The 115,343-nt window shown below is 40.9% G+C and carries 113 protein-coding genes, 1 tRNA gene, 1 other RNA gene, 2 pseudogenes and 2 riboswitches (1 of these 119 running past the window's edge); of the genes and pseudogenes, 33 read left to right on the top strand and 84 right to left on the bottom strand.

The features are described 5' to 3' along the window. The first annotated feature begins 215 nt into the window (after positions 1 to 215). Positions 216 to 866 carry a coiled-coil domain-containing protein gene (locus ABRT01_RS05640; RefSeq protein ID WP_367746516.1) on the top strand — a complete coding sequence of 217 codons (651 nt, stop codon included), beginning with the start codon at positions 216 to 218 and terminating at the stop codon, positions 864 to 866. Positions 867 to 935: 69 nt separating this feature from the next. On the opposite strand, the gene odhB is transcribed toward ABRT01_RS05640, so the two are convergent. The 6 genes from odhB to folE all read right to left on the bottom strand — a co-directional run bounded on the left by odhB (position 936) and on the right by folE (position 8,546). Further along, positions 936 to 2,216 (bottom strand): 2-oxoglutarate dehydrogenase complex dihydrolipoyllysine-residue succinyltransferase, encoded by a 1,281-nt coding sequence (gene odhB / locus ABRT01_RS05645; RefSeq protein ID WP_367746517.1) that lies wholly within the window; start codon positions 2,214 to 2,216, stop codon positions 936 to 938. Next, positions 2,203 to 5,067, bottom strand: coding sequence for a 2-oxoglutarate dehydrogenase E1 component (locus ABRT01_RS05650; protein ID WP_367746518.1), 2,865 nt, complete (start codon positions 5,065 to 5,067; stop codon positions 2,203 to 2,205). Before ABRT01_RS05650 ends, odhB begins: the two co-directional genes overlap by 14 nt. Before the next feature lie 544 nt (positions 5,068 to 5,611). Next, a complete protein-coding gene (gene trmL / locus ABRT01_RS05655; protein ID WP_367746519.1) occupies positions 5,612 to 6,091 on the bottom strand; it encodes a tRNA (uridine(34)/cytosine(34)/5-carboxymethylaminomethyluridine(34)-2'-O)-methyltransferase TrmL in 480 nt (159 codons plus the stop codon). 263 nt (positions 6,092 to 6,354) lie between these two features. Further along, positions 6,355 to 7,200: an amidase domain-containing protein gene (locus tag ABRT01_RS05660; RefSeq protein ID WP_367746520.1), complete on the bottom strand. Its 846-nt coding sequence runs from the start codon at positions 7,198 to 7,200 to the stop codon at positions 6,355 to 6,357. Between the two features lie 149 nt (positions 7,201 to 7,349). Next, complete coding sequence (locus tag ABRT01_RS05665; protein ID WP_367746521.1) at positions 7,350 to 7,898, bottom strand: methylated-DNA--[protein]-cysteine S-methyltransferase; 549 nt, start codon at positions 7,896 to 7,898, stop codon at positions 7,350 to 7,352. Between the two features lie 84 nt (positions 7,899 to 7,982). Beyond that, positions 7,983 to 8,546, bottom strand: a complete 564-nt coding sequence (gene folE / locus ABRT01_RS05670; RefSeq protein ID WP_439649403.1) for a GTP cyclohydrolase I FolE — start codon at positions 8,544 to 8,546, stop codon at positions 7,983 to 7,985. 251 nt (positions 8,547 to 8,797) lie between these two features. Here folE and ABRT01_RS05675 point away from each other — a divergent pair, with 251 nt between their 5' ends. Both ABRT01_RS05675 and ABRT01_RS05680 read left to right on the top strand, forming a co-directional pair. Further along, positions 8,798 to 9,559 (top strand): VTC domain-containing protein, encoded by a 762-nt coding sequence (locus ABRT01_RS05675; protein ID WP_367746523.1) that lies wholly within the window; start codon positions 8,798 to 8,800, stop codon positions 9,557 to 9,559. A gap of 2 nt (positions 9,560 to 9,561) precedes the next feature. After that, positions 9,562 to 10,245, top strand: a complete 684-nt coding sequence (locus tag ABRT01_RS05680) for a DUF4956 domain-containing protein (RefSeq protein WP_367746524.1) — start codon at positions 9,562 to 9,564, stop codon at positions 10,243 to 10,245. A gap of 112 nt (positions 10,246 to 10,357) precedes the next feature. On the opposite strand, the gene ABRT01_RS05685 is transcribed toward ABRT01_RS05680, so the two are convergent. From ABRT01_RS05685 to ABRT01_RS05715, 7 genes are all read right to left on the bottom strand, one after another. Beyond that, positions 10,358 to 11,131, bottom strand: a complete 774-nt coding sequence (locus tag ABRT01_RS05685) for a PepSY domain-containing protein (RefSeq protein WP_367746525.1) — start codon at positions 11,129 to 11,131, stop codon at positions 10,358 to 10,360. 1 nt (position 11,132) lies between these two features. Further along, a complete protein-coding gene (locus ABRT01_RS05690) occupies positions 11,133 to 12,509 on the bottom strand; it encodes a HAMP domain-containing sensor histidine kinase (RefSeq protein WP_367746526.1) in 1,377 nt (458 codons plus the stop codon). After that, positions 12,510 to 13,202, bottom strand: a complete 693-nt coding sequence (locus ABRT01_RS05695; protein WP_483308151.1) for a response regulator transcription factor — start codon at positions 13,200 to 13,202, stop codon at positions 12,510 to 12,512. A gap of 454 nt (positions 13,203 to 13,656) precedes the next feature. Next, entirely contained in the window at positions 13,657 to 14,793 is a 1,137-nt protein-coding gene (queG, locus tag ABRT01_RS05700; RefSeq protein ID WP_367746528.1) for a tRNA epoxyqueuosine(34) reductase QueG, read from the bottom strand. 198 nt (positions 14,794 to 14,991) lie between these two features. After that, positions 14,992 to 16,692: an ABC-ATPase domain-containing protein gene (locus tag ABRT01_RS05705; RefSeq protein ID WP_367746530.1), complete on the bottom strand. Its 1,701-nt coding sequence runs from the start codon at positions 16,690 to 16,692 to the stop codon at positions 14,992 to 14,994. A 252-nt stretch (positions 16,693 to 16,944) separates the two neighbouring features. Beyond that, a tRNA-Gly gene (locus tag ABRT01_RS05710) sits at positions 16,945 to 17,018 on the bottom strand. A gap of 301 nt (positions 17,019 to 17,319) precedes the next feature. After that, complete coding sequence (locus ABRT01_RS05715) at positions 17,320 to 18,009, bottom strand: Crp/Fnr family transcriptional regulator (protein ID WP_269409795.1); 690 nt, start codon at positions 18,007 to 18,009, stop codon at positions 17,320 to 17,322. Between the two features lie 268 nt (positions 18,010 to 18,277). Here ABRT01_RS05715 and dat point away from each other — a divergent pair, with 268 nt between their 5' ends. Further along, entirely contained in the window at positions 18,278 to 19,150 is an 873-nt protein-coding gene (dat, locus tag ABRT01_RS05720; protein ID WP_367746531.1) for a D-amino-acid transaminase, read from the top strand. A gap of 88 nt (positions 19,151 to 19,238) precedes the next feature. Continuing rightward, positions 19,239 to 19,379: a hypothetical protein gene (locus ABRT01_RS05725; RefSeq protein WP_269409797.1), complete on the top strand. Its 141-nt coding sequence runs from the start codon at positions 19,239 to 19,241 to the stop codon at positions 19,377 to 19,379. 33 nt (positions 19,380 to 19,412) lie between these two features. Here ABRT01_RS05725 and ABRT01_RS05730 read toward each other — a convergent pair whose 3' ends face one another. The 4 genes from ABRT01_RS05730 to ABRT01_RS05745 all read right to left on the bottom strand — a co-directional run bounded on the left by ABRT01_RS05730 (position 19,413) and on the right by ABRT01_RS05745 (position 24,661). Beyond that, on the bottom strand, positions 19,413 to 20,369 hold the full coding sequence (locus ABRT01_RS05730; RefSeq protein ID WP_269409798.1) for an alpha/beta hydrolase: 957 nt from the start codon (positions 20,367 to 20,369) through the stop codon (positions 19,413 to 19,415). A gap of 172 nt (positions 20,370 to 20,541) precedes the next feature. Then, positions 20,542 to 22,788 (bottom strand): YhgE/Pip domain-containing protein, encoded by a 2,247-nt coding sequence (locus ABRT01_RS05735; protein ID WP_269409799.1) that lies wholly within the window; start codon positions 22,786 to 22,788, stop codon positions 20,542 to 20,544. A gap of 875 nt (positions 22,789 to 23,663) precedes the next feature. After that, positions 23,664 to 24,164 (bottom strand): DNA-deoxyinosine glycosylase, encoded by a 501-nt coding sequence (locus tag ABRT01_RS05740; RefSeq protein ID WP_269409800.1) that lies wholly within the window; start codon positions 24,162 to 24,164, stop codon positions 23,664 to 23,666. A 131-nt stretch (positions 24,165 to 24,295) separates the two neighbouring features. After that, entirely contained in the window at positions 24,296 to 24,661 is a 366-nt protein-coding gene (locus ABRT01_RS05745; protein WP_269409801.1) for a cytochrome-c oxidase, read from the bottom strand. Between the two features lie 193 nt (positions 24,662 to 24,854). Between ABRT01_RS05745 and ABRT01_RS05750 the strand changes: the two genes are divergently transcribed. After that, a complete protein-coding gene (locus tag ABRT01_RS05750) occupies positions 24,855 to 25,748 on the top strand; it encodes a DMT family transporter (RefSeq protein ID WP_483308152.1) in 894 nt (297 codons plus the stop codon). A gap of 68 nt (positions 25,749 to 25,816) precedes the next feature. On the opposite strand, the gene ABRT01_RS05755 is transcribed toward ABRT01_RS05750, so the two are convergent. From ABRT01_RS05755 to ABRT01_RS05800, 10 genes are all read right to left on the bottom strand, one after another. Next, complete coding sequence (locus ABRT01_RS05755; RefSeq protein ID WP_269409802.1) at positions 25,817 to 26,191, bottom strand: VOC family protein; 375 nt, start codon at positions 26,189 to 26,191, stop codon at positions 25,817 to 25,819. Positions 26,192 to 26,469: 278 nt separating this feature from the next. Continuing rightward, positions 26,470 to 26,658: non-coding RNA, 6S RNA (gene ssrS, locus ABRT01_RS05760), on the bottom strand. Between the two features lie 179 nt (positions 26,659 to 26,837). Beyond that, entirely contained in the window at positions 26,838 to 27,095 is a 258-nt protein-coding gene (locus tag ABRT01_RS05765) for a sigma-G-dependent sporulation-specific acid-soluble spore protein CsgA (protein ID WP_439649406.1), read from the bottom strand. Between the two features lie 3 nt (positions 27,096 to 27,098). Further along, positions 27,099 to 27,239, bottom strand: a complete 141-nt coding sequence (gene sspL, locus ABRT01_RS05770) for a small, acid-soluble spore protein L (protein ID WP_269409803.1) — start codon at positions 27,237 to 27,239, stop codon at positions 27,099 to 27,101. Positions 27,240 to 27,330: 91 nt separating this feature from the next. After that, the gene (locus ABRT01_RS05775; RefSeq protein ID WP_367746532.1) at positions 27,331 to 28,929 is read right to left on the bottom strand and encodes an acyl-CoA synthetase; all 1,599 of its coding nucleotides are present in this window, start codon (positions 28,927 to 28,929) and stop codon (positions 27,331 to 27,333) included. Positions 28,930 to 29,221: 292 nt separating this feature from the next. Next, on the bottom strand, positions 29,222 to 29,752 hold the full coding sequence (locus ABRT01_RS05780) for a chromate transporter (RefSeq protein WP_269409805.1): 531 nt from the start codon (positions 29,750 to 29,752) through the stop codon (positions 29,222 to 29,224). Next, positions 29,749 to 30,306: a chromate transporter gene (locus ABRT01_RS05785; protein ID WP_269409806.1), complete on the bottom strand. Its 558-nt coding sequence runs from the start codon at positions 30,304 to 30,306 to the stop codon at positions 29,749 to 29,751. Before ABRT01_RS05785 ends, ABRT01_RS05780 begins: the two co-directional genes overlap by 4 nt. A gap of 120 nt (positions 30,307 to 30,426) precedes the next feature. Next, positions 30,427 to 32,187: a M3 family metallopeptidase gene (locus ABRT01_RS05790; RefSeq protein ID WP_367746533.1), complete on the bottom strand. Its 1,761-nt coding sequence runs from the start codon at positions 32,185 to 32,187 to the stop codon at positions 30,427 to 30,429. Between the two features lie 217 nt (positions 32,188 to 32,404). Next, positions 32,405 to 33,187, bottom strand: coding sequence for an MBL fold metallo-hydrolase (locus tag ABRT01_RS05795; protein ID WP_367746534.1), 783 nt, complete (start codon positions 33,185 to 33,187; stop codon positions 32,405 to 32,407). Between the two features lie 240 nt (positions 33,188 to 33,427). Further along, positions 33,428 to 34,786 (bottom strand): FAD-binding oxidoreductase, encoded by a 1,359-nt coding sequence (locus tag ABRT01_RS05800; protein ID WP_367746535.1) that lies wholly within the window; start codon positions 34,784 to 34,786, stop codon positions 33,428 to 33,430. Between the two features lie 481 nt (positions 34,787 to 35,267). Here ABRT01_RS05800 and ABRT01_RS05805 point away from each other — a divergent pair, with 481 nt between their 5' ends. Then, a complete protein-coding gene (locus ABRT01_RS05805) occupies positions 35,268 to 35,780 on the top strand; it encodes a spore coat protein (protein WP_367746536.1) in 513 nt (170 codons plus the stop codon). A 121-nt stretch (positions 35,781 to 35,901) separates the two neighbouring features. Here ABRT01_RS05805 and ABRT01_RS05810 read toward each other — a convergent pair whose 3' ends face one another. Further along, the gene (locus tag ABRT01_RS05810; protein ID WP_367746537.1) at positions 35,902 to 36,519 is read right to left on the bottom strand and encodes a 3'-5' exonuclease; all 618 of its coding nucleotides are present in this window, start codon (positions 36,517 to 36,519) and stop codon (positions 35,902 to 35,904) included. A 377-nt stretch (positions 36,520 to 36,896) separates the two neighbouring features. Continuing rightward, positions 36,897 to 37,010, top strand: a riboswitch (SAM riboswitch). A 78-nt stretch (positions 37,011 to 37,088) separates the two neighbouring features. Here ABRT01_RS05810 and ABRT01_RS05815 point away from each other — a divergent pair. Further along, positions 37,089 to 38,210, top strand: a complete 1,122-nt coding sequence (locus tag ABRT01_RS05815; protein ID WP_269409814.1) for a methionine biosynthesis PLP-dependent protein — start codon at positions 37,089 to 37,091, stop codon at positions 38,208 to 38,210. 185 nt (positions 38,211 to 38,395) lie between these two features. Here ABRT01_RS05815 and ABRT01_RS05820 read toward each other — a convergent pair whose 3' ends face one another. The 3 genes and pseudogenes from ABRT01_RS05820 to ABRT01_RS05830 all read right to left on the bottom strand — a co-directional run bounded on the left by ABRT01_RS05820 (position 38,396) and on the right by ABRT01_RS05830 (position 40,983). Continuing rightward, positions 38,396 to 39,397, bottom strand: a complete 1,002-nt coding sequence (locus ABRT01_RS05820) for an aliphatic sulfonate ABC transporter substrate-binding protein (protein WP_367746538.1) — start codon at positions 39,395 to 39,397, stop codon at positions 38,396 to 38,398. Positions 39,398 to 39,456: 59 nt separating this feature from the next. Next, positions 39,457 to 40,217: pseudogene (locus tag ABRT01_RS05825) on the bottom strand (ABC transporter permease). After that, positions 40,201 to 40,983, bottom strand: a complete 783-nt coding sequence (locus ABRT01_RS05830) for an ABC transporter ATP-binding protein (protein WP_367746539.1) — start codon at positions 40,981 to 40,983, stop codon at positions 40,201 to 40,203. Before ABRT01_RS05830 ends, ABRT01_RS05825 begins: the two are co-directional and overlap by 17 nt. A gap of 223 nt (positions 40,984 to 41,206) precedes the next feature. Between ABRT01_RS05830 and ABRT01_RS05835 the strand changes: the two genes are divergently transcribed. The 3 genes from ABRT01_RS05835 (at position 41,207) to ABRT01_RS05845 (ending at position 43,954) form a co-directional block, all read left to right on the top strand. Further along, positions 41,207 to 41,416, top strand: a complete 210-nt coding sequence (locus tag ABRT01_RS05835) for a hypothetical protein (protein ID WP_367746540.1) — start codon at positions 41,207 to 41,209, stop codon at positions 41,414 to 41,416. 129 nt (positions 41,417 to 41,545) lie between these two features. Further along, a complete protein-coding gene (gene cysK, locus ABRT01_RS05840) occupies positions 41,546 to 42,460 on the top strand; it encodes a cysteine synthase A (RefSeq protein WP_367746541.1) in 915 nt (304 codons plus the stop codon). A 242-nt stretch (positions 42,461 to 42,702) separates the two neighbouring features. Continuing rightward, positions 42,703 to 42,800: riboswitch (SAM riboswitch) on the top strand. A gap of 101 nt (positions 42,801 to 42,901) precedes the next feature. Continuing rightward, positions 42,902 to 43,954 (top strand): homocysteine S-methyltransferase family protein, encoded by a 1,053-nt coding sequence (locus tag ABRT01_RS05845; RefSeq protein WP_367746542.1) that lies wholly within the window; start codon positions 42,902 to 42,904, stop codon positions 43,952 to 43,954. 98 nt (positions 43,955 to 44,052) lie between these two features. On the opposite strand, the gene ABRT01_RS05850 is transcribed toward ABRT01_RS05845, so the two are convergent. From ABRT01_RS05850 to ABRT01_RS05860, 3 genes are all read right to left on the bottom strand, one after another. Further along, positions 44,053 to 45,300: a glutamate-5-semialdehyde dehydrogenase gene (locus tag ABRT01_RS05850; RefSeq protein WP_269409820.1), complete on the bottom strand. Its 1,248-nt coding sequence runs from the start codon at positions 45,298 to 45,300 to the stop codon at positions 44,053 to 44,055. Next, positions 45,297 to 46,403, bottom strand: a complete 1,107-nt coding sequence (gene proB, locus ABRT01_RS05855; RefSeq protein WP_269409821.1) for a glutamate 5-kinase — start codon at positions 46,401 to 46,403, stop codon at positions 45,297 to 45,299. The genes ABRT01_RS05850 and proB overlap by 4 nt, the downstream gene beginning before the upstream one ends. A gap of 350 nt (positions 46,404 to 46,753) precedes the next feature. Then, positions 46,754 to 47,689, bottom strand: a complete 936-nt coding sequence (locus tag ABRT01_RS05860) for a fumarylacetoacetate hydrolase family protein (RefSeq protein WP_367746543.1) — start codon at positions 47,687 to 47,689, stop codon at positions 46,754 to 46,756. A gap of 118 nt (positions 47,690 to 47,807) precedes the next feature. On the opposite strand from ABRT01_RS05860, the gene ABRT01_RS05865 reads away from it, so the two are divergent. Next, positions 47,808 to 48,194 (top strand): calcium-binding protein, encoded by a 387-nt coding sequence (locus ABRT01_RS05865; RefSeq protein WP_269409823.1) that lies wholly within the window; start codon positions 47,808 to 47,810, stop codon positions 48,192 to 48,194. Positions 48,195 to 48,198: 4 nt separating this feature from the next. Here ABRT01_RS05865 and ABRT01_RS05870 read toward each other — a convergent pair whose 3' ends face one another. The 3 genes from ABRT01_RS05870 to ABRT01_RS05880 form a co-directional block, all read right to left on the bottom strand. Further along, positions 48,199 to 49,158, bottom strand: a complete 960-nt coding sequence (locus ABRT01_RS05870) for an MBL fold metallo-hydrolase (RefSeq protein ID WP_367746545.1) — start codon at positions 49,156 to 49,158, stop codon at positions 48,199 to 48,201. Between the two features lie 268 nt (positions 49,159 to 49,426). Beyond that, a complete protein-coding gene (locus tag ABRT01_RS05875) occupies positions 49,427 to 49,972 on the bottom strand; it encodes a hypothetical protein (protein WP_367746546.1) in 546 nt (181 codons plus the stop codon). 26 nt (positions 49,973 to 49,998) lie between these two features. Beyond that, positions 49,999 to 50,217 (bottom strand): YdbC family protein, encoded by a 219-nt coding sequence (locus ABRT01_RS05880; RefSeq protein WP_367746547.1) that lies wholly within the window; start codon positions 50,215 to 50,217, stop codon positions 49,999 to 50,001. A 330-nt stretch (positions 50,218 to 50,547) separates the two neighbouring features. On the opposite strand from ABRT01_RS05880, the gene ABRT01_RS05885 reads away from it, so the two are divergent. After that, complete coding sequence (locus tag ABRT01_RS05885; protein ID WP_269409827.1) at positions 50,548 to 50,724, top strand: YjzC family protein; 177 nt, start codon at positions 50,548 to 50,550, stop codon at positions 50,722 to 50,724. A gap of 207 nt (positions 50,725 to 50,931) precedes the next feature. Here the strand turns inward: ABRT01_RS05885 and ABRT01_RS05890 are convergent, their stop codons facing one another. Both ABRT01_RS05890 and ABRT01_RS05895 read right to left on the bottom strand, forming a co-directional pair. Next, a complete protein-coding gene (locus ABRT01_RS05890; protein WP_367746548.1) occupies positions 50,932 to 52,098 on the bottom strand; it encodes a TraB/GumN family protein in 1,167 nt (388 codons plus the stop codon). 255 nt (positions 52,099 to 52,353) lie between these two features. After that, positions 52,354 to 52,506, bottom strand: a complete 153-nt coding sequence (locus tag ABRT01_RS05895) for a hypothetical protein (protein WP_367746549.1) — start codon at positions 52,504 to 52,506, stop codon at positions 52,354 to 52,356. Between the two features lie 776 nt (positions 52,507 to 53,282). Between ABRT01_RS05895 and ABRT01_RS05900 the strand changes: the two genes are divergently transcribed. Next, a complete protein-coding gene (locus tag ABRT01_RS05900) occupies positions 53,283 to 53,813 on the top strand; it encodes a shikimate kinase (RefSeq protein WP_367746550.1) in 531 nt (176 codons plus the stop codon). A 45-nt stretch (positions 53,814 to 53,858) separates the two neighbouring features. On the opposite strand, the gene aroD is transcribed toward ABRT01_RS05900, so the two are convergent. The 11 genes from aroD to ABRT01_RS05955 form a co-directional block, all read right to left on the bottom strand. Beyond that, positions 53,859 to 54,611 carry a type I 3-dehydroquinate dehydratase gene (gene aroD / locus ABRT01_RS05905; protein ID WP_269409840.1) on the bottom strand — a complete coding sequence of 251 codons (753 nt, stop codon included), beginning with the start codon at positions 54,609 to 54,611 and terminating at the stop codon, positions 53,859 to 53,861. 161 nt (positions 54,612 to 54,772) lie between these two features. Then, positions 54,773 to 54,970, bottom strand: coding sequence for a hypothetical protein (locus ABRT01_RS05910; RefSeq protein ID WP_269409841.1), 198 nt, complete (start codon positions 54,968 to 54,970; stop codon positions 54,773 to 54,775). Between the two features lie 35 nt (positions 54,971 to 55,005). Further along, positions 55,006 to 55,716, bottom strand: coding sequence for an ABC-2 transporter permease (locus tag ABRT01_RS05915; protein WP_367746551.1), 711 nt, complete (start codon positions 55,714 to 55,716; stop codon positions 55,006 to 55,008). Next, a complete protein-coding gene (locus ABRT01_RS05920; RefSeq protein WP_367746552.1) occupies positions 55,713 to 56,477 on the bottom strand; it encodes an ABC-2 transporter permease in 765 nt (254 codons plus the stop codon). Before ABRT01_RS05920 ends, ABRT01_RS05915 begins: the two co-directional genes overlap by 4 nt. A 71-nt stretch (positions 56,478 to 56,548) precedes the next feature. Beyond that, positions 56,549 to 57,286 carry an ABC-2 transporter permease gene (locus ABRT01_RS05925; RefSeq protein WP_367746553.1) on the bottom strand — a complete coding sequence of 246 codons (738 nt, stop codon included), beginning with the start codon at positions 57,284 to 57,286 and terminating at the stop codon, positions 56,549 to 56,551. Between the two features lie 556 nt (positions 57,287 to 57,842). Next, complete coding sequence (locus tag ABRT01_RS05930; protein WP_367746554.1) at positions 57,843 to 58,808, bottom strand: nuclease-related domain-containing protein; 966 nt, start codon at positions 58,806 to 58,808, stop codon at positions 57,843 to 57,845. A 256-nt stretch (positions 58,809 to 59,064) separates the two neighbouring features. Next, positions 59,065 to 59,217: a small acid-soluble spore protein P gene (locus ABRT01_RS05935; RefSeq protein ID WP_269409847.1), complete on the bottom strand. Its 153-nt coding sequence runs from the start codon at positions 59,215 to 59,217 to the stop codon at positions 59,065 to 59,067. Positions 59,218 to 59,543: 326 nt separating this feature from the next. Further along, positions 59,544 to 60,542, bottom strand: a complete 999-nt coding sequence (locus ABRT01_RS05940) for an inorganic phosphate transporter (protein WP_269409848.1) — start codon at positions 60,540 to 60,542, stop codon at positions 59,544 to 59,546. Between the two features lie 13 nt (positions 60,543 to 60,555). After that, positions 60,556 to 61,173 (bottom strand): DUF47 domain-containing protein, encoded by a 618-nt coding sequence (locus ABRT01_RS05945; protein ID WP_269409849.1) that lies wholly within the window; start codon positions 61,171 to 61,173, stop codon positions 60,556 to 60,558. A 1,140-nt stretch (positions 61,174 to 62,313) separates the two neighbouring features. Next, positions 62,314 to 62,865, bottom strand: coding sequence for an SLOG family protein (locus tag ABRT01_RS05950; RefSeq protein WP_269412588.1), 552 nt, complete (start codon positions 62,863 to 62,865; stop codon positions 62,314 to 62,316). Positions 62,866 to 63,089: 224 nt separating this feature from the next. Then, positions 63,090 to 63,449 (bottom strand): CotD family spore coat protein, encoded by a 360-nt coding sequence (locus tag ABRT01_RS05955; protein WP_269409851.1) that lies wholly within the window; start codon positions 63,447 to 63,449, stop codon positions 63,090 to 63,092. 128 nt (positions 63,450 to 63,577) lie between these two features. On the opposite strand from ABRT01_RS05955, the gene ABRT01_RS05960 reads away from it, so the two are divergent. Beyond that, complete coding sequence (locus ABRT01_RS05960; protein WP_269409852.1) at positions 63,578 to 64,057, top strand: PaaI family thioesterase; 480 nt, start codon at positions 63,578 to 63,580, stop codon at positions 64,055 to 64,057. Positions 64,058 to 64,259: 202 nt separating this feature from the next. On the opposite strand, the gene ABRT01_RS05965 is transcribed toward ABRT01_RS05960, so the two are convergent. From ABRT01_RS05965 to ABRT01_RS05975, 3 genes are all read right to left on the bottom strand, one after another. Further along, entirely contained in the window at positions 64,260 to 64,853 is a 594-nt protein-coding gene (locus tag ABRT01_RS05965) for a Dph6-related ATP pyrophosphatase (protein ID WP_367746555.1), read from the bottom strand. A gap of 137 nt (positions 64,854 to 64,990) precedes the next feature. Further along, positions 64,991 to 66,424, bottom strand: coding sequence for a sodium/proline symporter (locus ABRT01_RS05970; RefSeq protein WP_269409854.1), 1,434 nt, complete (start codon positions 66,422 to 66,424; stop codon positions 64,991 to 64,993). Between the two features lie 185 nt (positions 66,425 to 66,609). Next, positions 66,610 to 66,792: a hypothetical protein gene (locus tag ABRT01_RS05975; protein ID WP_269409855.1), complete on the bottom strand. Its 183-nt coding sequence runs from the start codon at positions 66,790 to 66,792 to the stop codon at positions 66,610 to 66,612. A 209-nt stretch (positions 66,793 to 67,001) separates the two neighbouring features. Here ABRT01_RS05975 and ABRT01_RS05980 point away from each other — a divergent pair, with 209 nt between their 5' ends. Together ABRT01_RS05980 and yidC are read left to right on the top strand one after the other, a co-directional pair. Then, positions 67,002 to 67,367, top strand: coding sequence for a hypothetical protein (locus ABRT01_RS05980; RefSeq protein WP_269409856.1), 366 nt, complete (start codon positions 67,002 to 67,004; stop codon positions 67,365 to 67,367). After that, a complete protein-coding gene (yidC, locus tag ABRT01_RS05985; protein ID WP_269409857.1) occupies positions 67,322 to 68,113 on the top strand; it encodes a membrane protein insertase YidC in 792 nt (263 codons plus the stop codon). The genes ABRT01_RS05980 and yidC overlap by 46 nt, the downstream gene beginning before the upstream one ends. 317 nt (positions 68,114 to 68,430) lie before the next feature. Here yidC and ABRT01_RS05990 read toward each other — a convergent pair whose 3' ends face one another. From ABRT01_RS05990 to mscL (ABRT01_RS06005), 4 genes are all read right to left on the bottom strand, one after another. Continuing rightward, entirely contained in the window at positions 68,431 to 69,090 is a 660-nt protein-coding gene (locus ABRT01_RS05990) for a YczE/YyaS/YitT family protein (protein WP_269409858.1), read from the bottom strand. A gap of 115 nt (positions 69,091 to 69,205) precedes the next feature. Further along, on the bottom strand, positions 69,206 to 69,862 hold the full coding sequence (locus tag ABRT01_RS05995; protein ID WP_269409859.1) for an SIMPL domain-containing protein: 657 nt from the start codon (positions 69,860 to 69,862) through the stop codon (positions 69,206 to 69,208). 80 nt (positions 69,863 to 69,942) lie between these two features. Then, the gene (gene mscL, locus ABRT01_RS06000) at positions 69,943 to 70,398 is read right to left on the bottom strand and encodes a large conductance mechanosensitive channel protein MscL (protein WP_269409860.1); all 456 of its coding nucleotides are present in this window, start codon (positions 70,396 to 70,398) and stop codon (positions 69,943 to 69,945) included. Positions 70,399 to 70,558: 160 nt separating this feature from the next. After that, on the bottom strand, positions 70,559 to 70,933 hold the full coding sequence (mscL, locus tag ABRT01_RS06005) for a large conductance mechanosensitive channel protein MscL (protein WP_269409861.1): 375 nt from the start codon (positions 70,931 to 70,933) through the stop codon (positions 70,559 to 70,561). A gap of 263 nt (positions 70,934 to 71,196) precedes the next feature. On the opposite strand from mscL (ABRT01_RS06005), the gene ABRT01_RS06010 reads away from it, so the two are divergent. Then, positions 71,197 to 71,397 (top strand): cold-shock protein, encoded by a 201-nt coding sequence (locus tag ABRT01_RS06010; protein ID WP_269409862.1) that lies wholly within the window; start codon positions 71,197 to 71,199, stop codon positions 71,395 to 71,397. 252 nt (positions 71,398 to 71,649) lie between these two features. Further along, on the top strand, positions 71,650 to 72,102 hold the full coding sequence (locus ABRT01_RS06015; protein ID WP_269409863.1) for a DinB family protein: 453 nt from the start codon (positions 71,650 to 71,652) through the stop codon (positions 72,100 to 72,102). 49 nt (positions 72,103 to 72,151) lie between these two features. Here the strand turns inward: ABRT01_RS06015 and ABRT01_RS06020 are convergent, their stop codons facing one another. Beyond that, on the bottom strand, positions 72,152 to 73,075 hold the full coding sequence (locus ABRT01_RS06020; protein WP_269409864.1) for a manganese-dependent inorganic pyrophosphatase: 924 nt from the start codon (positions 73,073 to 73,075) through the stop codon (positions 72,152 to 72,154). 310 nt (positions 73,076 to 73,385) lie between these two features. Further along, on the bottom strand, positions 73,386 to 74,018 hold the full coding sequence (locus ABRT01_RS06025) for an MATE family efflux transporter (protein WP_269409865.1): 633 nt from the start codon (positions 74,016 to 74,018) through the stop codon (positions 73,386 to 73,388). 370 nt (positions 74,019 to 74,388) lie between these two features. Here ABRT01_RS06025 and ABRT01_RS06030 point away from each other — a divergent pair, with 370 nt between their 5' ends. Next, positions 74,389 to 75,258, top strand: a complete 870-nt coding sequence (locus ABRT01_RS06030; RefSeq protein WP_269409866.1) for an SDR family oxidoreductase — start codon at positions 74,389 to 74,391, stop codon at positions 75,256 to 75,258. A gap of 179 nt (positions 75,259 to 75,437) precedes the next feature. Here the strand turns inward: ABRT01_RS06030 and ABRT01_RS06035 are convergent, their stop codons facing one another. From ABRT01_RS06035 to ABRT01_RS06060, 6 genes are all read right to left on the bottom strand, one after another. Then, positions 75,438 to 75,812, bottom strand: a complete 375-nt coding sequence (locus tag ABRT01_RS06035; protein ID WP_269409867.1) for a hypothetical protein — start codon at positions 75,810 to 75,812, stop codon at positions 75,438 to 75,440. Between the two features lie 12 nt (positions 75,813 to 75,824). After that, positions 75,825 to 76,355, bottom strand: coding sequence for an EndoU domain-containing protein (locus ABRT01_RS06040; RefSeq protein ID WP_269409868.1), 531 nt, complete (start codon positions 76,353 to 76,355; stop codon positions 75,825 to 75,827). Between the two features lie 122 nt (positions 76,356 to 76,477). Continuing rightward, entirely contained in the window at positions 76,478 to 76,990 is a 513-nt protein-coding gene (locus ABRT01_RS06045) for a hypothetical protein (RefSeq protein ID WP_367746556.1), read from the bottom strand. Positions 76,991 to 77,704: 714 nt separating this feature from the next. Next, complete coding sequence (locus tag ABRT01_RS06050; RefSeq protein WP_367746557.1) at positions 77,705 to 77,917, bottom strand: hypothetical protein; 213 nt, start codon at positions 77,915 to 77,917, stop codon at positions 77,705 to 77,707. Between the two features lie 19 nt (positions 77,918 to 77,936). After that, complete coding sequence (locus ABRT01_RS06055; RefSeq protein WP_367746558.1) at positions 77,937 to 79,157, bottom strand: MFS transporter; 1,221 nt, start codon at positions 79,155 to 79,157, stop codon at positions 77,937 to 77,939. A 364-nt stretch (positions 79,158 to 79,521) separates the two neighbouring features. Further along, complete coding sequence (locus ABRT01_RS06060) at positions 79,522 to 82,776, bottom strand: efflux RND transporter permease subunit (protein WP_367746559.1); 3,255 nt, start codon at positions 82,774 to 82,776, stop codon at positions 79,522 to 79,524. Positions 82,777 to 83,103: 327 nt separating this feature from the next. Here ABRT01_RS06060 and ABRT01_RS06065 point away from each other — a divergent pair, with 327 nt between their 5' ends. The 6 genes from ABRT01_RS06065 (at position 83,104) to qoxD (ending at position 89,582) form a co-directional block, all read left to right on the top strand. Beyond that, positions 83,104 to 83,991 carry a TetR/AcrR family transcriptional regulator gene (locus tag ABRT01_RS06065; protein WP_367746560.1) on the top strand — a complete coding sequence of 296 codons (888 nt, stop codon included), beginning with the start codon at positions 83,104 to 83,106 and terminating at the stop codon, positions 83,989 to 83,991. A gap of 190 nt (positions 83,992 to 84,181) precedes the next feature. Beyond that, complete coding sequence (locus tag ABRT01_RS06070; protein ID WP_367746561.1) at positions 84,182 to 85,423, top strand: aminopeptidase; 1,242 nt, start codon at positions 84,182 to 84,184, stop codon at positions 85,421 to 85,423. A 402-nt stretch (positions 85,424 to 85,825) separates the two neighbouring features. After that, on the top strand, positions 85,826 to 86,704 hold the full coding sequence (gene qoxA / locus ABRT01_RS06075) for a cytochrome aa3 quinol oxidase subunit II (RefSeq protein ID WP_269409874.1): 879 nt from the start codon (positions 85,826 to 85,828) through the stop codon (positions 86,702 to 86,704). A 48-nt stretch (positions 86,705 to 86,752) separates the two neighbouring features. Continuing rightward, positions 86,753 to 88,699: a cytochrome aa3 quinol oxidase subunit I gene (gene qoxB, locus ABRT01_RS06080; protein ID WP_269409875.1), complete on the top strand. Its 1,947-nt coding sequence runs from the start codon at positions 86,753 to 86,755 to the stop codon at positions 88,697 to 88,699. After that, positions 88,699 to 89,295 (top strand): cytochrome aa3 quinol oxidase subunit III, encoded by a 597-nt coding sequence (gene qoxC / locus ABRT01_RS06085; protein WP_269409876.1) that lies wholly within the window; start codon positions 88,699 to 88,701, stop codon positions 89,293 to 89,295. Before qoxB ends, qoxC begins: the two co-directional genes overlap by 1 nt. Positions 89,296 to 89,297: 2 nt before the next feature. Beyond that, entirely contained in the window at positions 89,298 to 89,582 is a 285-nt protein-coding gene (gene qoxD, locus ABRT01_RS06090; RefSeq protein WP_269409877.1) for a cytochrome aa3 quinol oxidase subunit IV, read from the top strand. Positions 89,583 to 89,677: 95 nt separating this feature from the next. Here qoxD and ABRT01_RS06095 read toward each other — a convergent pair whose 3' ends face one another. Both ABRT01_RS06095 and ABRT01_RS06100 read right to left on the bottom strand, forming a co-directional pair. Continuing rightward, positions 89,678 to 89,908, bottom strand: a complete 231-nt coding sequence (locus ABRT01_RS06095) for a hypothetical protein (RefSeq protein ID WP_269409878.1) — start codon at positions 89,906 to 89,908, stop codon at positions 89,678 to 89,680. A 330-nt stretch (positions 89,909 to 90,238) separates the two neighbouring features. Beyond that, the gene (locus tag ABRT01_RS06100; RefSeq protein ID WP_269409879.1) at positions 90,239 to 91,123 is read right to left on the bottom strand and encodes a fructose bisphosphate aldolase; all 885 of its coding nucleotides are present in this window, start codon (positions 91,121 to 91,123) and stop codon (positions 90,239 to 90,241) included. 380 nt (positions 91,124 to 91,503) lie between these two features. Here ABRT01_RS06100 and ABRT01_RS06105 point away from each other — a divergent pair, with 380 nt between their 5' ends. From ABRT01_RS06105 to ABRT01_RS06130, 6 genes are all read left to right on the top strand, one after another. Beyond that, positions 91,504 to 92,379 (top strand): AAA family ATPase, encoded by an 876-nt coding sequence (locus ABRT01_RS06105; protein ID WP_269409880.1) that lies wholly within the window; start codon positions 91,504 to 91,506, stop codon positions 92,377 to 92,379. Positions 92,380 to 92,394: 15 nt separating this feature from the next. Further along, the gene (locus ABRT01_RS06110; RefSeq protein ID WP_269409881.1) at positions 92,395 to 94,317 is read left to right on the top strand and encodes a vWA domain-containing protein; all 1,923 of its coding nucleotides are present in this window, start codon (positions 92,395 to 92,397) and stop codon (positions 94,315 to 94,317) included. A gap of 418 nt (positions 94,318 to 94,735) precedes the next feature. Continuing rightward, the gene (locus tag ABRT01_RS06115) at positions 94,736 to 95,674 is read left to right on the top strand and encodes a metal ABC transporter solute-binding protein, Zn/Mn family (protein WP_269409882.1); all 939 of its coding nucleotides are present in this window, start codon (positions 94,736 to 94,738) and stop codon (positions 95,672 to 95,674) included. A gap of 18 nt (positions 95,675 to 95,692) precedes the next feature. Then, complete coding sequence (locus ABRT01_RS06120) at positions 95,693 to 96,451, top strand: metal ABC transporter ATP-binding protein (protein ID WP_269409883.1); 759 nt, start codon at positions 95,693 to 95,695, stop codon at positions 96,449 to 96,451. Positions 96,452 to 96,464: 13 nt separating this feature from the next. Next, a complete protein-coding gene (locus tag ABRT01_RS06125) occupies positions 96,465 to 97,325 on the top strand; it encodes a metal ABC transporter permease (RefSeq protein WP_269409884.1) in 861 nt (286 codons plus the stop codon). Then, positions 97,315 to 97,728, top strand: a complete 414-nt coding sequence (locus tag ABRT01_RS06130; protein ID WP_269409885.1) for a Fur family transcriptional regulator — start codon at positions 97,315 to 97,317, stop codon at positions 97,726 to 97,728. The genes ABRT01_RS06125 and ABRT01_RS06130 overlap by 11 nt, the downstream gene beginning before the upstream one ends. A 281-nt stretch (positions 97,729 to 98,009) precedes the next feature. Here ABRT01_RS06130 and ABRT01_RS06135 read toward each other — a convergent pair whose 3' ends face one another. From ABRT01_RS06135 to ABRT01_RS06220, 17 genes and pseudogenes are all read right to left on the bottom strand, one after another. Next, positions 98,010 to 99,335: a GntP family permease gene (locus tag ABRT01_RS06135; protein WP_269409886.1), complete on the bottom strand. Its 1,326-nt coding sequence runs from the start codon at positions 99,333 to 99,335 to the stop codon at positions 98,010 to 98,012. A gap of 85 nt (positions 99,336 to 99,420) precedes the next feature. Further along, entirely contained in the window at positions 99,421 to 100,140 is a 720-nt protein-coding gene (locus ABRT01_RS06140) for a GntR family transcriptional regulator (RefSeq protein ID WP_367746563.1), read from the bottom strand. 4 nt (positions 100,141 to 100,144) lie between these two features. Then, positions 100,145 to 101,161: a sugar kinase gene (locus tag ABRT01_RS06145; protein WP_367746564.1), complete on the bottom strand. Its 1,017-nt coding sequence runs from the start codon at positions 101,159 to 101,161 to the stop codon at positions 100,145 to 100,147. Then, positions 101,154 to 101,906 carry a 2-dehydro-3-deoxy-phosphogluconate aldolase gene (dagF, locus tag ABRT01_RS06150; protein ID WP_367746566.1) on the bottom strand — a complete coding sequence of 251 codons (753 nt, stop codon included), beginning with the start codon at positions 101,904 to 101,906 and terminating at the stop codon, positions 101,154 to 101,156. The genes ABRT01_RS06145 and dagF overlap by 8 nt, the downstream gene beginning before the upstream one ends. A gap of 1 nt (position 101,907) precedes the next feature. Further along, complete coding sequence (locus ABRT01_RS06155) at positions 101,908 to 103,011, bottom strand: DgaE family pyridoxal phosphate-dependent ammonia lyase (RefSeq protein ID WP_269409890.1); 1,104 nt, start codon at positions 103,009 to 103,011, stop codon at positions 101,908 to 101,910. Beyond that, complete coding sequence (locus ABRT01_RS06160; protein WP_367746567.1) at positions 102,989 to 104,089, bottom strand: amidohydrolase/deacetylase family metallohydrolase; 1,101 nt, start codon at positions 104,087 to 104,089, stop codon at positions 102,989 to 102,991. Before ABRT01_RS06160 ends, ABRT01_RS06155 begins: the two co-directional genes overlap by 23 nt. 258 nt (positions 104,090 to 104,347) lie before the next feature. Continuing rightward, positions 104,348 to 104,902: a cupin domain-containing protein gene (locus ABRT01_RS06165; RefSeq protein WP_367746569.1), complete on the bottom strand. Its 555-nt coding sequence runs from the start codon at positions 104,900 to 104,902 to the stop codon at positions 104,348 to 104,350. 331 nt (positions 104,903 to 105,233) lie between these two features. Next, entirely contained in the window at positions 105,234 to 105,737 is a 504-nt protein-coding gene (locus tag ABRT01_RS06170) for a cytoplasmic protein (protein WP_269412590.1), read from the bottom strand. A 482-nt stretch (positions 105,738 to 106,219) separates the two neighbouring features. After that, complete coding sequence (locus ABRT01_RS06180; protein ID WP_269409893.1) at positions 106,220 to 107,797, bottom strand: MFS transporter; 1,578 nt, start codon at positions 107,795 to 107,797, stop codon at positions 106,220 to 106,222. 494 nt (positions 107,798 to 108,291) lie between these two features. Then, positions 108,292 to 108,459, bottom strand: coding sequence for a hypothetical protein (locus ABRT01_RS06185; RefSeq protein ID WP_367746570.1), 168 nt, complete (start codon positions 108,457 to 108,459; stop codon positions 108,292 to 108,294). Positions 108,460 to 108,685: 226 nt separating this feature from the next. Continuing rightward, a complete protein-coding gene (locus ABRT01_RS06190; RefSeq protein ID WP_367746571.1) occupies positions 108,686 to 109,063 on the bottom strand; it encodes an immunity 22 family protein in 378 nt (125 codons plus the stop codon). A 15-nt stretch (positions 109,064 to 109,078) separates the two neighbouring features. Further along, a pseudogene (locus tag ABRT01_RS06195) lies at positions 109,079 to 109,375 on the bottom strand (WXG100 family type VII secretion target); the annotation flags it as partial. 229 nt (positions 109,376 to 109,604) lie between these two features. Further along, entirely contained in the window at positions 109,605 to 110,747 is a 1,143-nt protein-coding gene (locus ABRT01_RS06200; protein ID WP_367746572.1) for an ABC transporter permease, read from the bottom strand. Beyond that, entirely contained in the window at positions 110,747 to 111,865 is a 1,119-nt protein-coding gene (locus tag ABRT01_RS06205; protein ID WP_367746573.1) for an ABC transporter permease, read from the bottom strand. The genes ABRT01_RS06200 and ABRT01_RS06205 overlap by 1 nt, the downstream gene beginning before the upstream one ends. A gap of 17 nt (positions 111,866 to 111,882) precedes the next feature. Further along, entirely contained in the window at positions 111,883 to 112,821 is a 939-nt protein-coding gene (locus tag ABRT01_RS06210) for an ABC transporter ATP-binding protein (RefSeq protein WP_367746574.1), read from the bottom strand. A gap of 205 nt (positions 112,822 to 113,026) precedes the next feature. Continuing rightward, positions 113,027 to 114,133 carry a sensor histidine kinase gene (locus tag ABRT01_RS06215; protein WP_367746575.1) on the bottom strand — a complete coding sequence of 369 codons (1,107 nt, stop codon included), beginning with the start codon at positions 114,131 to 114,133 and terminating at the stop codon, positions 113,027 to 113,029. 1 nt (position 114,134) lies between these two features. Next, complete coding sequence (locus ABRT01_RS06220; RefSeq protein WP_367746576.1) at positions 114,135 to 114,779, bottom strand: response regulator transcription factor; 645 nt, start codon at positions 114,777 to 114,779, stop codon at positions 114,135 to 114,137. Between the two features lie 260 nt (positions 114,780 to 115,039). Between ABRT01_RS06220 and ABRT01_RS06225 the strand changes: the two genes are divergently transcribed. Beyond that, on the top strand, positions 115,040 to 115,343 hold the 5' portion of the coding sequence (locus ABRT01_RS06225) for a class I SAM-dependent methyltransferase (RefSeq protein ID WP_367746577.1). 296 nt of this gene lie beyond the right edge of the window; the window shows 304 of its 600 coding nt (coding positions 1-304); the start codon lies at positions 115,040 to 115,042; its stop codon lies beyond the right edge, outside the window.

Here is a 115,343-nt window from a genome sequence, read left to right on the forward strand (position 1 = left end):
TACACTTTTTTTAGTGTAAGCTCCTACGCCTTAATTTTTATTTACTGGAGTTTTGTCCCAGCCTCATCTTTGACATCCGGAAACCATTATTTTCCTCTGTTGATTTTACAAATTTGAACTGGGTTAAACCTTTCAAAATAGCATTTCATCAAGATGACTAATTCCTTAAACATGCTATAATAGAGATAAATATTAGAAAAAAGGAGGCTCTAAAAATGCATGAAGATATTCAACTAGTTTTAACAGAAATAAATAAATTAAACAGTAAGTTCGATTCACAAGAAGGTAAGCTAGATTCCCTTGAAAAACGGTTTGACGTCCAAGAAAATAGGTTTGACTCGCTCGAGAAACGTTTCGATACCCAGGAGGATAAATTCGATTCACTCGAGAAACGTTTCGATACCCAAGAGGATAAATTCGATTCACTTGAAAAACGTTTTGATGCCCAGGAGGATAGATTTGACGCAATCGATAATCGTTTTGATGTCCAAGACGATAGGTTTGATGCAATTGACAATCGTCTTGATGCTCAGGATGGCAAGTTTGACAAAATTGATAGTCGTTTTAATGCCCAGGATAGCAAATTTGACGCAATTGAAACGAAAATGGATTCACTCGAGAAAACAATGAATAGCGGCTTTAAAAATCTTAAGGAAGAAATGGCAATGAATCATTCACTCCTCAAAACAAATCATAGTATGGAATATAACCTTCTTAGACAAGTCCATCACGATGTTAAATATACAAAAGATCAGGTTGGCAAAAATACAGAATTAAAGGCGGATGTGGATACACTAAAGGAGACGGTTTCTGACATGCAATCTGATATCAAATTACTTAAAAGAGTAACTACAACACAGCAATAATCCTCCATTCATTTGACATACAAAAGCCCCGTCATGATATTTAACCAAGATGGGGCTTTTATATTTACATTAGCCTTCTAACAATAAATCATATGGGTCTTCTAACATCTGTTTAATGCGTACCAGGAATTGTACGGCTTCCGCGCCATCCACAACACGGTGGTCATAGGATAGGGCAAGATACATCATTGGCCGCACTTCAATGGAACCATCCGGCATTGCCATTGGTCGTTTTATAATGTTATGCATTCCCAAGATACCTACCTGTGGTGCATTTAGAATCGGTGTTGACATCATCGATCCGAATGTACCGCCATTTGTGATTGTGAATGTACCACCTTGTAAGTCTTTTAATGACAGTTCTTTATTTTTGGCCTTCACACTGAGTTCACCAATCGCACGTTCAACACCAGCGAAATCAAGACGATCGGCATCACGAACAACTGGTACGACCAATCCCTCTTCTGTTGATACAGCAATTCCGATATCGTAAAACTTCTTCAATACCAGTTCATTGCCTTGAATTTCCGAGTTGATTTCCGGAAATTCTTTTAGTGCCCCAACAACTGCTTTGGTAAAGAATGACATAAAGCCAAGTTTAACATCATGTTTTTTGATGAAGTTCTCTTTCCGTTCACTACGCAATTTCATCACTGCGGTCATATCGACTTCATTAAAAGTTGTCAACATGGCAGTTTCATGCTGTACAGCAACAAGATTCTTGGCAATCGTTTGGCGACGTCTGGATAGCTTGATGCGCTCAACAGGCTTGTCAAATTCCGTCTTTTCGGATTGCTTTGTTGCTTCTTGTTTGGTCGGCTTTTGCTCTTGTTTTGGCTCATTTTCAGCCTTGGCTGCTGCTTCAACATCTTCCGGACGAACCCGGCCCAATGGATCGCGAGTACTAACCTGGCTCAAATCAATGTTTAATTCACGCGCGCGTTTTCTAGCTGCAGGTGAAGCAACCACATCTTGTTTGTTGTCATCTGCCTGTTGATCTTTTTGTGGTTCCGCTTGTTTTGGTGCCTCTTGTTTTGATTCTTCCTGTTTTGGCTGTTCATCTGCTTTCGCTTTGTCTTTTGTTTCGGATGAAGACGTATCTCCAGAAGCTTCCCCATTTTCGTCAACTTTGGCGATCACATCTCCAACTTCGACATCATCACCTTCATTGGCGACGATTTCGGTAAGTACCCCAGCGGAATCAGCATTAACCTCCACGTTTACTTTATCTGTCTCCAGTTCAACAACGGCGTCACCTTTTTCAATCTTGTCACCTTTTTTTACTAACCATTCGGCGATTGTTCCTTCTGTAATGGATTCTGCCAGCTCCGGTATTTTAATCTCTTTCACGGGTATCTCCTCCTTGTGGTTCTCTTATTGCTTCTTGGACGACTTGGTTTTGTTCAGTTTTATGCACATTGGGTTCTCCAACTGCTGGAGCAGAACGGTTTGGACGACCAACATATCGGATGGACTGGCCTTCTTTCACCAATTCTTTCAGATATTCAACAACAATGACCCAGGCACCCATATTTTGCGGTTCTTCCTGGACCCAAACGATTTCTTCCAGGTTAGGCAGCTGCTCCAGTTCTTTCACCAATTCTTTTTTTGGAAATGGATAGATTTGCTCCAATCGCAACACACGGAGCCAGTCAAATGAGTTTTCAGATTTATCGATTGCGTCCTCAATGTCGACCATGACTTTTCCGCTGCCGATCAGTAGTCGTTTAGCATTTTTCTTGCTTACTTTCAAATTAGGCTGTGACCGAAGCGGCTGGAATTTCCCCTCTGTAAATTCCTTTGCTTCTGATGCAACACGCTGATTTCTTAATAAACTTTTTGGTGTCATTAAAATCAATGGTCTAGCTTCCTCACGCCCACGCATCGCTGCTTGACGACGGATTAAATGGAAAAATTGTGCCGATGATGTCACGTTGGCGACAATCATATTATTTTCTGCAGCCAGTTGCAGAAAACGTTCCAATCGTGCACTGGAGTGTTCTGGACCTTGACCTTCATAGCCATGCGGCAGAAGGACAACCATGTTTGATTTCTCGCCCCATTTAGCACGGGAGGCGGAAATAAACTGGTCAAAGATCACTTGTGCGGCATTCGCAAAATCGCCAAATTGTGCTTCCCATAAGACCAATGTGTTTGGTGATTGAACGCTGTAGCCATATTCAAAGCCCAATACGCCAGCTTCTGAAAGTGGACTGTTACGAATATCAAATGATGCCTTTGCCTCATCCAAACCATGCATTAAGCAATACGAATCACGTTTTTCGACATCATGCAATACAACATGACGGTGTGCAAATGTTCCACGCTCGGAGTCCTGACCGGTCAAGCGAATTGGAATACCGTCCTTTAAAATGGAGGCATAGGCCAATGCTTCCCCGGCACCCCAGTCGACCTTATTTCCTTTATCCAGCATGCTCTCACGCCGCTTTAAGATTTTCTCCAACTTCTTAAAGCCAGTAAACCCCTCTGGACGTTTTAGCAACCCTTCATTTAATTCCTTTAATTGGTCAAGTGGAACTGCCGTTTCAAAGCGGTCAATACCATTGGTCAGTGCTTTTGGCATGCTTTTTGCTTCTGCATGGCCATTATCATTTTCTTTCATACCTTCAAAGATATCCCGCAAATCACCTTGTACTTTTTCTTTCATTTGCGACAAGGCATTGTCTTCCAAAACACCTTCTTCTTGCAGAGCATTCGCAAACACAGTAGCAACAGTCGGATGTTTATCAATCTCCTGATAAAGCTGCGGCTGGGTTGTTCTTGGTTCATCCATTTCATTATGGCCATAGCGGCGGTAACCTACCAAATCAATTAAAAAGTCTTTATGGAATGTTTTCCGATATTCATAGGCAAAGTTCATAGCTGAAATACAGGCAATCGGATCGTCGGCATTAACATGAATGATCGGGATCTCAAACCCTTTTGCCAAATCACTTGCATAACGAGTAGAACGTCCGTCTTTTTGATCAGTCGTATATCCGACAAGGTTGTTGGTAATTAAATGCAAGGTTCCACCAGTTCGATAACCTGGCAATCCGCTCAGATTTAAAGATTCCGCAACGACACCTTCTCCAATAAAAGCGGCATCCCCATGAATTAACACATTAAATGCTTTGTCCAAGTCTTGTTTTGGATAACCCCTTTCACTCCGATCGTCTTGTGCCGCTCTGGTAATCCCTTGAACAACCGAATTGACAAATTCCAAGTGGGACGGGTTATTTGCCAATGTAATGCGTGTCGACTCGTCGTCACCGTCTCTGACCTCCGTTGTTGCTCCCAAATGATACTTCACATCACCAGTCCAGCCATAGTTAATCCCCATCGATCCTTCAGATGGAATTAACTCCTTGTCTGGTGAATGGTGAAACTCGGAAAATATTTTGTCATATGGTTTTCCCAATATATGTGACAAAACACTCAGTCGGCCGCGGTGTGCCATCCCCATCATAATATGATCAATTTTTTCATCTGTCGCATGCTTGACGACCTGATCAAGCATCGGAATCATTACTTCCAGTCCTTCGATGGAAAAACGTTTTTGCCCAACAAACGTTTTTTGTAAAAATTCCTCAAAACCTTCTACATGTGCAAGCCGTTCCAATAGTTGTTTCTTTTCCTCAGCGGATAACGATAATAAGAGATCTCCTGATTCGATACGTTCCAGCAACCATTTTCGTTCGTCATCATTATTTACGTGATCATATTCAAACGTGATCGTACCGGAATAATATTTCTTTAATTGTTCAACGACATCAAGTCCATTCTCGATGTGGCCCGGTGCATCTTCCCATAACCAGGAGGCAGGAATACCTTTTAAATCTTCCTCTGTTAATCCGTACGACTCTGGCTCTACAAGTTCTGACTTACGTTTTCTACTTCTTCCGACTGGATAAATGTCGGCTTCCAAATGACCGTAACGACGAATAGCCTCCACAAGTTTCATTGCCGAGGTCAATTTTTTAACGTCATTAATGGAAGTTGAAGCTTGTGATATCGGTGCAGCACCATTGGTATGATGCGGCAATTCGGGAGCTCCATATTGATCAAACATTTCTTTTAAAGATGCATCAATTGCTTCCGGATCCTCTTTGTATATCTCATATTGTTCTTCAATATACCCTAAGTTTGGTCCAAAAAATTCTCCCCAGAATCTTTCATGAGATTCTTCACTTTGTGCCACGTTAATATACCCCCATTAGCAGTTAACTGTACCGTTAAACAACGGTATTTTCAAATTCCGTATCCATTATAGACCGGTCAGGTGACTACATCAACTAATATACCCTATTTTATGAGGTAAAACAACATCAGTTCCAAAGTGAAATAGGAGTTATGATATTTGTAAAATAATGAATTTATTGCATAGTAAATTAAATTAGCTGTGCGCAACTTTTAAAATGTAAATACTGACAGGACTTTCATATCTTTTTTTCTTATGGTTCACATCCGGGAAATTTTTCGCTATAATTAGGTTATAATCTAGGAAGAGGAGTCTGTTACATAAAAAAGGAGGCACCACACATGAAGTTGGCATTATTAATGGGGGTTGTTGTTACATTTATCATATCTATTTTCACTGCGGGATATGATGCAAAAGCAGGAAAGCCCAGAAAACAATAGTCAAATTAATGAAAGCTGCTCCATTCAACATGGAACAGCTTTTTAATTATACTGCACAGTTCCGCTTGTGCCGAAATTTCAACACGAGGGGAACCAGTTTATTTTTAATGCAAACCGTAAAAACCCTGTTGTCGCAATGCTTCATAAACGATAATCGCCGCTGTGTTTGATAAATTAAGCGAGCGAACCTTATCGGAATTAGACATATGAATACGCAAACAATGGTCTTCTTTTCCCACTAACAAACTTTTTGGAATACCAGTCGTTTCCCTGCCAAACACGAAAAACAATTCTGTATCCGGGTCGCTAAAATCGAAGTCCGTGTAATATTTTGTTCCAAAGTTCTCAATATAATAAAATTCACCATTTGGATATTCGGCATAGAAGGAGTCCATCGAATCATGTTCACGTACATCAACATGTTGCCAATAATCGAGCCCTGCCCTGCGTACCATTTTATCGTTCGTTGAAAACCCTAGTGGATGGATTAAATGAAGTGTTGCATTCGTTGCCAGACATGTTCTGGCAATATTTCCGGTATTTGCTGGAATTTCTGGTTGATACAAAACGACATGTAAACTCACAATTTCTCTTCTCCTTATATAATGTGTTCAAAAGGAGGATAAAAAGGACCGAGAAGTTCAAGGCGACGTAGCTTTGAGCACCGGAGTGTACAAAAAGGTACATGAGGAGCGGAAAAGCAAGCCAACGAACTTCTTCAAAGGAAGGCCGACTAAAAACGGGCTTGCGCTCAGGCGTCGGCATACCCCTTTTTGCAGGGGCACGTCATTTTTACCGGACTTTTTGAACATCCTTATTTTTTATAAATACGAAGAATAGTATACCACTACTCACCAATACGGAAAAACTTATAGGTGATATTGGGCGTCCAAGCGGTTGAATCCTCGTAGGACCAGTAACGATTGCGCGAATTCTCGGTATGGGCATTGACCAGTGGCATGCCGTATGCATCTTTGGCGACCACAATCGTGTTATGATCGAACCTGCCATCCCCTTCAAAATCGTAACAAATCACATCACCAGGTATTAACTCATCGGCTGATTCCAGTTCCCTGCCTTTCAATCCCTGTGTTGAGCCGCTCAAATACCAACGGAGGGCATGAGCTACTGCCCAACTATAGCTCCAATTATCGTTTTGATACCACCAGCCTTTTCCCCTGTTTGGGGCACCACGCATTGGAGCACCACCGGCATACAGACATTGTGAAATATAATTCGTGCAGTCGACCTGAAATTTACGAAACGCCGGATTATAATCGTTCCACCACCGCTCCGCATACTTTACCGCAGCAAGACGATCATAGTTAAAACGATATCCGGCAGTGTCATGAAAATCTGCAAGCTCCGAAGAAATACTTTCAACATGTTTTTCCGGTTGTACATCAAGCTTAATATGTTCAATCTGTTCATTACGCACGCGGAATTTTAGTGGGAGAACATGCTCTTCCTGATAAAAATAACCCTTTTGTTTCATTAAAAAGGATAAGTGCAGGAGGTATTGAAAGGTAGATTGCTGATCGTACCGTAATTCCTCGAATACATGTCCGTCCCCCCGAATTTGGGTTATTTCCACGCCGCGATCTTGACATAATGCTTTTTTTCTTTCCCACCATTTTTCACGACCAGGTTCCGCTTGAAAAAAATCCAGCCACCAGTTAGCTAACCTATCCATCAAAAATCCCCTCCACTACATCTATATGAGGGGGAAGCCCATTTAACGCATGATTTTTCATGTTTTGATCAATTTTCGATCGATGTCAGGCAATCTAATCGACGCCTATCACAATTCTGTTTTGCGCACTACTTCAACTAACCTGGCATTCAATCAGTAATCACTGCACTTCTACCATGCTTATGGGCTCGCTCATGCGTCAACAAGTATTCCTTTTTATCAAGTCCGCCGTTATATCCGACCATTTTGCCATTAGCACCAATCACCCGATGACATGGGACAATAATCGAAAATGGATTTTTATTGACCGCACCGCCAACTGCACGAACAGCTTTAGGGTTACCAATTTCCACTGCAATATCTTTATAAGTCCGCGTTTCTCCATACGGAATCGTATCATATAAAGCTTGCCATACCCGTTTTTGAAAAGGAGTTCCATAAAACACAAAATTAATCGTGAAATCCATCTTCCCATCTTCAAAATATTGCTGGAGCTGTTGCTTTGTATGTTCGACTTTTTCCGGATCGTTAACAAATACGGAATTAGTAAAATAACGTGCTCCCCATTTCGTCATGGACGGTTCCAAATCACGCATCGTTCCATAATCAAGTCGAACCAGTTCTTCTCCATTACTGAGCAATAACAATGGACCGATCGGGGTTTTTATTTCATCATAAAAAAGCGTTGTCTCAGTCATTTCCCCCACTCCCTCATGCTAAAAGTTGATTGGGCCTGCCTCGTCATTTTTACCGGCTGTTTGAACATCCTATTTCATTGTGTATTAACCTTTGATTAATGTCATCGCTTCAGCACGTGCAGATGCATCTTTTTCAAATATACCCCTTACCGCAGATGTCACTGTTTTTGATCCTGGCTTTTTGACACCTCGCATGGTCATGCACATGTGTTCTGCCTCCAGGACAACGATTACCCCGTGTGGTTCCAAAACTTCCACAATAGAGTCAGCGACCGTTGTTGTAAGTCGCTCCTGTAGTTGCGGCCTTTTAGCGACTGACTCCACAGCTCTTGCCAATTTGCTTAAACCCGTTACACGCCCTCCCCGAGGGATATAACCTACATGAGCCATTCCATAAAATGGGGCAAAATGATGTTCACACATGGAATAGAAGGGAATGTCTTTCACCAGGACCAATTCTTCATGATCTTCACCAAAAACAGTCGCTAAATATTCCCTCGGATCCTGTTTTAGTCCTTGAAAAATTTCCTCATACATGCGCGCAACCCGTTTTGGCGTGTCAAGCAGGCCTTCACGTGTCGGGTCTTCACCAATTGCTTCAATAATCATTGTAACAGCTTGTTCTATTTTTTCATGATTCACACTCACAGTGTAAACCTCCAATCAAAATTATATTTTTAATAAGCATAAAGGAATTATATCACGTATCGTATCCCAATTTAAAAGCTTCACATCCCATTATAAATACTTACCAAAGAAATAGATGTAAAGCAAATATTATATTCCGTCCGTTTCAGCTCGGGATTGGTGCTGATCTCATCAATTTCTAATCTCCTTCACAACCTGCATTCAGAATGAACACTTATAGTAGAGACATCAAAGGAAAGGAGGTGAGGAAAATGGCGATTGAAATATTCAAAAGAAGAGAACAAAAATATCTGCTGTCAAAGGAACAATATGAGCAACTACTCATTCAAACTTCGCCTTTCATGCGGCCAGACAGAAATGGGATAGATGGGCATTATACAGTTACCAGTTTGTATTTTGATAGCAAGGATCAAACCATTTATTTTGAAACGAAGAACAAATTAAAAATTCGCCAAAAACTTCGCTTACGGATATATGATGAAGCAGATATCTTTAGTAATGCATTCTTTGAAATTAAACAAAAGCACAAAAATGTTGTCAACAAGAGAAGGATCGTCCTTCCCCTTATGGAGGCTTACGATTACTTATTCCATGATGCGAACCCTGTATTGGAAGATTATCATACATCCAATCTTCAAGGTTTTCGGGAAATACACCATTTCATGCAGCTATACAAATTAGTTCCAGAAATGGTGGTCAGCTATGATCGGCATGCCCTTCATTGTATGGATGATCCAGATTTAAGGATCACATTCGATTCTAATTTACGCTGTCGCAAAGATGATTTGTGGGTTGATCATGGTCCGTACGGCGAAAATTTTATTAACCCAGATATCATCATTTTGGAAGTGAAAGTTAGTCATAGTGTTCCTTTATGGCTGACACGAATATTACAAAGTCTTAATTGTCAGCAAAAAAGCATCTCAAAGTTTTGCACAAGTCTGGAACTGTTAAAAAGTGAAATGGTTCCAGGTGAGCGTTTAACGGAACTTATGAAAATAGGAGGCATGTAAAGATGGATTTTATTAATGACTTTTTTACAGGCAGTGGCGTCGAAAGTGAAGCAAATATCTTCATGGGTTTGTTTGCCATGGCCCTGGCGGCAGTTCTTAGTTTAATCATTACCAAAGTTTATCAGATGACATTTACCGGGGAACGATATTCGCAATCATTTGTGCATACCATCATTATGATGAGTGTAGTTGTGTCGGTTGTAATGAATGTTGTCAGTGGAAATGCCGGTGTTGCTTTTGGATTATTTGCGGTATTTTCCCTGATCCGATTTCGAAGTGCAGTCACGAATGCAAAAGACATTGCTTATATTTTTTTCGGGCTTTGCGTTGGAATGACATGTGGCCTGTATCAATTTGGTCTGGCGGTTGCCTTAACCATATTTCCTTGTGTCATTTTCTACCTGCTGTATAAATTTAACTATGGAAAGGGTAAAGATACGCAAATTTTAAAAGTGACGATCCCTGAAAACTTAAATCATGAGCACCTATTGGACAAAGCTTTTGAAACCTATACATTAAGCCATCATCTTCGGCAAATCGAAACGACCAACCTTGGTACAATGATTTTATACACGTATGCAATCAGAAGCAAGGATACTACGAAAGACAAGGAATTACTGGATCACATTCGCGAAAAAAATGCAAATTTGAAAGTCACCATATCCTATCTGCAAACCGAGGAATAACGGGTGGATCAAATTTTTAATAACAGGGGATCTTCAAAAATGGAACTTCTACAAAAAACATCTCCTAAATCATAGATTCGGGAGATGTTTTTCATTTTTTCATTTTATAAATTTAGTCATCATCATCGTCGTCATCATCGTCATCTTCAAATGTGACGGAGAGAACTTCACCGGTAAATGCCTGGATCACAACCTCGACATCCCCCTCATTTGTCTCTATCTCGACCTCATATACAAAGGACCCATCGCTTTCCTCTTTATCAACATCATCAATGGATCCCGGCACCTCTGATAAGGCAATTTTTTTTGCTTCTTCCACGGAAATAAGGGTTTGGGGCACCTCTGTCTCGTTGGTTTGAGCTTCGTCTTCTTGATCATTTTCTTCCTGTTCATAGAATAAAATATTTCCGTTATTTCCATTCACTGTTAACTCGACCGGGTCCTTATTGCTTTTGGCATGGACCTTGTAAACCGGGATGCCGTTTTCCATTATTAAATGGATCTTTGAGATTTTTCCGTTATCATCCATTCGATCTAATGCTATCTTCTTTGCCTGTTGTTCATCAATTTTGGGTTCAGGTAATCCCTCTTGATCGTTCTCATTCCCTTTTTGCTTCTCTACCAGTGAAAGGTCCAAAATATTTCCTGTATCTTTGCTTAAGCGAACATGATATTTGCCTAATGTATTTTCCAGATCAATTTCGTAAATATCATCGTGTAGCGCGATTTTTTTTACGTTACCGGCGTATTTTGCCTCGGCCGATTCAATTGCTTCAGACTTAGTCAAAGTTTTATCCTTTTGGGCAGCCAATATTTGCTTCGATCCAACAGCAATTCCGGCAATCAATAACGAGACGGCCAAAACAGTTAGCCATTTCTTTTTCATTTCAATCCCCCTTGACGTTTGATGTTGAACCAGTTTTTAAGGCTGGGAAAAAGACGGTCACTTTTGTTCCTTCCCCCATTACGCTATCAAGGTGAACGGATCCGTGGTGAGCCGCGACAATTTGTCTGGCGATTGCCAATCCCAGTCCTGTACCACCGCTTTGACGACTCCTTGCTTTGTCAACTCGGAAAAAACGGTCAAAAACTTGGTCTACCTCATCTTCCGGGATACCAATACCGTGATCCTGTACAGCCAAAAAAACGTTTTCCCCCTCCCGACCGACCATAATTTGAATCACCTTGGAGCTGTATTTCAATGCATTATCCAAAAAAATAAACAGAAGTTGTTTTAGTTTCGATTCATCCGCCCAAGTTAATGCTTGTTCCACTGCTGATTGCACGCGTACCTGCCGATGCTGGGCTTTTTCAAACATTTGTGCTGTTTTCTCACAAAGATCCACCAGATTTACACTTGAAAATTCCAAATTAAGGTCTTCGGGATTTTCTGCCAGCTGTAACATTTGATTGGTCATTTCCTTCATCCGGACGGTCTCGGAATGGATCGCTTCAATTGATTCTTCCAGCACATCCGGACTTTTCATTCCCCAGCGTTTCAGGATACTTGCATAGCTTTCAATAATGGTTAACGGTGTTTTCAATTCATGAGATGCATCAGAAACGAATGCTTGCTGTTTTTCAAAATTGGATTCAAGAATATCCATCGTATGATTAAACATGTCCGCCATTTTATACAATTCGTCCTGGTGTTTGTGTCCAAGCGGGATTTTCTTGAATGTACCGCTTTGTTGGATCTCTTTCATCGTATTAATCATTGAATTGATCGGCTTTAAAAGAATATTGCCCAACAGCCGGCCGCCGAGTATGGAAGGGATTATCACAACTATAAAGGCGATGATTAATACAATTTTCAATTCATTCAATGTTTGATTCATTTCAGCAAGATTTTCGGTGACTTCCAGAGAAACTACCTGACCGTTTTCCCAAATAATCGGCAGCGACACGACCCCGTATGTTTCACCGTTGATATAATGGATTTCTGATGATTGTGTATTTTTAAACTCAGGCGTATAATCTCTCATTTTAGTATTCTTTGTTGTAGTTACAATTGAATGTGAGTTTCTATCAACCACGCTAATCATCCCATTGGCTGGCAAATATGCACGAAGCAGCTCCTTTGTGTCTACATTGTTATCCGGGCTGACAGCTGACACAATATTTTCCGTTTGTGCCAACATGCGATCGAGCTCACCGTTCGTTGTAATTTTATAAAACAATAAATAGATAGCGATATTTACAATGAGCAGGGTAATGAGCAACCACACGGTGGAGAAAAGATAAATCAATCGTCGAAGTCTCATTCATTGCTTCCCCTTTAATGTGTATCCCACGCCGCGTACGGTATGAATAAGTGGCATGTCAAAACCTTGGTCTATTTTTTTCCTGAGATATCTAATATACACATCGACTACATTTGTATCCCCAAAATAATCAAATCCCCATACATTTGTTAAAATTTGTTCCCTGGTTAACACCTGCTTTGCATTTCCCATGAGATAAATGAGCAGGTCAAATTCGCGTGGTGTTAGTTCAATGGCATGCCCTTTCCGAATAACTTCGCGTGTTTTTCTATTTACCGTTAAATCCTCTATTTGTAACACATCATGATTGTCTTCCGTGAACTTGTCATGTGTTCGTAAACAAGCACGAATTCTTGCAAGAAGCTCTTCAATTTCAAATGGCTTGGAAATATAATCATCCGCACCTTGATCGAGTCCGCTGACCTTGTCTGGAGTTGAATTTCTTGCCGTTAAAAGGATGACAGGTAATGTATTTCCGGATTTACGAATACGCCTTAGCACCTCAAGCCCATTTAATTCTGGTAATCTGATATCCAGCAACACAAGGTCATGGTGGTTTTGCTTAACCTTGTCAAGACCTTTTCTACCATCTCGAGCAATTTCTACCGTATAACCTTCATGTTCCAATTCCAATTGAATCACGCGGGCGATTTTTGCCTCATCTTCAACGATCAAAATACGTTCAGCCACCATCAAGTCCCCTCCCGTTCATTAATCCCATCTTAAACGAAAGATTGGCTACTTACAATTCCGGGAATTTCATCTATCAAAAAAACGGATGCCTTGCTATGCACCCGTTTACCCAATCATCTAATTCCATCTCGATGGGTTTTTTATTTTTCATCTGTATCATACCTGAGGAAAATGAAAACCAAATAAGAATAACATTAAAATTCGATGAGAAACACTATTAATTCCATCTCGATGGGTTTTTTATTTTTCATCTGTATCATACCTGAGGAAAATGAAAACCAAATAAGAATAACATTAAAATTCGATGAGAAACACTATTAATTCCATCTCGATGGGTTTTTTATTTTTCATCTGTATCATACCTGAGGAAAATGAAAACCAAATAAGAATAACATTAAAATTCGATGAGAAACACTATTGAACAGCTCTTGTCTTTGTATTAAGGAAAAAGCAATCAAACTGATTGAACCATTTCCAATCCTTTTTCCATTTCAAATAATACCTGATCATCTGTTTCCTTCACCTTGGCCTCTCTTAATGCAGCGATTGCTGTTTCTGTTCCAATTTTACCAAGGCTCCATGCTGCAGTTCCACGAATGACCGGTCGTGGATCATTGTCCATGACGGCAATCAATTCTTCAACAGCTGTTTCATCTTTAAAATGGGCAAGTGCGATGATCGCATTACGCTGGATTGGCTTTTTGCCGCGCCAGGATCCGGCCATATGACCAAACGTTGCTTTAAATTCCCGGTTGGACATGCGCAACATTGGTTTGAGCTTCGGTTTAGCCGCTTCTGGTTCCGGTTCTATTTCCGGATGAAGGTGAAAATCCATATGCTTGTTTTTAGGACAGACTTGTTGGCACGTATCACAGCCATATACCCGATTACCCAATTCAACTCGAAATTCGTCCGCTAAAAATCCTTTTGTCTGGGTTAAAAAGGAGAGACAGCGCTGGGCATTTAATTGACCGCCTTGGACTAGCGCCCCGGTTGGACAGGCATCCAGACACTTCCGGCATTCCCCGCAGCTATCCTCTACCGGTGTATCCGGGATAAATGGAATGTTCGTTATTAACTCGCCAAGATACACGTACGAACCAAATTCCGGAGTAATAATGGCACAATTTTTCCCGCTAAAACCAATGCCGGCTCGCTCTGCCACGGCACGATCGGAAAGTTCACCTGTATCGACCATCACTTTTGTCTGCGCTTCAGGAACCTTTTCCAAAATGAATGCCGACAATTTCTTTAGCCGTTCCCGTAAAACCACATGATAATCAGTGCCCCAGGATGCCCGGCAGAAAATGCCCCGTCGTTCTTGTTTGGTTCCTTTTGGTGCATGTTTCATTCGGGAAGGGTAAGCAATGGCGATGGACAGGATGGATTGTGCTTCCGGCAATAATCGATTTGGTTCCGTGCGTTCCTCAATCGATCCCTTCTCAAAACCCGACTGGTAGCCAAGTTCCTGTTGGCGTCTCAGCCGTTCTTTCAATTCGCCAAACACATCAGCTGCTGCAAATCCAATCTTGTCGATGCCGATTTCTTTACTGTAGGCGATGATATCCTGTTTTAATTGCTCTACATCCATTTGATTCACTTCTTTCTATCGCTCGGGTATGTGATGTCTGTTTCTAAACTATCAAAAAGGAGTCGTCGTCAGCTAATTTTGAACAATCCCTACCTACTAAACTTTGTGTGCAAAATTTATCAGCGGCTTTCATTATTTTATCGGCGAGCTCTGCGCTTTTATCGACGATCCCCCAAAAATGGTAGGACAAGGTGCCCCCTATCCCACTTTTAATGTCCTGATCCGGTTCAAAACGGCGGCAATTTCATATTTCCGTGGGCGGGCAATATCTCCTGGATGCTGGTTGGGAAATGTCGTGAATGAAGCCAATCCGTCCGTATCCATTTTCCATTCCAAATCTGCAAGCAATTCCGCTAATGTACCAGCCTTTTCCAAACCATTTGTCCGATCCAGATAAGCAATAATTTCGGCGATCATCCGCGTTTGCGAGGCATCTACCAATTGTTCGGTTTGATCAAACGAAATTTCTGTTCGACCCATCAGAATTGTTGTTAATCCTTTGGCCTGTGTCTTGGATCGCTTGCCTTTTTGTGTTTGCAAACTGTTCTGTTTCAGGTGACGCTTGGCGATCTTGCCAAATGCACCATCTTTAGCAGTATCACGCTCTATTGGGTAGTCTTCCATAATGGTTCGTGCCTTTTCGGTTACATTGTATGGTACATATTCATCCATCATAATCACCTCGTCAGCAACAGCAAAATAATCACCGGAACCGCCCATCACCAGGATCGTGGACACATTAAGCTGATCACGCATTTGTTTTACCTTGTCAATAAATGGAGTAATCGGCTCTTGTTCCTGTTTCACCAGTTGTTGCATGCGGTGGTCACGAATCATAAAGTTGGTTGCACTGGTATCTTCGTCAATCAGTAATGTCGTTGCGCCAACTTCCAATGCTTCCATCACATTGGCTGCTTGTGATGTGCTGCCGCTTGCATTTTCCGTGGAGAAACATTCGGTATCCTGTTTATGCGGCAAATTAGAAATAAACGGAGAAATATTCACCCCGGTAATTTGCCGGCCGTCTTCTGCACGAATTTTCACGGCATCGGGATCGGTTAAAACAAATTCACGCCCGTCTCCCTTCGTATGCGGATAAACCCCACGTTCCATCGCCTCAAGAACCGTACTTTTTCCATGATAACCGCCACCAACAATTAATGTGATTCCTTTTTTGATGGCCATGCCGGTAATTGGTTCAGCGGAATGCGGCAAGTCAATCGTCACTTGGTTTTCCTTGGGGCTTTGAAATGGAACTGCCTGTTTCAATGGTCGATTGCTTACCCCGCTTTCCCGTGGTAAAACCGCTCCATTGGCAATAAAGGCAATCCAGTCTTGTTTTTTCATTTCTGTTCGAATTGCCTCTTGCTGATCAGCCAACTTTACAGCCTGCTCAATTTCTTCATCTGTGATGGTAAAGATCGACTTTTTTACAATAGCCGGAATAACTGTTGCAAATAATTTCGTTGCTTCTCGTCCATTAATACGCCGGCCATTCGCAGGCAATCCAACCGAAATGCAAATAGTTGTCCCGGTTTTATCGACCTGTACTGCACTGCGCTCCAAAATTTCCTGTCCCGGGGTATCAAACATAACCGCCCCACTTTTGCCGGAACCTTTTATCTGAAAGTGACTACCTGCGATCACTTTCCCGACAGATCGGGCAATCACATCTTCAGTCGCCACTTTGCGATAATCATGCGCCATCCATTCCTGTTTAATCGGACGCTGCTGTTGTGGCACCGTGACACGAATTTTCGATGGTGAAGCAAACGGATCTCCTTGTACATAATCAATATGCAATGTAAACCCCTCATACTGATAATTTCCTTGTAGATCTTTATATGCTTTATAGCCTTTTCCATCCAATTGTTTTAATTGTTGCAGTAAATGTTTCATGCTATCCCTCAATCAATTTAATTTTACTTTCTTAAGAATACTATTTGACAAGCTTTTCATTCAAGAAATGTGATAAAGTGTAACTTCAATCGGTAGGGTATTACTGCCCGTTAATGCGTGATAAACAGGTTGGAAAAGATAACGTGGGGAAATTTTTATTAGCGGTTACGAGTAGTGTTTGAAACTTGCGCGTATGAAAAAACGCAACGCCTCGTGGATCACCCGACGAAACACTGCGTTAGGACATATGTATGGAGCGGATGAAGGGAATCGAACCCTCGTCATCAGCTTGGAAGGCTGAGGTTTTACCACTAAACTACACCCGCTTTTTGTAATGCATTTTTTATTATAGCAATTGTCTATCTATGAATCAAGAGAAAATTGTCGATTTATAGAACAAAGGCGTAAGCGCCCGGTTAGCGGCGTACAAACTGGAAGGGTTCTGACGAGATAAAGGAAACACGGTAAGCTGGAAGCGAACCGATGTTGACTTATCGTAGGAAGAAACCTGAAGTTTGCTAGCCGCTGGGCGCTGGAGCCGGACGCAGCCTATTCTGGCATAAGCTGAACGGAGGCTGGATTTTTATACTTTCTTAGCTATCGAAAAATGTCAACTTGTCTTCCCCCTTACAGTACGCAATTTTCTACGCCACAGTCATCACAAGCAATCAGTTTTTTTAAATATTGCATGTCTTTTATAAAAAAATATTTATTATCATTTGTGATGATGCCTTTTTCTTTCCACTTATTCACAATCCGGCTTACGGTTTCCCGGGAAATGCCAATATATTTGCCGATATCACGAATCATGACTGGTTTGGTTATCTGTACCCCGCCTGGTCTGACTATCCCATACATATTTGCGTAACGAACAAACATGGATGCCACTGCTCCTTCCGATCCAAAGGCCAAAAAGTCACGCATTTGTGCCTTACTTGCTTCCAAAGATTCCGCAACCCATCGCATAAACTGTAAACATAGGTGACCATCGCTTGCCAAAATAGATTCAATGGTCTCCTTTTGAATGGAAAGAATAACACTATCACTTGCTGCTTTTGCCGTATTCGAATATTTTTGTCCGCTAAAAATGCCAATTTCCCCAAAACCATCCTGTTCTCCCCGAGTGAATATGGTAATCTCCCGGTCATTACCCAAGTTCTTAAAAATACGAATCTCACCAGTTTCAATGAAGTACAAGTTCCCTGCCGTACTGCCCTCTTTAAAAATGGTTCTTCCTTTTTTGACATACAATCGTTTCGTGTTGGCAATCAGTCTTTCACAGTCACCTTCATCCAGTCGTAGTAATAAAGGTTCCATACCCTCACATCCCTTTTTATCGGTTATCTTAATCCTATCGAGTGGACAATACCTACACACATACTGTTTCCGATTAATACTATTATATAAGGGATGCACATTGTATACTGTGATATTTATCACTAAAACAGGTATTTTTCCATATTTTTGCGTTCTTATTCATGTCAAATTGGAGCACTAGCGAATGATAATTAGGAATTATTTGTGTTTACATTATTTGCGTGAAGCGATAGAATAAGCTTATGCTTTAAAGAGGAGGCGAACTCAGATGTCAACAAAATATCCGATTGTCATATCACAAACAAAATTCATGCACCGGGACACACTGCATTATCCATTCGAGGAACGGGGTCTGCAGTTTGGCGATGGGGTGTATGAAGTTATCCGAATCTATCATGGCGCGTACTATTTGCTTGATGAACATATCAATCGATTATTCCGCTCGGCAGCTGCTGTAAAAATTACCCTTCCATTTACGAAAGCGGAAATAACCGATTTGCTACATGCTTTACTGCTTAAAAATGATGTTAAAACCGACGCAAAAGTTTACTTGCAAGCTACACGCGGATCCGCACCTAGAGAACATACATTTCCTAGCAACGTGACAGCAAATTTCTATGCGTATGTGACCGAGCAGCCTAGAAACAAGGCAAATTTGGAAAATGGGGTGCAAACAATTACCAAACGTGATGTGCGCTGGGAAAACTGTTACATCAAAAGCTTGAACCTGTTGCCAAATGTCCTGGCCAAGCAGGAAGCAAAAGAGCACGGCTGTTATGAAGCAATTTTGTATCGGGATGGTCTTGTTACCGAATGCAGTTCATCAAATGTTTACCTCGTTAAGGATGGAAAAATCTATACTCATCCCGCTACCAGGCAAATTTTGCATGGTTGTGTGCGAATCCGTGTTGAACAATTTGCCAAAAAGCTGGGAATTCCGTTCTCTGAAACCGGTTTTTCCCTTGATGATATTGCTACAGCAGATGAATTATTCCTGTCCAGCAGTACATCGGAAATCATGCCCATCATAGCGGTCGATGATAAACCAATCGGCAATGGCAAACCCGGAAGCATTACCAAACAACTGCAAGCGGAATACGAACAGGACGCAGCCATCACACCGGAACATACAACTATATGACAGCAAAATTGTTTTAAGAAGCATTTTATAGATTAAAAGAGGAGCTGACACTAATAAGTGCCAGCTCCTTTTTTAAGAGGGTGTGAGCTTGGTCGATATTGCACAAGTTTTGGTTGATACTGAGATGTATTCGGTTGATATTGAAACACTTCAGGTTGATTCATATGCCTTTTCGGTCGATTATCCGGTCAAGTTGGTCGATTCAGGAGTATTTCGGTTGATACGCTAAAACTCGGGTTGATCTCCAAGACGGTTGCTATCATCATTCCATATATTTCCCCAAAAACCCCTTCAGTTTTTCTTTATATTTATCTTGGGCAAGTATAAAGGATTCGGCATGACCAGCACCGTCAACAATCATTAACTCGGCGTCACTTTTGGTATTTTTATAAAGTTCTTTTGACATCGACGTTGGTACGAATTTGTCGGCATTGCCGTGTATATAAAGTATTGGTGCTTTCGCCTTTTTCACCTGATCCAATGCCGAAGCTTCCGCGAATGTGTAACCGGCTTTCAGCTTTGTTACCAGACCAGTTGTTGGTATAACCGGGAACGATGGAAGATGGTACATGCGTTTCGCTTGATAACGAAACAAATCCTTAACACTCGTATACGCACTATCGGAAACAATCGCCTTTACATTGTCCGGGAGGTTTTCTCCGCTTGTCATTAACAGGGTAGCCGCTCCCATGGAGACCCCGTGCAACACAATTTGCGTATCCGGTCCAAGTTTATCGATCATTAATTTGACCCAGTCTGCATAATCCAGGCGATCATGCCAGCCAAAACCAATATAGTCGCCTTCACTTCCCCCTTGACCACGGGCATCGGGCATTAATACGTTGTAGCCAAGCTGATCATGATAATACCGTGCATATAATCCCATATCCTTACCATTACCAAGGTATCCATGAGCTAAGATAACCGTTTTCGTTGTTGGCTTGTTTGCCGGTAAAAAATAGCCTTTCAATGTCAAACCGTCAAAGGACGTCATTTGGAGTTCTTTAAAAGGCTGTTTGTCTACCCAGGCATGCCAATCCCCGTCCACAAACTCGTCCATAGCTTCTGCGGATACTTCCAAATCACTGTTCCCCACCAGGAAGTCTTTCGGTCCACGATTAATGACCAAACGATAAAAATAAAAGCTTGCGACAACATCTATAATCAATAAAATAATTATTATTCCAAGAAAAATTTTCAAACCTTTCTTTCGCTTCAAACTGCACCCCTTCCTTCTATATTATTATAACAAATAAACCCGACCTATTTTCTGGTACTTCTTAGCATAATAGGGACAGCCCCCACCATTAATATGGTGCCAGACTGTCCCCGATTTCCAATGTATCTTTAAATACCCGAATTTGCAAGTCATCGTTTTAAACGCAGGAATATTAATGAAATAGCCCTGATTCACGCGATTTTTTCATCATGATATTGGTTCGCTTATTAATCGTTGCTTTCAGGAATGTTCCCAGCAGTAAAAAGATGAGCGCAAAAATTCCCAAGCAAATGATGTCATGGTAAACGCGTTCCCAGACAATCCCCCCGACTGCTTCACGCATCAAATCATTGGCATACGTAAATGGCAGGAATGGACTGATCGTTTGGAAAAACTTCGGTAATAAGACGACCGGATACGTACCCCCTGATCCTGCGATTTGTAAAACAAGAAATACAATCGCCATTGCTTTTCCGACATCACCAAAGATGGATACGACGGTGTAGACAATCGACATAAACACTAAGCTAATAAATAAGCCAAACAAGACAAACCAAATTGGTTCTTTTACATATGCATCAATCAAGAAAATATCGCCAAATGTAACGATTAAAGTCTGAAGGATTCCGATTGACATAAACGTCAAAAGTTTGCCAAAGTACGTTTGTCGGACGGTGAAATTTTCAGGGTTTTTAACATCTGTTGCCAACAAGGAAATCAACAGTAATGCCCCAACCCAAATGGAAAGCACGGTATAAAATGGCGTCATTCCCGCACCATACGTTGGTATCGGAAACAGCTTATTTTCATTTAACACAACCGGCTCGGCAAAAAAGCTACGCTCGGCTTCCGGATCATTCATCAACAACTCAATAATGTCATTGATGTCTGTTTCCCCCTGGATCTTTCGGATTCGATCCGCCAGCTGGTCAATTTTATCATGAATATATGGATATTCTCCAAGTACTTTTTCCAGTGCATCTTTTCCTTTGCCAAGATTGCCGTCTGTCCGATTTAAAATCTGCTCGACTTCAGGGATCGTGGATTGAATTTCCACCAAAATTCCCCGCGCTTTGCCCAATGTATCCTTGGCATTTTGTACCTCTTGCAAGACGGTAGGTTCGATATTTTCCTTGTAATCTTTAACAAAGGCATCGATATTTGTTGATGTGTCCGCCGTAATATCCTGTAAGTTGGCAATTGTTGAATCCACTTCTTCTTTCTTGTCATGGATAAACGATTTTACTGTTTCCGCATTATCCTGCGCTTCCTCAAGTCCTTCTTTTAACGTTTCCAGTCGCTGGATCGCGTCATCGATTTTTTTATTTTGTTTTTCCACATTATCTGTTTGTTGCCCATCGTTGTTTTCTTCCTGTTCATCATCTCCCTGTTCATCATCTTTCTGTTCCGGCTCTTGACCGCTTAACTGATTTTGTTCCTTCAGCTGGTTTAGTACATTCACGATCGAGTCGATTCTGCCAATGGCTTCGTCTGTTTTCCCCTTTAATTGATCACTGATTTCTTTGCCCTTGCTAAAATCTATGTCTGCGGAATCGACCTGACTGATAAATTTATTCGCATCAGAGGCGACCTGTTGCACCTTTTCCAGATCCTTCTCAACCTTTGGCGCCATTTTATTCAACCGATCTTCGGCCTCTTTGAGAAATGCGGTCGTGTTATCAATTGTCTGCAAACCGTTTTTGGTTACTTCTTTTGCATCAGGCATTAATCCTTGGGCCTGATGAACAATTTCTTGTGCATGGTTTGCATCAGTCAAAGACTCATTTAACACCTTATGAATCTCCGGCAGTTTTTTCTCCATCGTAAAGATATAATCCTCAAATCGTTCAATATCAGGAAGACCTTCTTCCAGCTCTACGCCAATATCATTGAACATATCAAAAATAACACCGTTGACCGTGGAAATAAAATTACTGCTTACCTGATCAACAATCACGCTTGCGCCTTTCTCCGTGATTTTGGGCGAAATCGCATTGATTTTTTCGTTAACGTAATATTCGACAGAAGCTTTTTTAGGATTATCGTCCAAAACGGTTCCGAGTTTTTCCGAAAAATCTTTAGGAATCACAATTACAGCAAAATAATCCCCATACTCGACTTTATCCATCGCCTTATCCCGACTGACAAAGTGCCAATCCATGTCATTACTCTTCTTTAACGTCTTAACCAACTCGTCTCCAACATGAATCTCCTGATCTCTTACCGTTGCACCTGTATCTTCATTCACGATACCAATCGGGATTTGATCCGTCTGACCGTATGGATCCCACGAGGCTTTGATATTAAACCACGCGTATAAAGACGGCAAAATAATCAGTCCCCCGAGGATTATAGCCGCAACCCAATTTGTTCCAACATTCTTCATGTCCGTTCCAAAAATTTTAAAGATGTTTCTCATATTTTCAACCTCAATCCGAAAAATGAATCACCATTCAGTATTCCTGTTACAAATCAGTATTATATCAATTATGATTTGGTAATTCCATTTTTTTAAACAGCATTTATGATTTTCGCTATAAAGTGAAACTTCAATCAGGAATTTATTGGAAGTATATTCTCACCTTTCCTTCTTGAGTTACCCTCAAATCTTCAAGTGGGGATATTACTGCCCGTTAATGCGTGATGGAAATTTCAAAATGATTTTTCAGTGAGGCATATGAAATTTATTATTGGTTTTTCTATTCGATATCGTCTAAGAAGCGGGTTATGGTGGGGAAAAAGTCAAAGTCCGGTACTTCTGATTCACATATAACAAAGATATAATTCGAACTCCTATGAATATTTTACCATTTTTAAATAATTACAAGCTTTACCAATTTATTTATTGTATAATGGTGGGGACAGGTATGCAGGGTGGAATTTGGCGGGGGCTGCTTAGGGAAGCTTCTCGATCGGCGGCTTTTATCCCCTAGGAAAGGGGCTGAAGTGATTGATACCTGTAGATAGAGTGATTGAGTTGATGGTGATGTTTTCAACTCTTGTATTGTTAATTGTCAATAGCCGAGAAAAAAAGTAATCACCCCTGTCGATGCTGTGAAGGGATAATTACTTTCTTGGTCTTCCTAAACAAAGCCGCCGCGCCTTGCAGGACTTGTCAATAGTGAGTTGAGTTGCAAGTTGCCGCTTGCAACTCACCTTTTTATTCTATTCCAATCTTATTTAAAAAACAATGAAAACCGCAAACAATTTAAAATTGAGCTATTCTACCCAATATCTATATGTAAGACAATCATATCACAAAATGCCTGAATCCAACGTTGGATATAGGAAAGTTCATAAATATGCCAAAATACTGCTCCACGCATTCACTTTGCCGGTGAATGACTTCGTATAGCGACCAGGAATTGGACTTGTTGATGGTAATTTGATCACGTCAACATATTCCAAATTTACCCCACCGTAGAACTTTTTAAACGTGTTTAGCGATTTGGTGCCATTACAAGCAATCAATCGAATACTGGGATGTTGCTGGATAAGTTTGGGGATATCGTTTGGTTGTTCATCTGTAATTTTCGCATCCGAACTCCCCTTCCGATAGCAGGTTTTGATCGTATCCCATAATGCAATATCATGTTGTTTTACAAATTGAATTTTATCCTCATAAGTACTAAGTGGTGTCTGCCCGAATAAAGCGTAAAGGATGTCCCAAAAGTGGTTTCTTGGATTACCGTAATACTCCTGTTTTTCGAGTGACATTCCCCCTGGCATTGAGCCCAGAATCAGTACTTTGGGACACTTGGGAAGAATAGGATTCATGGAATGTAGTCGATCCATTCGTTATTCACCTTCATTTTTGAGCTTTTTTTCATCATACCAATTGGTGGGGAAAACGTAAATTGCAAATAACAAAATGGAAGTGACCCGTTGGAAGCAGGGGGTCCTTCCATATGCCGAACCCTAAGGCATTACCGTAAATTCAACAGTATATTAAACCCGAAAAAGAAAATTCCTACAACCGTGATCGCACCGCCGATGGTTGCGATTGGAAAAAAGATCGGACTTACGCCTAAAACAGCCAGGGCAATACCAATCATCATGATTGGCAGACCGATATTATGCAGCCAAAAATGCACCCTGGCAGCGGTAGTATGACCAAGATTAGGAAATAGGACATAAAAGACTCCAGCAAGTGCAAGGGACATCCAACCAAGCAAATTAACATGCACATGGACGGTTGCCAGGCTGAAAACATGCATCGAGGACATATACAGTCCAATCAAGATACCAATCATAAAATAGACAACAGCAATTTTAATTAATTTTATCCCCATGCTACGCCTCCTTTCTATAGGTATATAGTAATATTTATATGCTACAGTTAGTAAATATGCCCTTGAATCTTTTTACTATTTAGACTATATTCTTATTGTGCCTATTTACGATTTGGAGAAGGGAGGCTGACAATGAAGGCCATATTAATCGGCGGCGTTATTTTTTTCGGTAACCTTTATTTTAAACCGGGCCATGGAGCTTGACGGTGGTAGTTGGGTATGGAGCGCTTCATTAAGATTCTTATTCATGCTGCCCATGCTGCTGGTCATTGTTGGCTACCAGCGAAATGTAAAACCCGTGTTTCAACACATATGGAGACATCCAGTCCCATGGTTGCTTTGGAGCACAGTCGGATTTGGTCTGTTTTATGCACCACTAACCTTTGCCAGCATTTATGGTCCTGGTTGGCTTGTAGCAGCAACTTTTCAACTGACCATTATCGCCGGATCCCTACTCGTTCCCTTCCTAAGTAAAGAGAAGGTCAAGCAAACAATTCCAATACAACAAATCCTGATTTCACTAATCATTTTATTCGGCATTTTCGTTATGCAATTGGAACATGCAACGGTTGTACCATTCAAAAGTGTTCTGTTATGTGTGATTCCCTTAATTGTTTCCGCGTTTAGCTATCCACTCGGAAATCGAAAAATGATGCAGCTGGTGGATGGTGAGTTAAATACCTTCCAGCGGATTTTGGGGATGACGATTGCCAGTATGCCATTTTGGTTTATACTGTCCATTTACGGCATGATTTCGCATGGGTTGCCCAGTTCCGGCCAAATGTTACAAACGTTCATTGTAGCAGTATCCTCGGGAATTATTGCGACCGTTTTATTTTTTTATGCAACCGAACTGGTCCAACATGACAATCAAAAGCTGGCTGCAGTCGAAGCTACACAGTCTGAAGAGGTTATTTTTACTTTATTGGGAGAATTAGTCTTTTTGCATGCGCCATTACCACAGGTGTTTTCATTTGTTGGGATACTTCTGGTTGTGATAGGGATGATTTTACATAGCGTCATATCCGCATTGGAAAAACGCAAAAAGGTAGTAGCGTATCAAAATGTTTCAGGTAGTGGGGATTAATGAAATCAGGGAGGGATTCAAGGCGAATTGTCGGTGATAGTTATTTGATCAAGCTGGGTTTAGCTTGGTCATGAATGCATCCATTCTAAAAATTCCAATCGATTTCCAAAAGGATCATACAGATAAAAGCGATTGGCGCCCGGTAATGAATCATCCAATTGGGGTTCAACTCCCTTATTCCGTAAATATTGTTTCATTGCTTCGATATTTTTCACATGAAAAGCCGGATGTGCTTTCTTAGCTGCTCGAAAATTCTCCTCAACACCAACATGAACATGTACGGAACCAACTCGAAACCATGCTCCACCTCTTTTTCTTAAGGTTTGCGGTTTTTCTATTTCCTCAAACCCCAGTAAATCACGATAAAATTCGCGGGCAAGGTCTTCTTTGTTACTGGGTGCTGCAAGTTGAACATGGTCAATTTTTTCAATGTAAAAACTCATAGAAACTCCTCCCTTCTTGTATATTTAAATCCTAACATTTTTAATTGAAACCGGATAATACATAATTGTGATCAATGATGTAATGGTTTGCTTATAAGAGTAATCCGTTAACATCTCAATGTTGTCTGAGTAGCGAGATTCGGCGAAATACCTCTGTGTTCAATGATTTTTATCGAACAACGAAATTTGTCGTTTTTCAGCGAAACCATACAATTACTATTGTTTTAGGCATATTAAAAGACCAGCCCCACTTGAGGACTGGTCTGCCATATTCATATTCAACAGCCACAATTGCCGTAATTTCAATATAAAAAGTTTTAAACCACCACTCAACCAAGTGGGTGTTCGCAAAAGTCTTCCTGCCTTCCGCTCCATTCGGCGGCACGGCATTAGAACTTTTATTTAAAACTCCCTATTATTATCTTAGAGGTTAAAACTTATTATCATTACGCACAATGTAGCTTGTAAATATATAGTACATCGAAACTGCCAAGATTGCAATGGTATTTTTGCCCAGTTCATGATGACTCTGATTACAAACACACGCTTGCCACAATCACCCATTCTTCACAAATACCGCTCTTCAAACGAATTGTTTACGAAACACGACTTTCCGCATCTCAACGCACGGGCCTGAATCTTTGTTTTAAAAAAGTAATTCGTGTACTTCGTTAAGTTCTTTTACGCGTATATCGTTTTGGACGTTTTTGGCGTAATGAATTTCTCTATCCAAAATTCTATCCAGATAGACCATTTCATCGTCCGTTAATGCCTTAACAAATGCACCTTCACCCGAAAAGTGACGGGACTCGAGCTTTTTAATTATCTGCCGGCCCATATCATCTTCTGCGTAATTCGCTAATGACTCACGCAGATAATCTAATGTATGATCGATTGGTTTCACCTTCTATATTTTTGTATTGCGTTTTTTCGCCTTTTGTTCCAGCTGGGATTTCGGTCGCTGATTGGTAGTATCCTCCGTAAGTCCTTGTGGATTAACACTATTGGTTACGCGTTGTTTACTCCAATTATTTTCTTTTTCACTCATTGCAAACACCTCCATTTCTATTGTTTTCCGTCAGATAATCTTTATACACCCAAGCAAAAGGGATGAAGCGACATTGCCCCATCCCTGCAAATTATTGCGTTAAATCCTCATACTGTTCACGCAATGATCGTTTTAACACTTTCCCGCTTGGATTTTTTGGCAGTTGATCGGTAAACGCTACATACTTCGGAACTTTGAATGTGGATAGTCGTTCCTTACAAAATGAAATCACGTTCTCCTTGGCCAAGTTTGCTCCTTCTTTTGGAACAATAATGGCAGTGACCGCTTCAATCCAATATGCATCAGGGATACTGACGACTGCTACTTCGGAGACCCCGTCCATTTGATATATTGTCTCTTCTACTTCCCGACTTGAAACATTGACACCACCCGTATTGATCATATCTTTTTTCCGGTCAACAATCGTGACATACCCTTCCTCATCCATAACACCGAGATCACCACTGTGGAACCATCCATGACGAAATGCTTCACTCGTTTTCTCCGGATCGTGTAAATAGCCTTTCATCGCATGTGGTGTACGATGAACGATTTCGCCAATTTCGCCACGAGGTACCTCTACGTCTTGTTCATCCACAATTTTCGTTTGTACATTCAGCGTTGGTGTTCCGGCAGATCCCAGTTTGCGTAATTGGTCTTCGGGTTGAAGTGCGGTTGCCAGTGGTGCTACCTCAGTTTGTCCGTAAAAATTCCAAAACTTAGCATTTGGTAACCGTTCCGACAGTTCTTTTAAAACCTCCCGTGGCATGATCGCTGCCCCATAATAGCATTTTTCCAATGAAGATAAATCACGTTTGTCAAAATCCGGGTGACGCAGCAAAGCAATCCAAACTGTTGGTGGGGCGAATAACTGTGTAGCTTTCTTTTCCTCAATGGTTTTCATAATCAGCTTTGGGTCTGCCGCTCCCAGAATAATTCCAGTTGCTCCAACATATATGCTCGGCCCTAAAAATACATGCAACTGAGCACTATGATAAAGTGGCATTGCATGGATGGCCACATCGCGAGCCTCCATATTGCCGTCAATAATGCTTGAGACATATTCACTGATCAAACTTTTATGTGTTAACATGACCCCTTTTGGACGGGATTCCGTGCCACTGGTGTACAAGACATGGGCTAAGTCGTCATCATCAATATGTGCTTCAACAAAAGTTGCCGGCTGTCCTTCACGAATCTTGGCGATGGCTTCCCATGATGCAAGCTCCTTTGTCGTCTCAGGTACATCCATTACATAACGATGCTTTACATCCATGCCATATGCCGCCTGGTCAAGCACTGGCGCATATTCAATCGAAGCAATCAATCCGGTTACGTTGGCATGTTTCAGAATATATTGCACATCTTCTACGGAGAGCATATAGTTGATTGGGATCATCACAGCCCCGATTCGTGCCAGCGCAAAATTGACGACAACGAAATCCAGACTGTTTTTGGACATGACGGTAACCATCTCGTCCTTTTTCATTCCCCGTTGTAAAAAGGCATGGGCGCTCTGGTTTACCAAGTCATCTAATTCAGCAAACGTAACCTGCTTATCCTTATACACCATGGCTAATTTGTCCGGAGTCCGATCACGGGTCCTAACCAATAAATCACCTAATGTGTTTCGTCTTGCCTGTTGTAACGTGGAAGTAAATGCTTTGTTATCATTTGTAAACCCTTTCAAAATTATCACTCTCCCTTTTCGCGCGTTTTGATTTCTATCTCTTATTTTATTTTAGATAATTCAAAATAGCAACTTTTTATCGAGCACGAGATCACAGTAATACGGCAAATGCTCTTTTTGCCTTTAACGTAATTGTGAACTTCAGCGATTTTGTTGTGAATTTCAGCTATTTTTTGTCGAATTCCAGCGAAACGATGTCGAACTTCGGCGAAATCATGTCGATTTTCGGCAAAACGAGACACTGAGTAACCCAGCCACAAATAAAAGCAGCCACCCAATAGAGCGACTGCCTCTACGCTAAAAATAATGCACCATATATTAAAGCACCAAGAACCACATAGACGGGACTGACCCCGCGTTTTTCCAGCAAAATGTAACCAGCAACAATCAAAATAATCATATGTACCCAGCCAATTTCTACATACGAGTTATGGAAGAATTCAACTGTCATCACAGCAAGCAGTACTGCAATCGTCGGACGGATAATTTTCGTCAGCCGCTTTACCTTAGGCGATTCTTTATAGCGCATTAATAATCCTAGCAACGCGATCATCATTACCATAGACGGTGCTACTGAGGCAAATACGCCAACAGAAGCCCCGAGGATGCCGCCCACATCATAACCGATATAGGCCGCCAGTTTTGTCGCAATGGGACCCGGCAAACCATTACCAAGGGCAACCATTTCACTGAACTCCTGTGTGGTAAACCAATGATATCGGTCAACCACCTCATGTTCGAGTAGTGGAATCGTTGCCGGACCTCCACCATACCCCAGAATATTCGAGGTAAAATTCGCTAAAAATATTTTCCAGTAAATCATGATTGATCACCTTGCCTTTTTCGACTGGTGTCTTTGGAAAATAAAGCAAAGAGAATCAAGACAATGATCAGGATCGCAGGATGAATCCCCAATAATTCCATCACAACGACACTTACAACGGTGAGAATAATGGTTGCCACCCAGCCGAGTAATTTTTTTGCCTTTTTGATAAAATCCCAAGCCAAAACGCCAATCATCACCCCGGCGATCGGTAGCACACCTTTTGACATTCCTTGCACCCACGGGACATCCTTGTATTTATTTAATACGGTTAGTAATAGGATCATTAAAAAAGCAGTTGGCAGCACCGTGGCGATAATACACGTCATCAATCCCCAAAAACCTTTCAGCCGCCAGCCGATATAACCAGACAATTTGGTATTAATCGGCCCTGGAAGTGTATTCGCAAGTGCCAGTATATCGGAAAACTCATCATCATCCATCCATTGATAGGTCTTGACCACTTCCTTATGCATCAGCGGGATTGCCGACAATCCACCACCATAGCCAAGCATTCCGGCGCGGAAAAAAGCAATAAACAAGTCCTTATGCAATCGATCATCTCCCAGCGTTCAAAACTGTTTCTATATTGTTTGAAGTTTCTTTCTTTATGTTATCTTACCAAAATGTTGGGAAATAATCATTATATTGATTATCAACGGCCACATCGTTTTTTACAAACACGCCACCTTTTGCATTAACGTTCTATATTGTTCGATATCTGCTAATAATCTTTCTATTGATTGTTGCCAAAACTCCGGTTGCGAAAGAACTATATTGAAATGTTTTTTAATTAGTTGTTCAAGTGGGAGCACTCCAGTTTCACTTAAGAATCCTTGAAACTTTTGGTGAAACAGCTTATCCCCTTTTGCAAACTCTAAAAGTCCAATGCTCAATAAAAAACCAAAAGAATAGGGATAATTATAAAAAGGTGTTTCGGCTTGATAGAACTGTCCGTATTTAATCCATACAAAAGGCTCGTATTCATTTAAACTATTTCCATAGGCTATTTCCTGACATTGTTGCGAAAGTTTTTCTATTTGATTTCCATCTAATGGCCCTTTTTTTCTAGACTCATAAAATCTTTTTTCAAATAAGTATGCTCCTCTGATTGACATCAAATAATTTAGGCTGCGTTCAATCTTGGAACCAAGAATTGCTTTTTTGGTTGAAATATCCTTTGTATCTTTAATTAAATGATCAATGAATGCAGTTTCAAAAAAGATAGAACAGGTTTCTGCCATTGTCATTTCAAAATTATCTTCCGAAAAACGAAGGGATGGAATATCTTCCATTTGATAAAAATGCCAAGCATGACCTAACTCATGCGCAAGTCTTCTTGCACTGTCTACACTATTGTCATAGCTTAAAGAGATTCTTGACTCACCTTCTGGAATAAAAGGTGCACAAAAACCACCAGTCGGTTTAGTATTGCGTATTTCCGCATCTATCCACCCCTTTGTGATTGTTCCATTTACAAAAAGAGGAATATTTCTGTCGATGTCTTCAAGGGACTTATTTATTCCATTAATGGCTTCTGAAAATTTAATTTGACGTGATATTTCTTCAGACGAAGTCATCAATTCGTGCCAAGATAGACTTTCTTCTCCTATTTCACTTGCTTTGATTTTTAAGTATTTCGAAAGGTCCTCTAAATTCGAATCTACCATACCCCACATTGCGTTCAATGTTTGCTTGGATATACCATTCAATTGTAAAGATTCATCAAGGTAGCTTGCCTTTTTTATTTTGTTTTCATTTAGTCTTAATGCAGCCATTTGATTGTAAATAGAAGCAAAGATATTTAATTGCGATTCTATAGCGTGGTTTAGTTCCTTAAATACAAGAAGTCTCATATGAGGTTCTGGGTGAGACATTGCTAAATTATTAGCTTCAGCAAAAGATATTTCGTTCGTTTCATTACTTAGGTTAACTTTAACCTTAAAATTATCACGAAATTGTACATAGATGTCCTCAAGACCACTTAACGCTTCCCTGGCAAAACTTGAAATATTTTTTTCTCTATTTCCCCTTTCGTCATCTTTTATTAACTCCGGTATGAAACTTTTTTGATTAATACCGTTGGCCCACTCACCAAATTGCTCTTCATTCATATTACTAAGTGACTCTTGCAAATTAGATACAATAAAACGAACTTGGGATTTTAAAGTTAAGATGCTCGATTTTAATGATGTTAGGATAGAAGGTTCTATATTTTCTGCGGTTAAACAGTAATAAAACGACTCAGCTGATTCAATCTGTTTAATTATACTTGAAATTGTTACCAACTTATCTTCATTTAGGTCATTTGGTGTTATCTCAATTTCCATCAGTTTCTCTTTAATACTACCCAAATGATTTTTAAATTTTTCCAAGTCAAGACCACACTGAAGATTATTCAAGTTCCAACGAATTGGTGTACTGAATGTTTTCATATTCCCCTATCCCCTTTTTATTGAATTCTATTTATATTATCCTTAACACAAAGGTCCAATAATTCTTATAACCATTGAAATAGAATTATTGACTATCCTCCTATTCCGCTATTCTGCACCTTGTTTTAATAACAATTACTTCTAGTCTCGGTTAAAACACCCCTTTAACGGAATATTCTTAGGAATGAAGGTCAAACCTTGCTTTAAAGTTAAACTATTAAAACTGCACACTAAAACCTTTAAATTCATGAATTCCTGTACCAAATCTAATTAGTTTTTTCTCTCTCAAAAACTTGACCGCTGATTTTACTTCATTTAAAATTTCAGGATCGAGCCCTACTGTATGATGTGAACCAAAAACCTTTGAGGCATTCGATAACCCTGCTATTTTCTCCAGTGAATTGACCAAATCAACAGGGTTTGTTGACGGATAAAAAGCATATATTGGTGTCTCATCATAAAGTAAATCTCCCGTAAACAAATATCGATTTGACTCATCAAAAATGGCTATATGCCCGGGAGAATGCCCTGGCGTATGATAGATAGTTAATATTCGATTCCCTAAATCAATTACATCACCGTCTTTTAATAAGCCTGTCGGTTCCCCTTGAAAAGGTTGATATGTATCGGGATTAAAGGTTTCCGGCACAGGTATTGTTATATCCCTGCTTATATTTTTTCTTATTTGATCGATGGACAAGCCACTGATTCCATTCACTAACCAATCTTGATCACCTTCATGAACATAAATTCTTTCAAATTCTCCATGACTTCCAATATGATCAACGTGAACATGGGTAGTAACGACATCAATCGGTAAGTCAGTCAATTGGTCTGTTATTCTTTTTATATGATCAATGCCAAGACCAGTATCAATCAGTGCCGCTTTTTCCTCTCCCAGTAATAAGAATGAATGCACTTTTTCCCAATGGCCATATTCGCTAATAGCGTACGTATTACCGTCGATTTGCTGAACGGTAAACCATCGATCCATAATCATTAAAACCCTCCAAGGTATCATTTTTATTTTATCCCATCTCCCCAAAATTTCAGCGACTTTTCATTAAAGTGTTTTCGACAATTTTTTACCCCGTTAGCCTAACAATGACTGCTCACTTCAGCACGTTAATTTCGTATCCCCTTAGTATAAAACGCGGTTCTCACAACATCCCGATAACCAAAAATCGTGAGCAAGTCCCCCATTCACTTTAACGCACTATCGTAATGAGGGACTGACCCTTCAAATAACCTTCCCCGGATTCAAAATACCTTTAGGATCGAGTGCTTGTTTAATCGCACGCATGACTTCCAATGAAGCGCCATGTTCTTTTTTCGCATATTTTCGTTTGCCGATCCCGACACCATGTTCACCTGTACAAGTACCACCACGAGCAAGGGCGTAATTAACAATATGTTCGTTTACGATGTTCGCTTTATCAATATCGGTTTGATCATTTACATCAACCATTAACAATATGTGGTAATTACCATCACCGACATGGCCGACAATTCCACCGTCAAGTCCCGATGTTTCCACTGCTTCACGGGCATCTTTTATTGCCCCTGCAAGCTCTGAAATTGGCACACAAACGTCGGTTACCATTTGTTTCTTGCCGGGATTGCCGTGAATATAGGCGTATGCAACGTTATGTCTTGCTTCCCACAACCGGTTTCTGCCCGCCGTATCGGTTTCAAACTCAATATCCTGACAGTTATGATCCATCACAATCTCCCGGGTAAAATCGACATCCTGCTTAAGCCCTGCTTCATTTCCGTGAAATTCCAAAAAGATGGTTGGCACTTCCTGATATTCAGTCTCGCTAAACCAGTTCATTTGTTTAATCGATTGGGCATCCGCCAGTTCGACCCGGGCAATCGGTACACCCGCCTGTAAAATGGCAGTGACCGCTTCTACTGCATCATCAACACTGTGAAAGGAAGCCCTGGCTGCCATCGTATATTCCGGAATACCATAAACCCGTAATGTTAATTCGGTAAAACAGCCAAGTGTTCCTTCAGATCCAACGAAAAGGCCATTTAAATGATAACCAGATGAAGATTTCGCTGCCAGATTGCCTGTATGAATGATCGATCCATCGGCGAGAACCACTTCCATATCGCGGACCTGATCACGCATAATCCCATATCGGACAGCCGTTGTGCCACTGGCATTTGTTGCCGCCATCCCGCCAAGCGTGGCATCAGCGCCAGGGTCAACAGAAAAAAACATGCCATACTTTTTTAGTTCCTTATCAAGCTGTGAACGGGTAACACCAGGCTGCACTTTGACAAGAAAGTCATTTTCCCTTATTTCCAAAACCTTGTTCATCAAGGAAAAATCCACAACAATGCTCGATTCATAGGGAATAACATTTCCTTCCAAGCTGGATGCAACACCAAATGGGACAACTGTCTGCTCGTACTTGTTTGCCAGTTTAATAACGCGACTCACTTCCTCGGCCGTTTCCGGAAAAACAACAATTTCAGGCAAATGTGGTGTATGATAGGATTCATCACTGCTATGCTGTTCCAATACGGTTTCATTTTTCGTCACGCGATCCGGTGCAAGTCCCTGCTGTAATCCTTCCATTAAATTCATATGTAATCTCCCCTTTAATTTGGAAAATCGAAAAAGCTTTTTATCAGTATGACTTTTTCGAACTATAATACTATTATACTATCACAGTTTTTCCAATGATAAAAAACAAAGGTGCAAGCGTCCGGTTAGCGGCGTACAAACTGGAAGGGTTCTGACGAGATAAAGGAAACATGCCCCTGCAAAAGGGGTATGCCGACGTTGGCCGCAAAGGCCGTTCTTAGTCGGCCTTCCTTTAACTTACGAACCGATGTTGACTTATCGTAGGAAGAAACCTGAAGTTTGCTAGCCGCTGGGCGCTGGAGCCGGACGGGGCCTATTCTGGCATAAGCAGAACAGAGCCTGAATTTTTGTTCTGCTTAATTTCTAAATTACAGCAAAGTTTCTAAATCGGATATTCGCCCAAAATCCTGGTTTCCTGTACCGTCCCGGGTTTAAATGAATATAGTGACATTGACTAGTTTAAAGGGAGGAACATAAATCAATGGAATCATCAGAGCGCAATCGGCCAAAGCATCTCGCTTGGCATGAAACACTGGAAGTACATGAACTTGTTGCCTTTCAATCAATTGGGTTAATGAAATTGAAACATGCGATAGGAGAAGTAAGCGATGACATGCTGCGGAATCTTTATCTGCAATGCATTAAGGATATGGAAAATAACTTGAAGGAACTGACTCAATTTTATTCCTTGGCACCTCGTGAAACAGAGGAAGATGAAGAGGATTTTCGCAATCTTGGGGACGGTTTTTATGCTGGCGACCTATTAGTATTAACAAAAAGTTGTGTCAAGAATTATGGTGCCTCCATCACTGAAATAGCTACCCCTGTGTTACGAGATACATTAAATAAACATTTGCAAAAAGCGATTGAAACACACGGGAATGTCTTTGCCTATATGTTTGAGAGGGGTGAATATCCGGCATATGATTTGAAAAAACTGTTGCAGAATGATTTAAAGAATGCAAACAAAGCCTTGAAAATGGAATATAAATAGCTCTTCCGGATAACAGCAAAAGCTGGCGAATCAACCCATTTTTTAGAAGTGTGATGTGATAAGACCTATGTCGAATATACGATAAAAACGGTCCAGCATGGGTGACGGACCGTTTTCCCATTTACATACGTGAGAAATTAATTCGTCTTGGTTGTTTGGATCGTTTCATCCTCGGTGTCTTATACCCATGCTCAAAAATCCGGCCTTTTTCCATTTTACAGTGGGCAAATAGTGAGTCCAGCAGACCACCATGCTGATCAACTGCCTGTTGAAAAATTTTTGCCGCGACCCGGGCATCCTCCAAAGCGTGGTGGTGTTCAAACGTAATCCCGTGATGAACAGCGACTGTATTCAATTTATGATTCATTAGTTCCGGCCATACCCTTCTGGAAATATTTGCAGTACATAAATAATCCATTGACGGATATGGCATGTTAAAGTAATCCAGCGTATTACGGATTACGCTCATATCAAAACTGGCATTATGGGCGATCACCAGATGATCAGTAAGGTATTCGTTTATAGTTGGCCAAATTTCCGCAAATGTTGGCTGGTTTTCAACATCACGACTTGTAATTCCATGTACTTCAATATTGAATGAACTAAATTCCATCAACGGATTGATTAACGTATAGTATTCATCGATAATCTCATGTTCATTGGCAACCACAATCCCAACCGCGCACGGACTATGCCGTTTCGCATTCGCCGTTTCAAAATCAATCGACGTAAATATCATATGTACCTCCCCTTTGCCTTCATCATATCACAAAACCCTAAGAGCGCGCGTCTAACTTTGCTCACTTATCTGGCTAATTGCGGTGTGGAAAGCTTTCCCTGCATGAACTCTCAATAAGGATCCCAAATGTAGTTTCACTTTATCGGCGGTTTTGGTGCTTTTATCAGCGATTTTACCAATTTTACGGCGGATTGGTGAAATTCATCGGTGATTTCCAAAATTTTCAGGTTTTCAGGGATGGTATCAAGACTGAAACAAACCCAACATCGATAGCTATCCCTTTGCACTTTTTCAGCGTAGTTTTATTGTCTGTCTTGCTTGACTTTTCAACCGGAAAATTGTATTGTATGGATTAATATTTAAAATTATATAATTGTTTCTTATCCAGAGAGGTGGAGGGACTGGCCCTTGGAAACCTCGGCAACAGACTTGCGGAATTACAATCCCAGGTACTGTGCCAATTCCAGAAGCGTGATGCTTGAAGATAAGAAGAGTGCTAACGATAATGCAACAGTCTCTTCTTATCTTTAAGTAGAGACTGTTTTTATTCTTTACCAGGAGATGATGAGATGACTAAGAGAAGTATTGAAACAAGATTAGCACAACTGGGAAACAACAGTGATGCGTCTACAGGGGCTATTAATCCGCCTATTTATCTGTCAACCGCCTATAAACATCGGGGGCTTAACCAGTCAACCGGGTACGATTACACCCGGACAAAAAATCCGACCCGCTATCTATTGGAAGAAGGTATCGCCAATCTGGAAGCGGGTGATCAGGGGTATGCCTGTAGTTCCGGAATGGCAGCAATTCAGCTAGTGTTTTCGCTGTTTCATTCCGGTGATGAACTCATTGCAACAGAAGATATCTATGGCGGTACATACCGGCTGCTCGATCATTATGCCGATCACTATCAGATTCAGACGTCTTATAGTGATTTTACCGACCTGGGCCAAACCGAGAGTCTCATCACGAACAACACGAAGGCGATTTTAATTGAAACACCGACCAATCCATTGATGCAGGAAGTTGATATCAAACAGATTGCCAAGCTAGCGAAAAAGCATCAGCTATTATTAATTGTGGACAATACATTTCTCACCCCGTACTTACAACGCCCATTGGAGCTGGGGGCAGATATTGTGATTCATAGTGCGACCAAATATATCGGCGGGCATAATGATGTGTTGGCCGGATTGGTGGCAGCAAAGGGTAACGAGCTTTGTGAACAATTAGCAACCATTCACAATGCCTCAGGGGCGGTGCTTTCCCCATTTGATTCATGGTTATTAATACGCGGGTTAAAAACTCTTTCGCTAAGGATGGAAAAACATCAGCAAAATGCCAGAGACATTGCTCATTTTTTACGCGAACAGGATGAAGTAGTGGATGTGCTTTATCCTGGTAAAGGTGGTATGCTATCGTTCCGTCTCCAACAAAGTGACTGGGTAGATCCTTTTTTACAGCAATTACAATTAATTACATTTGCCGAAAGTCTAGGTGGTGTGGAAAGTTTTATTACCTATCCGGCAACACAAACCCATGCCGACATTCCAATTGAAGAGCGGGTGAAGCGAGGTGTAGACGATCGGTTATTACGTTTCTCTGTTGGGATTGAACAGGCAGATGACTTAAAGCAGGATTTAAAACAAGCATTATCCGCTTTAGTCAAAGAACCGCAACTTGGATAAAGAGAAATTTCTTTCGGTTCTGGTTTTCTCTTAAAATAGGACAGACGGATCCTATCATCAGTTAATACAGAATAAAATTAACAGCCTGCAAACATTGGGTGCAGGCTGTTTTTATATTGGCGTTTATCCAGTCAGGCAAGCAAACATTAGACTGGCGGTAGTTATTTTTTTAGTAATCTCACGCTTTACTCTTCAATAAAACTCTTGTCAACGAAGGCACTAAAATCCGGTTGTTCCTTAAGAAACTGCAAATCGAAGGAAGAATCCCCAAATTCCTGAATCGTATCTTCATCAACGTCATACACGAAATTCGTGCGTTTCCAGGCGCTTTCCATCACATCACGTTCCATTTTTTGTCCGGTAATGTCATAAATACTTTGAATGGTTATATCAATCGCTTCGTCCTGATGCTCATTAATATAATCAATAGAAGCTTTATGGGCATCAACCATTTTTTGTACCAATTCCGGATTTTCTTCTTTCAATTCAGAACTAGTTACAAACACTGCGGCCGGTAATGTTTCTCCAAACGATACTTCATCGAAATCAAGTAGAACATTTGCCCCTTCCTTCAGTTCCAACATTGATCCCCATGGTTCCGGAGCTGCGGCAATGTCAACTTCCCCTTTCTCAAACATCGTCGTATATTGGGCTGGTTTGCCAGTAACATGTTTCATCTGGCCGCCAGTTCGGTTTGAGGTAATCCCCGCTTCCTTCATATAGGTTTCATACTGGACATCATGTGTACAACCTATACCCGGAGTAATAAATGTAGCGTCCTTAATATCATCTACGGTCTTGATACCACTGTCTTTTCGGGATAAAATGACGGTTCCACCAGTCGATGAACCTGCAACTACCTCAACGTCCACTCCGGAAATGTAATTATTCATTGCCGGTCCCGGTCCAACAAGCCCGCCTTGGATTTCCCCGGCTGCCAGTGCGGTCATAAATTCTCCACCATCCGGAAATGTCTGGTATTCTACATCCACATCATCACCAAGTTGTTTTTCATATAGTTGTTTTTCAATAGCCACCATTGCTGGTGCGTGATTTAAGTTTGGAAAATAACCGATGACAATTTTCTGTTTATCACCAGAAGATCCAGATGCAGAGGAATTGCCGCCGCATGCACTTAATAACAATAAAAACGCCCCAATGACGAAAACAGTTAACGTCTTTCTCATTTAAAGTCCCCTCTCTTTGTGTGGTTATCATGTTTTTTCGATGTTCATCCTAAAATCTATTATGCTGCTTTTTCCAACCCCCATCGTTTTAGTACTTTGTTTTCAATCCGCTGAAATAGCAGCTGATCTGCTACTGAGCCAATGATCCCAATAATAATGATAATACCATAACCAAACTCATATTATTGAAATCAGATGCGTAGGAAAGAGTATATCCCAATCCGGGACCAGTGCTTAATAGTTCGGCTGCCATTAATGCTCGCCAGCTGAATGCCCAGGCCAGGCGAACACCGGTTACGGCATGCGGGATCGATGCTGGTACAACAACTTTTAAAAATAAATCGAAGCCACTTGATCCCATCGTTCGTGCTGCTTGTAAATAGATGGGCGATACGTTTTTTACACCAGTTCGCATATTCATCGTCATCACAAAGGTTCCACCAATAACAACGACAAAAATAATCGATGTCTCCCCAAAGCCAAACCAGATAATCGCAAGCGGTACCCAGACAATACTAGGAACACTTTGGAGCGCCAAAATCATCGTGCCTAGGGTTTCATCTGCTGTTCTCACTGTTGCAAGCAGGAATCCAAGCCCGGCGCCGATTAGAATCGAGATGATCAGGCCGATGAATAAATGCCGAAAACTTGCCAATAAATCATAGACAAGCGTCATATCTAGTAATCCTGAATAGATGGCATTGAATACAGAAAGCGGACTTGGTATCATCGATTCAGGCCAAATGCCAAGAAGGACAATTCCCTGCCAAATGAAAAGGAGTAGAACAAAAAAGATGATTCGTTTAAAAACTACCGGCATAATCAAGTTCCTCCCGTATGACCTGGTCAATTTCTGTCTTCAAAATCCTCATGATTTTCTTTTCCCATTTCGCCATATCCTCCTGTCGTCTCGGGCGGTCAAGCTTGATCTGAAAGTCTTCAATCATCCTTCCCGGTCTTGCCCCCATCACCAGCACCCGGTCAGACAGTTTAATCGCTTCCCGGATACTATGGGTCACAAAAATAACCGTTTTTTTCGTTTCCAGCCAAATTTTTTCGACCTCGTCTTGCAAGACACTTCTCGTTTGCTCATCCAATGCAGCGAACGGTTCATCCATTAACAAAATTTGCGGATTCATGGCCAATACTCTGGCAATCGCCACACGCTGCTGCATTCCGCCAGAAAGTTCGTGTGGATAATGATCGGGAAATTTGCTGAGCTGTACCATTTGCAAATATTTATTCGCGATTTGTGATTGCTCCTGTTTACCGAATTTTTTTCGTAACGGGAACATGACATTCTCTTTGACACTTAGCCAGGGAAATAAAGCTGCCTCCTGAAACACCACCCCCCTATTCGGATCTGGTCCAATAATATTGTTCTTATCCAGGAAAATCGACCCTGATGTAGGTGTTTGCAGTCCGGCGATCAATGACAACAATGTCGACTTGCCACACCCGGACGGTCCGAGTAAAGAGACAAATTCCCCTTCATTGATGGTCAGTTGAATATTGTTTAATACAAGTAATGGTTCATTTTGTTTTTTTTGAAATTGTTTGGATACCCCATCGACATGTAATTCCACCCTGTAATGCCCCCTTTTTATATAGTCTATAATTCTGATAAAATTAGTAAGTTTAATGGGAATTAAAATGATTGTAGCATGGTTTTTATATTTTTCCAATAGGTGACTCGCCTATTTTTCAAAAAAACAGATAAAAATACTGTGAATTTGCTTGAAAAATTGATATTATAGAGTAAACCACTAGGAATTAAAGGGACAAGGAAATGATTCGGATCTGATTGAAATGCTGTTATTGATCGAGTTTGCACCTGGCTCGATCGAGTTTTATATGCTCTCGATCAACTTTGCATCTGGGTCGATCAACTTTCATGCGCTATCGATCAACTTAGCGCCCAGGTCGATCAACTTTCATGCGCTATCGATCAACTTTGCATTTGGGTCGATCGATGTAAAGCGTATTTTTTCAGTGATCCCGAAAAGTTCTTCTTATTAGCACATTGTGTAACTAACTTGAATTTCAACCATACTAATTCTAGCTTTGATGACTCGGTACTACTGGTGGATGAACCCCTTCAGCAGTTACATGCCAACAAAAATTCATGGATAAGGGAGTGACTTATGAATGAAAATCGCACAGGATATGACACAATTAATTGGGGATACACCCGTTGTGAAATTAAATAAAATTGTTCCTGAGGATGCAGCAGATGTCTACGTAAAATTGGAACAGTTTAACCCAAGTAAAAGCGTTAAGGACCGGGCAGCGTATAATATGATTAAAGTTGCGGAGGATCAAGGTGCCCTGAAGCCTGGAGCAACCATTATTGAACCAACCAGTGGCAACACGGGAATCGGCCTGGCCATGAATGCCGCGGCAAAAGGATATAAGGCCATTATGGTTATGCCGGATAACAGTACCGCAGAGCGAAAAAATATCTTGAAAGCGTACGGAGCCGAGGTAGTCCTCACCCATAGCGAAGAAAAGATGCCCGGTTGCATTAAAAAGGCTCTGGAACTACAAAAGGAAATTCCGGGAAGCTTTATTCCACAGCAATTTGAAAATGAAGCAAACGCCGATATTCACAGGACAACTACAGCGCTGGAAATTTACGAACAAATGAATAGCAAACTCGATGCATTCGTTTGTACAGCAGGAACCGGTGGAACAATTACCGGTACTGGGGAAGTTTTGAAAGAAAAAATTCCCGGGCTGACAATCACTGTTGCAGAACCTAAGGGATCCCCTGTCCTGTCGGGTGGCAAACCAGGCAAACATAAACTGGTTGGCACAAGCCCCGGATTTGTGCCGAATATCTTAAACACCGACATCTATGACGAAATTATGCAAATCGAGGACGAAGATGCCGTTAACATGTACCGTCAATTACCGCAACAGGAAGGGATTTTTATCGGTCTGTCCGGATCTGCTGCGGTGTATGCAGCCATTGAAGTTGCCAAACGATTAGGCAATGGAAAAAAAGTACTATCCATGGCGCCTGACAGCGGTGAACGTTACCTGAGCATGGACTTGATTTAATTAGGAATAGGGGCGTTCTTCTGTCCAAGCCAAAGGGAGAGCAAATGTTTATCGGCGATTTTTTTATCGTTTATCAACAATTCAACTACATTTATCAGCGGTTTTTGCGATTTTATCGACGAATAGGCGGTTTTCCAATTTATGGTGGGCGTCGAACCTGTCCTCGTGTCCCATTTTCGCTTGACATTTGATTAAGTTGCCCGTATAGTATGTATTAATAATTGAATAAATATTTGAATTTATTCTTATCCAGAGAGGTGGAGGGACTGGCCCTGGGAAACCTCAGCAACAGGCGTATGTACTGTGCTAATTCCAGAAGCGTAATGCTTGAAGATAAGAAATGCTTAAACACACGGTGCCAAGCCTCTTCTTATCGACAGTAAGAAGAGGCTTTTTGCTACCATATAATTTAAAATCCAAGTATACAGGGAGGAAAACAAAATGACGAAGCGTAGTTTGGAACAACGGTTAAAAGAAGGTACGGTTATTGCCGGGGAAGGATATTTATTTGAACTGGAGCGCAGGGGATATCTGCAGGCGGGCTCGTTCGTTCCAGAAGTCGCACTGGATAATCCAGAGGCATTAAAACAAGCTTACCGCGATTTTATGAATGCGGGATCAGATGTGGTACTGGCTTTTACCTATAATGCCCACCGTGAGAAAATGCGCATTATAGGTAAAGAAGAATTGTTGGAGCCATTAAACCGGAGTGCTATCCGCCTGGCAAAAGAGGTCGCCAAGGAACATCCGGTTGAAGAGGCGCTTGTCGCCGGAAATATTTCCAACACGAATATCTTTGACCCGAAAAATCCCGAGTCACAGGAACTAGTCCGCAGCATGTTTGCGGAAATGGTAACTTGGTGCAAACAAGAAGGGGTCGATTTCATTAATGGCGAAACATTTTATTATTATGAGGAAGCACTGATTGCATTGGAAGAAATCACTAAACAGGGCTTACCAGCTGTTATCACCTTTGGATTAATGGGCGAAAACATCTTGCGGGATGGCTACACGGTGGAAGAGGCCTGCAAACTTCTTTCCGAAAAAGGTGCACTCGTCGTTGGGATGAATTGTTTCCGTGGACCAAATACGATGCAGCCATACCTTGCCAACATCCGTCATAACGTTGATGGATATGTTGGAGGACTGCCAATCCCATACCGGACAAATGACGAACATCCGACCTTCTTTAACTTGCCAGATGGTGGGTGTAGTTGCCACTTACCATTGGAAACAACTTTCCCAACAGCACTTGATCCGCTCTATCATAATCGATATGAACTGGCGGAATGGGCCAAAGAGGCAAAAAGCATCGGCATCAATTATATTGGTTTATGCTGCGGAGCTTCACCTGCCATGTTGCGGGCAGTAGCGGAGGCAGCTGGCGTGGAAACCGTTAATTCCAAGTACTCCCCTAATATGGAAAAACACTTTTTATTTGGGAATGATGAGACATTGAAGAAGCATAATTTGGACTATCGGTTAAAGGCTTAACGGAAACTGAAAAACGTGAAAGGTCAGCCCCTCCCCGATTGGTGAGGACAGGCTGACCCTATTTCATCATTTAATATGCGTGGTAATGGGTAGTTATTTTATTTTCGCACCTGTCCATTCCCATAAATATAAAATTTACTTGATGTCAATGCACGCAATCCCATTGGTCCACGCGCATGCAGTTTTTGTGTGCTGATACCGATCTCCGCTCCATAGCCAAATTCAGCACCATCGGTAAATCTGGTCGAGGCATTATGATAAACAGCAGCTGCATCAACCAGCTGTAAAAATTGCTTGGCATGCTCGTTATCTTCCGTAATGATCGCCTCCGAATGTTTCGTGCCATAATGATTAATATGCTCAATCGCTGCTGTACATGAGTCAACCTGGTTCACACTGATACAAAGACCAAGATATTCCGTATACCAGTCTTCTTCAGTTGCGGGTTTTGCTTGGGAAAAGGCTGCACATACCGCTTCATCCCCATGGATCTCCACACCATTTTCAGCCAGCTTTTCTAACAGGCTTACACCGTTTTGCTTCAGCCACTTTTCATGAATGATTAGTGATTCAATCGCGTTACAAACGGATGGGCGTTGTAGCTTGGCATTTAAGACAATCGCTTCAGCCATCTTAGGGTCAGCTGCTTCGTCAATATAAATATGACAGTTACCAGCACCAGTTTCGATGACTGGTACAGTGGATTCACGTACAACGGTATCAATTAAATTCTTACCGCCGCGAGGGATTAGCACATCCAGGTAATCATTTAAATGGAACAATTCTTTGGCTGTTTCCCTGCTTGTGTCCTCGATTAACTGTACCGCATCAACCGGCAAAGCACTGTTGGCAAGTGCATGGCGAATGACTGCAACAAGTGCCTGATTGGAAAATTTAGCGGAAGAACTTCCTCTTAGAATAACAGCATTTCCGGTTTTTAACGCCAGGGTTGCGGCATCGACTGTTACATTTGGTCTTGCTTCATAAATCATCCCGACGACACCGATCGGAACGGATTTCTTTTGCAGTTGCAGACCGTTTTCTTTTTCAATGATCTCCAGCGTTTCTCCAAGCGGATCTTTTTGTAACACTAATTGCCGGATGGCCTGTGCCATATCGTTTACTCTGGCTTCATTCAGCATGATTCGATCAAGAATGGCATCAGACAACCCTTTTTCTTTCCCTTGTTCAATATCTCGTTCATTTTCCACCAGGATGACCGACTTTTCACCCAAAAGCTGATCGGCAATTAATTCCAACGCTTGATTCCGTTCTTCAGTCGTTGTACCTGTCAATGCAAAACTTGCTTTTTTGGCAGATTGCCCTTTTTGTCTAACCTCATTCACAAAATCCCCTCCCCTATTTTTGGTGTCTTGACCCAGCCATCACGATGAATCACCTCGACAAATGGCACAATGGATGTCTTTCCTTCAATGACTTGTTGCAGTTCTTCGGATGAACAGTTTACCTCGCCTTTTCCGAGCAAACCTCTGGAACCATAGACCTCTACCACATTTCCTTTTTGAAACGATCCGCTCAACTTGAAGACTCCAGCAGGTAATAAACTTTTTCCGTGAAAGAGAATCGCTTCTTCGGCTCCCTGGTCAACGTAAATGTTTCCCACTGCTTCCGAGTGCAAGGCAATCCATTGTTTTCTTGTGTTGATCGATCTTACGGAATGACTGGTAACATAGGTGCCATCCCCATTTCCATCTAACACTTCCAGCAGTTTGTTTTTGCCTGCTCCCCGGCCAATAAACACGGGGACACCGAGTGAAGTTGCTGTTTTCGCTGCTAGCAGTTTGGATCTCATTCCACCCGTCCCCACGTTGGATCCTGCTTCACCGGCATTGGCTAACATACCCTCAGTAATCGTATCCAGCATATCAACGCGTTTCGCTTGGAAATTGGTGTTTGGATTGGCATCATAAAGCCCGTTAATATCGGTCAAAATCATTAACTGATCAGCATGTACAAAGCCACTGACAAGTGCGGATAACATATCATTATCACCAAAGGTCAATTCTTCTGCCGATACCGAGTCATTCTCATTAATAATTGGTACCATCCCTCGCTCCAACAGTTCTTCCATCGTTGCGAAGGCATTCCTGTAACGCTCCCGGCTGGAGAAATCACTGCGGGTTAGTAAAATTTGTGCCGGTGTCAGGTGATAGTGAGCAAATCTTTCCATATAGGATTGGATTAACAGACTTTGCCCAACTGCTGCTGCCGCTTGTTTCCCTTTGATCGTCACTGGTCTTGTGAGATAACCCAATCCGGAAAAACCTGCCGCGATTGCTCCGGATGAGACAAGTATTACCTCGTGACCAGCTTTTCTAAGTGCAGCAATGGCGGCCACATGATCAGCCAATTTTTCATGATCAATTTGCCCTTTATTATTGGTTAACGAACTACTGCCAATTTTTACCACAATACGTTTTTTGCTCATTCGATTACACCTACCCTTGAACATCCTTTTTTGGAATACAAAAAACCCTCCCGTCCTTAAAAAATAAAAGGACGAAAGAGTTTATACTTCCGCGGTACCACCCATTTTGAATGTTTGCACATCCCGCTTTTCTTCAATAACGCTGAAGGGGGCGCCCATGGATTAGATGGGACTCGGAAGGCAGGTTCTATGACTTGACGGTGACGAAATCTCCCAGCTTATCAATCTCGCTCTCTAACACCCCAGGGGTCATATACTAATCCTTCGTTGACGTTCTTTATTATTATTTCTATTATGAACAGGAACCTTCTCCATGTCAAGAGCAGGGCGCAATGTTCTTCATATTCCCACTAATCCTGATCAACGACCTCGTTTTCCATCTTCCCGATCTGATCAATTTCCAAGGTTACCACGTCCCCTGCTTTAAGAAATTGTGGCGGATCCATCGCAACCCCGACGCCATTCGGTGTACCCGTCATAATGATATCCCCCGGTTCCAATGTAATAAAATCGCTGATAAACTCAAGCAAAAACGGAATATCAAAAATTAGTTTGTTTGTATTAGAATCTTGACGTTTTTCGCCATTCACAAACGAGCGAATAGACAGGTTATGCGGATCACGAATGTCGTCTGCGGTTACCACCCATGGTCCGATTGGTGTGCTTCGATCATGTGTCTTACCCTGCAGCCATTGTGGGGTTCGTTTTTGCAGATCCCGTGCTGACGTATCATTGCCAATTGTGTACCCCGCCACATAATCCAGGGCTTCTGCTTTCGTAATCTGTGATGCTTCCTTTCCAATCACAACCGCTAATTCCACCTCATAATCCAGTTTATTGGTAACCTTGGCCTTTTCAATTGCGTCTTCAGGGCCAATTAATGCATTTGGAAATTTCGCAAACAAGACCGGAATCTCCGGGATATCACTTTTCATTTCCGCTGCATGATCCGCATAATTTTTGCCAACGCAAATAATTTTGGACGGTTGGGAAATCGGTGTACCTAAGTTCACTTCTTGTCGATCATATAACTTCATCTCATCTGTATGTACGGATATATACTCATAGGCCTTTCGCGCTTGATTCAATGTAAATTCACCCATGGAAAAAAAGTCATTCGGATCGGTGGGAAGCAGGTTTTCCAATACCCTCAGTCTGCCATAATCATGATTGGATTGTAATAACGCCCGCAATCCTTCCTGTAAGTCTGCTACTCTGCCATCAATCATACAACCGATTCGATACGCACCTGGTTTGTTGTTAAACTTATAGCTTACTAATTTCATTTCAACCACCTCGTTAATTATTTACGATATTCAGTTTGGCACGCGTTACCCGCATCAAAATGGACATGATTAAGGATCAGCCTTTATACTGGTATTAAAAACAATGGAGGTAAAAATAATGGAAAACTGGGAACGGCAAGTGGCCCGGATTTTAGGAGTGCCAACTACCGATATCATGGAAAATTATTATGGAAAAAACCAAGCCAATGCATTACAGGTCAACGAAGAACAGCTTCTTACATTCTATGATTATTTACGTGACGAACTGGCCTTTCCTTTTGCGGCAACTTATCAAACAAACGGCGTATCAACTCAAACTTCTGCAATTACCTGTATCAAGCTGGAACCGGAAATACAGGTAGATGTTTCGTACGGGATCAGGATAGAATGTGAAAAAGAAGGAGAAAAACTGATCCTGCCATTGACTGCGATCATCGCGGATAAGAAAGATACGAATTATTCTCCAATTCAGCTTTATCAAACATGGGTGCAGAAATACAAGTAAAAGGTTAGCCTGCTTGCCAAGTATCCTCTTTACTAGCCCTAATGTGAAAAACCATTTCTTCACCCTGCTGTACCTGTTCTACTTTGCCAATTGATTCCAAATAGATTAGCCGGGTTAGAATCGCCATAAAGGAACTCATTTCGAGACCCGGAGAGATCGTTCCATATACTTCATCACATACTTGCTGTGCCGTTCGATACTGTTTGTTTTCCATAATTTTCAATACTTGTTCCAGTCGATGATCATGCCGATCCCTAATCTCATTTACCCGGCCCTGGAACCGGTCAATGGTTTCACCATGTCCGGGCAGAGCAATATTGGTTGGGTAGCCGGCCATCAGCTTTAATGATTGGTAGTAGTCATGAAGCGGATTTTCTTCCCTGCCTGCCCACAAACCAATAACCGGGGAAACATGTTGTAGGACATGATCACCAACAAGCATGATTTGACTGTCCGGCTGATAAAAACAGAAATGATCTGGTGCGTGCCCTGGCGTCCAAATCGCTTCATATTTTTTATTACCTAATTGAAGGTGCTGACGGTTTCTATAGATCCCATCCGGTTCAAAATCGTAAATAAATGAATTATCTGCTTGTCTGGCAGGCTTGGGTCCTCCATGTTTTTGGACTAAATGAATCAACCGTTCGTTTGCATCAATTGTACAAAAATACTGCATTTCCTGATACCCAAGATCAGATACAAATACAGGCACACCAACCTGTTGTTGAAACCACTTCGCCAGCCCAATATGATCCTGATGGGTATGCGTTAATACGACTTTGTTGATCTTGATTCCTGTTGCCAACACCTGTTTCCAAATATTTAACGCTTCCTGTGCATATACGCCTGTATCAATAACCGTATAGCCATTATCCCCCTCCAGCAAATAACAGTTGACTTCCCCCATACCTCCCGGGAAACGAACGACTAATTTTTTTATCCCTTCCGCAACTTGCTCCAACATGTCACTTTCCCCTTCTATTTACCCAAAATTTCTAAATTATAATAAGTTTACCCGTTAATGAAACGGAATGCAAAGACAATGCTCCCTTCGTATTTTTTAAAAAGGCGGCCACCAACATGTTTGGTAACCGCCTTCTGTTTATATTTTTCCTACATAAATTGTTTAAAAGTTGTCCGCTCTCTTCAAGCGGTTTCCATCGTTTGTCGAGCAGATTTGACCTTTGTTTAGCGGTCCCCGCAACTTTTAAATCTCCTTCCCTCACACCATTCTACTTCCAAATAGATTGATATTTTTTCCGATACTTGTCCGATTCTTCAGTTTCAATTAAATCCAAAGCGATATGTTTAATGAACGGATCCTGTACTTGATCATACAAATTTTTCAGAGACTGGATGATATCATAGCGAATCAAAGTATAGTTTTTTTCTTGTGTACATTTTTCAAATCTTGTCGTAAAGTGATGCACAACCATTTCCTTTTGTGTTTTGCCCGCAAGACCGACTTTCCAAATGGATTGAAGACTATGTCGGGCAGTAACAATTTTTTTATCCTTCGTCACTTCCCACAATGTCGGAAAGTCTGTTAACATTCGCTTGTCGGGATCACTTATCGCCAAATGAGCTAAGAACTGTGCTGATCTTGACCTTTTATACGGATCTGGGTCGGTTAAATCGTCTTTTAACTGATCCCATACTTCATAGGACCAGCCCACTTTCGCGTTCGTTGCCACCAATATATGGAGATACGCCTCGTACTGGACATTTTTATCCTGCGACTGCAACGCATCAAAATGGGATTGTATATGAGGATCCATACGCAACATTCCTTTTTCAGTTACTTTTACTTCTTATCCGCCAAAGCTTCCTTTAAATTTTCCAACTCTTCTTTGGTTAGCGTCACACCTTTTCCCATTTTTTCCTTATCAGGCGCCCAATCCCGGATATCATATTTCGGATCACGACCATTCCAGCTAATGAAGTTCAATTCCTTCGTCCAACCTTTTGGGGATTCGGAAAGTACTGCAATCGTTTCAATGATTTCGTATTTAATATCTGCCATCTTAAAACCTCCATCATGTTTGGATATTTTCATTATAAAGGATCACACATATAACACAAATCAGCAAAATTTATTTTTGAGGGTTAAAATAAATCCAAAATTCGACACGCATATCATATTTTGATCAAATCTTTTAGCGGATCCCTCCTATTTTTCAATTTTAAAGCCAAAAATAAAAAAATAGACTTTTTTGATATTGTCCCTAAATCATATCTTCTGCTCCGAACAAACTTTTTTATCCCAAACGACTACTAACATTTATCCTTTTTTCGAATGGCTGGCTACCTAAACAGCCATACTAAGAAAAACGTTGGATAAGGAGTGGTCGATATGGGTGAATACAGTCATTTTCGCTTTGGACAAAAGGCACCAAATAACGGTATCTATCGGGAAATTGGTGAAACAGGCAACAATGTCAATGATCCAAAAGTTGTTAAATTAAAAGCAGGCGAGAAATTTCCACAGAACTCAAATCACGACCGGGTTTGGACATATGAGAAAGGATAAATGGGATTTCAACCATATGAATGGCGGTGAGGCACTATTCATATGGTTGCCCGCTTCACAAACATCGAGCCTAAGATTTCAGTGCTCCTCAGAAATAATAGGTTACGTATACTAACAAAAACAGGAACCTCAATGAGTGAGATTCCTGTTTTTTCAAGTTGGCTGTTTAATTCTTTACCGAAAGTAACAGGCTTCAATACTTTATGCCTACAAGTTCTTAAAAAACAACCTTATCACATCCGCACCACCAATAAACGTTCCCAGCGAGCTTCCCAGATTCGCCAGGACGACAATTAACAGAATACGCGTAACTTTGTTATGCCAAAAACCTTTAAAGCTGAACACATCTTCAGACAGATTTTCGAAATCACTAACGTGCGGCCGGCGGAAATAGGCCTGAACAATGCCAGCAAACCACCCCGCAGCGATAAAAGGATTTAGCGAGGTAATGGGCGCTGCAATAAACGCGGTAATAATGGCGAGCGGATGTCCCAGGGCAATGATCGCCCCGAGTGCTGAGAATGAACCATTCCACAAGATCCAGCTAATGGTTTGTTGCCACCCGGCAGCCGGATTCGCCAAAAAAGTATAAACAATCAATGCAATAATCAGTATTGGTATCGACCAGCCAATAATTTTAGGCGCTTTTGATTTGGGTGGACGTTCCGATAATTTTTTGAGATCATGTTCTTTATATATTTCCTTTGTGATTCCAGGAACATGAGCTGCACCAAGGACGGCAACGATTTTTTTGCCCGGTGCGTTTTTTATTTTCTGGGCCAAATACTGGTCACGCTCGTCAATTAATGGTGTTTTTAACCTGGGAAAACCCTCGGTAAAGTCGTTTAGAATCGTATCGATGGTATCCCGGTTCTTCATCTTTTCCAATTCTTCTTCGCTAATACTTTCTTTGCTAAAAATACTGCCGATAATTTGTGTCAGTAGGGTCGCTTTCCCTTTAAAACCAATGCTTCCCCAGATCCGGGAAAAGGTAATTTGAATATTCCGATCTGCTAGTACCAGCTCTGCATCAGTCTCTTCAGCTGAACGGATGCCTTGAATCATTTCTTGCCCCGGATTGATACCGAATTGTTTGGCCATCCGCCGCTGAAATGAGGAGATAGCTAGATTCATTAAGAGCAATGTTGCTTTTTTGTCCTTAATCACTTGAAAAATATCGGTATCCTTCCACTTATTTCCTTCCATAATGGATTGGTAGCGTTGCTCATCCAATTCGATGCAAACGGAATCGGGCGCCTCTGCCTCAATCACATCTTTAACCTGTTCTGCACTGTGTTTGGAAACATGGGCTGTACCGATCAATATGAATTCCTTATCGTCTACAGTAAGTCTTGTTATATTTTCCTCCGACATGGTTACCTTCCTTCTACGTTCAGCATGAAACATAATTGTAATTACTATTATAATCATAAACCAGATGGAAGGAAATTAGAATGAATAATTTTGGTTTAACAATGGAACTAACTAATTGGCAATTCGACAAAAGACAATTCCTTCTTTTTTGTGCTGCTTACATGAATCTGTCTATCATGCAAGTGAACAATCCAATCCTGATGATAAGGACTGCAAATCATGAAAATGTTGCTTTTTTGACTTTTACGTATGTTTTTAACCCTGTTTCCTTCTCATCAACGCCATTGCCAAAAAGCCTGCTCCAACACCAATCGTTCCGCCAGCACCCGGGTTAACGGCAAGCATACCGATCCCCGATCCAAGGACAACGCATCCCACGAAGGCTAATCCATCACTTCCATTTTTCATGTTTTCCCCACCTTTGCTTATTCAATTTTTTTCAGTTAATTCAACTTGTTATATATATATACGAACAAACAACGAATTAGTTTCGTGTAACAATGGACGAGCTGTTCAAAACGGTAAAATAAAAACTAAACTGATTTGAAATAACCAGTTTAGCTTTCATACTTCTTTTTCCGCCTTCGCTTTTCCATGACTTTGCGAATCACCGGATAAATAACCGGGCCATATTTGATTAACATCCTGATAATACGTTTGATTGCCATCTCCTCCAATACCGGGCAGTTATTTATATACTTCCGCTAATTGGAGGATTTATGAATCGGTTAAAGGGTCCTTATCGATAACTTTTTTCTTTTAAATCACATCTAAAAAGCATAAATAGAAATATATTAGGCACCTTTCGAAACTAATCAATGTTTGGTTTAATTCACTCACCTGTATAGGATACAATACGCTTTAAAAGAGTGGAAATCCAGCTCGCACCCTTAAGGATGCGACTGGTGATAAAAAAGGTTCGGATACAATGGGGATATTTCAATCCACGCACCCATAAAGAATGCGACAGCGATTTCTCGCAAAAACGGCTAAAATAAGCGTATTACCATCTGATCCCGAAAATTATTACCATGATAATACATCTAATACTCAGTATTGCACATATAATTGGTAATGTCACCAAATTTAAATATTTTTTAACGCTCCTTAAAATCATACTTGATCATATTTATACGGTTGCATTATAATCAACTATACTACCAAAATTACAAAGGATGCCAATTATGACTAACGATAACATACCAAAAAATGAAAAGAGCATTGTACTAACTGGTTTCATGGGCGTTGGGAAAACTACTGTTGGCCAACTTCTTGCTAACAAACTTAAACGTCCTTTCGTTGATATCGATGATGAAATAGAAAAGGAGTACCGAATGGCTGCTACGGAAATTTTTAAAACGATTGGTGAAAAAGCATTTCGGCAGAAGGAAATAGAAACTGTCATTCGTCACGCAAAACAAAGATGTAAAATTATCTCATTAGGTGGCGGAGCATTTATGCAGGAAAAAATAAGAGGTGCCTGTCTGGAGAACTGCATCGTTGTCCACCTTGACATTTCCTGGGAGCTATGGAAAAAACGGATGGAGATGTTAGTAGATACCCGTCCTATTTTACAAAACAAAAAAATTGAAGAAATTGAAGCTTTGTTTTACAAACGTAGGAATGTGTATTCAAAAAGTCATTCAACATTATTGACGGATAGCAACAATGAAGAGGAAGTAGCAGAACATATTATAAACATGTTAAGGCTTTAATATTCTGTAGAATACATTGGGAGCGACAATTCATGAATACAATCATCACTCCCAATCTCCTACAACTTCCTGCATTGAATTAATCAGTTCTCTTAATTTATTGACCGGCACCTGTCCGGGCGCCGAGCTCCGCTTCCCTACACCAAAAGTAATGATTGATCCATAAGCCCAGCCCATGATTCGACTTAAACTTCCGATCTTTCCCATCGACATACTAACTACCGGTATATTTAATGATTCATCCGCTTGTTTTGTCCAATCTAATAGCCGTAATACATCATTTTTAGTTTTTGGCATAACCGCTAGTTTGGCAACATCCGCTCCAAAGGACTCTTCAAGACGCACATGCTTCATCATTTCCTCATTTGTGGGGGTATTTTTAAAGTTATGATAGGATAGAATCAACTGTTTATTGTTATCTCTTGATAATTTTCTTAATTGTTTAATATGTAAAGGGTCATTAGATACCTCAAAATCTATCACATCAACCGGTGTACTTTCACAAACTTTACCTAATAACGCAACCTTTTCTTCCTCTGATAAAGATATTTTTTCTCCTCCTTCCTTTTCCGATCTAATCGTAAAAAGAACCGGAATATTGCTAGCAGTAGAAATCATGTCAACAATCATCAAAACCTTGTCCGTATCATAGATTCCTTCAAAAAAGTCTGCCCGCCACTCGATAAGATCAGGACTTTGAGGGATAATCGCTTTCAGTTCATCATTGATTTCATTCTTATTCCGTCCAATTAATGGTGTGCATATGTAGGGTATCTTTTTATCCCCGAATAAATTCATTTTCTTCTCTCTCCCCATATATAATAAGATAAACGTATCATACCATATTTCTTAAAAGGTGGAACAGTTTATGCCGACGAAATTTGTTGAAAAACGGCAGTGGGAGTATGAAAAAATGCATTTAAAAACAAAAATTCACCTTATTCCCGCCCCCTGTTCCACTATTCCTTTCCCTTATCCGTATTGCGATTACTAACAAGACGTAACACATACCAAAAGACCGCTGCTATGATAAGCGTTATGAGGACCCTTGGGAAGTAACCAATTTGATAATCCTTGAGAATTTGACCGCTCAATAAAGCGGCAATAACACCGATGAGCACCGGAATTCCTTGTGTTGATTTACCTTGATCTGCCATTTGACCACCTCCAAATGTGTTATTTATCATTATTATCATTTATTTGCAACAAACTCAGCCAGATCCTCTGCTTGTGTATCCTCTCTTGGGATGCCTTTCCTATACACTCGCCGCACTACCACCCGCCAGCAAATTAAATAAATTAGCACTGATACCCCAAGTGCTAAACCCATCACTTGTATAAACGAAACTCCTGCAAATAATCTTAATATAAATCCTACAAAGACAAAAATGGCCCCCCATAGTCCAACTAATACATAAAATACCGTGTTAAGTCGGTGATTCCCCCAAAAGTAATACCACAATAAACTCATTGCCGTTACAAAAATAAACATCGAAACAAAAAGGACATCTGTCATCCAGTATTCTACCTTTCCACCATTTACAAACATATTGAGAGAAAATAAAATAGCAATCCAAACAATCGTGAGAGCACTCAATAACAGGAGACTCATGAATTTTGCATGTATGATATTCGTTTTTGGAACGGGCAATGTTTGCAAGAAGGTCAGCTGCCTGTTTGCTTCATCACGTTCCAACCCTACTATCAAGCGACCAAATGCCAACACAAGTCCCATTATGGCTATTAATACATACGACGACTCTGTACTAACCACTCCCAATACGCGCGGCCCCAGAACCCACATGACAAGGACACCACCGATTCCAATCAGACTATAAAACCGTGATGCTTCCCGCCATGAAAAGCCCATATTTTCTATTTCTCTGCCAATCAATGCCTTCATTCGGTCGCCCTCCTTGTTCGCCGCTTTTTGGCTGATCTTAACGTTCCCTCCAAATACTTCCGGTAAGCCGTCATCGCCCAACACCAGCATAACAACCAAATGACGATAAGTATTACCGCTCCGATTCCTACTGTGATCATAGGATAATCATGCAACATAGAGTCAAAAGTTTGTACCCCTCGTTTGGCTAAGCCTCCCCGTCCTCCCCACATAATCAACAAGAAAAACAAGAAAACCACACTTCCTGTTGTCCCCTTTGTCCCGGAACGAAAAAACAGACCGTGATAGACGGCAAGAGAAACCGGAAAAAAGAAGGCATTTAAATAGAGAACCGTCCATAGTCCAGGCTCAATTGGTTGGCCTAATCCCGGCGTGAATACTCCCAACAACAAAGCAAACCATAACAAACCGCCAACACTTAAAACAAAACTGGAAATAACTCTGGCGGTAACCACTTCTTCTGCTTTAACGGGCAGCATTCGGGCAAATCTGTAAAATCCTGCATCTGCTTCACTGGATAACCGGCTAACGGCGTAAATCCACAGTAAAGTATAAGGAATAAATACACATAACAAACCAAATACAACGGTTACTGTCATTTTATCAACATCCAAAATATCCTGAAACCAGCCATAGATGAATACACCTTGCCACATCATCAACATTTCCAACAGCAACGGAATGAACAAACAGCTAAGAATCATCCACCTATGCCCATACCAATCATCTTTGATTAAGTCCCAAATTGTTCCCGCCCGCATACCTGTTCCTCCTCTCGAAAATAAAGTCTTTGTACATTTATCCTTTCATAGACATAGCTTGCAATAGCCATTTACATCTGTCTGTTTTTCAATTCCTCAGCCTTCTGTTCTAGTTTAACTAAACCAGGCTGCTCCACTTCATGCGGAAACCCCCGCTTTTGGATGCGCTGTATCGATATCCGCCAGCAGAAGCCATACACAACCAATGAAAAAATGAACAAGACAAGAATCCATAGCGGTTGTTCCTTTAATTCCAGTAAAAAGTGAAATCCATAGAGAAAAAGAACAGCCCAAACTACAACCGACACCACATATATCCCATTACTCCATTTACGATATCCCAAAATATAATATCGAAGCAGATTTTCTGCCAACAGCAACAACATAATCGAAACGGCAAATAAAACGGACACGGATGCTATTAACGTCCAATTACTGTTCACAATTAAATTTAAGGAAACAAGCACCGCCATCCACAGAAAAGCTTTTCCACAGGCGATCAGAATACTGAGGAATTTAGCATGAACAATCATGCTTTTCGTAATTGGAAGTGTTTGTAAAAAAGCCATTTGCCGTTTGTGACTGTCTTCCTGCAACGAAGCATTCATCCCCATACCAACAAAACCGATACCTCCAAACAGGATGATGGAAGTAATCGCATTAGGGGCAAGAATATCGAAGAAGGTTGGACCTAACAGCCAGAGAAATAAAACAGCCATAAGCATTGCAAAACCAATCGTGACCAGGTGTTCTTTACGATCTGGTGAAATCCTCATCGCTTCCAGTTCACGTTGAACCAGCATCCGCATTGGTCATTCCTCCTTATGCCCCGTTAACAATACAAATAATTCCTCCAGTTTCAACCGTTCCGCGTCCCATTTACCGGAATTGCGTTTTTGAAATTCAGCAAAATTATCGGTATACCCAACGTAACTACCCATTGCGGGTTGAACTTGAAACAGATAGGGATGTTTCGCCAGCTTATCCGCATGGTCGTCATAGATTACAATCCGCCGATAACGGATAATGGCGGTTAATCCTTATTCTGGCCAGCTCTTGTCCCATTCTTTCCGCTCCCCAAAAAACAGCTTCACCCTGCTCGATCAATATATATTCTTCCTATTTTCCATGGGCTAATGCCTTCCAACTAAGTACCACAACCGACTAGGGAATAAGATACAACGAAATTAATCCAACCGGGATAGAGAACCAACCTCGATTGTAAACTTCGATAGAATTGTCGGCTAGTTCGGCTTTTTTATGTCGAACTCCGGCGATTTTTTATCGAAGTTCAGCGAAATCTTGTCGAACTTCGATAAAAACCGAATAACCGCCCAACTTGATAGCAAATATGACCTACAAACACTATGAAAAAAACCCCAGTTCATATCTACGCCCACTCGTAGATCCAATTTGTTTAACACATGTTTGGTTCAACAATCTTTTCGTTACGTATGCTGAATTCAACTGTAAAAACTCTCTTGCCTGTTTATTGGTTATCCTATCGCCAATCATCAACTGATATTCTTTTAATGCTTGAATATGGGTATCTTTTTTAACGCAATTGCACTTGAGGCATTGCCATTTTCCATGGATCCGATGCATTGGAATAGCCGCACATGCCGGACATATTACGCCGGTTAACAAAACATCCTTGGTTATGTCATATTTGTTTAAAATATCAACCTTATATGGGTGGTGGGAAGAACTAAGCAAAGTCGATAGTTCATGCATTTGGATATCGGTCAGGCATAGTATCTTATATACATTTGAAACCTCTTCTACCTTGGATAAAAGATTTTCCTTATGAACAACTTTTTTTATTATGATATCCTGATTATGAACATTTTTTATAATTGATCTGGGATCCGTGTGCACAACAAGTGTATCAATGGGAATCGGTGGGAAATGAAATTGTTTCAGCCAACGACGCAACCGAATCGATTGCAATTGAACCTGTGCCACAGGGTTGGAGAAGCCCTCCTCTTTTTCTTCAACGATTCTAATGAATTGCCCCATATTGTCATATGCCAATGTACCGTATATATTCTTTACTTCTAAGATAAGCATAAATTTGTTTGTCAGGAGGAGCTTGTCTATTTGAAAATAACCCAATCCATCATAGATTCGCAGGTTGTGGAAAATATGGTATTGATTATCAGGGAGAAAGGAAAGTGGGAATTCAAGTGCTTCTTCACCTTTATGACCCGTTCTTAACATTTTGGCTTGTTGCTGGACAATACTGTGCAGGCGATGTTGTGGTGGCAGCCGTTTTGATAATGCTTCTGTTTGTAGAAGTAAAATGGGGACTTTTAGCGGTTTAACATTCAAAAGAGGACATCCTTTCTATTTTGTTATCTTTAATATTCTATTTTTAATGAGCAAATTCCTGCTTAAACTTGGAAGGTCGCACTAACATTGTGTCCAAATTGTGAAATTCAGCGGAATTGTTAGCTAGTTCGGCCTTTCTATGTCGAACTTCGGCGATTTTTTGTCGAAGTTCAGCGAAATCTTATCGAACTCCAGCAAAAATAAATCGCGATAAAAAAAGCCATCCCACCGGAGCGGAATAGCTTCATCGTCCACTTTACATATCATGACTGGCATCGTTCTTTTGCCGCGAATGATTGCGGTTTTTCACCTTATGGGATCCATCCAGCGGTTCACCATATGGCTGTTTTGGACTTTTTGGCAAGTTTGGGGCTTCCTGTTGTTTCGGTCCCATTCGTTTTCCGCCCATCCCAATCTCCTCCTTTTCATCCTTAAGCATAGCTTTTGGAAAAACGCACGATTCTATTCAAATCAGTTTTCCTGTAGTTAGGCAAAAATCCGCTGGAGATCGATGTGAAATCGCTGCAGTTTGTACTCAATTCGCTGTAGTTTACAGCCAATACGCTACAGTTCATCATGGAGTCACTAAAGTTTACGATCAATTTGCTGGCGTTCACTAACAGACAAAAATTGGAAAGTGATCAAGCCATTCCAAGCCGGGTATTATACTGTCCGCAGAAATTGTCCGGAAATAAAATCGCCCAGCAGCCTATCGTCAGGCTTTTGGGCGATTTTTCACATAAACATCTCCAAAATATAAAAGATAATGCCACCAAGTGCCGCTGTAATTGGTAAGGTAATGACCCATGTAACAACCATCCGTTTGGCAACTCCCCAGTTTACTCCCTTTACCCGGTGGGAGGCACCTACACCGAGGATACCAGATGAAATAACGTGTGTTGTACTAACGGGTAGATGGATCAAAGTAGCGCCAAAAATAACCGCCGCACCGGTCAAGTCGGCAGCAACGCCATTCACTGGACGGATTTTCATAATTTTACCGCCGACCGTTTTAATAATCCGCCAACCGCCTATGGAAGTACCTAAAGCCATCGCGGTCGCGCAGGAAGCCTGTACCCAAAACGGAATGTCCATTGTTTTGTGCATCCCGCCAACAATCAGAGCCATTGTAATAATCCCCATCGATTTTTGTGCATCATTCGTTCCGTGCGCAAACGACTGCACCGCGGCGGTTAAGACTTGAACCAGGCGAAATCGTTTATTCGTTTTCGCAAGGTTACTATTTTTAAAGATAACTTTTATAATTCCATAAAATATAAACCCTACTACAAACGCGATTACCGGTGAAAAAAACAACCCTTCCAGAATTGAAATAAATCCGTGATAATGAATCGCTCTAAACCCGGCAGATACAATAACCGCCCCCGTAATAGAGCCGATAATTGCGTGTGAGGAACTACTGGGGATACCTGCATACCAAGTTACCAAATTCCAAATGATCGCAGCAATTAATGCAGCTAATATAACGGTCATGCCATTGTGCAATTGAAATGGATCGGTAATTCCGCTTGTGATGGTCTGCGCTACACCAGTAAACGTCAAAGCCCCCGCAAAGTTCATGATGGCTGCGAGTATAATGGCCCGTCTGGGTGTTAATGCTTTCGTGGATACGGATGTAGCAATGGCATTGGCTGTATCATGAAACCCATTGATAAAATCAAACAAAAGAGCAAAGATGACAATTAATACGATTGTTATGGCAAGTAAATTCATATTCAATCCCTCATTACGCGTTTTTCATGATGATACTTTGCAGGGTGCTTGCGACATTTTGACAATAATCGGCAATTTCTTCCAGTATCTCATATAATTCTTTGTATTGGATGACCTTAATCGGGTCTTTTTCCTTTTGAAACAGGTTTCTGAGGGATTCACGATAGATATCGTCGCATTTACTTTCAATATCTTTAATGATGATGGCGTGCTCTTCAACATTTTTTAACTGATAATTTGCAATCAATTCCATCGATGTTAATATTTCCTTGGAACACTCCAATATGTAATTCGTAAATTGATCCATATACTGATCAGCTGAAAGAATTTGATAAATATCCATCGTCGCAGAGAAATCTTCCATTCCGTCCATGATATCATCCAAATTCATCGACAATTGCAGAATATCCTCCCGCTCAATTGGTGTAATAAATGCCTGGTTTAACTCCTTGATAATGGAGTGCACTTTATCATCCAACACGGATTCCCGCTGCTTGATCGTGTTGGCAAACTCCTTCAATGTCTTGGTATCTGTTACCTTAAAATGAACAAAATAATCGGCTGCCTCGTGTAGCTGTTTGGCAAAATCAACGAGATAAAGCGAGAATTTATCTGGCTTTTTCTTGAACATGTTTGTATAACCTCCATTAACCGAAAGGACTGGGCAATCATTGTTGCGTATATCATTTTCAACCGCAGACGCACGAAAAGGGAAACGAATTGTCCGATTTTGTCGATTTCCGCTCCCGTATACCATTATACACATTAGTGTTCTTCAACTAAAGAAGTTCCTACAATCTTTTTGGTAATTTTTATACCCCTTCCCCCATATTTCATCGTCCATCCTATAATATTAGCCGATAACCGCGATTTCTTTCTAAAATAGACTGAAAAGAGTGTATTCCCTAACGAGAAAGGTGGTTTATACAATTTGCTAAATAGACCTTTTTTATACATGCTGCTTGGAATGGCGAACCCGACATACAGAGATGCCTGACCCGCCAGAAAATGGGAGTCGGCTGATATAATGCCTTAAATCGCTGATAAAGTGCTCAAAACCGCTGATATAATGCCCGAAATCGCTGATATAATCCTCAAAACCGCTGATATATTATAGATCGGCACAACACACCACATTTCTTACAAAAAGGCTGCATCAATCAGACAAATGATGATGCAGCCGCTCGATTGCTTATTCATACAAGCCTCTTCCAGTATTTTTCCTGAGTAATCCTCCTGCCTGTTTACCATAAGCCTTGGTCAAATCCGTTAATTTAATCGTAATCAATGAATCCCCCACGTTTCTCCCCTTTGATCTAACTTTTTGATTTCAATTGTAATCGCATCATAGAAACCAGTCAAAAGTGGGAAGAAAAAATTGTGTAACATGAAGGCTGAGGCGCGGAGGCAAGCACAGACAGTAAAAAATGAGCAGCCCGATTACTTTTTACGGATAACTTTTTCAGGTTGATATTTATTTTAAGGTTAATGTTTTACCAGCTTGAGCGATACGTTCGCTTTAAAGTTGATACTAGGCTAATGGTGGTTGATATTTTGTTAATCAGTACCGATATTCCAGATCTAGTGGCCGATATCCAGTTAATTCGGTTGATATCGGCAAGAAGCCGGTCGATACCTGGTTAATGGTGGTTGATATTCCCAGCCTATTGGTTGATACTGGCTAGTCACAGTCGATATTCCTGTCTCCAGGTTAATATCCGGTGTTTCGCATAACTAATGCCCCGCCCCTCTGCATATCTCTTTATCCCAACTATAGCCAGTAATCAGGATCAGCCATGCGGATTTCTTCAACAACATCATCTAAATCGGCCGGAGTAATCAGATAAACGGGGTAATGATCCACTTCCTTCGCCTCCCGATAAAAGTAATGGACAGAGCCCGGATATTCTACATCCATCAACACGAGACATCCGTCGCTTTTGGAAATCAACCATTTGTTTTTTGCTGTGAACTGATACGATCCTTTGTAATTGCCAACATAAAGTGGTTTATGAAAATCAGCCTGCAACGTGATTTCCTGATAAGCTTGTTGAATGGATTCCGGCCAGCGTTGTTCCTGATTTTCAAATGGCGGGATAACCGCGAGTTTGATCGCATATTCTGCTTGTAACTCCTGCACAACTTCTGCCGCCCATAATTCAACGCCCATCTGTCCGGAAACAATTACCCACTCCAAGCCTTCTTCAATGAACACAATCAACCGTTTACGAATGGCTGCTTTTATGTATGTAATCCGATGATCATCGACCTTAAAAATATTCAATTCCATTGGTTTATATCCAGTAACTGTCAAAACTTTCACCATGCTAATTCCTTTCCGGGTATTGCTGTATCCATTTTTTCAGCGATTACTTGCAAATTATCGGCGACTTTCGGCCATTATACGGCGGTTTGTGTACATTATACGGCGATTTCGTCCCATTTTACGGCGATTCCACGATTTTTATCAGCGATTCCCACTTTTTAAAGGGACAGAGGGAAGAACTTCTCCCCCGTCCCATTAGATTAACACCAATGATGCGGTTCTTACCAGTGATGCATCCCTTTATGATGATGGTGATGGTGGTGATGTGGATGGTGGTTACCGCCGTAGCCATTATTACCTTTACCCATACCTGGCCCCATGCCACCCGGGCCACAACATTGTCCCTGTGGAGGCGTTTGAAATGCTCCGCCAAATTCATCTACGCAATTCATCGTGTTCTCATGTGAAGTCGAATGTGGAAATACATGTCTGTGCCTTTCCAGATGATGATTCACTACCGTTGTATGAGAAGGATGAATATGCTCAATAACGTTTTCTGTACAGCAGTCAATTCGGTTACATTTTGTTGGATGAACCACCCGTCTCGGCGGGCACCCACAATTGTTTCCAAAATGTCTCATATAAAAGCCCCTTTCCTGTGATAGGTTCACTAATAAACTATGAAAAGGATCGGCGGATTGTATAAGGCAACAACCTATTTCTTTGTTTATATTTGTGCTATACTTTTCTAAAAAGGGGGAAAACACTTATGGAAACGGTAACAAAAGCAGTACAAGATGATTATCCAGAAGACTTTGCATGGTGTTATGGTTGTGGACGAATGAATGAGGCCGGGCACCACTTTCGTACGGGCTGGGACGGGGAAAAAACAATAACCGTATACACCCCGGAACCAGAGCATACGGCATTACCAGGTTTTGTTTATGGGGGACTACTCGCTTCCTTAATCGACTGTCATAGCACAGGATCAGCTGCCCTGGCATTACATCGCAAAAATGGTCATGAACCCGGTGATGGCGCGGAACCACCACGATTTGTGACAGGATCATTACATGTTGATTTCTTGCAGCCTACTCCACATGGGGTTCCATTAAAAGCAGTAGGGACGGTCGAGGAAGTTCATCCTAAAAAATGGAAGGTACATACCGACGTATTTGCCAATGGTGAGGTTGTTGTTAAAGGGGAAGTTACAGCAGTTGTTATGCCGAGCACATTCACTAAAAAGTAATTGCTAAAAAGCGCATGTTCATTACGTAGTGAGGGGGGTATGCATTTATCCCCCCTCGCCAATTTTCATCTCACGTATAGCCCAATCTTATAAACAGTCATTTGTAGAGAATGCTCAAAAAGTCGTAAAAATGACACTTCATACAGTGGTTCGTAGCTGAACTCAACCCTATTTATCTTCTGTCACAGACTTGTATATTCCTTTATAACTGTCCCTTGAAAATCGGACCATCGAACACAGCTGTATGGTATTCACCGGATTCGCCCATGGGACAAACATTTTTCATACGGATGTCATTAATAAATGATTCATCCACAAGCCGCCCCACCCAGCTTTCTGGCAGCTTGTCCGGATCTACTTTAATCACCCTTGCCTGAAAACCTAACGCAACAAATTGTTTTAATAAATCCTGTACATGTTGTTGATCCGTCCACAGTGGATAGATTGCTTCCAGTCCGGCTTGCTTTGCCACTTGTTCTCCCCATTCGCGATGTCCTTCCAAATAAATATCGCCAAACGCTATGCCTTTCATCTGATCCTGCGCTTTTAAAGTTTTTAAAGTTTCAGTGAAATTAGCCGTATACGTTTTAAAATCTGTTTCAATAAAATGAACTGGTATACCAATACTTGCCGCTTGTTTTTCGATATGTTCCAGCTTTTCACCATGGGCTACAGTTTCGTTCGATTCTCGCCAAACTGTTGTAATCAAACAAGAAACCTCATAGCCCTGTTGTTGCAGACGATATACTGCAAGGCAACTATCTTTCCCACCACTAAAAGATAATGCTATTTTCATCATATTCTCCTTTCAATCTAGTTACTATGTTCATTATAGCATCCATTTCAGTTCAATAGTCGATTGCAAACAAAAAGAAGGAAACCAGTGATCGGTTGGTTTCCTCCAGGTTTCGTAGGTTGATATTTCTTATCCACTCACACTTTTTTTCGATCCGGAAACAATAGGCTGAACACAATCCCAAAAATGGCTGCGATAAAAAAGGTGGAAAATCTAGATGTGATTATTTCATCCAATGGTGTACTAATCCACAGAACAGTGAATACAAATCCAGAAATAATTGTTGCAACCACGCCAACACCTGAATATCGCTTCCAGAAAAAGGTCATCAATATTGCTGGTGATAGAGTACAACCAATGCCTGCCCAGGCCCAACTGACGACCAGATAGAGTAGTGAATCAGATGTCAGGGCAATGATCATGCCAATCACACCGGAAACGATAACTATTACTCTTGATAGGGTTACAAGCTGTTTATCAGTCAAATTCAACCCAAGCGTCCGGTGGATAATATCCTCACTAACGGAACTGGTAACAACCATTAACTGGGAATTAGCTGTCGTAATAATTGCGGCCAGAATCCCGGCCAGTAATAACCCGGCGATCCAAGGTGGTAATAAATCCAGGATCATAAATGGCAAAATGGTTTCTACATCGGCAAATGACCCTTGTTGATACAATGCAATCGCTGCTAACCCAATTAGAAAGGCCCCCGTATAAGCCATCACGGTCCAAATAATGGCAACGGAAATCCCTTGTTTTGCTTCTTTATCATTTTTTAATGCCATGAATCGTGTACTTAACTGGGGCTGCCCACCCAAATAACCAAAAAACCAGGAAAAGTTGTTGAAGAATAATACCCCAAGCGCAAATCCTGTCGCACCACCAAACCAGGAATCAAATGAATCACCTGCTTCCACCAATGATTGGCTAATCGACAGGTCATGTGTACCAATATAGATCAGTGCAATAACGGGTAACACACAAAGTGTAGCCAGCATCATGATACTTTGAACCATATCTGTCCAGACAACAGACAAAAAACCACCAAAAAACGCCGTTGCCAATACAACAACTGTGGCCAGAATGATACCAACCGTCTCGTTTATGTCGAATGTCGTTAAAAATAATTTTCCTGCCCCTGCTAGTTGTGCTCCCAAATAAAACATGAAAAAGCAAGCAATTAAAATACTGGCAATCCAGCGGATCAAATTGGCTTTTTCCCGAAAACGGACAGCTAAATAATCTGGCAGGGTTAACACCTGATAATTATCCGCCTCTTTACGAAATTTTTGCGCCAAGACAAGCCAGGAGAAAATTATCCCCAAAGCAATCCCAACTGCTACCCATATTCCTGCAAGTCCGGTGGTAAAAACAAATCCGGTAAACCCGAGTAACAACCATGCTGATTCCCCGGTAGCCCGTTCCGAAAATGCCAAAGCCCAGCCAGGCAGTTTTTTTCCGCCTAAAAGAAACACAGCATGACTCATTTTTGTTCGGCTCGTAGCGTAACCAATCGCTATAATCACAATAAAATACAGGATAAATTCAGCGATAATGATGGTATTCATTGCACGTTCACCCTCCTGTTAATCATGATGTCCCTGAAACAGACGAACAAGAAAGATTACATGTTCCCTCCCTTGTGCCAAAGAAAATATAGTTCTTTTCTAAAAATCTATGTGTCGGAGCAAAAAATCAGAACAAACGATATAAAAACTTTCCCCGCATACTAAACGTAAAAAAGAAGCAGGGGTTATCCTGCTCCTTTAACACTATGTACCTTGTTAATAGTATCGGGTTTCGGTGTATGTTGCACATTTGCAGGATGTGAAGGTGTATATTCATGAACCGATTGGGTTGCGGAAAAATACGTCCATCCGGAATACACGATACATATAACACCAATACCCATTAATAGGAATGCTGTTTTTTTCATCGGCATCACCTAAAAAAATTATTACTCATATTCCATTCATACTATCGTCAAAACCTGTAGACAACAATTTTTCCGCGAAGTTCACATATTCTATAACGAATAATGAAAAATGCGTCTAAGTGGTTTCATTTATATACGTTTTGCCTTATAGTTATAGAGGACAACCGAAAATGAGTTGTTATGAAATTATAGATAGGAGGTGAATACAGATGCTAGAATTGCTCAATCAACTAACAAGTGATGTATCACCATTTTATGTATATCTGAGTATCATTTTAACCATCATCTGCGCATATCGCGGGATGTCATTTACAATGGGGAACACCATTCAGCAAAATCAAATTTTCACCAGACAATGGCATGCCACCCGATTTCGTTTGCTCCCTGCACAGGAAGAACTTGGGGCCAATACGGAAATTCATCACTGGATTGCCGCCAAAATGAAACGTATCGAAGCACCCGATGATGATTCAGATAGCCATTCCTGCTCATTGAAAGTTCTAAACGACTATCATCGAGGAGGACAAAAATGGAACGCAAATCTGTATTCACAACTCTTGGAAAATATAGCCTGATCGGTATTCTGTTATTGATCGTCTTAACCGGGTGCCAACTAAATGAGCCAATTAGTGCTGATTCTACTGGTTTTTTTAATCATTATTTTATTTATCCGTTTTCCGTACTGCTGAAAGGACTGGCTTCTGTCTTGGGCGGCAGTTATGGGTTATCGATCATTATTTTAACCATCGTTATCCGCCTTTGCCTCATGCCGTTCATGTTGAGGCAAATGAAAAACAGTACGAAAATGCAGGCCAAAATGAAAGTCATGAAGCCGGAAATGGATGAGATTCAGAAGAAATATAAAGATAAAAAAGATCGGGATTCCCAGATGCAAATGCAACAGGAAATGATGCAACTATATCAAAAGCATCAAATGAATCCGTTGTCGTCTCTCGGATGCTTGCCCATGATTATTCAATTTCCGATTCTGATTGCATTCTATTATGCGATTCGCCGGACACCAGAAATTGCTACCCACACATTTCTCTGGTTCAACCTGGGGCAAACCGATTTCGTTCTGCCCTTTATCGCTGCAGCTGTCTATCTGATTCAGGCACGTGTGTCACAAATCGGCATGGATGAAAAACAGCGGAAACAAATGGCATTATTCAGCTTTATCTCACCGGTTATGATATTTATCGTCTCGTTTAATTTTCCGTCTGCATTACCATTATATTGGACCATATCCGGTTCATTTTTGGTGATTCAAACATGGATTTCCAAAAAGCTCTATACGGAAAAAGCCGAAGCAGAGGTATAATGAAAAAGCACTTCCGATTGTGGGGGTGCTTTTTCTTGAATATTCAAAAATAAATATGAGTCTTAATCCAGTAGCCCATCACTGTAATCTCATAAAATAATATGGTTATGGTTTATATCATAGTCAGTTTACCAGTGTAATGGCCTGATCAAGCACCTTGTCGCCTTGTATCATACCATATGCCATCGAATCAATCACTTCTACTTTGATATCTTTTGGTTCCGCCTACATGAGGCAAGCCGCTTTCTGACAATGTAAAATAAGCTGAAATCCGCAGTTCACGTATTTACATTCATATAATATTACATGAAATGATTTCAGGATTTACTATTTTGCAGCAGTTGATATCCAGCCTGTTTCTTCAGTTTTCGCCGTTCCAGCCGATCAACCAATGCCTTGTGGCGCAAATAGGAAAATTGAAAGATGGGGCTTTGGACAAAGGTAAAAATAAACGTGACAATAAATACCGGACCACCTAAAATCAAACCAAGTACAAGTACGCCGGTTTCTGTAATCATACGAACCCGACGAATTGGTGCTCCCAGCTTATCGGCAATCGACAACATAAATCCATCTCGCGGACCGGCCCCAACGCAAGCCGCATTATAGATACCACCACCAACTCCCATGATCACAATCCCCGCGACAATAATCAGTACATCTACCCATGTATGGCGGGCCTGTGGCAGGATATCCAGCCACAGCCAGAAATCCACACAGGATCCAACTAAAAAGGCGTTAAGAAATGTGCCGATCCTAATATAGCTTTTATCCAATATCCACGACACGCCTACCAGCGCCATACCACAAATAATGTTCCAAGTACCAATCGTAAAGCCCAGTTTTTCATACATGGCGACATTCAACACGTCCCAAGGATGAATACCTAAATGCTGTACATGGATGGTGATGTAGATTCCTAAACTGAACACGATCACTCCGATGACAAAACAGGACCAGCGAATACCCCGGATCATGATTTCCCTTCTTTCACTAACCAAAACAATTAGGGATAATCATAAGTCATATTCCCGTGTATTTCAACACCACTGTTTCCATTGTGATTACGAACTAAGATTGCGGAAAAAACAGTTATCCAAAATATTGAAATTTCGTTCTTAATGTTGCGGAAAATATGAGCTGGCTCGGTTCCAATGATGTAGAGACATTCATTTTCGTAGCGGCAAATGTCTGTTGGACAATCGCATCCCTTGATCCTTCCTCAACTATTTTGATCGGGCGAGGGTCTAAATTCACGTCAATTGTCTTGGCGATTGTTTCAGCCTTAGCGGTGGCATTCCTCAGAGCATCGCTTAATGCACGCTGATAATATGCGTTTGGATCATCAACGGAAAATTCAATATCAGAAACTCGATTAACTCCATTTTGGACCGATGTATCAATGACTGTGCCTGCTTGATCGACAGCATTCAATCTCACGGTAAGTGCATGTATAACCTCATATCCCCGAAAAATCTGTTTCCCATCCACATAATCATATTGTGGCTGAATTGTATATGCAGCCGTTTGTATAGCTTCTCTTGAAATTCCCAATTGAACCAGCGCTTGTATAACCTGATCCATCTTTTGCGCATTTTCCTGTTGGGCTTGTGTTAGTTCACGATTTTGCGTCGTCACCTCTAACCGAATCGTAACAACATCAGGTTTTGCTGAAATACTTGCGCTGCCAATTACCGTCATCCGCCGCGACCGCTCCTGTCGATAGGAAGATACATTGGCATAATACATTGCTATTCCCCTTTCTCCGTTATAGTAAAATATATGCCTTTATTCTGCGGATATATCACCAGATGATGGCAGCGAACCTTCTATTTCCCATTCCTGAGTTTTTGCTTCTCATCTTTCCGGGCTCCAATATGTATCACCATTTTTTCCTTTTTTCCCTTATCTTTTAGCAGATCACGAATTTCTGTCAAAAGTACTTCTTTTTGATCCGGGTTGGGTGCAGCCTTCTCTTTTCCCTTTTCCTCCTCTTTCTCATACTTCAATTTTGCAATGATCTGGACAACGATAAAAATGGACCAGGAAATAACGGCAAAATCAAACACCGACTGCATAAACTGTCCGTACAATATTTCTGAATCACCTACTGTATATTTTAAATGGGTAAAATCAACGCCATTGTATAATATCCCGACAAGCGGCATGATGATATTTTCCACCAAAGATGTAACAATCTTGCCGAAAGCCCCGCCAATAACAACGGCAATCGCCAAGTCCAGTACATTTCCTTTCAGTGCAAACGCTTTGAAATCCGACCACAAAATGTGTTACCTCCTTGTTATGCCTGTACTATTTATATGTGGGGTAAGAAGGTTTTAACACTTTTCCTTCGTCGATGAGATCATTCACAACCAAGATTTTGTAAAAAGATCCTCCCATTTGTTGATTGGAATACAAATAGGAGGTCTCTTGCTGTCATAATTATTTCTCATCTTTCAAAAGATCACGTATTTCTTTCAGTAATTCAGCTTTTTCATCAATTTCCGGCTCTTCCTCATCCTCCTCTTTTTTGCGTTTGAGTTTATTTAACATGCGGATAAACAAAAAGATCGAAACAGCAATAATGAGAAAGTCAATAATCGATTGAATGAACTCGCCATACATAACCTCCGCATTTCCTACTTTATACGATAGGTTTGAAAAATTAATTCCGGTTAATAAAATGCCTACCAATGGCATGATAATTTGATCGACCAATGATGAAACAATTTTGCCAAATGCTCCCCCTATCACTACAGCTACTGCCAGTTCCATGACATTTCCTTGTGCGATAAAGGCTTTAAAATCCTTCCACATCCTTTATTCCTCCATTCCTTCCATGAATATAGCCCGTGTTCAAAAGGGCAAAGGTCAACTAAGTTCCTCTATCCCGGATTTTTTGAACATCCTCTATTATACACAGTTAAAATAAATTTTTAAAAATATCCTTGTATCTTTTCAAACTTTTGTGGTATACTAAGAATAACTATTGATGTTCGGAATATGTAAGGCGTTATCACCTTGAATATGAAAGAGCAAGAATAGTAATAAACGTGCAAGATGCACATGGAGGAAAAAGAATGAATAACGGTACAGTAAAATGGTTTAATGCGGACAAAGGCTTCGGTTTCATCGAGGTTGAAGGTGGAGACGACGTATTTGTACACTTCTCTGCAATTCAAGGTGAAGGATTCAAAACGTTGGAAGAAGGTCAATCTGTTACATTCGATGTCGAAGAAGGTAACCGCGGACCACAAGCAGCTAACGTTGTAAAACACTAATAACAACATTGATAAGAAAAGCTCTTCCTGATGGGAGAGCTTTTTTCATTTACTACCGGGTAATAAGAGGATATAAAGTTGATTTTTTAGATGGACGCTCCTGCCTACGTGATGATTTTTCATACCTCATAGTCATACTTCTGTAATCCCCCTTAAACTAACTTGATGAAAGAAACACAACATTTTACATTCTCTCTATCCCATCCTATAGTAGATAATAGAAACAAAACTTCAAAAGAGGAGGAACCGTCCATGTCACGCTATGACTTCACTAGAAATTCGTTTTTGCAATTTGTAAAAGACTGTGATGAAAAAGTACTCGATGTACAGCCTACAGGATCTCGAAACACGCTGCATTGGCACATTGGGCATGTGCTTGTGGTAACGGAAATGTTCTTGTTTAACTACCCGAAAGGATCAAGTAATATTCCGGAATCCTATCACGCGTTGTTCAAACCTGGTTCAAAGCCTGCTGACTGGCCTGAAGAAGTACCGAGTGTTTCCGAAATTGTTGATCATCTGGAAAAACAGTTGACCCGAATCAATGAGCTGTCTGATGACTATTTAGCCCAAGAACTTCCTTTCACGTTGCCATTTGGTAATTTTAAAACATATGGTGAATTGTATGATTTATCGATACATCATGAAGCAGAGCATCTTGGTCAAATAAAGGCAATGAAACGTATTGTCGAAGCAGAAAATTAAGCTGTCCGACAAGAAACCCCTCACTGCATGAAGCATGAGGGGTTTGTTCTTAATTAAATGTCTCTGTTAAGTTGGTAACGATTTGTTTCTTCCGTGATACGATGCCTTTTAATAAGGCTCGATTATTTTCCAATGTTACATCAAATGCTTTTTCCACATTGGCTTTTGCCTTTCCAAGCGCTAGTGCATCGGAATCATTGTTGATAATATCCGTAGCCACGAACAGGAACAAATCTAAATTTTTGTTTTCGATGGTCTTGTTGATTTCTGCTTCCAGTTCCGCTTGATGTTCAAGAATGGCTTTCGTATCAACCGCATTCACTTGAGCGATTTCTACTTTTGCGCCATGCATGTCAAACTCCTTGGCATCCATAGAAATCAGCTCAGCCATTGATTTGTCACGTAAATCCGCACCGGCCTGCAGCATATCAAATCCATATTGCTCCAGATTAACACCAGCGATTTCCGCTAACTCTTTGGCGGCATCAATATCTTGCTGGGTACAAGTTGGTGATTTTAATAACAATGAATCGGAAATAATTGCGGAAACAAGTAACCCGGCAATTTCCTTTGTAATCGTTACATTATTTTCCTGATACATTTTCTTTAAAATCGTTGCCGTACAACCAACCGGTTCCAAGCGAATAAACAACGGCTCATTCGTTTGAAAATTGGCCACCCGGTGATGATCAATGACCTCAACAATGCGTGCGTCATCGATATTATCTACACTTTGTTGAAATTCGTTATGATCGACTAAAATCACGTCACTATTTTCTGGAACTGATTCAATGAGACGTGGTGCCGATACACCAAAATGATCCAGTGCATATTGGGTTTCCTTGTTTACCTCACCTAAACGTACAGGTTCCACATCATGGCCAAGTTCCTTCTTCAAATGTGCATATGCAAGTGCTGCTGTAATCGTATCTGTGTCTGGATTTTTGTGTCCAAAGATTAATGTTTTTCCCATGATAACTCCCCTTACTACAATGTCAATAACCATATTTATATTAATTATAGAGCAACAAGGCAAATTAGAAAAGTAGTTCGCCTTGTTTATACATTACCTGTTACTGTAAACTATCCAACCGGCTTACTCAGGTACGATCAACTTTTGCGTGTACTCGATCGACTTCCTGGCTCTCTCGATCAACTTTTGCGCGTGCTCGATCAACTTTCTGACTCTCTCGATCGACTTTTGCGCGTACTCGATCGACTTCTCGGCATTCTCGATCAACTTTTCAACTCGTTCGATCGACAATCAAACAATATCATTCAAACTAATATGCCCGCTTGTTATACCAAGTGATAATTTGCTGTTTCAAGTCAGGGTCATTTATTTCCTCCGCACCAAAGCCACACACATCAACAATCCGTACAAACTGACGGTCATCACTTCCCATCATTTTTACTACACAATACCCTTCTATATTCGATGGGATCATGTCTAAAATCTGTTCATTGCAATACAAATCCGTTATTTTCTCTCGATCCGTTTCACTTAATGCCCACTGTTTAGGGGTTGCTCCCGATGGCTGGGATGGATCTGATTGCACAGGTTCCACTGATTCTGATAACGCCGGTTGAATGGCATTTGACTCAGATGGCACCTCGGGCTGATTGTCAGCCATTGTCGTGTTTCGATCAGGTTCTGCTGTTTGATGCTTGGTAAAATGCATCCTTTCATTTATGCTATGTAACAATTTGATGATTTCGGAAAGGCCAATAAATAACATTCCTATCATAAATCCAGCAAAAAGGTAAGAAAAGAAAATAGACCAGACAATGCCGCTCTCAAAGCCGAAATAAGAATGATAATGCCCATACCCCATTCCAATCCCTGTAATTAGACCAATGACCATAATTGCCACCCCGATAATCAGTAAAATCTTGGCAACGATATTTTCCCGCATCTTTACTTCCTCCTTATGACAATCATTCAACAACGAATAAGTACGCTATTCTTCATTCTATCCTGCAGTTTTATCCAATGTACACAGGCTTTTTTCCCTAAAAGAAAACCAATCCATATGTAGTATTTACCAATACATACATTTTACATGAAATTTACACTTAAAAATACGAAAGAGCTTAGAAAAACTAAGCCCTTTCGTATACAAAGGTTTAGTTTGACCATACAAACCAAAAGTACAAAAAACTTTGGCTGAATAGCGTCCTATCATGAATGTTGCTTGATTCTTATACTAATCAACTGTATGTTTTTTCATGCTTTAAAAAGGTAATGGTTATACTACATGTAAAAAAGCAAGGAGGTAATCATCAATGAACGATCCAAAAAATATGCAAAAGGGCAGTACCCCTCGGCAAACACAGCAAAAACAACCTGGTATCGAAGCGATAATGAACCCACTGCCTGCGCAACCGACAGAATATAAAGGTACGGGAAAATTACAGGGGAAGAGTGCATTAATAACGGGTGGTGATAGCGGAATCGGACGCGCCGTTTCCATCATGTACGCTAAAGAAGGCGCGAATGTGGCTATTGCTTATTTGGATGAACATGAGGATGCAGAGGAAACAAAGAAAATGGTCGAAGCGGAGGGGGTACGATGCATTTTACTCCCAGGAGATATTAAAAATGAATCTCATTGCGAAGACCTCGTTAAAAAAACGGTACAAGCCTTTGGCAAGATAAATATTTTAGTAAATAATGCTGCCATACAATATGTACAGAACGACTTGCTTGATATCACGTCAGAGCAATTGGAGGAAGTATTTCGTGTCAACTTCTTTTCACAATTCTATACAACAAAGGCCGCAATTCGCTATATGCAAGCTGGCGATGCGATTATTAGCACATCGTCGATCAATGCCTACCGGGGAAATCCAACTTTAATCGATTATTCCGCGACTAAAGGAGCCATCACCGCGTTCATCCGCAGCATTGCACAAAGTCTGGCCAAAAAGGGAATTCGCGCCAATGCGGTAGCCCCTGGACCAGTATGGACGCCACTTATTCCATCGTCCTTTGATGAAAACCAAGTGGAGAAATTTGGTCAGGACAGCTTAATGGGGCGGCCAGGTCAGCCCTCGGAGCATGCCTGGCCCTATGTCATGCTGGCAGCGGATGAATCATCGTACATGACGGGACAAGCAATCCATATTAATGGCGGAACATGGACATCATCTTAACATGAAAAGAGGCTGGGACAAAACTCCATAAAAATGAAAAAACCACAAGAAATCAAATTTATAAGCTTTGATTTCTTGCGGTTTTATTTTGACGATTTGTACTAAAATGAATTAGGTTTTCAGCTTATGTCCCAGCCACTTGTTTAAGCATATGCTGAAATAAATTTTGACTTATTATTTTAATCACGCCATCGGTTTCCACTTTTAAATTCTTGCAATTTATTTAACCACATAACAATCAACTCTCTCAATTTCCTCGTATCAATGGCATACGATGGCAGTGTATCGACACCATCAAAGTCTCCAAACAAATCCTCGATCAATGTTTTGTCGGCTTTGATAACCAGGCTGCAGCGATTGCCACTTGACTTAATAACTTTAGTTTCACCTGACAATACCTGGTCAATTTCATCCAAAACAGCGGCATCCAACAGGCTCGCATCCGCCATTAAAAATTCGCCAACAATTTGCATGTTCGGATCATCAAAACGTATTACCAGATCTTTTCTTTCTTTCGGCCCATTTTTTAAAGTGATTTCTTCTATGTGATACATCAACAAAACTCCTTAATATACCGGAAACGCGGAGATAATTTTTTCATTTTGATCCAGATACATGCGAATCACCATGCCATCTGCTGTTAATCCTTCATATGTATTTCCGGATATAAACGTTTTCGCATCGTACGCTTCATTAATTGCATCCACTACCTGTTGGGAATTCCAATCTTTAGGAAATAAAGTAGACTTCCCGCCATTGGATTTTTTGGTGGTTCCGTTCACCTTAATCTTTGCTTCATAGACGCCATCTTCATTTGGTTTCGTTTCCGTACCTGGAATGACTTCACCCTTTTTCGTTGGTAAGCCATCATAATGAAATCCAACCGCATTGCCTCTACTATTAAGCTCACCTTCAAATATATGTTCCAATGCGCCATTTCGGAAATTATCGGTATCCTGTAAATCAGAAATAGATGTGATGGTAACATTCGTATGATCTGCAGAACTATTGTCACCCCATATCTCCTGTATTCCACAAGCAGTCAAAAAGCAAAGGCTTATAACAAGAATGACGATGGTTTTTAAGCGGTTAAGCATTTTCTCACGTCCTACTTATATATAGTCATTTTCAAGACCATATCGTACCATGCTGGCCGCCGTTCGTCTATTGGGAGTATCTACTTTTTCCTGTTTAAGTTGTCTTCATGGTCAACTTAACGTTACTTGGTAGTACTTTGTAAACGATAAAAACGTTTAATCGGACGGTAAAAAATCAAAATAAACGTTGATTGCACCATTAAATAAACAGTGAACGAATAGGTCAATTCCCATCCGTGGTAGTTAAAAACATCAAACAACACCGTTAATCCTTCAAACATCGTTCCAAAAAGTGAAAATGTGACAATATAAACCAATATCCAAAAACCTTGTATATTTAACCTTTCATAAAGATAGATATAAATATAGGAAAACGGTCCATATAATAGGTAGGCAATCACGTCAAACAGTTCATAATGTGATGTATCCATGATGTGGTATAAATGCAAATCAGGTGATGATAATAAGTGGTCATAAATTCTGGCAACTGTGGAGCCAAAAAGTAAAAGAAGAATGGTTAGGCTTAAAGGAAACCTTTTGGGAAGCCAAAATATAACAGAATAAGCAATGATTATGGCAATGATAACAAACCACTCATTCTCGTCAAATGCTTGGGGTAGTTGTAAGGGCATCATTTTCCCATCCCCTCCTTACGTAAAACATGGTTAAAACTTAAGTACGATAGATACGAAATGAACAGGACAAGAGAAATTGAAAGAAGTGATTGCCAAAAATGCCACTCATTATAGCGTATCACCTTCCCTTCAACCAGCAGGATTTCAACGCCATATAAAACGGCTATATAAATGATTGTGAACATACCCTTATTCAAATGCAACTTGATGGCGGCCAATAAATTGAAATATGTAACATATAACAATGGAATAAAAATCATTTCATAGAGGCGGAAAATTATAAACAGTTTCAAGTCGTTGGTTATTTCCCATACTTCCAAATTTATATGCAAAACGGCGAAATAACTTGTGATCAAAAGTTCCATTATCATAAAAATAAATAAGTTGCTCGGCAGGTTTAGCCTCTTCTTTGCAATGGAAAAAGCGATTAAAAAAATGATCATCAAATTAAGGAGGAAAAGAAACACTTCGCATCAACTCTTTGCTTGTTGTATTTACATATAACCAGCGTTATTCTTAATATGCCTCATTATGTCTTTTCATATAAAGGTTTTGGTCAAGTTTGAAACATTAAAAATAACCTTGCAATGAAATAAAGTGAACTTCCTTTAGTAGGGGTTTTTTCATCCAGCAATAGATAAACAGCCGTCTTCCCACTGGATGGATTGATCAGCATTCGCCTTTGCAATCAAATAATCGATTTTCCGGTAATCTTCACGAATTTGTTTCAACTCTTTCGTCAGCTGATCGAATGACACGCTGCATTTTTATCTGTTCTTCATGAAGGCGTTCCACAGCGATCTGTACCGTTTTTTCTCTTAGTGGTGCATTATTTAATGTACATAAAAACACTTCAAACATTACACCTTTGCTCAGCGCATTCTGTTTGAAGTATTTTTCTAATTCATATTCAATTTTCTTATTCAAAAGTTTAGGCCTGATGTAACTAGGAAGCCAGTCGTTTTTGCTGTATACCTGGTGCTTCTTTCTTCTTGATGCCACCAAGGCTTAACATGACAAGGAACGATATTCCATACAAACCTGCCAAATAGCTCATGGCCACCATCATATTGGCATGCTGGAGTATAAAACCGACAAGTATCGGTGACAAGCCTCCTGCAGCTCTGCCGAAGTTGAAAATAGTGTTTGTGGCAGTACTGCGAATTTCAACAGGATAGTAACGGCTGATTAAAGCGCCGTATCCAGCAAACATACCGTTGGAAAAAAAGCCGACAATTGCCCCGCCAATGAGCACTGCCGTACTGCCTGTTGCATAAGCATACAAGAATACTGCAGCCGCCGAAGCGATCAAAAAGATTCCATAGGATACCTTTAGCCCAAACTTATCAATAAATTTACCGAAAGTCAGCATTCCGGCAATCATCCCCACGGCTGTACTTATCGTCCAAAGTGCGGAACTGGACACAGACAACCCCTGTGACTGTTGCAGCATCGATGGCAGCCAAATCATCAAACCATTGTAACCGGCAATTTGCACGGTTGCCATAATGACCAAGCCAATCGTTGTAAAAGCAGTTCGGGGTCTATTCACTAACTGCAACAATTTCCCCCGGTTTTGAATAGAAGGCTTTTGCTTACGTGCCGCCAACCACTCTGGTGATTCTTTTAAATTTCTTCTAACAAAAAAGGCAAATATAACTGGGATTACACCAACAAAGAATAACCCTCTCCATCCAAACAGCGGTAAAAGGACAGCACTCAATACTGCAGCAATAATCACGCCAAACTGGGCTCCGACACTGACATAAGAAGATGCGCGCCCTTGCTTATTTTTCGGCCATGCTTCCGCCACGAGCGCCATCCCGATGCCATACTCTCCTCCTGCACCTACACCTGCGATAAAGCGAAATAGATAAACTTGCTCTATATTTGTGGCCAGACCTGTTAATGCGGTGCCAATGGCGAACAGGAATATCGTATACGTAAAAACCTTCACCCTGCCAAATCGATCCGCTAAAACTCCAAAAATCATTCCACCAGCAAGCATCCCAATATTGGTAATGGATGAAATAAATCCTCCTGTCGCCAAATCAATATGAAAATCTGCGACAATCAAGGACATGGCAAATGAAATAAACATGATGTCCATACCCTCAAGTGTCAATCCAGTTACAGAAGCTACTACTGTTTTATTACGATATTTCATGAATTTATTGCTCCTTTCAAGTCTCTCAGGACTATGTTTAAAAGAGATTTAAAGTATTCCATTTTAATATCGGGCCAAAATAAATGCCCTTTTGTCCAATTAAGGACAAAAGGGCATGAAGTGTTAATCCACAACACAATACGTACGCACTACCCTTTTTGACCTCTCTGGATCATATTAAAAGGTATAAACTTTTTATTATAATAGCATTTTAAATGGAAAATTACAAGATCCCACGATCATTTCAAAACACTTCGGCACTAGTTCGCAAATTGCATATCACGCACTATATTCGGTAACAACAGTTGCAAACTCGGCCACCATTGCAAAAGGCAGCCGGTCACATAACCAGCTGCCTTCCTCTTTACTTTTCCTTTTTCATAAACTTGGCAAGTATTTCATATACAATTGGTACAATGACAAGTGTTAGTAGCGTTGAACTTATTAAACCGCCAATAACGGTGATGCCCAGCCCTTTGGAAATCAGACCGCCACCTTCTACGCCAATAGCCAACGGAATCAATGCACCGATCGTTGCCAGTGCTGTCATCAAGATTGGACGCAGCCTTGTGGAGCCCGCTTCCAGCAATGCTTCCCGTGTAGTGAGTCCTTCTTTTTCTTGATGGATGACACGGTCAACCAACACAATTGCATTCGTTACGACAATACCGATCAACATCAGTGCACCAATCATCGCTGATACGCTCAATGGCTCATCCGCGACCCACAAGGCGACCAGACTACCGATAACCGTAAATGGCAGTGAGAACAGAATAGCAAATGGTGCCAGTGCGCCATGGAAAGTTACCACAAGCACAAAGTATACAATCGCAATTGCCGCAAGCATCGCTAACCCCAGTTGCGAGAAGGATTCATTGATTTGTTCTGTTACGCCGCCGAAATCTACGGTAACACCGCTTGGCAGATCAAGTTTGTCAATTTTCTCCTGTACTTGATTGGATACTGTTCCTGCATCATCGGTTGTAATGTCCGCCGAAACGGAGGCAACCATTTTGTTATCCCGACGCTGGATGGTGTCCGGAGATTTTCCTTCCTTGACATCCATTACATCGCCAACTTTAATGGTGGTTCCCAGTGGTGTCTGGATATCAACGTCAGTTAAATCCTTGATATTCTTGTAATCTTTTTTCTCCACTTCAACATAGACATCTACATCTTCCCCATCATGTTTCACGGTGGTAATCGGTGAATTTTCGCTTGTATCGCTTAGACTCATACCGATTTGCGCTGCAGTCAACCCATATTTGCTCAATTTATCCTGATTGGCGACAAGCGTATATTGATCATAAGCCTCGGAAATACTGGAATCCACTTTTTCTAAATCCTTGTTATCTTTCATGATGGACTCCACCTCATCGGCACCTGTTTGAATGTCCTCAAGGTTGTCACCGTAGACATACAGTTCCATTCCACTGCCCATGTCGGAAAAGTCCATGCTCTTCCATTCACCGACATCCGTTTGTTTGTTCAAATCCTTGATGATCTTGCTGCTTTCCTCACCAAAATTTTCATAATCCTTGTCATACTCGATGAAAAATAGTGCGGCATTATCTCCGCCACCCATACCCATCATCGACAACGGACTATCCCCGCCCAGTGAATATTGATACTTGGTAATACCATCGCGTTTGCTAATTAAATCTTCTGCATCAGCGGCAATATCTTTAGCCTCTTCATGCGTTTCACCGGGTTCTGGTGTATAGGTTGCCATAACCATTTTTTCTTCTTCATCAGCCAAAAAATTGACGCCAATTAGAGGCAGCAAGAACAAACTCAACACAAGTACGACAACCGCACCGCCAAATGTGATCACTTTATGGTTTAACGCCGATTCTAAAATACGCTTGTAGAAATGAGCCAGTTTGCTCGGTTTCTTTTCTTTTTGTTGTCTTACTGTACCATTGGTTAATTGTTTTTTAAACAATGAATGGGCCAGCATGGGAACGACCGTAATTGCCACAAGCAATGAAGCAGCCAGTGCAAATACAACAGCGAGCGCAAACGGCATGAACAATTCGCCCACTTGCCCGTGCACCAAGCCCATCGGCAAGAACACAGCAATCGTTACAATGGTCGAAGAAAGAATTGGGATGAACATTTGCCGCGTTGCTTCCCTGACTAATTCTTTGCCATGCAGTTTCTCATCCGGTAAGGACATGCGCCTATAGATATTTTCCATGACAACGATCGAATCATCGATGACACGCCCAATTGCGACGGTCAACGCGCCGAGCGTCATGATATTTAGGGTGATGTCCATATAATGAAGCACGAAAATTGCAATCAATAGTGATAACGGAATCGACACGATTGAAATCAGCGTCGTTTTAAAACTTCTTAAGAACAGCAAAATGATGACAACAGCAAAAAGGATACCGAACAATGCCTTATTCATCATCGTGCTGACCGACTCTTCAATTGGCTCACCCTGGTCAAAAGTGGATACAGAGGTGATTCCCAAGTCGTCTTCAAATTTGTCCATCTTGTCCTTTACTGCATTCACGACATCGACTGTATTCGCATCGGCTCCCTTGACAACTTGGACACCGATTGAATCTTCGCCATTTGTTCTGGAAATCGATTCTGATTCGTTTATAATTTTGATGTCAGCCAGTTTATCCAATGTAACTGTCGGAATTTCCGGTTCCACGTCCGCTTGACCGGCTTGATCCGTATTTGGCATCTGACCTTGCTGTGCCGCATCTTCTCCAGGCGCTTGACCTTGCTGTGCTGCATCCGGAGTATCGCCTTGTTGCATTGCATCACTATCTGGCATCTGTCCCTGCATTTGGTCCGTTTGCTCTTGATCAGCTACACCTTGTTGCATTTGCCCCTGCCCTTGTCCCGCTTGTGGAGGGGTATATGGGATCTTCAATTTCTTTAAATCTTTAACACTAACAACATCACCATCAATGACAAGGTTTTTCACCTCATCATCAAAATTTGTCAGTCCCAGCGGATAAGTGATATCCGATCCTTGGATTAATTGTTCTACGGTATCTTCATCGAGTCCGTATTTTTTCAATTTATCGTCGTCAAAGTCGATGGTCACTTTTTGCAATTGCTGTCCGGTCACCTGTACATCGGACACCCCATCGATACCCTGCAATCCAGACACGACATCTTTTTCCACTGTTTTGGTCAATTGCTCCTGTGACTGATCGGGGTTACTGATGCTTAATGCGATAACCGGAAAAGCATTAATACTGATTCGTGAAACATCCGGATCCTCTGCGCCATCAGGCAAATCAGCTTTCGTTACCGCCTCGCTGACATCGTTAAGTGCCTCATCCATGTCGGTATCGAAATCAAATTCCAACTGAACGGAAGACGCATTCTCCATGGACGATGAGCTAACCGTTTCTACGCCCTCCAAATTTTGCACAACCTGCTCGATCGGCTCGGATACTTTTTCAGCCACTTCATCAGGTGCTGCACCCGGATAAGTCGTCATAACCGATATGTTTGGCAACGTAATATCCGGCATCGTTTCCTGCTTCATATTCATGCCGGAGTAAAACCCTGTCACAACGACTAAAATTGTGAGAATCCATATAGCAAACTTGTTGTTCAGGGCAAAGTTAATGATACGCTTCAAATTCTACACTCCCCATATGTTACGTTTCTATCTGCATAAGCCTTGTTTTCGCTATGCATTCACTTATTTTCTAAAAGCACTGACCGGTCAGTCAAAGTAAACCGGGCTATCTATCTTTCCGGAAAATTCACTAAACAATTTGAACCCAAATAGCTGTATGCTTTTAAAATCACATCTTCCATCTTACCCGACCACTTAGTCCGAATCAAGTATTATATGCAATATTTTCATCATTTTATTGACACTATTTGACTGATTGGTCATAATGAGGGAAACAAAGAATTCTGCAGGATGAATTGCTTGAATTAACGAAACGGGTGAAGATAAATGAAAGAAGATAAGCGACAGGAAATCATAGAATCGGCCATCAGATTGTCCGCGGAAAACGGATTTTTTAACACCTCCGTTCAAGGAATTGTCGATGATTGCGGTATATCCAAAGGAGCATTCTATCATTATTTTTCATCAAAGGAAGCATTGCATGTTGCGATTTTCCAATATTATTTTGAACAGATGGATGATTCACTCAAAGCGATTGATCAAGCCAACCTGCCGCCACGCGAAAAAATGAAACAGCAGCTGTGTGTACCATTTGAACAGCTGAATAAACAGCGTGCCTTTTTCATCGTCTATTTGCGAGAACAAAATTTTTCTATCAACAGAGAACTGCGCGATGTGATGGAGCAAGCGAGAAAAGACATACTGACCTGGTACTATCGTCGCTTAAGGGAAACCTACGGGGAAAAAATCATACCCTACATCGCTGACATCATTTTGCTGACAGAGGGCATGCGAAATGCCTATTTGGCAACGATGTTATTTCACAATCTGGACTTGAATGCCAATCGCGTTGCGGAGTTTTTGCTGAACCGGATGGACGACATCGTGCAAGCATTTGAAAACAACGAAGAACCAATTATCCATACAAGCAATTTGGACCATTTGCTGTCGGAGCAGACATTTTCATCCATCAATCCAAAAAGCCAAGTGGATGCCCTGTTAAAAGATATGGCGACAAGATTAAAGGATATGCCGCTTTCTGAAGAGCAAAAGCATGGGATGGTTCATGTAATAGATTTCCTCCAAAGTGAACTAAAAAAACCAGAACCGGACAAATATGCATTTCAAGGCATGCTCGCCAACTTGAAGGAGATTAAAGCGTTTGATGCTTACCGGGAGAAAATAGCCAAATTGTTGAAGCTGCAACTCTTATAAGCCGGGACAAGGGGACAGGCTTCTTGTCCAACCATTTTTTCCATTTCATCGAATTAAAGTTAGCCCTCCGTCCGGCCCCAGCGTCCAGCGACTAGTGTGCTTCAAATCCAAATCACACACTATTTGCATTACACCCTCCTTTTTCACTATACTAATATCGACACCAATAATATATGGGAGGAAAAAAACCATGCTACCCAACTTTCAAGAAAACCTGCAAAAATACGCCAGGCTATTAGTCGCAAAGGGGATCAATGTGAAACCCGGTGATTGGGTAAAAATGACCATTGCCGTTGATCAAGCTCCTTTAGCCCGTTTAATTACCAAAGAAGCCTATTCGCTTGGTGCGGAAAAAGTAATCGTAAAATGGTCGGACGATGATATCACCAAACAGCATTACATAAACCAGTCCGAGGAATTGTTGACCGATATACCTCAATACCAGATTGATGAATCAGAAGACCATGTACTAAACCATCACGTTTGCCGGCTGTCCATTTTATCTAATGATCCAAACTTATTAAATGAGGTGGATCCCGACAAAGTCGCCGCGTATCAAAAAGTGGCTGGGAAAGCATTCAAAGCCCAACGCGTAGCTACGCAAAATGATGATTTAAAATGGACCGTTGCTGCTGCCGCTGGTGCAGACTGGGCCAAAACTGTCTTTCCTGATTTAAAAACTTCCGAGGAACAAGTTGATGCTTTATGGGATGAGATTTTCAAAACATGCCGCATCTATCATGATGACCCGGTTGCTGTTTGGGATGAACATAAAGAAACACTCAAGGAAAAAGCAACGAAATTAAATGACATACAATTTGATGCTTTACATTACACCGCCCCGGGCACCGATTTAACGCTTGGCTTACCGAAGAACCATATTTGGCAAAGTGCGGAAAGCTTTAATCCGAAGAACGAAGAATTTATTGCCAACATGCCGACAGAGGAAGTGTTCACTGCACCCGATACAAATCGGATGGATGGTGTCGTTGTCAGTACCAAACCATTAAGTTATGCCGGTACACTAATTGAAGGCATCAAAGTCCAATTCAAAGATGGCAAAATTGTTGATATTTCCGCTGAAAAAGGAGATAAAACGATTAAGAAATTGGTTGAGGATAATGAGGGAGCAACAGGCTTGGGAGAAGTTGCGCTTGTGCCAGATCCGTCTCCTATTTCACAATCGGGCATTACCTTCTTTGAGACACTGTTTGACGAGAACGCATCCAATCACTTAGCCATCGGTGCAGCTTATCCAACATGTATTCAAGGCGGGACAAAAATGAGCGAAGAAGAATTACAAGAACATGGCATAAATGTTTCCACCACCCATGTGGATTTCATGATTGGCTCCGATAAAATGGATATCGACGGCATCAAACAAGATGGCACGGTTGTTCCGGTATTCAGGAATGGAGATTGGGCAATATAGTTTTTTGACAACGTCGTATTACTATAAAGGTCAAATATGAAGGTGGAAATCCTCTCATCTGTGTCTAGATGGGAGGTTTTTTTAATAATAAACAGTTGCTATGCTCTATCTCTCGTTGACTATAGGCTAATTCTTCCAAAGTATGTCTGTCTCTTCATTTTTCACAAAGCATCAAACCTTAGTTCAAAGCCACCTTCCCCCTTCAACTTCCCGAAACCGTTGCCCCTGTTACCGTCAAACCAGCATTCATGAAAACTTTGTGACACACATTCTGAACACTTTGTGACAAAAATCACAATCCATTGTCCTTTAACCCCTTTTATGGCATTAATATATGTAGATGGATTGTGACGTAGATCACTTAAGTTGAAGTTGAAATTAATATAGAAAGGGGTACTTTCATTGAAAATAAAATCGGCTTTTGTTGGTTCATTTATTGTTACACTGCTGTTGCTTACTGGATGTGAGCCATTAAAGGTATTAGACCCAAAAGGCCCACAAGCGGAAACAACATCCAATGTAATTTGGATATCAATCGCCACGATGGCCATTATCGTCATTGCAGTATTTGCTCTGTTAATTTTTGTCCTTTTTAAGTACCGCGCTTCCAAGCAACCGGATGATTACGAGCCACCACATATTGAAGGCAGCAAATGGCTGGAAACGATTATCGTTGCGATCCCAGTCATCATTATTGTGATTCTTTCCGTTGTTACCGTCAAATCGACGTATCAGGTTGAAGCGACACCAACGGGGTATGAAGAACAGGAACCAATGACCATTTACGCTTCCAGTTCAAACTGGAAATGGCATTTCAGCTATCCGGAAGAAGATATTGAGACGGTTAACTATTTATACATTCCAACCGATCGTCCTATCGAATTTAAACTATATTCATATGGACCAATCACCAGCTTTTGGATTCCGCAACTGGGCGGGCAGAAATATGCCATGTCTGACATGGTAACAACATTACACTTAGCAGCGGATGAACCTGGCGAATATATGGGACGAAATGCCAACTTTAGCGGAGAAGGTTTTGCCGAAAATACGTTCCAGGTCAAAGCAATGCCTGCTAAAGAATTTGCTGAATGGGTGGACGATGTTCAAAAAACAGCTAAACCACTGACCAAAGAAGAATTTGACGAACTATTGGAGCCCGGTCATCTTGGACAAATGACGTTTAGTGGCACACACTTGTCATTCATGCCACCTCCAGAAGGCCATCATGACGGGCATCAGCATGGATCAACAGATGATTCAGAACAACATCATCATTAATACCATAGCGTCAACATGTTTTAATTACTTTTGAAAGGAGAAAACGTAATGAATTACTTTGATCGGTTTGCCATTCCCCATGGAGATCCACTCATTTATGCATCGATGGTTGCTATCGGTTTGACAGTGATTGCGATTATTGCCGGGTTAACCTACTTTAAAAAATGGGGCTATTTATGGCGCGAATGGTTAACAACGGTGGATCATAAGCGAATCGGCATTATGTATTTAATCTCTGCTTTACTCATGCTGTTCCGGGGTGGAGTAGACGCTATCATGATGCGAGCACAAACATCGATACCAGATAATACATTTTTGGATGCCCAGCATTACAACGAGGTATTTACCACCCATGGAGTTGTCATGATCATCTTTATGGCGATGCCGTTTATCTATGCATTAATGAACTTTGTTGTGCCATTACAAATCGGTGCCAGGGATGTTGCGTTTCCACGATTGAATGCACTCAGCTTCTGGCTATACTTTATGGGTGCAATGTTATTTAACATTTCGTTTGTTGTTGGTGGTTCACCAGATGCCGGCTGGACATCCTATTTTCCACTCGCCGGAAATGATTTTAGTCAATCGGTAGGTACCAATTATTACATGCTATCGATACAAATTGCCGGAATCGGGACATTAATTTCCGGGATTAACTTTATTACGACGATCCTAAAAATGCGTGCACCAGGTATGAAATTAATGAAAATGCCGATGTTTACCTGGACCGCGTTTATTACCAATGCGATTGTTGTATTTGCCTTTCCAGTTTTAACGATCGCTTTGTTGTTAGGTACGATGGATCGTTTATTCGGGGCAAACTTCTTTACCACTACAAATGGTGGAATGGATATGCTCTGGGCCAACCTGTTCTGGATTTGGGGACACCCGGAAGTATACATTTTAATCTTACCGGCATTCGGTGTCTACAGTGAAGTGATCTCTACCTTTTCACGACGTAACTTATTCGGGTATAAAACGATGGTTGCTTCCATCGTCCTGATCTCGTTCCTATCTTTCCTGGTCTGGACCCATCACTTCTTTACGATGGGGCAAGGGCCATTAACGAATAGTATTTTCGCGATTACGACCATGGCGATTGCCATACCGACCGGGATTAAGATCTTTAACTGGTTGTTGACGATGTGGAAAGGAAAAATCAAATTTACGGTACCAATGCTGTATTCGATCGCCTTTATCCCTATTTTTACCATTGGCGGAGTGACCGGAGTTATGCTTGGAATGGCAAGTGCCGACTATCAGTACCATAATACAATGTTCTTAGTAGCGCATTTCCATTACACCATTATTCCTGGGGTAGTATTCGCCATGCTTGCCGGTTTGACATACTGGTGGCCGAAAATGTTTGGCTTCATGTTAAATGAACGAATTGGTAAATGGGCATTCTGGTTTATTGTCGTCGGTTTTAACGTGACATTCTTCCCAATGTTCTTTACCGGACTGAACGGTCAGGCACGAAGAATGTACACCTACTCGGAAGCTACTGGATTTGGTCCACTTAACCTGCTATCGTTCGTGGGTGCGATCGGCCTTGCGATTGGCTTTGCATTAATCGTCTACAATGTTTATTACAGCGTGCGTTATGCTTCCAGAAATATTAGTTCGGATCCATGGGATGCACGCACACTGGAATGGGCAACACACAGTCCAGTACCTGAGTACAACTTTGCAACCACACCAGAAGTCGATTCCATTGAAGCATTCTGGGATCATAAGAAAAATGACCGCCCTATTTTTGCTGACAAGATAGAAACCATTCATATGCCAAATAACAGCGGTTGGCCATTCGTGTTGAGTTGTGTTTTCTTTGTCTGGGGCTTCTCACTGATTTTCAGTATGTGGCTACCGGCCATTATTCTCACACTGGTGATACTCGGATTTATGGCCTATCGTTCCTTTGAAAAAGACGACGGTCACCACATATCTGTCAAGGAAATTGAAGAAACAGAAAAGAAATTGCGAGGTGTTAGCTAATGAAGATGGATCATACGCTTCCTCTTGAATATCGATCGGAACAAAACCAAATCAACATTGTCGGTTTTTGGATTTTCCTTGGTGCCGAGATTATGTTGTTCGCTACCCTGTTTGCCACCTACTTTACCCTCGTGAATCGCACAGGGAGCGGGCCATCCGGCGCAGAAATTTTTGAAATCGGACCAGTACTCATTGAAACGTTTGTCCTTTTAACCAGTAGTTTCACAATTGGTCTTGGTGTTCATGCGATGCGGATTGGTCGTACCAAAGCAATGATGGGATTTTTTGCAATCACATTGCTGCTTGGTCTTTCCTTCCTTGGTGTGGAGATTTATGAATTTATCCATTATGTGCATATTGGTGCCGGCTTGCAAATCAGCGCCTTTACTGCCAGCTTATTAACGACGCTCGGGACGCACGGAGCGCACGTGACACTTGGTTTATTCTGGGGATTGTTTATTATTATACAGGTGAAAAGGAACGGCATCACATCCGCAACCGCAAATAAATCGTTCATTTTCTCTCTGTACTGGCACTTTCTGGATATCGTGTGGATCTTTATCTTTAGCTTCATCTACTTGAAAGGAATGATGTAAACATGGGTGAGTTATTTCCGAAAAAACAAGTAATGGGCTTCATCTTTTCCTTAGTGCTTACCCTGATTGCACTGGCTGTTTATTTCTTTGATTTGTCGTTTACGGCGGGGATGACGATCCTCCTTATTACCGCATTTGTGCAAGCTTTTGTTCAGCTGATTATCTTCATGCACGCTGGTGAAACGAAGGATAAACATTCCATCTATACGAATTTAGCTTACGGATTTGCGATTGCACTGGCAAGTATATTCGGCACCCTGCTCATTATGATATGGGATATGGCTTAAAAACAAAGCACCCGGTGAGCACACTGCTGGATGTTGAAGCCAGACATCATCAAGGAGCGTCTTTCAATAGGCGCTCCTTTTCATTTTTCCTTTATTCATGGATCAAGCCGAATCCCTTTTTCTGTTTTTCTCTCCATTTCTTCTGTAACCACGAAGAAAACGCCCATCAGAAAGATAAAAATAGCCCCCATCACTGTTCCAATACCAATGCCCATCATAGTGCCATATTGGTTCATCAAAGCATAAATGAAAATAGCAATTCCAAGTGTAAGGACTGCACAACCCACATACTTCACAACATTCAGTATTTTCAATTCAGATTTCATGACCGTCATCCCCCTTTACAAGTATTATTTACCCTGTTCACAAATTTGTCAAACTATTTTCACCAGAGAAATAACAACCGTCGCAAAGTCCCCCATATTATGTAAGTTTAGTTATTTCAAAAACTAATCACGGTCGATTCCTCTTATTATTCTCTTCCTATCAGTCGTGATAAACTGGTTCTCGGGTGATTCCTCACTGTTTTTCTTCCTTATCTGCCGTGACTGCTTCTCTTTTTCTTTTTTATTCAAAGCTTGAGCGATTGAATAAATGAAAAGATTCCAGAGCAAAATTGCTCTGGAATCTTTTCATTGCGATTTCCAAACATTTACTTAAATAGAAGCTTCATAAATCGATTGAACGGCTTCCTTTAATGCTTGATTAAACTCTTCATCCGTTTGATTAACATTCAAGTCTTGACTTAAGGCTCTGGAGAAACTTGCAATCATATTATCATTTGCTTTCAATTTCTCATTTGCTTCATCCCGGGAATATCCACCGGAAAGTGCAACCACACGTACTACATTCGGATGCTCGATAAGTTCTTTGTACATATTTGGTTTTGTTGGGATGGATAATTTCAACATTACTTTTTCATCATCATTTAACTGATCAAGATGATTTTGAATTTCTGCTTTTAACAGTTCTTCACATTTTTCTTTTTCCGGACTATGAATATCTACTTCCGGTTCAATAATTGGGACAAGACCAGCGGCAATAATTTGTTTACCTATTTCAAATTGCTGATCAACCACCGCCTTGATTCCCTCCGGATTGGCTTCTTTGATCACGGAGCGCATTTTTGTACCAAAAATATGGCGCTCATTTGCATGTTTTAATGTCTCATCCAAATCGGGAATCGGCTTCATTAACTGAACGCCATTCTGTTCTTCAGCAAGCCCTTTGTCTACCTTTAAAAATGGTACAATACCTTTCTTTTCTGCTAAATAATCAGCTGTATATAAACCCTCAACTTTTCTGTCCATCGTGTTTTCAAAAAGGATAGCACCTAAAATATACTTACTATCAAATGCAGGGGAAGTCATAATACGTGTCCGCATATCATGTACCAATTTGAACATTTCTTCCTCATTGGAAAAGGCATCTTCAGTTACACCATATGCTGCCAGTGCTTTTGGTGTACTGCCACCACTTTGGTCCAGCGCTGCAATAAAACCTTTCCCATTTTTCATTCTTTCTAATTGATCTTGTTGCATTATTTCCACTCCTTCAGGATAATTTGTACCATTCAGCCATTTAGAAAAATAAATAGATAGGCAAAAGACCACCTATATTATAACATATTATAGTAACGGCGGAAACAGTTAGCAGCTGTCTGAATGTGATTTTACCTTAGGACTTGGTTCATCGACACGCCATCAAGTATTCCATTCCAGCGAACTTTTGTTTAGCTCGGACTTTATTCTTTTTCAATATCCCGGCTAACTAGTGTGTCCGAGTAAAATTCAATGCTGTGTTCGAGTGGCTCTTGATCGATTTTCCAATGAACTCCAAAACCGCACCAGCATATCCGCCCTCTTCCATTGCCTTCCCTCCCTACAACCTTTACAATATTCATTGGGAAAGGAGTATTCCAATGAACGTAAACTATAACCTGCCAGATTCTATACAAGAAATGCTTGAGAAAACGCCAAAAACAATAGATAACACGTTTGATGACCTGATTCGCCAAGGTGGCTATGTTCCGCCACAAATCAATTTGTTAATTGACGCTATCTCTGCTTTAAGCATGGGGAAAAATATTTTATTAAAAGGTCCAACTGGTGCAGGAAAGACGAAATTTGCCGAGACACTGTCAAACTTGTTCCAACAGCCGATGTTCAGTATTAATTGTTCCGTTGATCTTGATGCGGAAAGTTTAATGGGCTTTAAAACGTTGGCCTATCAAGATGAAAAGCAAATGATCGAATTTGTGCCAGGTCCCGTGACAAAGGCGATGCAACATGGCACTTTTTTATATATTGATGAAATTAACATGGCCAAACCAGAAACATTGCCACTAATCAATGGTGTACTGGATTACCGGCGAACAGTGACTAATCCATTCACCAATGAAATTATTCATGCCGAAGATGGATTTAACGTGATTGCCGCGATCAATGAAGGCTATGTCGGTACGGTTCCCTTGAATGAGGCCTTGAAAAACCGGTTCATTATTATTGATATTCCCTATTTGCAAGGTGAGCAACTCAAACAATTGATTCAAACGAACACAAGACTGGCAAATGAAACAACTATTGATTTATTCGTAAAACTCTCAGCCGATCTCATTAACGCAGTCTATCAGGGAAAAGTTGCCGAAGATGCCGCTTCGATCCGTGCATTATTGGATGCCTGTGATTTGAGTACAGTTATTCCGGCCAAACGGGCGATTGTCCGATCAATTACGGATAAACTGGAAGAAGAACGCGAACGGGAATTTGTTAATAATATAGCGGCTACACTATTTTAGAAGGGAGCCTGCCAGATGATGGATAACCGATGGATTGATATAAACGTCAATACGAATCTATACCTGCAGCTGCAGGATTTAACGACCGTATTATCCGGAAATACTGATTTCACCTTTGCGTACACATATGGGTCCTTCATTGACATCATCAATCATCAAGTAACCGGCAGCAGCATGTGGGATATGGATAAACCAGAAATTAGCGTACCTGGCTACAAGACGGATGTATTTTTACGAACGATCGGGACACTGCATTCTTCCCATGTTCCAACCCTAAATACCTATTTGCAAGAAATAGAAGAATCCGGACTATCGAAATTTGCTGTCCAGCTTATTACATTACTGGAAGATATCCGACTGGAGGAAGTGGTCAAACACATGCGGCCGGGAACGAAACGTGATTTTGCCATCCGTACCAAGTATTTAAAACACTTTTTTTCCACTCAATTAGCGATGAATGTGACAAGAAGTTATGCATTGGATGAGCTATTTTGCCTGATCTATCTACTATTACAAGCTGACCGGCCCGATCCGGATTTTCCGCATGCAACCGGCAAACAGCTTAAGCGATTGGAAAAACTGAAGCCACTCCTGTATGAAAGTTTTGCAGCAAAGACGTCAGCAGATATCGCTCGTATTGCAGAACAAATTGTGTTTTCATTGGAAAATGATTACATTGATATGATAAACGACTACTTCACGTTTCCTATTGCTCATATCAAGTCCTTATCAGAAAACACGTTATTTGATGAATTAACCCGAACCGATGAGTTGGCGAACCAGGACATGGAAGACGTGGATGAGAAAAACAATGAGTATTTCGATCAGCCGTTTTCCACTTGGCATCGGGAAAATCAAAACAGTGACCGGAAGCAAAACTTTCTCCAATTTGAGCTGGAAGTCGGTACGAAAACAAATATTCGTGGCGGAGCTGCTCGCGAAACCGAGGACGCGGACCAAGCGATGGGCAGCGTTCAGGGTACATCCGGAAAAAGTAATCAGAATGACTACTCCAAGCTGGAATCGTTGGAGAAACAGGAGAAGAAACGGGCTGGAAAAGAATCCAGCGATAGTATATACGGTGAAGACAATAAAAATGCTGTTGCTATTGACAAACATGCCAAGACACCCTCTGAAGCAGATCAAGCGTTATACCGGCAATATCTACAGGAGATCGAACCGTTTAAACGAAAGCTTGCGGCAACGATTGAAAAAACGATCGAGCATAAAAAGAATGCACCACGACAATATTTAGTCATCGGCCGGCTATCAAAAAAACTATTGGCGCTTGTTGTTGATGAAAGCCCTCGTGTATTTTACAAGAAAAATCAGAAATCACGCGAGGTGGACGCAGTGTTCACTCTCCTAATCGACTGTTCTGCTTCCATGCACAATAAAATGGATGAAACCAAACGCGGGATTATCCTGTTTCATGAGGTTTTGAACCAATTAAAAATCCCCCACGCCATTGTCGGTTTTTGGGAAGATGCCAACGAAACAAAGGAAGACTATCAGCCAAACTATTTTCACCGGATCCACTCTTTTAGCGATTCATTCTATCAAAATGATGGCGCTAAAATTATGCAACTGGAACCGGAAGAAGATAACCGGGATGGCTTTAGTATCCGTCTCGTTACTAAGGAATTGATAGCCAGAAGCGAAAAAAATAAATTCCTGCTTGTCTTTTCCGATGGTGAACCGGCTGCAATGGGATATGATCAAAATGGGATTGTCGACACAAACGTCGCGGTGTCTCAAGCTCGCAAACAAGGGATTGAGGTTATCGGAATGTTCCTATCCGATGGCGAGATCGATGAGCATGAAGATGCGACCATGAAGAATATATATGGAAAGGAACGCTTAATGATTCCAAGTGTAGCCGAACTACCGGCACATTTTGCACCGTTGTTGAAGCGGTTGTTGTTGAAGTCGATTTGAAATATACAAAACAGGTGAACGCTTATGCTCCTATTCAATAGAAACGTTCACCTTTTCCAGAAAATCAGTTGAATGGGACGTAAGAAGATTGTGTATGATATAAAGCTAATTGTACTCATTTACAGAACGGAGCGTTATACGTAAAATTAGTATCCTACTTTTGTTCCACACGTTCCTTCCCTAATTTCAAACCTTTTGCATAACAAATTCTTCGGTTTCTTCTTGTTAATTTAATGCAAGTGAAGCAACATCAGGTTCCCTAGTATCACAACTTCATTTAGCACTCTCCCTAAATTACTCCCCCACCCCACATGAAAAAATAATTACTTTATAACAAATACGTAATCATTACTATTTACAAATCGGAATTATTACGGTAATATATTTTACGTACTAGCGTTAAGGAGGATTTCATATATTGAAAAGAATTATTGTAATGATGATATTTTTACTATTTTCGCTTATCATTGCTGCTTGTGATTCCGCTACCAAGGATGAAACGAAGGCAGACTTAACCATTTATACATCGATTTACCCGATCCAGTACGCCGTAGAACGGATTGGCGGTGATACGGTTCATGCAGAATCCGTTTATCCACCAGGTGTCGATGCACATAGCTACGAACCAACTACAAAAAAGATGACGTCGATTGCTTCCAGTGATGCATTTATTTATTTGGGTGCCGACATGGAGGCTTTTGCCGAAACAGCTGCCGATGCGCTGCAGTCAGAGAATGTTCATTTGGTTGAGCTTGGAAAACATGAAGCGCTTTTTGATGCAGAACATGAAGAGCACAAAGAACGGGATCATACAGATGATGGGCATCATCATGGGGACCATAACCCACATATTTGGCTTGACCCCATGCGTATGATCGATATGGCTGATCTGGTCAAGCAAGAATTAACTGATTTAAACCCAGATAAAAAAGAATTGTATACAGATAACTTTGAGGCGTTGAAAAAAGATTTGTTAGCACTGGATGACAACTTCAAAAAAACATTAGAGCCGAAACAAAATAAAAAAATACTTGTTTCCCACGCCGCCTACGGATATTGGGAGGATAGATATGGGATCGAACAAATCGCAATTAGGGGTGTCACCACAAGTGATGAACCATCGCAAAAGGATTTAACCTCGATTATGAAACAAGCTAAGGAAAATAATCTGGACTATATCCTTTTTGAGCAAAACAGTTCAGACCGAATCGCCACAATCATGAAGGATCAGCTTCATGCGAATGTGGAGTACATTCATAATCTTGAAGTCTTGACCGATAATGATATAGAGAACCACGAGGATTATTTATCGTTAATGAAACATAATTTGCATATACTTGATAAAGTTACCGAGTAAAGAAGGTGAGAACAAACCATGAATCAATCAATTATTACGATGAAAAATGTCCATTACAAATATGATAAAAGAGAAGTCTTAGACCATATCAATTTTACATTACCACAAGGATCATTTATGGGATTAGTTGGACCAAATGGAGGCGGAAAAACTACCTTCATTAAATTAGTACTTGGACTACTAAAACCAGATACAGGTAACATTGAGTTGTTCGGTCAGTCAATTGAAAAATTCCATGAGTGGGATCGAATTGGATTTGTTTCACAAAAGGCCAATTCATTTAATAAAGGCTTTCCAGCAACCGTTTATGAAGTCGTATCGATGGGACTTACCGCTAAAATTGGCTATTTCAGGTTTTTTAAAAAACAGCATAAAAATAAGGTTTTGGAAGCTATTCATCAGGTAGGCATGGATGATTATACACATGAAAACATCGGAAATCTTTCTGGAGGTCAACAACAACGTGTTTTCATTGCCCGAGCCCTTGTTAACAATCCAGATTTGCTGATTCTGGACGAACCTACCGTTGGAGTTGATGCGGAAAATGTGAAACGTTTCTATGACATACTTCATCAACTACATCAAGAACAGCATATTACCTTATTACTGATAACACACGATACAGGTATGATGACTGAATATGCTACAGACATTGTTTGCTTAAATAAAACATTGTATTTTCATGGTAGCCCCAATCAATATACTTCCCTGACGGAGCGGGATCTATCCCGTTTTTACGGGCACCCGGTAAATATTGTCACCCACAATCACGCGTAATGGAGGAAACACAATGCTCTCGGATATTTTACAATTTGATTTTTTAAGAAATACATTTATAACTGGGCTGCTCATTGGGATGATTGCTCCATTGCTGGGTACATTTATTGTAGTAAGGCGTTTATCGTTGATTGCCGATGCCCTGTCTCATGTGACACTTGCCGGAATTGCATTTGGATTATTATTAGAGAAAAAACTAGCCATGACAATCATCACCCCGTTATATGGCGGAATGGCCTTTTCGGTACTTGGATCCATCTTTATTGAAAAACTTCGCGGTGTCTATAAGGCATATCAAGAGATTGCGATTCCGATTATTTTATCAGGCGGCGTTGGGCTAAGTGTTATTTTTATTTCTCTGGCAAACGGATTTAATACCGAGCTGTTCAACTATTTATTTGGCTCCGTCTCCGCAGTCAGCCAGAACGACCTTTTTACAATCTTGGGGATCTCCATTTTTGTTCTGTTAATGATTGGTTTATTTTATAAAGAACTAGTTACCTTATCATTCGATGAAGAACATGCGACTGTTTCCGGCATTCATGCAAAATGGATTCATTTGCTTTTCATCGTATTAACAGCGCTAGTAATCGCTGCCTCCATTCGAATTGTTGGTGTACTGCTCGTTTCTGCATTAATGACGCTACCGGTTGCCGCCAGTATGCGAATTGCAAAAGGATTTAAACAAACCATGTTTTTATCCATTGCATTTGGGGAATTATCTGTTATTCTGGGATTGGTTTCCGGTTATTATTTCAGTATCCCGCCCGGTGGAACAATCGTGGTTATCTCGATCATCATTTTACTGGTTTCGATAGGGTTGAAACGACTCACATTTACTTTTAAAGGGAGAAGGAATTCAAATGAAAGTTAATGAAGCAATTCAGAATTTAAAAGAAAAAGGTTATAAAACAACAAAAAAGCGAAAGGATATCTTGACTTTTTTTACAAATGCTGATGGGTATCGTTCAGCCAAAGATTTGATCCAATATATGGAACCAACCTATCCAAATATGAGTTTTGATACGGTATATCGAAACTTGCATCTGTTTAATGAGATCGGCATACTTGAAACGACGGAACTCAATGGCGAAAAACTGTTCCGTATCAGTTGCGCGGATCACCATCATCACCATTTTATTTGCAAATATTGCGGGAAAACAAAGGAAATTGATTTTTGTCCCATGAAAGAAGTAGAGGATGCATTAGCAAATTACAATATTGAAGATCACAAATTTGAAATCTATGGATTGTGCCCATCATGCCAGTCCGCATAAAGAGAAGCAGTCAAACGTCATGCAAAGTATGGAACGAATGAATATGTAAAGCGCTTAAACCGCACACACCCGCTCTTTTCATATCCTTATCAGCGGGTTTGCTGTTTCTATCAGCGGGTTTGCTGTTTCTATCAGCGGGTTTGCTGTTTCTATCAGCGGGTTTGCTGTTTCTATCAGCGGGTTTGCTGTTTCTATCAGCGGGTTTGCTGTTTCTATCAGCGGGTTTGCTGTTTCTATCAGCGGGTTTGGGGACGTCCTTTTAAATGGACGTCCCCAAACCACTATATAAAACTATGGATCACCAAAACAATGAAAAACGCGATAAATGCTAACAAGGTCTCCAATACGGTCCAAGTTTTAAACGTCTCTTTTACTGTTAATCCCAAATATTCCTTTACCAACCAGAATCCAGCATCGTTTACATGTGATAACATTAATGATCCCGCTCCGGTAGCAATAACTAATAATTCCAGGTTTACACCGGTCATGTTTGCTACAACCGGTGAGACAATTCCAGCGGCTGTGGTTAACGCAACCGTGGCGGATCCTGTAGCGACACGAATCAGTCCAGCTACGGCAAATGCCAAAACAATTGGTGACAGTGCCATTTGTTCAGCCATTTGCGCAATGGAATCCCCTACACCACTGTCGATTAAAATTTGTTTAAAGCCACCACCGGCACCAATGATTAAAATAATCGACCCTACCGGTAAAATACATTCATCAACAAGCCGCTTTATCATTTTCTTATCCATTCCACGACGGAAACCTAGCAGATAAAAAGCTGCAAAACAAGAGATAAGCAATGCAATAACCGGGCTGCCGATAAAAAGGAAGATCTTCTCTACCATTTCCGGAACCGGCATATATGGTCCAAACACAGACAAGAGAATTAACACCACTGGCAACAAGATAATGAAAAATGATACGCCAACACTGGGTAGTTTTTCTACTTCTGTAGTAGAACTAACAAGCTTTGGTTCTCCTTCTGGCTTAACCCGTTTGTGCACCCACTTTGCAAAAATTGGGCCGGCAATGATAGCGGTTGGAAGAGCAATAATCAGGGAATAAATCAGTACCTTGCCAAGATTTGCGTCAAAAATGCTTATTGCCGTCATTGCTCCTGGATGTGGCGGGACAATCCCGTGCACAATAGATAAACCAGCGATAAGCGGTAACCCGATCAACAGAATATTTTGTTTGGTTTTATTACGAATGGCAATAACAAGCGGTAGTAAAATAACAATCCCTACCTCGAAAAAGACCGGAATCCCGACAATAAAACCAGTAAATAACATAGCCCATGGCAACCGTTTTTCGCCAAATATTTTAACAAAGTACTCGGAAATCTGTACACCCGCGCCGGATGCTGCCATCATTTTCCCCAAAATGGTTCCCAGCGCCAGAATACCGACTAAATGACTTAATACATCTCCAACTCCGGTTTCATAGGCATCAGCAATTTTGTCCAGTGATAATCCGGACATAATCGCCAAAAATAGACTTGCCACCGTCAAACTAATAAATGCATGCCAATGCCACCATGAAACACCTAAAATGACGATAACAATCGAAAGTAACGTAACAACCAACAAATAAATGTCCATACGACTCCACTCCTTCCTGTAATAGGCAACGCTTTCACTTTGGGGTCATAAACCTGTCTCATCAATAGGGGCATCCTACACTCCCTTAAGCGTCATAATTAATCAGATACTTCTGTCTCTTCGTATTGTAATACCCCTCACTATACTCCACTAACTGATCATGTTCATCATATGAATAACGCTCTCGTTTCAATACAGGTTTTTCTTTATCAATCTCCAGTTTTTCTGCCACATATGCCGGAACATCAGTAACGTCAAATTGATCGCGAAACGTTTTCATTTCAATATTTTTATCCTCAATCAGTTTGTATAAAGACTGATCCTTAAATGCTGCCAGTTCCTCATCCAACAATATCCTGGATAAATAATGCGTATAATGGATATATGGCTCACCATCAAGATAGTATAACCGCTCCACACGCAAGCATTGATCACCAAATAAGCGAAATAATTCCGTTTCCTCCCCGTTCTGCACCGCTTTTACATCCAATAAATGCTTTTGCACCTGATGTCCTTGCTCTACTAAAATTTCTGTAAAGCGTTTACCTCTCGAGAGCTTGGAAGCGGTGGTATTTTGAATGACTTTTGTCCCTTTCCCGCTTTTCGTTTCCAAGTACCCTTCCTGGACAAGCTCTTTAATTGCATTTCGGACAGTAATTTTACTAACATTAAATTCTTTTTCCAATTGCGGTTCAGATGGGATATTCGTTCCGATTGCATAAATTCCGTGTAAAATGCGATCCCGTATGATATCTCTGATTTGCGAATATAATGGACCTTTTTTTCGTGTTACACGCATCGTCATCCTCCTATCTTTTTATATCACCCGCCGATACTTCCATCGCGCTTCTAATCTCTTCTTCTGTTGACATTGGCGTGTCGCCAGTAATCGTATGTGCCAGCATGCCGGCAGCAGTAGCAAAATTCACAGTTTCTTCCGGAGAATACCCTTCCAATTCACCATGGACAACGCCACTCGTATAAGCATCTCCTGCCCCAACCCGATCAAGAACGGAAAAAGTCAGTGGATCCGCGAATACCAATTGTTGATTTTTATACATAAACCCACGGAGCGTATGTGTATGATCATCGTTTATAGTACGATGCGTCCCGGCAATAATACGAATCTGATATTTTTCAGCCACCGTTGGCAACAAATCCTGGAGTTGGGCTTGGCGGTCTACTTCGTTTGTTTCCATACCAAGAATATATATGGCATCTTTCTCGTTCATCATGACAATATCGGCTAATGAAAGCATCTCTTCATAATGGGGTTTTGCTTTTTCATATCCCTGATCCCCCCATAATCCCGGACGATAGTTACAATCAAAAATCACCGTTCCACCGTTTTGATGAACGGTTTTTGCAAAGTTTTTCATGTGATTTCGCACGCGATCATTCGTTGCCAAATTAATCCCGCAGAAATGGACCATATCCACTTCTTTGGCAACCCTTTCAAAGTCATACGTTCCTTTAGCAGCAATATTGAAACTACTGTCCTGTCTGCTGGAATTCGTCACCCGGCTTGGTCTGGAACCGTAGCCATTTTCCAGGAAATACATCCGGATATAATCACCTGTCCGCTGAACAAAAGGCATAGAAATACCCAGCCTTTGCAAGTGCGCAACAGCTGCATCGCCTAGTGGATTTGCCGGTACGGTAGAAACAAGATATCCCTCATGACCAAATCTGGTTAATGCAGAAGTGACATTGACTCCTGTACCGGAAAAAGAATAGGTTAAGGTATTCGTTTGTGTTAACCGGTCATGCCCTGGAGCTTCCAGGCGCATGACCACTTCGCCAAATGCTGCTATTTTCTTACCCATGATTATCTACCAGCTTTTTAATTGTTGCATAGATTTCACGGACATCATCGGTATTCGTCTTCCCGGTTTCTTTATCAATAATGGACGAATACACATGGGGAATAATTTTTGGCACGTTTGCTTCCAAAGCTATACGAACAATTGGTTCAAGATTTTCCTTATTTATACCTCCAGTTGGCTCCAATGCGAATCCTTCTTCTCCGCAAATACGTGCCACTTCCCGGTATTCATCCTCATGGGCTAGTCCTTTCATTGGGAAATATTTTAATGCATTACCGCCCATGTCCCTAATCAGTGCGATTGCGGATTGAACTGGCACAATGGCTTGCTCCGTTTGCTCTGCACTAGCAGGACCAGTTGAAATATTCACATAGCCTGCTTTGCCTGTTGGCGATACGAGGGCGTTAATCCAGCTCTCTTTTTCTCCAAGGTTCGCCCTTGTCGCCCCAACCGATGGGAATACCTGATTGATGTGGCTGCCGGCGTAATGCTTGGCAATCTCCGCTACCACAGCAGCCTGACGATTGTCTCCCGCACCTAAACCGATCGATACACTTTCCTCAATTTCTGTACCATATGCCTTCATCGCTTCTACGGCCTTATCGACTGTTGAATAATCTTTTGACAAAACACCAATTAAAACATGCCCCTCGGCAGCATCATATACTTCTTTCGCATTTTCTACGCTATTTGCCAATACATTCAATGCAATCCGATCTTTATAAAAACGTGTTGTGATGGACATATTACTTTCCCCCAATGATTTCTTCTATTTTGGCCTTAATTACATTTATATCATCGCCTTGAAGTGGCCGCGGATCGATATCAAAAAAGCCCTGTCTGACACCATAATCCCTTGTATATACAGCTATTTCTCCTTCACGCAAACGAGTGACAACATCTGCTGCAGTTATTTTTGCTTTTTCCGGATCAATTTGCACACGTGCCCGAAAAATCTTCCTGCCGGCTTCATCTTGTACAATCGTCACATTCACACCGTCTATCTCACACAATGGAAGCAAGGTGTTCAGTGTCGCTTTTTCTTGTTCACTATTATCCTCTTTTGTTCCATATTCCTTGATTGCTTGCAGCAGGCCAAAAGTTGTTTCTTTGCCAACCTTCATACTGCGTCCAATATAATGCAGTTGCAACTTAATCCACTCAATATATTGGCGTTTCCCACCAACAATACCTGAAGTTGGCCCCTCGATCGCTTTCGAACCACTATAAATTGCTAAATCGGAAATAGGAATGTATTTTTGAATATCCTCTTCCGCTGCTGCATCAACAATAAGTGGTACACCATTGCGTTGAGCAACTTCCCATGCTTCTTCAACGGAAATCATATTTTTTTGAACTGCATGGTGTGACTTGACATAAAGGATGGCCGCAGTACTCGTATTGATTGCCTCTTCAATATGTTCCGCTTTCCCCTCATTTGCGTAACCAACCTCAACCAGTCGACCGCCACCTAAATAAACCATCGTTTCCACCGGCGCACCATATTGGACATTATGACCCTTCAACATAATCACTTCATTGTTAGGCAGGATATCTTGATGCAGCCGTTCACTTTTTCGACGGCTTCCTTGTGTAACAAGCGCTGCAATCGATAAAGCAATCCCACTGGAAGCAGAATTAACAACTACGGCAGCCTCGGATCCCAGGATTTCGGCGATATAATCTCCCGCCTTATCCACCAGATCAGCTATTTCAACATATTGCTGACCGCCTTGTTTCATCGCATCCATGACGGTATCTGTTGGTGCTGATACGCCAAGAATACTCATTCGGCCGCTGGCATTAATCACACGTTTTAAGCCATACTTAGCATTCAATGATTCGGTCATTGATCACCACACCCTTTGCTTTGATTTCCTTGCTGGCAGTTCGTTTTTCTCCTTCTGAATCTGTCAATGTAACCGGATGATCCTCGACGGTGAACAAGGTTAAATTCGCCTGATCACCAACTTTTATCCGTCCAAGTTCTGGTTTTTGCAGCCAGTCTGCAGCGTTGGTTGTTACCGCTTGGATCACTTCCTCGAGTGAATAGCCCAAATACAGAAACTTGGAAAGGACATTGGCCATACTATAGACAGGTCCATTTAAACGGTTCCCACGATAAATGTCTGTGCTGATCGTATCAAAATGGATGCCATGCTGTTTCGCGGTTTCCGCAACCTTAAAGGAAAAACTTGCCGTTCCATGCCCCACATCGAAATGAACTCCGCGTTTGATTGCATCTACAAATACAGGTAAGGGCGCCCCTTCGTTATCAAACAAATTATTGGCTTTCCCATTTAAAAAGTGTGTGACGACATCATGTTTTTCCAAAAGTGGGAGTACGTCTTCTATATTCGGTGGTGCAGAACCGATATGCACCATCAGTGGCAATGTTGTTTTCGCGGAAATTTCCCTTGCCAAATGTAACGGTTCCACATCATTTCCAGAGACAACACTTGAGCTCATCCGGGCTTTCAAGCCAACAATGGAGTCTTGATAACTATTGGCTGCCGTTACCGCTTTCTCTTGATCAATCCATTCCAAATTCGATAACTCATCCACCCGTCTCAAGCCAATTCGGGAAATGTTTAAAAAGGCAAACAATCTCGTCAAGCTCTTTTTGCTGTTGGCAACCAAATCGCCTATCCGATCCGCCCCACAGCTGCCAGCGTCCACAATGGTTGTTACTCCCTGTTTCACACCGATTTCATCTATTTCATCGCCATATGGGTCAAATTCTGGAAAAGCGTGAACATGCAAATCAATCCAGCCACTTGATACATACATGCCACTAGCATCAAATTCCTGCTGACCACGTCCTTTCCCGGCACCTGTCACTTCGGCAATTGTACCGTTTTCAATGACAATGTCAATTTCCTCTCCATTTAACCTTTTCGCATGACGCAAAACAAATTGGTTCGTCATTTATATGTCACCTGTTTCTTACTCGGATTTTAATGCGTTTTCATTTTTCATAGGTAATAATATCATACAAAGGACATTATGTAAATATAACGTTATAATGTTTAGTAAAATAAAATTCTCTTACAGATTCCATTGTGATTAATTTCCCAACCAAAAATTAAGAGCTTAGAGATTAACTTCTAAGCCCCAAATAATTCCGAATTTTGGTTTATTAATACGTGATAAATCCCACCCATAATCGGGGCGGAAGGGATTGTTTTACGCATGCTCAGCTGCAATGGCATCTTTCTTCGTTGCATGGACGGTTCCAAATGGATGTTCAGGTGGAGCATAAATAGAATACAGCTTCAGAGGCACATTACCTGTATTAGTAACATTATGCCATGTCCCGGCTGGAACAAAAATGGCACTATCTTCTTGAACATTTTGCCGGAACGTTAAATTGTTTTTGGAATCTCCCATTTGAACAATTCCTTTACCTTCTTCAATCCGCAGAAATTGGTCTGTTGACGGGTGAACTTCCAAACCAATATCTTCACCCACACGAATACTCATTAACGTTACCTGCAAATGTTCTCCGGTCCATAACGCAGTACGAAATGTACGATTTTGCTCAGCAGCTTTTTCAATATCCACTACAAAAGGTTGTTTTCCATGATCCCTAACAACCCTGTTATTGTTATTCATGGCATCATGCTCCTGCTTCGGAACCTCTGGTGTATAACCGTACCAAACTTGCCTGTTATAATCATATGGAGGAACATGAACAAAGTAATGCCATGGATAAATATTCATGTAAGGATAATAGTACATTTTCTTCATCCCTTTCAAATTGATCACAGTATCCTATGCACCGTATTTCAGAAATGGAACTTGCACTGCTGTAACTTTTAATTACTCAAAGTCAATATAATACTAGCCATCCTCCACCATTCTCTTCTTTAAAAATTTGTCTAATGACCCGCGATCTCATTATTATCATAATAAAAGGCGTTATTTTGCTCTGCTCTTCTCCTTCTATTAAGAATAAAGTACTTTCGTTAGCTTTGAAAAATCAATTTGTTTGCTTCATGCTCTTATCCAGGAAAAATCGTTAACCTTTAGTCTAACATCTTTCATACATTATTTCCCTTATAGTATCAAATCACTTTTCATTACTAGTTTCTGGTACATATACTATAATTTTTCCATTAGGATATGCCCCCTTCCACCCGCATGGCCATCCTCCCTGTTTATATATATCAAAAATCCGTTCATAAAAATTATCCGTTTTCCCATTAACTAACCTATTTAAAGCGCACATTGTAAGATCCCCCTCAACTTCTTCATTTATATCAATATAATCAAAAGGGAGAAAATCATTAGCGTTATTAATATGGTTACCAAAGTATTCATACAACTCATCTTGCAAAGAAGCAAAATCCAAATTATATACCTTTTCTACAATATTTTCACTTTCCACCGATTTAACATACTCCCACACAGTATAGTCCTCATTTAAGTCCTGTGACCATGCAAAATTTTGCGCCTCGCCAAAGTCGTTAATTACTTCCGCATTAGTAATAAAACCTCTATTATTAAACATCTTACTGTTATAAATAAAATTCATTACTTTTTCTACTAATTGTGTGTTTTCGCCAAAGTTCACGTTTATGTATCGATTCAGCACTTTAAGGTCCTCTCCCAACCTTTCTAGTCTGCTCATGATCCAGTTCATACTCATCTTTATATGCCAATGCAATTTCAACCACCCGCTCTAGTGAGAAATCTTCTTCATTCCAAAATCAAATCACTAGGAGCTGGATGAGGAACATTTTCTTCCAAAATTTCTATATACCTCCTTGCCGGATAACTTGGAACTATAAATTTTGTTTACCAATTCTTCTTTGGATAACCTTTTTTTCATAGTTTTCGCCTTCCTTTAATTAGTTCCTTGCTCTCCAAAATAATATGCAGGATCCAAAATGTTTTGGTGCATTTTCGGTGATAATAATTCCAAATTAATGAAATGACAATGGTACTATTCATCTAATACGGATACTTTTTAACAACCTACTATGTACCGAGCTATGTTTTGAATCCAGGCACTTACACATTTCAAATGCATCACTGTGTCCGGATCCAAGCATTTTACTCGCTATCCCGCGCATCTTTCGCAAATTGTTTCCGAAAACTTAAGGCAACCACAATCAGCAGCAGGGAAACAATCGCAACGAAAAGATATATTGGCTGGTATGCAGCATGTGCCGCCTCATTGAAGGCACTATGTAATGATTGCCTAACTTCCGGAACCGGGATCTGATCGATGTTTGCTTCGATATTACTGTATCCGCCAGAGCCTTGAACGTGTTTCATTGCTTCTTTTGGTATATCGTTCATATCAACATGCTGTTCTCGCAATTTTTCCGGGATTAGCGTACCAAGTTTGCTAAATCCCTGCTGTATAAATGTTGCAAAAATCGTTGGTGCGATGGTCAGCCCGATTTGGCGTGACACCGACAATGTGCCAATCGCGATACCTTTTTGGGTTCCGGCAGCATTGGCTGTTAAAACCGTTAATGGTGCGCCCAGCATGAAGCCAAAGCCGATTCCCGCGATTACAGTAAATATGATAAATGTCAGCTTGGTATCGGTAAAGAGTGCCAAGCCGGCAAACCCGATAAACGAGATAATTCCCGCAAACACCAATGTATTAACCGGGCCTCTCTTGTCAACAAAATGACCTCCCCCACTTGCGCCAATACCTGAGGCGAGTGCCAATGGGGTCATCCAGTAACCCGATTTGGCGGCTGGTATACCCAACACCTGCTCAGCAAAGGATGGAATAAAAATGACAGCACCGATAAATGTTCCTGACATGAACGCCATAATCATCGTCATGGAATAGGTCGATTTCCGCAATAAGGCAAACGGCAAAATCGGATCAACATTATTATGTTCTTGCCGTTTTTCCAGCAACAATAGTCCCGCAAAGATGATAATACCAAGTATTAAAAGGCCTAGGACACTCCAGCTAAGAAAACTGTCCAGTAAGTTGCCAGTACCAAGATTATTCACAGCAAACATGACACTTAAAATGGATAAAGATAAGAGCGTGATGCCTAGATAATCAATTTTGGACATGACAACGTCTTTTGTTTCTTTTAGGAAAACCCATCCGAATACAAATAAGATAATCCCGATTGGAACATTAATCAAAAACAGCCAGTGCCAATTTCCTGTCCAATCGATTAGAAAACTTCCGATATTGGGACCAATCACCGAAGCAATTCCATTCATCGCACCTAAAAAACCAAGCATGCTTCCTTGACGATTTTTCACAACGGTACTGATGACATGCGAACTGGCAATGATAAAAATACCACCGCCACCAAACGATTGGAGAAGACGTGCAGCCAAAAAGAAAGCAAAATTCGGGCTCAACGCTACACCAAGTGAACCAATACTAAAAAGCGCTATTTCAATCAAAAACAATCTTTTTCGCCCGAACCGGTCAGCCAATTTCCCTACAATCGGTGTGGTGACAGCAAGCCCAAGGGTATACAGGGTTATCCCCCAGGAGCCAAGTGTTGCCGACACATGAAAGGAAGCATTGATCGTTGTCAAAGCAGCACTAATAATGCCATTGTCCAGTGCTGCCATAAACACACCAATTAATAGAATAATAAATGAAACATTCATTTTCGTTTGTTGTTCCGCAGTATTCATTGCCGTTCATCTCCTGCCTGCCAAAATCTATCTTTGTGCAAGTATACCAGAACAAATTTTTAATGGCGATGGCAACACGACAAACCTCCCTGAATCTGGCAAGCTGTCTCTCAAGTTGGGCTGTTCTCTCACGAATTCATGTGATGCCTCCCGAGTTGTGCGCGCGCTCTCCCGTCTTTATGCTGTTGTCTCCCGGGTTAGACGTACGCTCTCCCGTCTTCATGCCTCTGTCTACCAAGTTAAAGGCGCACTCTCCCGTCTTCCCGCCTCTTTCACCCGAGTTAAGGGCGCGCTCTCCCGTCTTCTCGCCGCTGTCTCCCGAGTTGGAGGTCCGTTCCAGCCCTGGTCCCTCGCATAACCAAAATTATCAAATTCAGTGATAAGCTATTCTTCAATGATCATCCCCTTAGACAAAATCCAACCATTTAATCCATATGAGGCTTGGATTTTGAAGTAATGATACCCGTTTTCCTTTATATAATTAATCATCTCCCCTATATAATCGTAATCCATCGGCCAATAATGGTCTTTCCTTTATCTAATAATTCCTTATTCTCCAAAGCAAACGAATCAACCTGTCCTTCCACTATATCCAAAAGTATGCTATTAGACAGCTGGTCTTCAAAATGAAAGGTGAAAAAATCTTCAAACAAAACCTTCAATTTTTCCTATCCATCACATTATTGGGTGAAGTTATATTGAAGAAACTCTTCCCGTACGAATAGTTCAAAAACCTAAAGGAAATACAATGAAAAAACGTCAAATAAACCCTAATTGCAAATACGTTTAGAATTTATTTAACGCTTATCCTTTGATAGAATCCAGCCGTTTACCTAATTATCAAATACTTCAGTTCATTGAAGGGTCTATTTTTCCCAAGCCTAAACACTATCCCATATAATTTGTAGAGGTAATATAATCAAATTTATTCGAAGAGTTTATCCTATTATTGTATTCAAAATTATACATTAAAATAACAGCATTATAATACTTGTTTAAATTAATATCTCTGTCTATTTTCGGTAATATGTTCTCATCGTATGAACATCCATCCAATAAAACAGAAATATTATTGCTCTTTTGCACCAATACTGCTTTTTCAATAAAATCTTCATCTGCTTCATCCATATCAATGTTAAAATCAACATAAAACTTTGATGGAATGGACTCTCCATCTTCATCATATTTCAGATTGACATACTCTTCTAATTCATATTCCTCTTTGACGTTACCTAACCATATAGATACTATTCCTTGTTTTTCCATTAGTAATACACACTCCTATTTTAATCTTAATCCATCTGGCAGCGATGAAATACCGCCTTCCAATCTATAGTTAGCCCAATTATTCAGCCTTCTTATAAATGTTTTGTAGTCACTTGATGTATCAATAATTGCCAATAACTCATTATGTGCTTTTGTAGACCCAAAACCTCCATGGGACCCTTTTGGATTAACAAATTTAACATCAGATATTGCAGTTCTTAAATCTTTTATTTTTTCAGCATTAATATTCCAATACTTGAACTTTGGAGCCCTAGATACCAAATGCCATTCATGTAATCCTCCTGGGGCCTGCCAAAATCTATCTTTGTGCAAGTATACCAGAACAAATTTTTAATGGTGATGGCAACACGACAAACCTCCCTGAATCTGGCAAGCTGACTCTCAAGTTGGGCTTGTCCACTCCCGGATTCATGCAGTGTCTCCTGAGTTGGGCGCGCCCCTCTCCCGTCTTCCCGCCTCTGTCTACCGAGTTAAGGGCGCGCTCTCCCGTCTTCTCGCCGCTGTCTACCGAGTTTCTCCATTATATAACGCTTCTCGTACTATTATTATGACTAAACTTATAAATCGCAATCAGAAAGAGGGCTGCAGCAAATGCAAATAAGATGAGTATATTTAAATACAAGCTGCCAAATGTGCTCCCTTCCTGCAGTTTCGTTAAGGTATCTAACGTCCACCGCTGTGGCAGGAACTCGGATATTTTCTGAATCGATTCTGGCATGACTTCTACCGGCCAAAAACAGCCTGATAGCATAACGGTTGGCAAAATCACCAAATTCATCAAAGCCTTGGATGAGCCCCGACTATTGGAAAATGCCACAATTACCAGTGATGCACCAACAGAAATCAGTGAAAAAATCGCCATAACCACCAGCACCTTCCAAAACGGAACATTTAAATCGATTTGAAAGACATAAGTCAGTAGAACAAGCGTAATGATCACTTGAGCAAACATCACCATCATATTTACGATGATATTGGAAAGAATATATTTCCGTGCTGTAATCGGTGTCGACAATAATCGAAAGTACGTCCGATTTTCCTTTTCAGCTAAAATAATTTCCGATAAGTTGGCTGCTGACAACATCATAATCATGATCAAAAACCCAAATGAATATAGTGTCGTATTTTTGCTAGTGGATGAATCCGCTAATGTGTTTGTTGTCAATTGAAAATCCGCTTGTTGATAATCTTTATACATGTTTGCAAACGTGTCTGGATCTCCATCGGCGGCTTTTCCAAGTGCGGATAAATTATCAATATACTGGTATAAATACGATTTTACAAAACCGGTCACACTTTCTCCTTTGATCGATGTTAATCCAATATGGTCTGGGGCTCCGGCCAACACACTTTTTGAATATCCCTGTTCCAAAGTAATGACACCGTCCACCTTCCGTGATGTCACGTTTTCCGTTATATCACCCTTCTGCAATTCCTTTACCTGAATATTGTCCAATCCTTTTAAAAAGGCAATGGTTTCAGTAGCAATCGATCCTTCATCCTGATTCACCACACCAATGGTCATTTCACTCTCCTGCCCGCCAACAGCAAGCAACGCAACCAATATACCCGCAATCGGTGCCGCCAAATATAATAGAATATTCTTCTTGTATCGAAATGTCGTTCGTAGTGTTTTCCCAATCAGCCATAATATATCCCTCACTATAATCCCTCCCGTCGTCTTAGTGATATCGTTGCAATCAGCAGGAACAACATTGCAAGACCTATATTCATTCCAATCGCCGGCAGTACGGATGATAGGTCGTTGGCATAAATGGTTTTAAATAGTGCATCATTTTCCCATGTAAGTGGAGACAAATTGGTGATCACTTGTAACACACCATCAGCATCGTCAATTGGAAAATATGCTCCGCCAAAGAAGGAGGCCAATTGAATGACAATCATGATTACCATCGCTGGGCCAGCCGGAGTTTTAATTAAAAACGAGAGCCCCAATCCAAAACTTACGGCAAGGATAACTTCGGTCAGCAGTACAAGGAATATCATCCCCCAATGATCTCCCCAATTCGCGTGGAATACGAGCTTACTAAAAACAACAACCAATGCAACACAAACCATATTAATGACAATGCTGCCTAATACTTTGCCAATAAAAATGTCACGTTTATGAATCGGCGCAACCATTAATCGACTTGCCGTATTCCATGAACGTTCACTGGTAATCAAACCGCTCGCCGATATTGCCCCGTATAACGCAATCATTGTTGTCATCACGATCGCATAATAATCCATCGAGCCCGGCTGTTTCGTCGGAAGGATGGCATGATCATTGATATAATCGTGTTTGGACGGCGCCGCAAATACAGTATCAGCCTTGTTTGGTGCCACCTTTGTAACCTCGGTTATTAAATTGTACCTGTCTACAAAAGACGTAAGCATCCCCTGTAAAATACTGCCCTTTATACTGTTTTGATCATTTACAAATAAGTGGAAACCCGCTTGATCAATCGAAACATAACCATCTGCTTTTCCTTGCTTTACCAAGTCCATTCCGTCTAAACTATCTTTGACCGGGGTAAAATCAATCCCGGATTCCGCTACTCCCTTCGTAAATGCCTCAAACGGTTGCGTAAGACTATCATTGGTGTTGTCATACACCACATCCATTTCATCAATCGAAATATCCTCATTAAATGCTCCAGTCAATGCCGTACCAAGCACAAGCATAAGAACAATTGGTAACGCAAGCATAAATACCAATGTCCGAATGTCGCGAAAGTCATGTTTCATTTCTTTCCAAGCGATTTGCAATATGTTCATCGGATTACCTCCTTTCCTTATGCGTCGCGTAAATTTCTCCCTGTCAATGTTAGGAATACAGTTTCCAAATTTGGTTCCTTTTCATCCAGTGTGCGAATTTCGATTTGATTGTTGATAAAATAAGCGATAATTTGGTTTAAATTATTAACACCTAATTCCGTCGTGATTTGCACCGTATTTTCGACTACATTGATGTTTGCTACCCCTTGGATCGCTTGAATGGCCGTCACATCGATCGCTTCTACGGACTGAACAGTGATAAAAATTAATTTGGAATCAGTAATTAATGATTTCAATTGTTCTTTGGTGCCCTCGGCAATGATTTTTCCATGATCAATAATTGCAATGCGTGTGCAGATTTCCTCAACCTCTTCCATGTAGTGGCTTGTATAAATAATCGTACAGCCCATCTCATTCAGTTTACGTACTGAAGTTAAAATATAATTTCTTGATTGCGGATCAATCCCGACAGTCGGCTCATCCATAATAATCAGCTTTGGTTGATGGGCAATAGCACAGGCGATGTTGAGCCGACGTTTCATCCCGCCGGAAAATGTTTTCGGATAACTCTTTTGTTTTTCAGTAAGCCCGACAAATTTCAAAGCTTCTTCCGTTCGATCTTGCAATTTCTGCCCGCGCAGACCGTATAAACCGGCGAAAAATCTTACATTCTCATAAGCAGTCAGATCTTCATAAATTGCTAATTCCTGTGGCACCAGCCCAATATGTTTCTTAATGAATTCGCTATGTTTACTGGTTTCTTTGCCCAGAATCATGATTGACCCATTATTTTTCCGTAATAAACCCGTGACCATATGAATAACCGTACTCTTCCCCGCTCCATTAGATCCAAGAAAGCCGAATATTTCACCCTCGGCAATGGATAGTGACATATTATCAACTGCAATAAAATCACCAAATTTCTTTGTCAGATCCTTTATCTCCAAAATATTCATCGTTTCACCTCTTTGGCTGATTAACTACTCTGTTATTAGTATAAAAAAAAGAACGCACCAGCATAAGTGCATTCATTCATTATCTGACATGAAGTTTTTCATGTTTTTTATTTCCAGCCACCGACTAACTTCTGGGCTCGGGGCACGACCGCACAAGTTTCAATGTGAATCCGCCAGATTGTTTGCGTGCCTGGCATTCAAACAGTTATTGAATTGGCAATAGTGTGGTTACCGAAAATCCATCCTTGCCATCAATGATGATTTTCCCGTCTAATGCAGCTGTACGTTCTTCCATGCCGATAATGCCTAACCCTTTTTCGATTTTTTCCGTACCTTGTCCATCATCCTTCACTTCCACTTTAATCAATTTATTTAGCACCTTCACATCAACCGTAATTTGCGTACTGTTTTCCGCATACTTCAGCGAGTTGGTTAACGCTTCAGTGATGTTCTCTTGAATAATCTTCCATTGAAATGAGGTTATCCGTTCCATATTTCCGTTATAGGTGAGAACCGTATGTTTTTCATGCTTGGCAGCAAATTCATCGAGATATAGTTTTAATCGATTAATCCCGACCTGTTCGGTTGTTGGTTTCATATTTTTCAAAGTCAACCGAATACGCTCAATACCATCCTGTGTAATCCCAATGGCGTTTTGCAACAATTCCTCCGCCTTTTCCTGGTCTATCTTCAGCAAACGTTTGGTTGCCTCCATTTGAATCAGTGCACCGGTAATCGCATGTCCAATATCATCGTGAATTTGCTGGGAAATACGATTTCGTTCTTCCAATTTAAATGTATAGGCAGACTGCTTCATAAACACGTCATTTTCATTGATCTGCTTCATCAATTTATGCTGCGTCACCCGCATCGCATCTAATTGCTCTTCACTTTTTACAAGCTTGTGATGATACATTTTTCCCATGGTATATGTAAGAAACGTGTAAACTGCCACCAACATATAGACAGGCTGTATTTCAACTGATATGTAAAAGACAGGAATAATAGCAAAAACGAATGGGAGTATCTTCCGGGCAGTCCATTGGTCAAACAATTCAATGATTGATAACGGAACCAATAATATAAAAAATGGACTAACATGAATGCTCGCAATGACGGATAACACCATTGAAGCCAGCAAAAATAAGGTAATAAACGTTCGTCGCCTGAATAGATGCAAACTAATATTGATACAGATGTAAAGCAACAGTAAAAACACATCCCAGGAAATTCCTGTTGTTTGTTGATAAACAAAGGTTAACACGATAAAGAAAATGAGGACGAGTTTATTGATAATGGTCCAGCGTTCCATCTCAATACACGTTTCCCGTTAAATAATAGACAGCAATTTGGGTGCGATGCTTCAAGCCTGTTTTCCCAAGAATTGTTGTAATGTAATTGGCGACCGTTCCTCCTGAGATATACATATGTTCCGCAATTTCCTTATTGGAGTAACCCTTTGCGATATAACCCATAATTTCTAATTCGCGCTCGGTAAACAAATTTTTATCAATCTTTGTCTCCTTTTCTTGTTGGTGTCCACTGGATAAACTGGATTTGATTTTATCAAGCATTTCATCCTGGATAATGCTTGTGCCGTGATAAACACTCTTAAGGGCATCACGAATTCGCTCCGGGTCATTGTTCTTCAGCAAATACCCTTTGGCACCGTTTTTGATTGCGCCTAGTATGTAATCATCATCGTCAAAGGTTGTTAATATAACTGGTTTTGCTTTTGTTGACTCCACAATCTGCTTGGTCGCTTCTACCCCATCCATCCGCGGCATCCGTACATCCAATAATGCAATATCCACATCATGTTCCTTGCAATATTCCACAGCCTCTTGCCCGTCATTTACCAGTGCTAGCACTTCAAACTCTTCATAGGTAGATAAAATGATATTTAAACCTTCACGGATAAATGAGTTGTCATCCGCGATAATAATTTTAATGGGCATGCAGTATCCCTCCCGTTCGTGCATCTTTTATACGGAATGTTTCTTGTTACTCAAAATTATAATGGCAATACAGAGGTTTGGCAATTTTGCGCATGCCTGACAACCGAGCACTAAGAATAGTTCAGCACTGCTGCATTAAAGTTTAAAAACCTTTGGATCAAACTCTAGCTTTGAAAAAAATTTTGAAGCACCTTTATAGTATCACCTAAATCTATATGATAAGGTAAATATATAGTAAGTATTAAAGGAGATTACCATTCATGTCAAAAGAACATTGGGACAACAGCTTCTCCGATACAGACTATGTTTATGGAGAAACTGCAAATGTCTTTATTCAAGATAAAAGCAACATCATCCCGGAACATGCAAAAATTGGCTGCTTTGCGGAAGGAGAAGGCAGAAATGCAGTTTACTTGGCCACATTAGGTCATGATGTAACAGCATTTGACCAATCAGAAGTTGGCCTGGAAAAAACAAATGCATTGGCCGCGAAAAATAATGTGGATGTCAAAACAGTAGCGCTTGACCTGGCGAAAGAAAAGGTGCAAGAAAATCAATTTGATG

It is taken from the genome of Lentibacillus sp. L22 (assembly GCF_040812445.1).
GTDB lineage: Bacteria > Bacillota > Bacilli > Bacillales > Amphibacillaceae > Lentibacillus_C > Lentibacillus_C daqui.

Coding starts and splice junctions, on each gene's coding strand:
- ABRT01_RS05640 (WP_367746516.1), top strand. CDS start 216: ATGCATGAAGATATTCAACTAGTTTTAACAGAAATAAATAAATTAAAC.
- ABRT01_RS05660 (WP_367746520.1), bottom strand. CDS start 7,200: ATGGATAGGTTAGCTAACTGGTGGCTGGATTTTTTTCAAGCGGAACCT.
- ABRT01_RS05665 (WP_367746521.1), bottom strand. CDS start 7,898: ATGACTGAGACAACGCTTTTTTATGATGAAATAAAAACCCCGATCGGT.
- ABRT01_RS05675 (WP_367746523.1), top strand. CDS start 8,798: ATGGCGATTGAAATATTCAAAAGAAGAGAACAAAAATATCTGCTGTCA.
- ABRT01_RS05680 (WP_367746524.1), top strand. CDS start 9,562: ATGGATTTTATTAATGACTTTTTTACAGGCAGTGGCGTCGAAAGTGAA.
- ABRT01_RS05685 (WP_367746525.1), bottom strand. CDS start 11,131: ATGAAAAAGAAATGGCTAACTGTTTTGGCCGTCTCGTTATTGATTGCC.
- ABRT01_RS05690 (WP_367746526.1), bottom strand. CDS start 12,509: ATGAGACTTCGACGATTGATTTATCTTTTCTCCACCGTGTGGTTGCTC.
- ABRT01_RS05695 (WP_483308151.1), bottom strand. CDS start 13,202: ATGGTGGCTGAACGTATTTTGATCGTTGAAGATGAGGCAAAAATCGCC.
- queG (WP_367746528.1), bottom strand. CDS start 14,793: ATGGATGTAGAGCAATTAAAACAGGATATCATCGCCTACAGTAAAGAA.
- ABRT01_RS05705 (WP_367746530.1), bottom strand. CDS start 16,692: ATGAAACATTTACTGCAACAATTAAAACAATTGGATGGAAAAGGCTAT.
- ABRT01_RS05715 (WP_269409795.1), bottom strand. CDS start 18,009: ATGGAACCTTTATTACTACGACTGGATGAAGGTGACTGTGAAAGACTG.
- dat (WP_367746531.1), top strand. CDS start 18,278: ATGTCAACAAAATATCCGATTGTCATATCACAAACAAAATTCATGCAC.
- ABRT01_RS05735 (WP_269409799.1), bottom strand. CDS start 22,788: ATGAGAAACATCTTTAAAATTTTTGGAACGGACATGAAGAATGTTGGA.
- ABRT01_RS05740 (WP_269409800.1), bottom strand. CDS start 24,164: ATGGATCGACTACATTCCATGAATCCTATTCTTCCCAAGTGTCCCAAA.
- ABRT01_RS05745 (WP_269409801.1), bottom strand. CDS start 24,661: ATGGGGATAAAATTAATTAAAATTGCTGTTGTCTATTTTATGATTGGT.
- ABRT01_RS05750 (WP_483308152.1), top strand. CDS start 24,855: ATGGAGCTTGACGGTGGTAGTTGGGTATGGAGCGCTTCATTAAGATTC.
- ABRT01_RS05755 (WP_269409802.1), bottom strand. CDS start 26,191: ATGAGTTTTTACATTGAAAAAATTGACCATGTTCAACTTGCAGCACCC.
- sspL (WP_269409803.1), bottom strand. CDS start 27,239: ATGAGTGAAAAAGAAAATAATTGGAGTAAACAACGCGTAACCAATAGT.
- ABRT01_RS05780 (WP_269409805.1), bottom strand. CDS start 29,752: ATGATTTACTGGAAAATATTTTTAGCGAATTTTACCTCGAATATTCTG.
- ABRT01_RS05790 (WP_367746533.1), bottom strand. CDS start 32,187: ATGAAAACATTCAGTACACCAATTCGTTGGAACTTGAATAATCTTCAG.
- ABRT01_RS05795 (WP_367746534.1), bottom strand. CDS start 33,187: ATGATTATGGATCGATGGTTTACCGTTCAGCAAATCGACGGTAATACG.
- ABRT01_RS05800 (WP_367746535.1), bottom strand. CDS start 34,786: ATGAATTTAATGGAAGGATTACAGCAGGGACTTGCACCGGATCGCGTG.
- ABRT01_RS05805 (WP_367746536.1), top strand. CDS start 35,268: ATGGAATCATCAGAGCGCAATCGGCCAAAGCATCTCGCTTGGCATGAA.
- ABRT01_RS05810 (WP_367746537.1), bottom strand. CDS start 36,519: ATGATATTTACGTCGATTGATTTTGAAACGGCGAATGCGAAACGGCAT.
- ABRT01_RS05815 (WP_269409814.1), top strand. CDS start 37,089: ATGACTAAGAGAAGTATTGAAACAAGATTAGCACAACTGGGAAACAAC.
- ABRT01_RS05820 (WP_367746538.1), bottom strand. CDS start 39,397: ATGAGAAAGACGTTAACTGTTTTCGTCATTGGGGCGTTTTTATTGTTA.
- ABRT01_RS05835 (WP_367746540.1), top strand. CDS start 41,207: ATGCTGTTATTGATCGAGTTTGCACCTGGCTCGATCGAGTTTTATATG.
- cysK (WP_367746541.1), top strand. CDS start 41,546: ATGAAAATCGCACAGGATATGACACAATTAATTGGGGATACACCCGTT.
- ABRT01_RS05845 (WP_367746542.1), top strand. CDS start 42,902: ATGACGAAGCGTAGTTTGGAACAACGGTTAAAAGAAGGTACGGTTATT.
- proB (WP_269409821.1), bottom strand. CDS start 46,403: ATGAGCAAAAAACGTATTGTGGTAAAAATTGGCAGTAGTTCGTTAACC.
- ABRT01_RS05860 (WP_367746543.1), bottom strand. CDS start 47,689: ATGAAATTAGTAAGCTATAAGTTTAACAACAAACCAGGTGCGTATCGA.
- ABRT01_RS05865 (WP_269409823.1), top strand. CDS start 47,808: ATGGAAAACTGGGAACGGCAAGTGGCCCGGATTTTAGGAGTGCCAACT.
- ABRT01_RS05870 (WP_367746545.1), bottom strand. CDS start 49,158: ATGTTGGAGCAAGTTGCGGAAGGGATAAAAAAATTAGTCGTTCGTTTC.
- ABRT01_RS05875 (WP_367746546.1), bottom strand. CDS start 49,972: ATGGATCCTCATATACAATCCCATTTTGATGCGTTGCAGTCGCAGGAT.
- ABRT01_RS05880 (WP_367746547.1), bottom strand. CDS start 50,217: ATGGCAGATATTAAATACGAAATCATTGAAACGATTGCAGTACTTTCC.
- ABRT01_RS05885 (WP_269409827.1), top strand. CDS start 50,548: ATGGGTGAATACAGTCATTTTCGCTTTGGACAAAAGGCACCAAATAAC.
- ABRT01_RS05890 (WP_367746548.1), bottom strand. CDS start 52,098: ATGTCGGAGGAAAATATAACAAGACTTACTGTAGACGATAAGGAATTC.
- ABRT01_RS05895 (WP_367746549.1), bottom strand. CDS start 52,506: ATGAAAAATGGAAGTGATGGATTAGCCTTCGTGGGATGCGTTGTCCTT.
- ABRT01_RS05900 (WP_367746550.1), top strand. CDS start 53,283: ATGACTAACGATAACATACCAAAAAATGAAAAGAGCATTGTACTAACT.
- aroD (WP_269409840.1), bottom strand. CDS start 54,611: ATGAATTTATTCGGGGATAAAAAGATACCCTACATATGCACACCATTA.
- ABRT01_RS05910 (WP_269409841.1), bottom strand. CDS start 54,970: ATGGCAGATCAAGGTAAATCAACACAAGGAATTCCGGTGCTCATCGGT.
- ABRT01_RS05915 (WP_367746551.1), bottom strand. CDS start 55,716: ATGAAGGCATTGATTGGCAGAGAAATAGAAAATATGGGCTTTTCATGG.
- ABRT01_RS05920 (WP_367746552.1), bottom strand. CDS start 56,477: ATGCGGGCGGGAACAATTTGGGACTTAATCAAAGATGATTGGTATGGG.
- ABRT01_RS05925 (WP_367746553.1), bottom strand. CDS start 57,286: ATGCGGATGCTGGTTCAACGTGAACTGGAAGCGATGAGGATTTCACCA.
- ABRT01_RS05935 (WP_269409847.1), bottom strand. CDS start 59,217: ATGGGCGGAAAACGAATGGGACCGAAACAACAGGAAGCCCCAAACTTG.
- ABRT01_RS05940 (WP_269409848.1), bottom strand. CDS start 60,542: ATGAATTTACTTGCCATAACAATCGTATTAATTGTCATCTTTGCTCTT.
- ABRT01_RS05945 (WP_269409849.1), bottom strand. CDS start 61,173: ATGTTCAAGAAAAAGCCAGATAAATTCTCGCTTTATCTCGTTGATTTT.
- ABRT01_RS05955 (WP_269409851.1), bottom strand. CDS start 63,449: ATGAGACATTTTGGAAACAATTGTGGGTGCCCGCCGAGACGGGTGGTT.
- ABRT01_RS05960 (WP_269409852.1), top strand. CDS start 63,578: ATGGAAACGGTAACAAAAGCAGTACAAGATGATTATCCAGAAGACTTT.
- ABRT01_RS05965 (WP_367746555.1), bottom strand. CDS start 64,853: ATGAAAATAGCATTATCTTTTAGTGGTGGGAAAGATAGTTGCCTTGCA.
- ABRT01_RS05970 (WP_269409854.1), bottom strand. CDS start 66,424: ATGAATACCATCATTATCGCTGAATTTATCCTGTATTTTATTGTGATT.
- ABRT01_RS05975 (WP_269409855.1), bottom strand. CDS start 66,792: ATGAAAAAAACAGCATTCCTATTAATGGGTATTGGTGTTATATGTATC.
- ABRT01_RS05980 (WP_269409856.1), top strand. CDS start 67,002: ATGCTAGAATTGCTCAATCAACTAACAAGTGATGTATCACCATTTTAT.
- yidC (WP_269409857.1), top strand. CDS start 67,322: ATGGAACGCAAATCTGTATTCACAACTCTTGGAAAATATAGCCTGATC.
- ABRT01_RS05990 (WP_269409858.1), bottom strand. CDS start 69,090: ATGATCCGGGGTATTCGCTGGTCCTGTTTTGTCATCGGAGTGATCGTG.
- ABRT01_RS05995 (WP_269409859.1), bottom strand. CDS start 69,862: ATGTATTATGCCAATGTATCTTCCTATCGACAGGAGCGGTCGCGGCGG.
- mscL (WP_269409861.1), bottom strand. CDS start 70,933: ATGTGGAAGGATTTTAAAGCCTTTATCGCACAAGGAAATGTCATGGAA.
- ABRT01_RS06010 (WP_269409862.1), top strand. CDS start 71,197: ATGAATAACGGTACAGTAAAATGGTTTAATGCGGACAAAGGCTTCGGT.
- ABRT01_RS06015 (WP_269409863.1), top strand. CDS start 71,650: ATGTCACGCTATGACTTCACTAGAAATTCGTTTTTGCAATTTGTAAAA.
- ABRT01_RS06020 (WP_269409864.1), bottom strand. CDS start 73,075: ATGGGAAAAACATTAATCTTTGGACACAAAAATCCAGACACAGATACG.
- ABRT01_RS06025 (WP_269409865.1), bottom strand. CDS start 74,018: ATGCGGGAAAATATCGTTGCCAAGATTTTACTGATTATCGGGGTGGCA.
- ABRT01_RS06030 (WP_269409866.1), top strand. CDS start 74,389: ATGAACGATCCAAAAAATATGCAAAAGGGCAGTACCCCTCGGCAAACA.
- ABRT01_RS06035 (WP_269409867.1), bottom strand. CDS start 75,812: ATGTATCACATAGAAGAAATCACTTTAAAAAATGGGCCGAAAGAAAGA.
- ABRT01_RS06040 (WP_269409868.1), bottom strand. CDS start 76,355: ATGCTTAACCGCTTAAAAACCATCGTCATTCTTGTTATAAGCCTTTGC.
- ABRT01_RS06045 (WP_367746556.1), bottom strand. CDS start 76,990: ATGATGCCCTTACAACTACCCCAAGCATTTGACGAGAATGAGTGGTTT.
- ABRT01_RS06055 (WP_367746558.1), bottom strand. CDS start 79,157: ATGAAATATCGTAATAAAACAGTAGTAGCTTCTGTAACTGGATTGACA.
- ABRT01_RS06065 (WP_367746560.1), top strand. CDS start 83,104: ATGAAAGAAGATAAGCGACAGGAAATCATAGAATCGGCCATCAGATTG.
- ABRT01_RS06070 (WP_367746561.1), top strand. CDS start 84,182: ATGCTACCCAACTTTCAAGAAAACCTGCAAAAATACGCCAGGCTATTA.
- qoxB (WP_269409875.1), top strand. CDS start 86,753: ATGAATTACTTTGATCGGTTTGCCATTCCCCATGGAGATCCACTCATT.
- qoxC (WP_269409876.1), top strand. CDS start 88,699: ATGAAGATGGATCATACGCTTCCTCTTGAATATCGATCGGAACAAAAC.
- qoxD (WP_269409877.1), top strand. CDS start 89,298: ATGGGTGAGTTATTTCCGAAAAAACAAGTAATGGGCTTCATCTTTTCC.
- ABRT01_RS06095 (WP_269409878.1), bottom strand. CDS start 89,908: ATGAAATCTGAATTGAAAATACTGAATGTTGTGAAGTATGTGGGTTGT.
- ABRT01_RS06100 (WP_269409879.1), bottom strand. CDS start 91,123: ATGCAACAAGATCAATTAGAAAGAATGAAAAATGGGAAAGGTTTTATT.
- ABRT01_RS06105 (WP_269409880.1), top strand. CDS start 91,504: ATGAACGTAAACTATAACCTGCCAGATTCTATACAAGAAATGCTTGAG.
- ABRT01_RS06110 (WP_269409881.1), top strand. CDS start 92,395: ATGATGGATAACCGATGGATTGATATAAACGTCAATACGAATCTATAC.
- ABRT01_RS06120 (WP_269409883.1), top strand. CDS start 95,693: ATGAATCAATCAATTATTACGATGAAAAATGTCCATTACAAATATGAT.
- ABRT01_RS06125 (WP_269409884.1), top strand. CDS start 96,465: ATGCTCTCGGATATTTTACAATTTGATTTTTTAAGAAATACATTTATA.
- ABRT01_RS06130 (WP_269409885.1), top strand. CDS start 97,315: ATGAAAGTTAATGAAGCAATTCAGAATTTAAAAGAAAAAGGTTATAAA.
- ABRT01_RS06135 (WP_269409886.1), bottom strand. CDS start 99,335: ATGGACATTTATTTGTTGGTTGTTACGTTACTTTCGATTGTTATCGTC.
- ABRT01_RS06140 (WP_367746563.1), bottom strand. CDS start 100,140: ATGACGATGCGTGTAACACGAAAAAAAGGTCCATTATATTCGCAAATC.
- ABRT01_RS06145 (WP_367746564.1), bottom strand. CDS start 101,161: ATGGGTAAGAAAATAGCAGCATTTGGCGAAGTGGTCATGCGCCTGGAA.
- dagF (WP_367746566.1), bottom strand. CDS start 101,906: ATGTCCATCACAACACGTTTTTATAAAGATCGGATTGCATTGAATGTA.
- ABRT01_RS06155 (WP_269409890.1), bottom strand. CDS start 103,011: ATGACCGAATCATTGAATGCTAAGTATGGCTTAAAACGTGTGATTAAT.
- ABRT01_RS06160 (WP_367746567.1), bottom strand. CDS start 104,089: ATGACGAACCAATTTGTTTTGCGTCATGCGAAAAGGTTAAATGGAGAG.
- ABRT01_RS06165 (WP_367746569.1), bottom strand. CDS start 104,902: ATGTACTATTATCCTTACATGAATATTTATCCATGGCATTACTTTGTT.
- ABRT01_RS06180 (WP_269409893.1), bottom strand. CDS start 107,797: ATGAATACTGCGGAACAACAAACGAAAATGAATGTTTCATTTATTATT.
- ABRT01_RS06190 (WP_367746571.1), bottom strand. CDS start 109,063: ATGGAAAAACAAGGAATAGTATCTATATGGTTAGGTAACGTCAAAGAG.
- ABRT01_RS06205 (WP_367746573.1), bottom strand. CDS start 111,865: ATGAACATATTGCAAATCGCTTGGAAAGAAATGAAACATGACTTTCGC.
- ABRT01_RS06210 (WP_367746574.1), bottom strand. CDS start 112,821: ATGAATATTTTGGAGATAAAGGATCTGACAAAGAAATTTGGTGATTTT.
- ABRT01_RS06215 (WP_367746575.1), bottom strand. CDS start 114,133: ATGGAACGCTGGACCATTATCAATAAACTCGTCCTCATTTTCTTTATC.
- ABRT01_RS06220 (WP_367746576.1), bottom strand. CDS start 114,779: ATGCCCATTAAAATTATTATCGCGGATGACAACTCATTTATCCGTGAA.